101 protein-coding genes and 1 riboswitch (1 of these 102 running past the window's edge) are annotated in these 115,343 nt (G+C 65.9%); of the genes, 52 read left to right on the top strand and 49 right to left on the bottom strand.

What is annotated here, in order from left to right; all coding sequences use genetic code 11:
• The 6 genes from VN634_17685 to VN634_17660 form a co-directional block, all read right to left on the bottom strand.
• Positions 1-211, bottom strand: partial view of a gamma-glutamylcyclotransferase family protein gene (locus VN634_17685; protein ID HXC52720.1) — the 5' portion only. It extends 338 nt beyond the left edge of the window; the window shows 211 of its 549 coding nt (coding positions 1-211); its start codon is at positions 209-211; its stop codon lies beyond the left edge, outside the window.
• Positions 212-266: 55 nt separating this feature from the next.
• Entirely contained in the window at positions 267-1,748 is a 1,482-nt protein-coding gene (locus tag VN634_17680; GenBank protein ID HXC52719.1) for a DUF4340 domain-containing protein, read from the bottom strand.
• On the bottom strand, positions 1,745-3,307 hold the full coding sequence (locus tag VN634_17675; protein HXC52718.1) for a GldG family protein: 1,563 nt from the start codon (positions 3,305-3,307) through the stop codon (positions 1,745-1,747). Before VN634_17675 ends, VN634_17680 begins: the two co-directional genes overlap by 4 nt.
• A 2-nt stretch (positions 3,308-3,309) precedes the next feature.
• A complete protein-coding gene (locus tag VN634_17670; protein HXC52717.1) occupies positions 3,310-4,080 on the bottom strand; it encodes an ABC transporter permease in 771 nt (256 codons plus the stop codon).
• Positions 4,073-4,831, bottom strand: a complete 759-nt coding sequence (locus VN634_17665; protein ID HXC52716.1) for an ATP-binding cassette domain-containing protein — start codon at positions 4,829-4,831, stop codon at positions 4,073-4,075. Before VN634_17665 ends, VN634_17670 begins: the two co-directional genes overlap by 8 nt.
• A gap of 206 nt (positions 4,832-5,037) precedes the next feature.
• Positions 5,038-5,469, bottom strand: a complete 432-nt coding sequence (locus VN634_17660) for a hypothetical protein (GenBank protein ID HXC52715.1) — start codon at positions 5,467-5,469, stop codon at positions 5,038-5,040.
• 398 nt (positions 5,470-5,867) lie between these two features.
• Here VN634_17660 and VN634_17655 point away from each other — a divergent pair, with 398 nt between their 5' ends.
• The 9 genes from VN634_17655 to VN634_17615 all read left to right on the top strand — a co-directional run bounded on the left by VN634_17655 (position 5,868) and on the right by VN634_17615 (position 13,847).
• The gene (locus VN634_17655; protein ID HXC52714.1) at positions 5,868-6,185 is read left to right on the top strand and encodes a HigA family addiction module antitoxin; all 318 of its coding nucleotides are present in this window, start codon (positions 5,868-5,870) and stop codon (positions 6,183-6,185) included.
• Between the two features lie 71 nt (positions 6,186-6,256).
• Positions 6,257-6,838 (top strand): HD domain-containing protein, encoded by a 582-nt coding sequence (locus VN634_17650; GenBank protein HXC52713.1) that lies wholly within the window; start codon positions 6,257-6,259, stop codon positions 6,836-6,838.
• An 81-nt stretch (positions 6,839-6,919) separates the two neighbouring features.
• On the top strand, positions 6,920-9,631 hold the full coding sequence (polA, locus tag VN634_17645) for a DNA polymerase I (GenBank protein ID HXC52712.1): 2,712 nt from the start codon (positions 6,920-6,922) through the stop codon (positions 9,629-9,631).
• Between the two features lie 72 nt (positions 9,632-9,703).
• Positions 9,704-10,300 carry a sigma-70 family RNA polymerase sigma factor gene (locus VN634_17640; protein ID HXC52711.1) on the top strand — a complete coding sequence of 199 codons (597 nt, stop codon included), beginning with the start codon at positions 9,704-9,706 and terminating at the stop codon, positions 10,298-10,300.
• 2 nt (positions 10,301-10,302) lie between these two features.
• Positions 10,303-11,094, top strand: coding sequence for a hypothetical protein (locus tag VN634_17635; protein ID HXC52710.1), 792 nt, complete (start codon positions 10,303-10,305; stop codon positions 11,092-11,094).
• Complete coding sequence (locus VN634_17630) at positions 11,091-11,687, top strand: hypothetical protein (GenBank protein HXC52709.1); 597 nt, start codon at positions 11,091-11,093, stop codon at positions 11,685-11,687. The genes VN634_17635 and VN634_17630 overlap by 4 nt, the downstream gene beginning before the upstream one ends.
• Positions 11,688-11,697: 10 nt before the next feature.
• Complete coding sequence (locus VN634_17625; GenBank protein ID HXC52708.1) at positions 11,698-12,009, top strand: hypothetical protein; 312 nt, start codon at positions 11,698-11,700, stop codon at positions 12,007-12,009.
• 56 nt (positions 12,010-12,065) lie between these two features.
• Positions 12,066-12,887, top strand: coding sequence for a PrsW family intramembrane metalloprotease (locus tag VN634_17620; protein HXC52707.1), 822 nt, complete (start codon positions 12,066-12,068; stop codon positions 12,885-12,887).
• Between the two features lie 321 nt (positions 12,888-13,208).
• Complete coding sequence (locus VN634_17615; GenBank protein ID HXC52706.1) at positions 13,209-13,847, top strand: XRE family transcriptional regulator; 639 nt, start codon at positions 13,209-13,211, stop codon at positions 13,845-13,847.
• Between the two features lie 10 nt (positions 13,848-13,857).
• Here VN634_17615 and VN634_17610 read toward each other — a convergent pair whose 3' ends face one another.
• From VN634_17610 to VN634_17585, 6 genes are read right to left on the bottom strand one after another with little or no spacing between them, the layout of a single operon-like run.
• A complete protein-coding gene (locus tag VN634_17610; GenBank protein ID HXC52705.1) occupies positions 13,858-14,328 on the bottom strand; it encodes a hypothetical protein in 471 nt (156 codons plus the stop codon).
• A 4-nt stretch (positions 14,329-14,332) separates the two neighbouring features.
• Positions 14,333-14,572 carry an NIL domain-containing protein gene (locus tag VN634_17605; GenBank protein HXC52704.1) on the bottom strand — a complete coding sequence of 80 codons (240 nt, stop codon included), beginning with the start codon at positions 14,570-14,572 and terminating at the stop codon, positions 14,333-14,335.
• 9 nt (positions 14,573-14,581) lie between these two features.
• Positions 14,582-15,604: a cysteine synthase gene (locus tag VN634_17600; protein ID HXC52703.1), complete on the bottom strand. Its 1,023-nt coding sequence runs from the start codon at positions 15,602-15,604 to the stop codon at positions 14,582-14,584.
• On the bottom strand, positions 15,601-15,894 hold the full coding sequence (locus VN634_17595) for a ubiquitin-like small modifier protein 1 (GenBank protein ID HXC52702.1): 294 nt from the start codon (positions 15,892-15,894) through the stop codon (positions 15,601-15,603). The genes VN634_17600 and VN634_17595 overlap by 4 nt, the downstream gene beginning before the upstream one ends.
• Positions 15,895-15,928: 34 nt before the next feature.
• Positions 15,929-17,188 carry a threonine synthase gene (locus tag VN634_17590; protein ID HXC52701.1) on the bottom strand — a complete coding sequence of 420 codons (1,260 nt, stop codon included), beginning with the start codon at positions 17,186-17,188 and terminating at the stop codon, positions 15,929-15,931.
• On the bottom strand, positions 17,185-17,961 hold the full coding sequence (locus tag VN634_17585; protein HXC52700.1) for a ThiF family adenylyltransferase: 777 nt from the start codon (positions 17,959-17,961) through the stop codon (positions 17,185-17,187). The genes VN634_17590 and VN634_17585 overlap by 4 nt, the downstream gene beginning before the upstream one ends.
• Before the next feature lie 57 nt (positions 17,962-18,018).
• Positions 18,019-18,139, bottom strand: a riboswitch (SAM riboswitch).
• 94 nt (positions 18,140-18,233) lie between these two features.
• Between VN634_17585 and VN634_17580 the strand changes: the two genes are divergently transcribed.
• Entirely contained in the window at positions 18,234-18,986 is a 753-nt protein-coding gene (locus VN634_17580) for a tyrosine-protein phosphatase (protein ID HXC52699.1), read from the top strand.
• Between the two features lie 50 nt (positions 18,987-19,036).
• On the opposite strand, the gene bamD is transcribed toward VN634_17580, so the two are convergent.
• The gene (bamD, locus tag VN634_17575; GenBank protein ID HXC52698.1) at positions 19,037-19,945 is read right to left on the bottom strand and encodes an outer membrane protein assembly factor BamD; all 909 of its coding nucleotides are present in this window, start codon (positions 19,943-19,945) and stop codon (positions 19,037-19,039) included.
• 62 nt (positions 19,946-20,007) lie between these two features.
• The gene (locus tag VN634_17570; GenBank protein HXC52697.1) at positions 20,008-21,333 is read right to left on the bottom strand and encodes an alkaline phosphatase family protein; all 1,326 of its coding nucleotides are present in this window, start codon (positions 21,331-21,333) and stop codon (positions 20,008-20,010) included.
• Between the two features lie 84 nt (positions 21,334-21,417).
• Here VN634_17570 and VN634_17565 point away from each other — a divergent pair, with 84 nt between their 5' ends.
• The 3 genes from VN634_17565 (at position 21,418) to VN634_17555 (ending at position 24,540) form a co-directional block, all read left to right on the top strand.
• The gene (locus VN634_17565) at positions 21,418-22,422 is read left to right on the top strand and encodes an ArsA-related P-loop ATPase (protein HXC52696.1); all 1,005 of its coding nucleotides are present in this window, start codon (positions 21,418-21,420) and stop codon (positions 22,420-22,422) included.
• Positions 22,419-23,624, top strand: a complete 1,206-nt coding sequence (locus VN634_17560; GenBank protein HXC52695.1) for an ArsA-related P-loop ATPase — start codon at positions 22,419-22,421, stop codon at positions 23,622-23,624. Before VN634_17565 ends, VN634_17560 begins: the two co-directional genes overlap by 4 nt.
• 154 nt (positions 23,625-23,778) lie before the next feature.
• Positions 23,779-24,540 (top strand): hypothetical protein, encoded by a 762-nt coding sequence (locus VN634_17555; protein HXC52694.1) that lies wholly within the window; start codon positions 23,779-23,781, stop codon positions 24,538-24,540.
• 302 nt (positions 24,541-24,842) lie between these two features.
• Here VN634_17555 and VN634_17550 read toward each other — a convergent pair whose 3' ends face one another.
• From VN634_17550 to rplU, 9 genes are all read right to left on the bottom strand, one after another.
• Complete coding sequence (locus tag VN634_17550; protein ID HXC52693.1) at positions 24,843-33,269, bottom strand: hypothetical protein; 8,427 nt, start codon at positions 33,267-33,269, stop codon at positions 24,843-24,845.
• Between the two features lie 180 nt (positions 33,270-33,449).
• A complete protein-coding gene (locus VN634_17545; GenBank protein ID HXC52692.1) occupies positions 33,450-34,631 on the bottom strand; it encodes a tetratricopeptide repeat protein in 1,182 nt (393 codons plus the stop codon).
• Positions 34,632-34,633: 2 nt separating this feature from the next.
• Positions 34,634-35,050 carry a ribosome silencing factor gene (rsfS, locus tag VN634_17540; protein ID HXC52691.1) on the bottom strand — a complete coding sequence of 139 codons (417 nt, stop codon included), beginning with the start codon at positions 35,048-35,050 and terminating at the stop codon, positions 34,634-34,636.
• A complete protein-coding gene (gene nadD / locus VN634_17535; protein HXC52690.1) occupies positions 35,047-35,910 on the bottom strand; it encodes a nicotinate-nucleotide adenylyltransferase in 864 nt (287 codons plus the stop codon). The genes rsfS and nadD overlap by 4 nt, the downstream gene beginning before the upstream one ends.
• The gene (locus VN634_17530; protein ID HXC52689.1) at positions 35,900-37,189 is read right to left on the bottom strand and encodes a glutamate-5-semialdehyde dehydrogenase; all 1,290 of its coding nucleotides are present in this window, start codon (positions 37,187-37,189) and stop codon (positions 35,900-35,902) included. The genes nadD and VN634_17530 overlap by 11 nt, the downstream gene beginning before the upstream one ends.
• Positions 37,186-38,403, bottom strand: coding sequence for a glutamate 5-kinase (proB, locus tag VN634_17525; GenBank protein HXC52688.1), 1,218 nt, complete (start codon positions 38,401-38,403; stop codon positions 37,186-37,188). Before proB ends, VN634_17530 begins: the two co-directional genes overlap by 4 nt.
• Positions 38,400-39,476, bottom strand: a complete 1,077-nt coding sequence (gene obgE / locus VN634_17520; GenBank protein ID HXC52687.1) for a GTPase ObgE — start codon at positions 39,474-39,476, stop codon at positions 38,400-38,402. Before obgE ends, proB begins: the two co-directional genes overlap by 4 nt.
• Positions 39,477-39,486: 10 nt before the next feature.
• Positions 39,487-39,747 (bottom strand): 50S ribosomal protein L27, encoded by a 261-nt coding sequence (rpmA, locus tag VN634_17515; protein ID HXC52686.1) that lies wholly within the window; start codon positions 39,745-39,747, stop codon positions 39,487-39,489.
• A gap of 67 nt (positions 39,748-39,814) precedes the next feature.
• Positions 39,815-40,126: a 50S ribosomal protein L21 gene (gene rplU / locus VN634_17510; protein HXC52685.1), complete on the bottom strand. Its 312-nt coding sequence runs from the start codon at positions 40,124-40,126 to the stop codon at positions 39,815-39,817.
• A gap of 110 nt (positions 40,127-40,236) precedes the next feature.
• Here rplU and VN634_17505 point away from each other — a divergent pair, with 110 nt between their 5' ends.
• From VN634_17505 to cutA, 3 genes are read left to right on the top strand one after another with little or no spacing between them, the layout of a single operon-like run.
• A complete protein-coding gene (locus VN634_17505) occupies positions 40,237-40,992 on the top strand; it encodes a TIGR04282 family arsenosugar biosynthesis glycosyltransferase (protein HXC52684.1) in 756 nt (251 codons plus the stop codon).
• Positions 40,965-42,032, top strand: coding sequence for a hypothetical protein (locus tag VN634_17500; protein ID HXC52683.1), 1,068 nt, complete (start codon positions 40,965-40,967; stop codon positions 42,030-42,032). The genes VN634_17505 and VN634_17500 overlap by 28 nt, the downstream gene beginning before the upstream one ends.
• Positions 42,019-42,399: a divalent-cation tolerance protein CutA gene (gene cutA / locus VN634_17495; GenBank protein HXC52682.1), complete on the top strand. Its 381-nt coding sequence runs from the start codon at positions 42,019-42,021 to the stop codon at positions 42,397-42,399. Before VN634_17500 ends, cutA begins: the two co-directional genes overlap by 14 nt.
• 27 nt (positions 42,400-42,426) lie before the next feature.
• Here the strand turns inward: cutA and VN634_17490 are convergent, their stop codons facing one another.
• A complete protein-coding gene (locus VN634_17490) occupies positions 42,427-43,704 on the bottom strand; it encodes a septal ring lytic transglycosylase RlpA family protein (protein HXC52681.1) in 1,278 nt (425 codons plus the stop codon).
• Between the two features lie 100 nt (positions 43,705-43,804).
• Between VN634_17490 and ruvC the strand changes: the two genes are divergently transcribed.
• From ruvC to lpxC, 5 genes are all read left to right on the top strand, one after another.
• Positions 43,805-44,350 carry a crossover junction endodeoxyribonuclease RuvC gene (gene ruvC / locus VN634_17485; protein ID HXC52680.1) on the top strand — a complete coding sequence of 182 codons (546 nt, stop codon included), beginning with the start codon at positions 43,805-43,807 and terminating at the stop codon, positions 44,348-44,350.
• A gap of 97 nt (positions 44,351-44,447) precedes the next feature.
• Entirely contained in the window at positions 44,448-45,041 is a 594-nt protein-coding gene (gene ruvA / locus VN634_17480) for a Holliday junction branch migration protein RuvA (GenBank protein HXC52679.1), read from the top strand.
• A complete protein-coding gene (gene ruvB / locus VN634_17475; protein HXC52678.1) occupies positions 45,038-46,063 on the top strand; it encodes a Holliday junction branch migration DNA helicase RuvB in 1,026 nt (341 codons plus the stop codon). Before ruvA ends, ruvB begins: the two co-directional genes overlap by 4 nt.
• A gap of 7 nt (positions 46,064-46,070) precedes the next feature.
• The gene (locus tag VN634_17470; GenBank protein HXC52677.1) at positions 46,071-48,362 is read left to right on the top strand and encodes an ATP-binding protein; all 2,292 of its coding nucleotides are present in this window, start codon (positions 46,071-46,073) and stop codon (positions 48,360-48,362) included.
• Positions 48,363-48,436: 74 nt separating this feature from the next.
• Positions 48,437-49,723, top strand: coding sequence for a UDP-3-O-acyl-N-acetylglucosamine deacetylase (lpxC, locus tag VN634_17465; GenBank protein HXC52676.1), 1,287 nt, complete (start codon positions 48,437-48,439; stop codon positions 49,721-49,723).
• Between the two features lie 30 nt (positions 49,724-49,753).
• On the opposite strand, the gene VN634_17460 is transcribed toward lpxC, so the two are convergent.
• Positions 49,754-50,512, bottom strand: coding sequence for a hypothetical protein (locus VN634_17460; GenBank protein HXC52675.1), 759 nt, complete (start codon positions 50,510-50,512; stop codon positions 49,754-49,756).
• A gap of 238 nt (positions 50,513-50,750) precedes the next feature.
• Between VN634_17460 and VN634_17455 the strand changes: the two genes are divergently transcribed.
• Complete coding sequence (locus tag VN634_17455; protein HXC52674.1) at positions 50,751-52,103, top strand: hypothetical protein; 1,353 nt, start codon at positions 50,751-50,753, stop codon at positions 52,101-52,103.
• 7 nt (positions 52,104-52,110) lie between these two features.
• Here the strand turns inward: VN634_17455 and VN634_17450 are convergent, their stop codons facing one another.
• Entirely contained in the window at positions 52,111-53,016 is a 906-nt protein-coding gene (locus VN634_17450; GenBank protein HXC52673.1) for a polyphosphate kinase 2 family protein, read from the bottom strand.
• A gap of 168 nt (positions 53,017-53,184) precedes the next feature.
• Here VN634_17450 and sulP point away from each other — a divergent pair, with 168 nt between their 5' ends.
• On the top strand, positions 53,185-54,939 hold the full coding sequence (sulP, locus tag VN634_17445) for a sulfate permease (protein HXC52672.1): 1,755 nt from the start codon (positions 53,185-53,187) through the stop codon (positions 54,937-54,939).
• A 52-nt stretch (positions 54,940-54,991) separates the two neighbouring features.
• Here the strand turns inward: sulP and VN634_17440 are convergent, their stop codons facing one another.
• On the bottom strand, positions 54,992-56,356 hold the full coding sequence (locus tag VN634_17440; protein HXC52671.1) for a dockerin type I domain-containing protein: 1,365 nt from the start codon (positions 56,354-56,356) through the stop codon (positions 54,992-54,994).
• A 131-nt stretch (positions 56,357-56,487) separates the two neighbouring features.
• Positions 56,488-57,201, bottom strand: coding sequence for a murein L,D-transpeptidase catalytic domain family protein (locus VN634_17435; protein HXC52670.1), 714 nt, complete (start codon positions 57,199-57,201; stop codon positions 56,488-56,490).
• Positions 57,202-57,677: 476 nt separating this feature from the next.
• Here VN634_17435 and ilvB point away from each other — a divergent pair, with 476 nt between their 5' ends.
• The 5 genes from ilvB to VN634_17410 all read left to right on the top strand — a co-directional run bounded on the left by ilvB (position 57,678) and on the right by VN634_17410 (position 63,619).
• Complete coding sequence (ilvB, locus tag VN634_17430) at positions 57,678-59,360, top strand: acetolactate synthase large subunit (GenBank protein ID HXC52669.1); 1,683 nt, start codon at positions 57,678-57,680, stop codon at positions 59,358-59,360.
• Positions 59,361-59,363: 3 nt separating this feature from the next.
• On the top strand, positions 59,364-59,744 hold the full coding sequence (gene ilvN, locus VN634_17425) for an acetolactate synthase small subunit (GenBank protein ID HXC52668.1): 381 nt from the start codon (positions 59,364-59,366) through the stop codon (positions 59,742-59,744).
• A gap of 17 nt (positions 59,745-59,761) precedes the next feature.
• The gene (locus tag VN634_17420; GenBank protein HXC52667.1) at positions 59,762-60,958 is read left to right on the top strand and encodes an acetate/propionate family kinase; all 1,197 of its coding nucleotides are present in this window, start codon (positions 59,762-59,764) and stop codon (positions 60,956-60,958) included.
• A 244-nt stretch (positions 60,959-61,202) separates the two neighbouring features.
• Positions 61,203-62,063 carry a hypothetical protein gene (locus tag VN634_17415; GenBank protein ID HXC52666.1) on the top strand — a complete coding sequence of 287 codons (861 nt, stop codon included), beginning with the start codon at positions 61,203-61,205 and terminating at the stop codon, positions 62,061-62,063.
• A gap of 119 nt (positions 62,064-62,182) precedes the next feature.
• Complete coding sequence (locus tag VN634_17410) at positions 62,183-63,619, top strand: hypothetical protein (protein ID HXC52665.1); 1,437 nt, start codon at positions 62,183-62,185, stop codon at positions 63,617-63,619.
• Between the two features lie 80 nt (positions 63,620-63,699).
• On the opposite strand, the gene VN634_17405 is transcribed toward VN634_17410, so the two are convergent.
• The 16 genes from VN634_17405 to gspC all read right to left on the bottom strand — a co-directional run bounded on the left by VN634_17405 (position 63,700) and on the right by gspC (position 81,382).
• A complete protein-coding gene (locus VN634_17405; protein HXC52664.1) occupies positions 63,700-64,182 on the bottom strand; it encodes a hypothetical protein in 483 nt (160 codons plus the stop codon).
• 264 nt (positions 64,183-64,446) lie between these two features.
• Complete coding sequence (locus VN634_17400; GenBank protein ID HXC52663.1) at positions 64,447-65,229, bottom strand: right-handed parallel beta-helix repeat-containing protein; 783 nt, start codon at positions 65,227-65,229, stop codon at positions 64,447-64,449.
• A gap of 492 nt (positions 65,230-65,721) precedes the next feature.
• On the bottom strand, positions 65,722-68,310 hold the full coding sequence (locus VN634_17395) for a hypothetical protein (GenBank protein ID HXC52662.1): 2,589 nt from the start codon (positions 68,308-68,310) through the stop codon (positions 65,722-65,724).
• A gap of 213 nt (positions 68,311-68,523) precedes the next feature.
• The gene (locus tag VN634_17390) at positions 68,524-68,757 is read right to left on the bottom strand and encodes a hypothetical protein (protein ID HXC52661.1); all 234 of its coding nucleotides are present in this window, start codon (positions 68,755-68,757) and stop codon (positions 68,524-68,526) included.
• A 195-nt stretch (positions 68,758-68,952) separates the two neighbouring features.
• A complete protein-coding gene (locus tag VN634_17385; protein HXC52660.1) occupies positions 68,953-69,768 on the bottom strand; it encodes a hypothetical protein in 816 nt (271 codons plus the stop codon).
• A gap of 3 nt (positions 69,769-69,771) precedes the next feature.
• Complete coding sequence (gspM, locus tag VN634_17380) at positions 69,772-70,329, bottom strand: type II secretion system protein GspM (GenBank protein HXC52659.1); 558 nt, start codon at positions 70,327-70,329, stop codon at positions 69,772-69,774.
• Positions 70,326-71,714 (bottom strand): hypothetical protein, encoded by a 1,389-nt coding sequence (locus tag VN634_17375; GenBank protein ID HXC52658.1) that lies wholly within the window; start codon positions 71,712-71,714, stop codon positions 70,326-70,328. The genes gspM and VN634_17375 overlap by 4 nt, the downstream gene beginning before the upstream one ends.
• Before the next feature lie 122 nt (positions 71,715-71,836).
• On the bottom strand, positions 71,837-72,841 hold the full coding sequence (gene gspK / locus VN634_17370; protein HXC52657.1) for a type II secretion system minor pseudopilin GspK: 1,005 nt from the start codon (positions 72,839-72,841) through the stop codon (positions 71,837-71,839).
• Positions 72,838-73,572, bottom strand: coding sequence for a prepilin-type N-terminal cleavage/methylation domain-containing protein (locus tag VN634_17365; protein ID HXC52656.1), 735 nt, complete (start codon positions 73,570-73,572; stop codon positions 72,838-72,840). The genes gspK and VN634_17365 overlap by 4 nt, the downstream gene beginning before the upstream one ends.
• A 44-nt stretch (positions 73,573-73,616) precedes the next feature.
• Positions 73,617-74,069: a prepilin-type N-terminal cleavage/methylation domain-containing protein gene (locus VN634_17360; protein ID HXC52655.1), complete on the bottom strand. Its 453-nt coding sequence runs from the start codon at positions 74,067-74,069 to the stop codon at positions 73,617-73,619.
• Positions 74,066-74,596, bottom strand: a complete 531-nt coding sequence (locus VN634_17355; GenBank protein HXC52654.1) for a GspH/FimT family pseudopilin — start codon at positions 74,594-74,596, stop codon at positions 74,066-74,068. The genes VN634_17360 and VN634_17355 overlap by 4 nt, the downstream gene beginning before the upstream one ends.
• A 7-nt stretch (positions 74,597-74,603) precedes the next feature.
• Positions 74,604-75,020 (bottom strand): type II secretion system major pseudopilin GspG, encoded by a 417-nt coding sequence (gene gspG / locus VN634_17350; protein HXC52653.1) that lies wholly within the window; start codon positions 75,018-75,020, stop codon positions 74,604-74,606.
• Between the two features lie 39 nt (positions 75,021-75,059).
• A complete protein-coding gene (locus tag VN634_17345) occupies positions 75,060-76,268 on the bottom strand; it encodes a type II secretion system F family protein (GenBank protein HXC52652.1) in 1,209 nt (402 codons plus the stop codon).
• Between the two features lie 7 nt (positions 76,269-76,275).
• Positions 76,276-77,979, bottom strand: a complete 1,704-nt coding sequence (gene gspE / locus VN634_17340; GenBank protein ID HXC52651.1) for a type II secretion system ATPase GspE — start codon at positions 77,977-77,979, stop codon at positions 76,276-76,278.
• Between the two features lies 1 nt (position 77,980).
• Positions 77,981-80,356, bottom strand: a complete 2,376-nt coding sequence (gene gspD / locus VN634_17335; GenBank protein ID HXC52650.1) for a type II secretion system secretin GspD — start codon at positions 80,354-80,356, stop codon at positions 77,981-77,983.
• 42 nt (positions 80,357-80,398) lie between these two features.
• Positions 80,399-81,382, bottom strand: coding sequence for a type II secretion system protein GspC (gene gspC, locus VN634_17330; GenBank protein ID HXC52649.1), 984 nt, complete (start codon positions 81,380-81,382; stop codon positions 80,399-80,401).
• A gap of 89 nt (positions 81,383-81,471) precedes the next feature.
• Here gspC and lysS point away from each other — a divergent pair, with 89 nt between their 5' ends.
• From lysS to VN634_17245, 17 genes are all read left to right on the top strand, one after another.
• Entirely contained in the window at positions 81,472-82,977 is a 1,506-nt protein-coding gene (lysS, locus tag VN634_17325; protein HXC52648.1) for a lysine--tRNA ligase, read from the top strand.
• 55 nt (positions 82,978-83,032) lie between these two features.
• Complete coding sequence (locus VN634_17320) at positions 83,033-84,277, top strand: ABC transporter permease (GenBank protein ID HXC52647.1); 1,245 nt, start codon at positions 83,033-83,035, stop codon at positions 84,275-84,277.
• A 118-nt stretch (positions 84,278-84,395) separates the two neighbouring features.
• Positions 84,396-85,058 carry an ABC transporter ATP-binding protein gene (locus tag VN634_17315; GenBank protein HXC52646.1) on the top strand — a complete coding sequence of 221 codons (663 nt, stop codon included), beginning with the start codon at positions 84,396-84,398 and terminating at the stop codon, positions 85,056-85,058.
• Entirely contained in the window at positions 85,055-87,529 is a 2,475-nt protein-coding gene (bamA, locus tag VN634_17310; GenBank protein ID HXC52645.1) for an outer membrane protein assembly factor BamA, read from the top strand. The genes VN634_17315 and bamA overlap by 4 nt, the downstream gene beginning before the upstream one ends.
• Positions 87,530-87,551: 22 nt before the next feature.
• Positions 87,552-88,085: an OmpH family outer membrane protein gene (locus tag VN634_17305; protein HXC52644.1), complete on the top strand. Its 534-nt coding sequence runs from the start codon at positions 87,552-87,554 to the stop codon at positions 88,083-88,085.
• 382 nt (positions 88,086-88,467) lie between these two features.
• Positions 88,468-89,247, top strand: a complete 780-nt coding sequence (gene lpxA, locus VN634_17300) for an acyl-ACP--UDP-N-acetylglucosamine O-acyltransferase (GenBank protein HXC52643.1) — start codon at positions 88,468-88,470, stop codon at positions 89,245-89,247.
• Positions 89,244-90,140 carry a UDP-2,3-diacylglucosamine diphosphatase LpxI gene (gene lpxI, locus VN634_17295; GenBank protein HXC52642.1) on the top strand — a complete coding sequence of 299 codons (897 nt, stop codon included), beginning with the start codon at positions 89,244-89,246 and terminating at the stop codon, positions 90,138-90,140. Before lpxA ends, lpxI begins: the two co-directional genes overlap by 4 nt.
• Positions 90,133-91,245, top strand: a complete 1,113-nt coding sequence (locus VN634_17290; GenBank protein HXC52641.1) for a Gfo/Idh/MocA family oxidoreductase — start codon at positions 90,133-90,135, stop codon at positions 91,243-91,245. The genes lpxI and VN634_17290 overlap by 8 nt, the downstream gene beginning before the upstream one ends.
• Positions 91,242-92,384 carry a lipid-A-disaccharide synthase gene (gene lpxB, locus VN634_17285; protein ID HXC52640.1) on the top strand — a complete coding sequence of 381 codons (1,143 nt, stop codon included), beginning with the start codon at positions 91,242-91,244 and terminating at the stop codon, positions 92,382-92,384. Before VN634_17290 ends, lpxB begins: the two co-directional genes overlap by 4 nt.
• An 80-nt stretch (positions 92,385-92,464) precedes the next feature.
• Positions 92,465-94,174 carry an ABC transporter transmembrane domain-containing protein gene (locus VN634_17280; GenBank protein ID HXC52639.1) on the top strand — a complete coding sequence of 570 codons (1,710 nt, stop codon included), beginning with the start codon at positions 92,465-92,467 and terminating at the stop codon, positions 94,172-94,174.
• Between the two features lie 2 nt (positions 94,175-94,176).
• The gene (locus VN634_17275; protein ID HXC52638.1) at positions 94,177-94,866 is read left to right on the top strand and encodes a lysophospholipid acyltransferase family protein; all 690 of its coding nucleotides are present in this window, start codon (positions 94,177-94,179) and stop codon (positions 94,864-94,866) included.
• Positions 94,863-96,203 (top strand): glycosyltransferase N-terminal domain-containing protein, encoded by a 1,341-nt coding sequence (locus tag VN634_17270; protein HXC52637.1) that lies wholly within the window; start codon positions 94,863-94,865, stop codon positions 96,201-96,203. Before VN634_17275 ends, VN634_17270 begins: the two co-directional genes overlap by 4 nt.
• Positions 96,203-97,288, top strand: a complete 1,086-nt coding sequence (gene lpxK / locus VN634_17265; protein ID HXC52636.1) for a tetraacyldisaccharide 4'-kinase — start codon at positions 96,203-96,205, stop codon at positions 97,286-97,288. The genes VN634_17270 and lpxK overlap by 1 nt, the downstream gene beginning before the upstream one ends.
• A 41-nt stretch (positions 97,289-97,329) precedes the next feature.
• Positions 97,330-97,965 carry a pentapeptide repeat-containing protein gene (locus tag VN634_17260; protein ID HXC52635.1) on the top strand — a complete coding sequence of 212 codons (636 nt, stop codon included), beginning with the start codon at positions 97,330-97,332 and terminating at the stop codon, positions 97,963-97,965.
• A 234-nt stretch (positions 97,966-98,199) separates the two neighbouring features.
• Positions 98,200-100,710 carry a hypothetical protein gene (locus tag VN634_17255; GenBank protein HXC52634.1) on the top strand — a complete coding sequence of 837 codons (2,511 nt, stop codon included), beginning with the start codon at positions 98,200-98,202 and terminating at the stop codon, positions 100,708-100,710.
• 174 nt (positions 100,711-100,884) lie between these two features.
• Positions 100,885-101,745, top strand: coding sequence for a hypothetical protein (locus tag VN634_17250; GenBank protein ID HXC52633.1), 861 nt, complete (start codon positions 100,885-100,887; stop codon positions 101,743-101,745).
• A gap of 32 nt (positions 101,746-101,777) precedes the next feature.
• Positions 101,778-103,331: a lipase maturation factor family protein gene (locus VN634_17245; protein HXC52632.1), complete on the top strand. Its 1,554-nt coding sequence runs from the start codon at positions 101,778-101,780 to the stop codon at positions 103,329-103,331.
• A 133-nt stretch (positions 103,332-103,464) separates the two neighbouring features.
• Here VN634_17245 and VN634_17240 read toward each other — a convergent pair whose 3' ends face one another.
• From VN634_17240 to VN634_17230, 3 genes are read right to left on the bottom strand one after another with little or no spacing between them, the layout of a single operon-like run.
• Positions 103,465-105,228 (bottom strand): MOSC and FAD-binding oxidoreductase domain-containing protein, encoded by a 1,764-nt coding sequence (locus tag VN634_17240; GenBank protein ID HXC52631.1) that lies wholly within the window; start codon positions 105,226-105,228, stop codon positions 103,465-103,467.
• Positions 105,229-105,262: 34 nt separating this feature from the next.
• On the bottom strand, positions 105,263-105,985 hold the full coding sequence (locus tag VN634_17235) for an SDR family NAD(P)-dependent oxidoreductase (protein ID HXC52630.1): 723 nt from the start codon (positions 105,983-105,985) through the stop codon (positions 105,263-105,265).
• 13 nt (positions 105,986-105,998) lie between these two features.
• Entirely contained in the window at positions 105,999-106,682 is a 684-nt protein-coding gene (locus VN634_17230; protein ID HXC52629.1) for a type 1 glutamine amidotransferase domain-containing protein, read from the bottom strand.
• Positions 106,683-106,973: 291 nt separating this feature from the next.
• On the opposite strand from VN634_17230, the gene VN634_17225 reads away from it, so the two are divergent.
• The 7 genes from VN634_17225 to VN634_17195 all read left to right on the top strand — a co-directional run bounded on the left by VN634_17225 (position 106,974) and on the right by VN634_17195 (position 113,091).
• Complete coding sequence (locus VN634_17225) at positions 106,974-107,909, top strand: NAD-dependent epimerase/dehydratase family protein (protein ID HXC52628.1); 936 nt, start codon at positions 106,974-106,976, stop codon at positions 107,907-107,909.
• A gap of 94 nt (positions 107,910-108,003) precedes the next feature.
• Positions 108,004-108,237 carry a Trm112 family protein gene (locus VN634_17220; GenBank protein HXC52627.1) on the top strand — a complete coding sequence of 78 codons (234 nt, stop codon included), beginning with the start codon at positions 108,004-108,006 and terminating at the stop codon, positions 108,235-108,237.
• Positions 108,238-108,300: 63 nt separating this feature from the next.
• The gene (locus tag VN634_17215; GenBank protein ID HXC52626.1) at positions 108,301-108,972 is read left to right on the top strand and encodes a lipopolysaccharide kinase InaA family protein; all 672 of its coding nucleotides are present in this window, start codon (positions 108,301-108,303) and stop codon (positions 108,970-108,972) included.
• Positions 108,973-108,984: 12 nt separating this feature from the next.
• A complete protein-coding gene (locus VN634_17210; protein HXC52625.1) occupies positions 108,985-109,854 on the top strand; it encodes a YicC/YloC family endoribonuclease in 870 nt (289 codons plus the stop codon).
• Between the two features lie 49 nt (positions 109,855-109,903).
• Positions 109,904-110,560, top strand: coding sequence for a guanylate kinase (gmk, locus tag VN634_17205; protein HXC52624.1), 657 nt, complete (start codon positions 109,904-109,906; stop codon positions 110,558-110,560).
• A complete protein-coding gene (locus VN634_17200) occupies positions 110,557-112,695 on the top strand; it encodes a bifunctional (p)ppGpp synthetase/guanosine-3',5'-bis(diphosphate) 3'-pyrophosphohydrolase (GenBank protein HXC52623.1) in 2,139 nt (712 codons plus the stop codon). Before gmk ends, VN634_17200 begins: the two co-directional genes overlap by 4 nt.
• 12 nt (positions 112,696-112,707) lie before the next feature.
• Positions 112,708-113,091: a Rid family detoxifying hydrolase gene (locus tag VN634_17195; protein ID HXC52622.1), complete on the top strand. Its 384-nt coding sequence runs from the start codon at positions 112,708-112,710 to the stop codon at positions 113,089-113,091.
• A gap of 68 nt (positions 113,092-113,159) precedes the next feature.
• On the opposite strand, the gene VN634_17190 is transcribed toward VN634_17195, so the two are convergent.
• Both VN634_17190 and rpmB read right to left on the bottom strand, forming a co-directional pair.
• Positions 113,160-114,656 carry an NAD(P)/FAD-dependent oxidoreductase gene (locus VN634_17190; GenBank protein ID HXC52621.1) on the bottom strand — a complete coding sequence of 499 codons (1,497 nt, stop codon included), beginning with the start codon at positions 114,654-114,656 and terminating at the stop codon, positions 113,160-113,162.
• 347 nt (positions 114,657-115,003) lie between these two features.
• Positions 115,004-115,195: a 50S ribosomal protein L28 gene (rpmB, locus tag VN634_17185; GenBank protein HXC52620.1), complete on the bottom strand. Its 192-nt coding sequence runs from the start codon at positions 115,193-115,195 to the stop codon at positions 115,004-115,006.
• Between the last annotated feature and the right edge of the window lie 148 nt (positions 115,196-115,343).

Below are 115,343 nucleotides of genomic sequence, written 5' to 3'. Positions count from 1 at the left end.
CTCCCCAGACCTCCGAGGCGGCGTCGGCGATGATGTTGGCCATTGCGCCGGCTGCGCCGCCGAGCAGCGACGGCTTGCGGATCACGAGCTGCCAGCCCTTCGCGCAGGCCGCCGTCGCGCGTGACCAATCGATGCTGCGACGCACGCGAAGCGTCGAGCCGTCCATGTTCGAGCCGTATGCGAAGTACGCGACTTTCGGGGCCTCGGCCACGCGGCGACGCTAGCACGCAGGCCCAGCGGTCCAAGTCTTCGCCGCGGAGTTGTCCTTATTCGTCGTCGGGGTTGGACGGCGCCGCAGGCTTGTCGCCCGCGGCCGCTCCTTTCGCGGCGTCGGGCGCCTTGGCCGACTCGACGAACTCCGCGCGTCTGGTCGCGATGCGCGAGTACTCGTGCTGTGTCGCGCGAAGGACCGCCGTGCGGCTGTCGCTCTTCACATAGTACTTCGGTCCGCCCGGCTGCGTGCCGGGCTCGGGTTGTTCGGCGTTGGCAGGCCCGGGCGAGGCCGAGAGCGCTCCGCACGATCCGTTCGCACCGCCGACTTCGAGCCGTGCGACCGGAGCGTCGAGTCCGAACTGGTGAAGATTCGCTCCGGGCGGCGCGTCGGCGACGACTTCGTCGGCGCGCGCCGCTGCGAGACCGTTCAGTGCGTTGTCGACGATGCGCTGGTTCAGCACCTCACCGGCTGCAGGCGGGTCGATCGTCCACGGTTTGCCCGGCGCCTCGCGCGCGAGCGTGAACGTATCGCCGGCCATCGAAAACCGGAGGCTTCGTACTTCGTCGAGCTTGCACGAAAGGAAGCGCTTGTCGCGAAGCTCGGCCGCGCCCGGCATGAACTTCTGTGCAACCCAGTCCGGCGCCTTGACGACCTGGTGATCGCTCTCGCGCTCGAAATAGTTGCCTGCGGGCTGGTCGGTCGCGGCCTTGCCGATCGTGAATGCGATCTGGCTGCCGTCTTCGCGCTGCGCACGGAAATGGGTGGCGCCTTCGTCGAGGCCGAACGCCTTGCGGTCCACTTCGGCGCCGTCGTAAAAGCCGACCGCGTCGATGGTCGCGAGCGAGTCCAGCATCGACCGCATCGATTCCTGGTCGGCGGTGTCATTGACCGGTGACTTCATCTCCCAGGCGAACTCGCTCTTTCGCTCGACCTCGATTTTCTCGCCGGGCTTTTCGATCGTGACGGTCTTTATGCCGGTGCTGTCGACGCCGGGGAACATGGCCTTGGCGCGCAGCTCGGACGGAGTCTTCTTCGCGCTCGACTGCAGCAGCAGCGGGATCACCAGCACTTCGTCGCTGCCGTCGCGGCGGGCGAACGCCTGGTAACCGACGGGCGTCGCAATGCCGAGAAGCACGGCGGGAAGCGGCTTGCCGCCTTCGAGTGTGAGCTCGATGCGCGCCTGCGAGCCGTTCGGCCCTTCGAGGCCGTAGCTCGACAGCGCGCCGGCTTCGTTCTTTTCCAGGCGCCGCTCGATCTTCGCGTCCTTGACCGTGTTCAGGAAGTTTTCGACGACGGACTTTTCTGCCGGATACGCGACCGGTTTGGTCAGCTTCCAGTTGCCCGCTTCCTTGACGATCTCGATCTCGGGCTGATCGGTATAGACGAGATGGATCTTCTCGACGTCGGCGGGATCGACGTCGATCAGATAGTCCTTCTTTGCCTCGAGCAGCGCCTTCGGTCCTTCGACGAAGAACAGCCAAGCGCCGAGCGCGGCGGCGATCACGACGAGGATGATCGTGCGGACGAAGCTCACAGCGAGGAGCGCCTCCACCAGACGGCGATGCCGATAAGCAGGATCAGCTCGGGCAGGATCAGCACCGACAGATAGAAGACGGTGCGCATCTCGGTCTCGCCGAGCATCGCGCGCGACGCGCGCACGACGCGTGGTGCGATCGAGATCAGCTCTTCTTCTCCCGCGAGCCAGCCGACCACGCTCTGGCCGAGCGCGTCATTGTAGAGCTGCCGCAGGTACTGGTTGGTCAGGAAGCTCGTGTCGCCGAAGATCGCGAGGCGGAAATGCTTGGCGGCGTCGCCGCCGAGCACGGAGCCCGAGCCTTCGCCGGCCGCGCCGATGGGGACCGGCCCCTTGATGTCGTTGTCGGCGAGCTCGGCTTCGCCCTGGTTGAATACGCGATCGACGTCGGTCTCCGCCCAGCTCGTCGGAGAAGTGAAGCCGAGCGGTTTGAACTGCACCGGGCCGCCCGGCGCTTCGACCGGCGGCGAGACCGAACGCGCGAGCGACAGAATGCTGCGCTCGCTGAGGGGTTTGACCGACGGATGGTCGCCGTACTGTGCGACGATCGCATCGGTGCCGATCGTCGGCCCTTCGAACAGGCGTACCTGCTGGTCGAGGATCACGTCGTCGCCGACGCGCGCTCCGAGATCGCGCACGAACTGCACGAGCTCGCTGTCCTGGCGCGGCTCGAGCAGCACGAGGACGTTTCCGCCTTTCTTCATGTAGTCGCGGATCTTGTCGAGCTCGGCGGGGAAGTGGCTGCGGTCGCCGGTTGCGACCACGAGCACGGCGGCGTCGTCAGGGATCGGCGCATCACCGGCGAATACGGTCGCAACCTCGTAGTTCTGGTTGCGCAGCGTGTCGGCGAACAGACCCATCCCGTTCGGCTGTTCTTTCTGCTCCGGCGACGGCTCGCCGTGGCCGGTCAGGAAATAGATCTTCTTCTGCGCGCTGGTGACGACCTTGTGGATGCCGTTGGTGATCGACTCCTCGTCGATCTTGTCGACGGTGGTCGAGCGGTCGCCTTTCTTGATCTTGATCGTGGGGATCGCCTGGATGAGCTCGCGCTGGGCGATTTCGGGATTGACCTGCGGGTCGATGATCTTCCACTTCAGCTTGTTGCTGTAGTAGCTGTAGATGCCCGAGACCTCTTCGACGAAGTTCTTTTCCTGCGGGCCGACGAACGCGAGGATCTCGACGTCGCCGTCGAGCTTGTCGATGACCTGCTTGGATGCATCGGTCAGGCTGTTGACGCCCGACAGCGACATGTCGAAGCGGTGGTTGTAGCGCGCGCCGAGGTAATTGAGCATCACGACGACGGCCACGAACACGGCCGAATAGACGATCGCGTTGGTGCCGTAACGCGTCGAGCGGCGCTGCAGGAACTCAACGAGCGAGCCCGAGCCCGACGCGAAGAACCAGACGATGCAGACGAGGCCGGCTGCAATGTGGACGAGCGAGAACCAGCCGAAATCCCAGAACCCGATCATCGGGTTCATGGTCATCACGTGCTCGGCCAGACCGAACAGAAGAAAGATCAGGCCGGCGATTCCGAGGATGGGTGCACGCTTGCCCATGGTTATTTCCAACGACTCGATTCCACCGCGCGGTGGGTCAGGAACAGGAAGACGGCGGTGACGCTCGCAAAGTAGATGAGGTCGGTCGTTTCGATGACGCCCTTGGCCATCTTGTTGAAGTGATTCGAGACCGACAGGTACCCGAGCACTCCGGCAACTTTCTCGCCGGCACCTTCGGCCGGCCAGTTGATCACGAACAGCAGCAGCAGGATCACCAGCGCGCTGATGGTGGCGATGATCTGGTTCGACGTCAGCGCCGACGTGAAGTTGCCGACGGCCACGAACGACAGCGCCGTCAGGTACAGCGCGAGCGCCCCGGCCAGCATCATGCCCGGTTCCGGATTGCCGTAGACGAACAGCAGTGCGGGGAACAGGAACGACAGGAACACCATCAGCGTGACGAGCGCCGCCCCGGCCAGGAACTTGCCGATCACCATCTCGCTGATGCGCACCGGAGACGTGAACAGCAGCTCGAACGTCGACTGGTTCTTCTCCTCGGAGAAGCTTCGCATCGTGATCATCGGAATCACGATCAGCAGGACGAAAAGCAGATTGTGGAAGAGCGGGGCGATGACGGCGTCGTTCAGGTTGAGCCAGGTCGTGTCCATGCCCTGGAGCATTGCGTACTGGTTGGCCAGGCGGATGAACTGTCCGAGCATGTTGAAGAAGAACCACCCCGAAAGCAGCGTGAATCCGGTCAGCACCACGTAGGCGATCGGGGAGACGAACACGGCGCGGATGTCGCGCCACGCGATCGCAAGGACGTTACGCATGGGCGCCTCCTTCCGCAGCGGCCGCAGCGGTGGCGCCGTACTGTGCGTCGCCGGTGACGTGCCGCAGGTAGACTTCTTCCAGGCTTCGCTCGCGCCCGAGGTCGGCCATGTCCATTTCGAGCGCGATGCGTCCGCCGTTGATCAGCACGACCTTCTGACAGATCTGCTGGACCTCGGGCAGGATGTGGGTCGACAGGATCACCGTCCGCTCGGCAGTGAGACCGCGGATCAGCGCGCGGATCTCGATGATCTGGGCCGGATCGAGGCCGACCGTCGGCTCGTCGAGGATCAGCACGGCGGGCTGGTGGATCAGCGCCTGCGCAAGGCCAACCCTTTGGCGGTAGCCTTTCGACAGGTGGCCGCAGAGCCGTCCGGCCACGCTCTCGAGGCCGCACTCCTCGATCACGCGATCGGCCGCAGCCTTGATCTGCGAGCCGGCGATGGCCTTGAGCTTGCCGACATGCCGCAGGTAGCTGCGCACGGTCATCTCGAGGTAGAGCGGGGGAGTTTCGGGCAGGTAGCCGATCCTCTTGCGGACCTCGAAGGAATCCTTGAACACGTCGAATCCTTCGACGGTTACGGTTCCAGACGTCGCCGGCATGAAGCCGGTCAGGATGCGCATCGTGGTCGTCTTGCCGGCGCCGTTCGGTCCGAGGAAGCCGGCGGCCTGCCCGGTGGCGACCTGGAACGAGACGTCGTCGACGGCGGTGATCGACCCGTAGGTCTTGGTCAGATGTTTGACTTCAATCATGCGTGCCCGGCCGGCTGCGGTGTCGCGGCGGATTGGAAGACGGAAGGAGAGAACACAGCGGGGAGTGCCATGCGTGAGCTTTTCGGGAACCGAATCGAGCGATTTGTATTGAGCCCCATGACGGGTGTCAAAGTGGGTTTATTCGCAGGCGGGAACGTTTTTTTCGCGAGATCCGAAGATGCGGGCGGGTCCGGGCGGGATGCGAGTCACGCCGTGGTCAGCGCCAGTCGAACGGCCTCGGCGACGGCGAGATCCGACGTGCCGGCGGACAGGTCGGGCGGCTTCGGCCACGCGCGGTCAATCCATTCGACCCCGAACAGTCCCTTCGGCTTCGCATAGCGGGGGATCACGTGGAAGTGGACCTGCGGGTCCACCATCATCAGCATCAGGTAGTTGATCTTGTCGTAGTCGCAGACGGCTTTGAGCCGGCCTTCCATTTCCGCAACGACAATCGCGAGCTCGGCATTCTCTTCGGCCGTGACCTCACCCCATGCCGGGCACGGCCGGTTCAGCGACAGGACCGATGCGCCGGGCGTGCACTGCGTGGGCCGCACCGACCAGGTCCAGAACGCGAAGCGGCGGACCGTAAGCTCGGCAAGCTTGAACTTGGTGGCGAACCACTCCGGGGCGGAAGTCACGCTGGCCTTCCTATCTTCATCGCAGGTCTGACACCACGACTCATGACGCCCGTGGCATTGACAAGCCATGCTTGTCAGGGCCCGTTGAGCCATGATAGTGAGCTTCCGACATAAAGGGCTCAGGCGACTCTACGAACGCGGCGAGTCCCGAGGGATCAACACCGAACATCTGGAGAAAATCGAAAACGTCCTCGCTCGACTCGACAGTGCTCGTGAGCTTCGCGACTTGAGTCTGCCCGGGTTTCGTCTTCATCGGCTGACGGGAAGCCTCGGTGAGTTCTGGTCAGTTACGGTGCGCGCAAACTGGCGAATCATTTTCCGATTTCGCGATGGTGACGCTCATGATGTCGATCTGGTGGACTACCACTGATCGACTTTCGGTAGGTAGAAAGATGCCGATGAAAAATCCCCCCCACCCTGGAAGAGTCGTCCGGCAGGAATGCCTGGAGCCGCTGAATCTCACGGTTACCGAGGCGGCCCGCAGGCTCGGAGTGACGCGGCAGGCCCTGAACAATCTTGTGAATGAGAAAGCAGGGATTTCGCCTGAGATGGCGATTCGGCTGGCCAAGGCTTTTGGTGGGGGAGCGGAAGTCTGGCTCTCCATGCAGATGCAGTACGACCTGGCCCACGCGTCAAAAAATGCTCATCACATCAATGTGCAGAGAATCAGGATGCCTGCAGCAATGGCGGGGAAATCGGCCGGGCCGCACCGCTGACGTGGCCGCCTTGCGGTAATTCCGAAGATGCTGTCGAATCCGGCTGAGCGATGAGTGGAGGAGGATTGACCATGGACGAGAACGCCGCGCGCGCCAGCTTCACGACGATGGAACAGAGCACCGCCGAGGATTGGGCTATCATCGGCTCCGGCTTCGTCGAGTTCGCCCAGGGCCTGCCGAACCGCGTGCTCAGCCATCTTCGGCTGCTCGACGGAGATTACGGCGGGTTCGCGATCGACCGTCTGGCGCATTCACTGCAGACGGCCACGCGCGCGCACCGTGCCGGCGAGGACGAAGAGTACGTGGTCTGCGCGCTGCTGCATGACATCGGCGACACACTCGGCTCCTTCAACCATGCCGACATTGCAGCCGCCGTGCTCAAGCCGTTCGTCAGCGACGCCAACCACTGGATGGTCGCGAAGCACGGCATTTTCCAGGGCTACTACTTCTTCCATCACCTCGGGATGGACCGTAACCAGCGCGAGCAGTTTCGCGGCCACGAATGGTTCGAACGCACCGCGCTGTTCTGCGAGCGCTACGATGGCCCGGCGTTCGATCCGAAAGGCGAGACGCTGCCGCTCGAGTTCTTCGAGCCGATGGTAAAACGAGTCTTCGCCGCTCCGCGCCAGACTCTCTACATTGCGGCCGCCTGAGGCCCCGGGTCCCGGCTCGCGGGCGATCGAGCGTCCACCCGCGGACTTGCATCTTGGAGGTGCCTGTCCGACACGTGCCGCGTGGCGAGCAAGGGCACCGTCTATCTCCTCGACACGAGCTTCTTCATCTTTCGCGCGTACCACGCGCTGCCGCCGCTGACGACGTCAAAGGGGCTCCCGACCGGCGCCGTACACGGCGTCTCGACGATGCTCGAAAAGCTCATCCGCGAGCGCCGGCCGACCCTGATGGGAGCCTGCTTCGACATCGCGAAGAAAACTTTTCGCCGCGAGCTGTACCCCGACTACAAGGCCAACCGCGTTGCACCGGACGAGGCGCTCGCCGTGCAGATTCCGTACGTCCGCCGCCTGATCAACGCGCTCGAAATTCCGGTGCTCGACTGCGACGGCTACGAGGCCGACGACATCCTCGCGACGATCGCGAAGAGCTACGAAGCCGACGACTACGACGTGATCCTGGTGACCGGCGACAAGGACCTCATGCAGTGCGTGACAGCCCGCACGCTGCTGATGGATCCGGTGCGCGACCTCGTCATCAATCGCGAGCTCGTTCGCGAGAAGTTCGGCGTCGAACCCGAAGCGGTGCCCGACGTGCTCGGCCTGATGGGCGACAGCTCGGACAACATTCCCGGCGTCAAAGGCATCGGACCGAAGACCGCGTCCGCACTGATCGCGCACTTCGGAAGCATCGAGGAAATGCTCGCGCGAAGCGCCGAGATCGAAAAGCTGCCGCTGCGCGGCGCGGCGTCGATCCGAAAGAAAATCGAGGAGGGCGCCGACATGGCCCGCCTCTGCCGGAAGCTGGCCGAGGTCTGCATCGACGTTCCGATCAAGGTGACGCCGGAGGGGCTCAGGCTCGGAAAGCTCGCGACCGATGCGCTCGGCGAGCTTGCCGAGGAGCTCGAGATGCAACGGTTGATGGCACGCATGCGCACGCTGGCCGGGGAGGAGCCGGAGGCGACGCCACCGCGTCGAATCGAGTCCGCAGCGGGCCTTGCAGCTGCGGCGTCGCAGCAGGTCGGAGCACAGCAGGAGCTCGCGATCGGACCGGGCGTGCGCGTGGTCGCAGCGACCGTGGCCGTAGTCGTCGAGGAAGGTGACGTCGATTTCCTCGAACGCGTTGCAATCATGGGACGCGATCGCGTGGCGATCATGGGACGCGATCGCGTGCTTGTCGCATCGTGCGATTCCGGCACACCCGGAGCTCCCGATCTCGCGGTAGCGATCTCAGACGGCAACGATCGCACGGCGTCGCGCGATGCCGCGCAGATCCGTGCAGCTTTTGCCGATCTCGCCGCGCGTGAAGTTTCGCTGGTGGGATTCGATCTGAAAGCGCTCGTCCGCGAGTTCTGCGCGGTTCCCGGAGCGCACGGGCTCGACCTCGGCGTCGCGTCGTATCTTTGCGATCCCGAGGCCGGGGTGCATTCGCGCGAAGACATCTGCGAGCGTTTCCTCAACTGTCAGGCAACCGATGCGATGCTCGGCGACGAAGCGTTCGAGCTTATCCGGCGCGCCGCCGAAATCCTCGAGGCACAGCTCGAAGCGCGCGAGCTTTCGCGCCTCTACCGCGACCTCGAGCATCCGCTGATTTCGGTCCTCGGCGCCCTCGAGGCGCACGGAGTCCTGATCGACAGCGCCGCCCTGAAGGAGATGTCCGACCTTCTCGAGCGCCGCATGTCCGCGCTCGTCGCGCGGATTTACGAAATGGCCGGCGGCCCATTCAACATCCTTTCGCCTGTCCAGCTTCGCGACCTTCTGTTCACGAAGCTCGCGCTGCCGTCCAAGGGCGTCAAGAAAACCAAGACCGGCCTTTCGACCGACAGCGAAGCGCTCGAAGCGCTCGCCGACCTGCACCCGCTGCCGGCGCTGGTTCTCGAGTACCGGGGCATGGCCAAGCTCAAGTCGACCTACGTCGACTCGCTTCCGAGGCTCTGCGACGCCGGTGGCCGCATCCATACCCGGCTCAACCAGACCGTCGCGGCCACCGGCCGGCTGTCGTCGAGCGACCCCAATCTCCAGAACATTCCGATCCGCACCGAAGAAGGGGCGAAGATCCGGTCGGCGTTCGTGGCGGCGCCCGGGGCGGCACTGGTTTCGGCCGATTACAATCAGATCGAGCTGAGGGTGCTCGCGCACCTGTCCGCCGACGAGAACCTCATCGAAGCGTTCCGCTCCGGCCAGGACATCCACACGGCGACCTCCGCCGATATGTTCGAGGTGCCGCTGGACGAAGTTTCCCCGTCGATGCGGCGGGCGGCGAAGGTCGTGAACTACGGCATCATCTACGGGATGGGCCCGCAGCGCTTGTCGCGCGAGCTCGGGATCAGCCGGGTGAAAGCCGAGGAATATATAAAGCGATACTTCGAAAAATTCCCCAAAGTGCAGCGTTTCTATACCCAGATGCTCCAGCATGCCCGGGACCACGGTTTTGTCGCCACGTTGATGGGCCGAAGGCGCTACCTGCCGGACATCACGAGTGATCACGGGGGCCGCCGGCAGCTCGCCGAGCGTGTGGCAACCAACACGCCGATTCAGGGCAGTGCGGCCGATATCATCAAAAAGGCCATGGTGGATCTGGACACTGCCATCGCAGAGGCCGGTCTGGCGTCGAGGCTGGTTTTACAGATTCATGACGAGTTGTTACTCGAAGTCCCTGCGGGCGAGATCGAAGAAGCTTCCAGCCTGGTTGTACGCGTCATGGAGGGGGCCGCGGCGCTCCGCGTCCCGATCGTCGTGGATGTTGGCTCGGGCAGTAGCTGGGCCACGGCCCACTGACCGCAAAACTTCTTTTGCCCAGGGCGGCTTCCGTCCGTGCGGCGAGCGAATAAGCAACTACCTGTAGCGTCTATGGCCCGTGACTATGGAGACAGACGGGTGGACTCTGCCGATGGCGACCTGGTCGCCCAGGCCCAGGCCGGGGACCGGGACGCCGTCCAGACCCTTCTCGAACGCTACGAACGGCGCCTTCTCTCCGTCATCATCGGCATGGTTCGAAACCCCGAGGATGCCAAGGAGATTCTCCAGGAAACTTTCGTGCGGGCCTTCCGCAACCTCGACGGCTTCAAAGGCGAGTCGTCGTTTTACACATGGATCTACCGAATCGCGATGAACCTGGCCATTGACCACCAGCGCCGGGGCGGCAAACGTCCGCTCGTCGAGTTCGATGACAGCATCGGCATGAAAGAAGATGCGGTCGGCGAAGGCTCCGCGACACTCGGAATCGATCCCTTCAAAAGCGTGCGCAGTCGCGAGCTTGGCAAGAAGATCTTCGAGGCGATCGAAAGTTTGACGCCCGATCATCGCGCCGTCATACTCCTGCGCGAAATCGACGGCCTGTCCTATGAAGAGATCAGCGAAGTGCTCGAATGTTCGCTTGGGACAGTCATGAGTCGCCTCCACTACGCACGCAAGAAGCTTCAATCCCGCCTTCAGGAGATGCTCTAACCGTGTCGATCTCTTCTGGAAATCATCCGGAAATGACCTGCGCCGACTTTGAACAGTCGTTCAACCAGTACGTGGACGACCTTCTCGAGCCGGCCGTAGCTTCTGCCGCGCGCCGGCATGCAGCGAAATGTACGGCGTGCAACCGCGAGGTCATGCGGTGGCAGCAGACCAGGATTCTACTTTCGACGGCCGTGGCAGACTTTGCCTCGGCCGTTGATCTTTCGAGCGTCCGCAGCGGCGTCGAAGCCGCGCTCGGACTGGCGTCGAGCGATGGCGGATCCGAAGAACGGCCGAGCATCGGCGCGCGCGAAGCCGCGTACAATCGCGGGCGCAGCGCGCGGCCGGCCGTCATGCGGCGCGGCATGCGCGGCGAACGCCGCGGTGCAGGCGGCGAGCGCCGCGGCCCGCTCGTGGCCGCATTCCGCTATGCATCGGCAGCCGCTGTTTCCGCAGCGGCCGCAGCCGTTGCCGTCCTCACACTCATGCCTGCGCAGCAGGGCACGCTCTCCGTCGTCGCGAGCGCGCCGGCATCGTCCTCCGCCCGTTCCAGCTCCCGTTCGATGTTCCAGCCGGCTTCGTTCCGTCTCGGATCGCGTGGTCTTCCCGAAGCGGCACCGGCAACGTATGCGCCGCCGCCGCTTGCCAGGCCGGAGACTCCGCACGTCGATGGGCTCGAAGCGGCCGCAGGTCACACCGCGTCCACGTGGGTTCAGCCGCGCACCAACGCTCGTGTGATCTGGGTCCAGGATCGCGGACTCGGTGCGCCGATCCGCACAGCCGGCCTCGACAGATGAAACGCCGTCTGAGGCTGGCCGCCACCGCGGCCTTCCTGACCTCGCTCGTATCCACTTCGGCTCTGGCCGAGAACCGCACGACCATCCAGATTGCGACAGTGCTTGCGTCCAACGACGGACGCGTGTTCGACTCGCGCCTGGCTTCGCTCAAGAACGAGCTGCGCCAGCTTCGCTTCAAGAGCTACAAGCTCGTCAGCAGCGAGACGCGCGTGCTGCACGGCAACGGCGGGCAAAGCGGCATGGAGCTTCCGCACGGCCGCTACCTGCACATCACGACGCGCGAGCACACGCCGGATCATCTGCGGCTGCACATCCTGCTCAACGAAGACAACCGACCGGTCGTCAATACATACGTCAAGCTCGAGCTCGGCTCGGTCGTTCTTCTTGGTGGCCCGCGCGATCCTGACGGCACGCTCGTCATTACGATCGGATCGCGTCCGTATCGCGAGGACGACGGCGACGAGGACGCACCCAGGAAGTCCGCTGATCTGGAGGACAAGCCCACGCTGTCTCCGAACGCGATGCGCGACCTTCCTCCGATTCCTCCGCCGTCACCGGCGCCCGCCGTCTCGGCGAGCTCGCCGGCTCACTGAAGCAACGCGCATGCCGTCGGACTACGCCAGCGGACCTTTCGCAGGGTTCTTCGGAACTACCGACGGCGGAAACTGGTCGGCCGGAGGCCAGGCCGGCGCCGAAGAACCCGGATTCGGAACGCTGTTCGCGCCGATCGCTCCATTCAACCGCTGGCCGTTTCTGTCGCCCGTGATCGCCGTTGCCGGCGCCGCCGCCGTGTTCGTTCTTACGGGCATTGCAGCAGCATCTCTCGTCGTGATGAGCATTTCGCTGCTCATCGTCGTGTATCTGCTCAGTGAAGTGTTCGGATACGAGATCGTGCTGCCGAACATGGCACGCTGATCTCCTCGCTGTTCGAACACCGCGCCGCTCTCCGGGCAATCTCGCTCGTTCTTTGCATGCCCGCGGTCGTATGGACCGTGGATCTGCTGGCCAGCACTCCGCCGCTCATACTTTTCGCTGCTTCCGCACCGGCACTGTTGCTGGCAACGCTCGTGCTGATTGCTCAGCGTGGTTATCGTCGGACGCCCCGCGCGCTGGCACTCGCCCTGCTCTGGGGCGGAATCGGCGCTGCGTGCCTGGCGTCGATCGGGAACGAGTCGGCACGTCCGTGGATGGCGACGCTTGCTGGTGACGGCGCCCGAACTGCAACGGCATTGCTCATTGCACCAACTCTCGAGGAAAGCGCCAAGGCGCTCGGGCTGCTGCTGCTTCTCGCAGTATTTCCGGGCTCGCTGCGCAACGCGCGGGACGGAGTCGTCTATGGTGCGCTGATCGGCGTGGGCTTCGTGTGGACTGAGAACTTTCTGTATCTCGGCGTGTCGATGCTGCAGGGCGGTGAGCAAGGTCTGGAGCGTGCGCTCTACCTCCGGGGAATCCTCGATGGCATCGCGCACATGGTCTTTACGGCCTCGAGCGGCGCCGCGCTCGGTTGGTGGTTCGCTGGCGCGCCCGGTTCGACTGCGGCGCGGATCGCGCCGGCCGCGGGTCTCCTGCTGGCCATCGCCCAGCACGCGCTGTGGAACGGACTTGCTGCGCCGTCGATGGTGAGTGTGCTCTGCGGTGCGTCCGCAAGCGGCGGGGCGTGCACCGACCAGCCGTCGGGAATCGCGGTATTCGGCGCTTCGACACTGATTGCCGCCATCTTTCTCGTTCCAGGAATCGCGCTTGCGCGAGTCGCCTGGCGATCGGGCTCCCCGGACGCAACAGGTCTCACCTGAACGTCACGTTTCGGAGCTGCCGCGTTCGAGGCACGTTCCCGGAACGACACCGTGATGTGCGCTGGAAATCCCGTGAGTCGATCGCGAAAGCCGTGATATTTGACGACCGCTTGCGAAGCCTTCGACGTTGATCGATCGATCGGCGAATGCGCAGCCACCGGAATCGACGACATCGATGCAATCTCTCGGCCGCTCGCATCGTGATCCGCAACGCCATGCTACGAAGTGCGCATGTGGCACGATCGCTGCATAGCAACTCCGACTCGAGGCGATCGCGTGTACCGCGCTGCAAGCCTGCCGCGCATCCGCAGGAGGATCACGATGACAATCTCCATTCAGGACGACTTCACCGAAGTTCCGCAGGCTTCGCCGGCGGGTCCCGACGAGAGGTTGTCCGAAACCGTAGCGACGATGGTCGCGCGCCTGCGCAGGAACTCGCGCATGGAGATCGAGACTTTGTCCGATCGATCCGGCATTCCCGTCGAAGTGCTGCGAGACATCGAGGCTGGTCGTGCGGTGCCGGCGCTGCGCACGCTCTGGTCGCTTGCGCACGTTTTCGAAGTGCCTTTCCGGCGATTGATCCTGGGAGCCGACTATCACGAAAGGGACTTCCGCGTTCTGCGTGCCGACGGAGGCCGTACGCTGGTGTCGACCGATGCGCGCTTTCGTTCCCGCGCGCTTTCGACAGGAGCCGATCCGCGCGAACCCGAAGTCTATGAGATCACGCTCGTCCCGGGCTGCATCGAGGAGGCGCCGGGCCATCCCGAGGGAACATACGAGCACATCGTCGTCGTGCGCGGCAGGCTGCGCGTTCGCACGATCGATGCCGACGACACGCTGCGCGCCGGCGACACCCTGTTTTTCCGCGCGGACGTCACGCACTGGTACGAGAACGCCGGTCCCTGCGAGACCATTGCCGTTCTTACGATGACGAATGCCGGCGACTGGGTCGTCGGCTAGTTGACGGGACTCAGACCTCGAAGATCTCTGCCGATGCCCGGTGGGGAAGGCGGAGGAGGATCGCGCAGGCGAGCGACGCGACATCGCATGCCGCTGCATCGTGTCCAGAGGCTGCCCGGTCTGATTTCGCCGGCGCGGTTTCCTGCTGGGGAAGCTCTGCGTCGGGATATGCGCCGCTCTCGAAACCGTTCTCGCCGAGCGCGTACCAGCACACCGGCCGCTTCGACTCGATCAGCTCGCGTCGAAGCCGGGAGTCGAGCGACGCGGCATCGGCCGCGATCGCAAGATCGAACGCTCCGTCGCTCGTGCTGTTCGTGACACGGATACCGGCGGCGCGCAGATAGAGCGCGGCCTGCGCGCAGCCCCGCGGGTTTCCCACCACCAGTACCGTCGACGCGAGAAGCTTCTCCTGTCCCGCGGCGCCGACGGCGGGAATGACGATCTGGCGCGCGTAGCGCGCTATCGCATCGTCGTCGAGCACGGTGTTACTCGATGACGTTCTTCTCGATCGGCTCGACCTTGACGCCCTGGTCGGCGATCCATTTTACGGCCGAATCGATCTCGTCCTGATCGCCGTCGAGCTCGAGACCGACGATCCCGATGTGGTCCGACACCGATGCGGTGCGGATGTTGGTGATCACGCGGAACTTCTTTCCGACCGAGTAGATGATCGGCTCCTTGATCTTTTCCTGGCTGTACGTGAGGTAGAAACGCTGGATGGCCATGAGGGATTCCTATTCGATCCTCGCCCTCGCGGGCTGTGGATCTTGCGCAGCGGCAAGCTGGTGCCGGTCGCGCCAGCCGAGCCACAGATTGGTGGACAGATAACGGTCGCCAAGGTCCGGAAGAATCGCGACGATGCACGCATCGGCATTCGCCGGAAGATCTCGTGCGACCTGGAGCGCGCCGACGACGGCCGCGCCGCACGACTGGCCGCCCAGCAGTCCGTCGTCGGCCGCGAGGCGATAGACCATGTCGTACGCGGCGTCGGTGGCGACGCCGACGATGCGGTCGACTTTTTCCGGATGCCAGATCCCCGGAACGATCGACGACTCCATGTGCTTGAGACCTTCGATTCCGTGGAACGCATCGTCGGGCTCGACGGCGACGATCTGGACGTGCGGATTCTGTTCCTTGAGGTAGCGGCCGGTGCCCATCACCGTGCCGCCGGTACCGATCGTGGCCAGCAGGTGCGTGATGCGGCCGCCCGTCTGCTGCCAGATCTCGGGTCCGGTCGTACGGTAGTGCGCCTCGGAGTTCGCTTCGTTGTTGTACTGGTCCGGCTTGAAGTATCGCTCCGGATCTTCGGCATAGATGTCGCGCGCGAGCAGGATCGCGCCGTCCGAGCCTTCGAGCGGATTCGAGAACACGATCTCCGCGCCATAGGCCGCGAGCACGCGCTTTCTTTCGCGCGAGACGTTCTCCGGCATCACGAGCCGCACCGGATAGCCAAGCGCTGCGCCGATCATCGCGAGCGCGATGCCGGTGTTGCCCGACGTCGAATCGAGGATCGTCTTGCCGGCGCGAAGCTCGCCCGAATCGAGGCCCTTGCGGACCATGTTCCATGCGGCGCGCGCCTTGACCGAGCCGCTCGGATTGGCGCCCTCGATCTTGCCGTAGAGCTTCACACCGGGGGCGAGCTTGTCACCGAGACAGCGCAGCTCGACCATCGGCGTGTTGCCGATCAGGTCGACGATGCGAAGGCGATCTTCGGTCGTCGCGAGCCGCGCCGGTCGGTGCGGCGTGGCAGCGCTCATTTTCCTGCGGGCGTCACGCCGCCGGCAATCGCCGGAACGATGCTGACTTCGTCGCCGTCTTTTACCGGCGAGCCGGTGTTGTCGAGGAAACGGATGTCGTCGCCGTTGACGTACAGGTTCACGAAGCGGCGCACGGCACCGTCGGCGTCGCAGATGCGCTCCTTCAGGCCGGGGCAGGTGCGCTCGAGATCGTCGAGCACGGCGGCAATGGTTGCGCCGTCGGCCGGAACGGCATCCTTGCCGCCGGTGTATTTGCGAAGGGGTGTCGGGATTCTTACTCGAACAGACATTTCTCGTTCTCCTGTTTGCTGATGGTACGTCGTCTCAGGCGATCTGACGCGCGGCCGGTTTCTGCTGCAGCCCTTCGTAGAGCGTGTCGAAGTCCTCGAGCCGCGCGCTGATCTCGTGCGGCACCGGCACCGCATCGGTGACCGCTTCGATGGTCTTGTAGCCGTTGCCCGTCACGCAGATCACGATCGACTCGTCGCGTGGAATGCGGCCGAGCTCGATCAGCTTCTTCGTGACGGCCACCGTGGTTCCGCCGGCCGGCTCGGTGAAGATGCCTTCGGTGCGCGCGAGCAGGCGGATGCCGTCGACGATTTCCGCATCGGTCACGGCTTCGCCCCAGCCGCCGCTCTTGCGTACGGCGCCGAGCACGTAGTAGCCGTCGGCGGGATTTCCGATCGCGATCGACTTGGCGATCGTCTGCGGTTTGACGGGCTCGATCAGGTCGCCGCCGCGACGGATCGCGTTGACGACCGGCGCGCAGCCGGCAGCCTGCGCCGAGTAGATCTTCGACGGCGTATCCTCGACGAGGCCGACGTCGACGAGCTCTTCGAATGCCTTGGCGATCTTCGGGAGAATCGTTCCGCCGGCGGTCGGCACGACGATGTTCTGCGGCAGCTTCCAGCCGAGCTGCTCGGCCACCTCGAAGCCGTAAGTCTTTGCGCCTTCGGTGTAGAACGGACGCAGGTTGATGTTGACGAATGCCCAGCCGTACTTGTCCGCGATTTCCGTACACAGCCGATTGACGTCGTCGTAGTTGCCCGAGATTGCGACCGCGGTCGGATCATAGATCGTCGAACCGATGACCTTGCCGCGCTCGAGATTGTTCGGGATAAAGATGAAGCATCGAAGCCCGGCGCGGGCGGCGTGCGCGGAAACCGAGTTCGCAAGGTTGCCGGTCGACGCGCACGAAACCGTATCGAATCCGAACTCGATCGCCGCGCTGATCGCGACCGACACCACGCGATCCTTGTACGAGAAGGTCGGATGGTTGCACGAGTCGTCCTTGACCCAGAGCTCCTTTACACCAAGCACCTTGGCGAGCCGGTCGGCTTTGACGAGCGGCGTGAAGCCCGAATAAAGGCCCACCTGCGGATCGTCGCTGCACGGCAGCAGCTCACGGTAGCGCCACAGGTTGCGCGGACGCGACTCGACCAGCTCGCGGGTCAGTACCTTGGAGATCGCGGTGTAGTCGTACTGCACCTCGAGCGGTCCGAAACACAGCTCGCAGACGTGCAGCGGGCTCCACGGATAGGCTTCGCCGCACTCGCGGCACTTCAGTCCGGTTGTAAAGCTCATGATCTGGTCTCCTCGAAACGTAGTTCCAACGCCGCGTCTGCGGCGAGTGTTCCTGGTAAAATTTTGCTTCTCGCAGCGCGGCATCCGCACGCATCGTCGATCGGAAAATCGATGTGCCGCGAGCGCGCGCCGGTCAGCTCGTAAAGGTGAAGCCTTCCCGCCACCACGCTGGCCGGGTCGTGAAGGAAGGCGAGGGCAGTGATCGCCTGCATTGCGCCGACAAATCCCGCGACCGGTGCGAGGATGCCGAGCGCGGCGCAGCCTTCGGCATTCTGGGATTCAAACGCCCGCTTCGGGAAAACGCATTCCAGGCACGCGGATTTTCCGGGCACGACGAGCATCCACTGGCCGCCGGTGCGGGCGACGCCGGCATAGACCGACGGCGCTCTGCTTGCGGACGACAGGCGTGCGATCAGGAATTTGGTTGCGGGATCGTCGGTCGCATCGATCACGAGATCGGCGCCGGCGACGAGCGCCGCGCCGTTTTCGTCATCGAAGCGTGCATGGACCGTCTCGATGGTGACGCCGAACTCTTCGGCGAGCCGCGCAGCGGCCGCGGCGACTTTGGAGCGGCCGAGATCTTCGTCGTTGTAGAGGACCTGGCGCTGCAGATTCGAAAGCTCGACGTCGTCGAAATCGACGAGGGTGATCGCAACCGAGCCGTCCTGCGCGAGCGTGCGTGCCGCCGCGCAGCCGAGCGCACCGGCGCCGACGACGAGAACGCGAGGGCGTTCCCGGGAGCTTTCGTGCTGCTTTTCGAGCGTCGGGTACAAAAAAACCCCTTCCGTCTGCATGACAAGGAAGAGGTGCCGCGAGAGAAGGCAGTCTCGACCTTATCTTCCACTCCTCGGACAATCCGGGAGTGAGGGACTTAGCACCAGCACCAAGTCTTTCGACTGGCCGGTTGCTGTGGCATCGCAGGGCCCTTCCCTCCGCCACTCTGAATAAGGTGAGGTGGGTATAGCGGGCAGGGGACGTGTGGTCAACCGCAGAACGGCCGCGCCGTCTTTTGGTGATGCCCCCGCGTCCATGGAACATTCCCGCAGTGACCAGCACCCGCATTCCCCTCGAAGGGGCCTACAACTTCCGTGACCTCGGCGGGCTCGAGGGCAAGGATGGTCGGCGGATTCGCCCGGGCCTGGTCTTCCGTTCGGATCGCCTCACGAACCTGACCGCGGCCGATGCAGAGGTTCTCGAGACGTTCGCGATCGGCCGCATCTACGATCTGCGCAGCGACCTCGAGCTGACCCATCATGGCGCCGGCGACTTTGCGGCCGCTTCCGACCGTCATCGTCACACGCCGCTGGTGCGCGTCTCGCTCAGCATCACCGACTCGCGCATCGACTGGGAGAAGGTCGATCTGCAGAGCCGTTATCTCGAGATGCTGCAGGAAGGCGCGCCGGTCATTCGCGAGATCTTCGAGCATCTCGCGGCGCCCGATGCCCCGGCCACCGTCTTTCATTGCACGGGCGGCAAGGACCGCACCGGTGTAGTCGCGGCGGTGCTTCTGCGCGTGCTCGGCGTGGACGACGAAGTCATCGTCGCCGACTACGCGATCTCCGAGCGCTACCTCGCGCCGTTCGTCGAATCGACGCGTGCGATGATGGAAAGCGAAGGCTTCGATACCGAGCTCGTTCTGTATCTTTGCGGCAGTCCGGCCGAGCGCATGCGCAAGATGCTCGCCGACATGGACGCGCGTTGGGGCTCGGCCGAAGCCTATCTGGAATGGACGGGAGTGAGTCCGGCGACTGTGGCCGCGTTGCAATCGCGGCTGCTGGAGCCCGAGCCGCGACCGTAAAATCTGAACCGTACGATTTCGCTGACTTACGAAATTGTACCTGTCCCCATTTAATAAGTTGCGGTCTGGCCCGCGGCGCCAGGGGTTCCGGTGGTGGCCGGCGGGGTGCCGGATGCGGGGGATGCGTTTCCGGTGACAGGAGCGGGCGGGAGCGGGGCAGTCGACGGCGTCGACGTCGTCGGTGTCGTCGCATCGCCGGGCCGATCGGGCTTGTCCGGTTTGCTCGACGACGCGATTTCGACTTCGAGATCTTTCAACCGCGCAGCCGCGCGCCCGGCGTTTTCGGTCGTCGGATATTCGCTGACGACGAACTTGTAGCGGCCGATCGCCGCGTCGAATCGCTTGCGCTGGCGATAGTAGTCGCCGACGACGAGCTCGTGCGCGGCGAGGTTCTCGCGCGCCTCCTGCTCGCGGAAGACGGACAGGTCGGCATAGATCGTGTTCGGGAATTCGCCAGCGACTTTCTGGAACTGGCGCAGCGCTTCTTCCGACGGCGTCGGATCGCGCTCGCCGTCGCGCGCCTGGTCGAGCCAGCACATGCCGATCGTATAGCTTACGAACGGAAGCAGCGGGCTCACCGGATAGAGCCGCTCGAAATCGTTGAACGCGACGATCGCTTCGCTGAACTCGTCGTTGAGGTAGTGCGCGAGCGCGATGTTGATCGCTGCGATCTCGGCCTTGTCCGAGAACGGGTATTCCTCGAGGAGCTTCTTGTAGCTGCTGATCGCGGTCGTGTAGCTCTCGTCTTCGAGAGCCAGCGATGCTTCGCGGTAGAGGTCGCCTTCGGGAATGGTCGGCCCCGCGCCGCATCCGGTCATCGCGATGATGTCGGCTGCTGCGAGTGTCCAGAGGACGGCGAGGGCGGCGGTCGCCGGCCGCAGGCTGCGAAGGCCGCGCCCCGCCCGCTCGAAAGCATTTCCGGCGTTTCGAGCATTTCCGGCACTTCGTAGTGAAGACATGGTCCGAGCGTATCGTCGCCGGTCGCGGGGGCAAGTCGAAGCCTGCAGAGACCCCGCCCGACTCACTGCCCGATGTAGCCGAGCGAGCGCAGGTGCTCGAGCATCTTCTGGTCGACGTCGGCAGGGAGCTCGGGCGATGCACCGGCCCCCGTTCCGGCGGTATCCCACGTGTCGATGATGCGATCGGGACGCGCGGCAAGCTCCCCGTCGAACATGTCGTTCAGCACGCGGCCGTCCATGTCTTTGCCGATCGGCAGGCCCATCGCATGAAGGATCGTCGGTGCGATGTCGTAGATCGTCGCGCCTTCGATCGCCTGGCCCTTTCGAATGCCCGGCCCGCTCGCGACGACGATGCCGTCGATGCGATGCGACCCGGAAAGATGCAGGTACTCGGGCACCTCGACCTGGTAGTCGCCGACCGCCGGTCCGGCGCCATGGTCGGAGCACACGATGACCAGCGGCGGACTTTTCGCGTAGTGCGCGAGAAGCTTTCCGACTTCCTCGTCGATCCACTGCCAGTAGCGCTCGATCACTTTGCCGAATGCAGCGACGTCCTCCGGTGGAACCTCGGTGGTGCCTCCGAGCTGTTTGCCGTTCGGCCCGGGGCGGGGAGCGAATGCCGCCGGATCCATGAACTTCCAGAACCCGTGCTGGACGTCGTCGGTGCCGCGCAGATAGAGGAAAAAGGCTTCCGGAAGCGGGCCGTCGGAGAGCGTCCGGTTGGCCGCCTCGAGGTAGTAGCGATCGCGACTCCACGCGCGCACGAAACGGTCGTAGACGAGATAATCGAGCGACGGCTTCTCGCCCTCCTTCTTGACGGCCTTTGCAGGGTCGTAGGCGAAGTTCATGAAGCGCGGCATTGCCGCGATGGCGTCTTTCTCCGACACCGGCGGCAGCTCCCACAGATAACTCGGCGGCCAGCGCGATGCTTCGATGTTGCCGAAATGCGCGAGGTCGGTGAGCAGCCGGCCGTTGACGTGCTCGGCGGGCCACGTGACGTACCAGCCGAGCACCGCGACATCGATGCGCTCGCGGCCCATCATGTTCCAGAGCGTGCTCGTCTTGAGCTCGCGCCGGTCGACGGGAACCGGCTTTCCCGGTCCGTTCGGAAAACGCACGAACCACGTGATGCCGGTTTTTTCCGGGACCTTGCCGGTGGCGATCGACGTCCAGATCACCGGAGAATTGCTCGGCTGCGTGGAGCGAAGCACGCCGTGTGCTCCGCCGTCGCGCAGGCGCGCGAGATTCGGCAGCAGCCCGCGCTCGATCCACGGATCGAGAAGATCCCACGTTCCCGCATCGAGGCCGAGCACGACGAGCGGCGCACGAGCGGCCGGTCGAGCCTCGCCGGCTTGCCGGGGGCGATCGCATGCTGTGACGATGGACATCGCCGCGAGCGCAATTGCGCAAACGTACGCAGGCGGCGAAAAAACGCGCGACATCCCGGACGAGTCTGAACGAGCGGTGCCGGATTGCCAACGCGAGATGTGGCGGGCACGCTCGCCCGAGCGATGGACGTGCCTCTTCAGTTCGTGGTCGGCAAGGGCGGTGTGGGCAAGTCCACCGTGACGGCTGCGCTTGCGCTTCGTGCTGCGTCTCGCGGCCTTCGCACGCTCGTCGTCGAGTTCGGAGGTGCAGGCGGCGTCGCGCGCCTGTTCAACCAGGAAAGCCTTGCGACCGGACAGCTGTCGATCCTCGCGCCGCGCCTTACGCTGCTCGCGCTCGCCGGAGACGAGGCCCTCGCGGAATATCTTCGCATGGTCGTGCCGATCAAGCGCGTGCTCGCACTGGTATTCCAGAGCCGCCTTTACCGCGTGTTCGTCGACGGTGCGCCCGGCCTGAAGGAGTTGATGACCGTCGGCAAGGTCTGGTACGAATCCAATCGGCGGATGGCCGACGGCGAGCCGGTCTGGCAGCGCATCTTCGTCGATGCGGGCGCATCGGGACACAGTCTTCAGTATCTGCAGATGCCTGCTGCTGCGACGGCAACGTTCCGCAGCGGGCTCGTGCACCGTGAGGCAGCGCGCGTGCAGTCGATGCTCGCCGACCCGTCGCGCACGTGCGTGCACGTCGTTGCCACTCCCGAAGAAATGCCCGTTACCGAAGCGTGCTCGATCGTTGCGCGCCTTCGCGATTCGCTGCACCTGCCGATCGGGACGCTGTTCATGAATCGCACGAGGGATGCGGTTCCGGACGGTGCGCACGACGCTCTGGCGAGGCTCGATCGATTGCCGCCGCCCGCGAATGGACGCGATGCGCTGCGCGACCTGCTGCGGCAGGCGGTCGATGCGGCGATCGAATGGCAGGGAGTGCAGTCGGCTGCGATTGCACGCATCGAAGCCGAGACCGGACTTCCGGCATTCCGGCTGCCGCTCATTGCCACCGAGGAGTTTGGTCGCGCCGAAGCCGGGCAGCTGGCCGCGATGCTGCCGGACGATTCGCCCACCGCGCCGGACGCCGCAGGAGTCGAAAAGTGACGTTCGCAGAGCTCCTCACGGGCAGCCGCATCGTCGTCTGCGTCGGCAGCGGCGGCGTCGGCAAGACCACCATTGCCGCAGCGCTCGCGCTCCGCGGCGCGCTCGAGGGCCGGCGCTCGATGGTGCTGACGATCGATCCGGCGCGCCGCCTCGCGCAGTCGCTCGGCGTCGGGGATCTGAGAACCGGCGGCGAACAGATCGATGCCACGCGTTTCGAAGAGGCCGGGCTTCATCCAAAGGCTTCGCTGTCGGCCGGCATGCTCGATCAGACCAGCGCGTGGGACCAGTTCATTGCGCGCCATTCGCCGACCGCTGAGGTGCGCGAGACGATTCTTGCGAATCCGTTCTACCAGAACCTGTCGCGCTCGTTCGCCGGCTCGACCGAATACATGGCGATCGAAGAGCTTTGCCGGATCGAAGAGACCGGCGAGTACGACCTGATCGTGCTCGACACGCCGCCGTCGCGCCACGCGCTCGATTTCCTCGAGGCGCCGCGCCGGCTCGAGGATTTCTTCGACCGCAGCGTGCTCGGCTGGCTGGCGCGCCCCGCATCGGCCGGATGGATGGCCTGGAAGACCGCGAGCCGCGGCGCGCGCTTCGTGTTCGAAAAAGTAGAGGAAGCGACCGGCCTGCAGACGCTGACCGAGATCGCGGCGTTCTTCGCAGCAATCGAAACCCTGGTCGACGGCGTGACTGCCCGCAGCCGCAAGGTCCGCGAGCTGCTGCAGGCGCCGTCGACAGCCTTCGTGCTGGTCACCGGGCCGGACGAACAGGTGCTCGAGGATGCCGAGGGCCTTGTTGCCCGCATGCAGGAGCTGGGCGTCCGCCTGCGCGGCGTCGTGATGAACCGGGTGCATGGCGGGGAAGGCCTCGACGAGCCGGAGGAGATCAAGACCCTCGCCGGCCTGGAGGAGTGTGGCCCGGCCGACGGTCTGGGCGCGGAGCCCCAAGGCGGCCGCCGCGGCCGCTGCGAGCGTCTTCGCAACGCGCTGCTCGATGCCGGGTTCGCCCCGGACGTCGCCGGGTGGATGATCGATACACTCGAGGGGTTTCTCGTCCAGGCCCTTGCCCAGGCCGTACGGCGCGAAGCGTTCGAGGCCAACCTTCCCGCCGATGTGCCGGTCATTGCCGTGCCGGAGCAGCGCCACGACGTGCATGACCTGGCCGGTCTGGCGGTCGTCGCCGGTCATATCGAAGGCTGACGACGACTTTCGTGCCGGGTTTTCCCGGGACGCTGACCAAGAAAATCCTTTGAATTCCGCACGAAAGCGGCCCGCCCCCCTTGTCCTCTTGGGGAACGCGTGCGAAAAAAGACCCAGCGGCCTGAGGGATCGTAGAGCCGTCAAAGAGGGGTCCATGAAGAAAATCTCGATAGCTGTAATTCTTGCGGTGGGTGTTTTTGTGACCTCAGGCGTCGCCCAGGCCGGCGGCAAGCCGGACGGCGCGACCTGTCACGTTCACAAGAGCTGCCAGAGCAAGCTCTGCCTGCGCCAGACGCCGACCGACAAATTCGGCAAGTGCTGCGAGCAGCAGGACTGCGCGAGCCTGAATGCCCAGTGTGGCGAAATCGACAACGGGTGCGGCACGCCGATCCAGTGCGGCGACTGCGGCCCCGGCAACTTCTGCGACAACAACCAGTGCGTGCAGGGCACGACCACGACGACTCTTCCTCCGGGAAGCTGCTTCGGCCAGTGCGGAGGTGAGAGCACGAACTGCTTCTGCGACCAGCTCTCGTGCATCTACAACGACGGATGCGCCGACCGCGATTTCTATTGTCCCAACATCTGCAACCCGACGACCACCACGACCACCACGACCAGCACCAGCACGACGACGACGACCAGCACGACGACAACCACTGCCGGCTGTGTAGGGACGTGTGGGCCCGGATTCGCTTCGTGCGGGGGGGATTGTTTCATCTTCCCGACCGCGGAAACCGCGTGTGGCGAATGCATGCATGAGGCCGTTTGCGGCACGGCGTGCTCAGCAAGCACCGACTGTGGCGTCGGCGAGCGCTGCGTCGTCAACACGTGCTGCGGATACGGCAACTGTGTCCCGGCGTGCCCGCCGCCGACGACCACGACCAGCACGACATCGACGACGATACCGGGCCCGTAAGGTACGCCGGTACGTCGGCCTGACGTAAAGCAGAAGGGCGCTCATGCATTGCATGAGCGCCCTTTCTCGTTTGGCGCCGTGGCCCGTCGTGGAGCGCGAACCGAGTCGGCCGGGTTGCCGTAGTCGCTGGTGCATGAACATTCCGCGGGGAATGTGACCCAGGTTTCGTCCCGACGCATCAGCGCTCAGAGTGATCGGTGTGGCGTCGTGCTGCGCATCGCAACAACAAGTCCATCGCCCGTAGCGGCATCGAAACGAGCGGTGTCGGGCCGCATGAATCAACGCTCGACGCGGCCGGCGAGCTAGCCGCAGCTCAGCTCGATATTCCCGCCGACCGCCTTCTTGAGGATCAGCAGCGCATCGGATGCTGCAATTGTTCCGTTGCCGCTCACGTCGCAGACCGCGAGATCGCAGGTCGCCGTGCCGACGGCGGTTCTCAGCGCGAACAGCGCATCGCTTGCCGTCAGCGATCCCGAATCGTTGGAATCACCGCACGCGACAAGAGTGCACGTTGCGCTGCAGAGCTCGCCCGGCGACCACTCCGTGTCGCCGTCGTCGCATTCTTCCGGCGATGTCGTGGCTCCGTCGCCGCAGACGTCCGGCACGTCGACCGAGCTTCCGATGTAGACCGCACCCGCGCCTGCAAAGCCGTTCGGCGATTCGCCCGGTGCTCCAACCGCAGCGATGCCGGCTGCGACCGAAACCGAAGATCCGAATCCGCTCGCGGCCGCAGGGAAGCCTGCCGGCGGAAGATACGGACGAACCGGCTGCCACGACGATGCTGCGCGGACGGACGCAGCCTCGGCAGGAAGCTGGAACAGATACGCCGCGACACCGGGCGCACCGACGACGATCGCGTTGGCGCGAATATCGACCGACGAGCCGAAGTGTGCGCCCGCCAAGGCTGCTGGGAATGGATTGAGCAGGTTCGTGACGTCCCACGCGCCGCCGGTCCGCGTGACGACGTAAGCGATGCCTGCATCGGTCGCTCCGACATCGTAGGACGGAGCACCGACGACGCCCGTGTTGCCGTCGAGCGCGACGACCGCGCCGAACTGCGTGAAGCATTCGTCGCCCGGCCTTTCGATGGTGTCTTCGAGGCTCCAGCCGGAAACGCCTCGATGGAACGCCAGCACTTCTTCCCCGGCAGCGCAGGTGTCGCCGGACGTCGCACCGGGAGCGCCGACCAGGATCGAGTCGCCCGAAACATCGACGCTCGCTCCGAAGCGCGTTCCTGCCGCGCCGTTGAGTTGATCCGCCAGCGACCAGACTCCGCCCGCTCGCTCGAAGACGAGCGCACAGTCACCGCCCGGTGCGCCGAGGACAATGGTGTCGCCGCTGATCGCGACGTCGCTGCCGAGCCCGATGCAGAGGCCGCTCGCATCGACGAGCTTCTGCTGGAGATCCCACGCCGTTCCGTTCCAGAAAAAGACCGAAGCCGATCCGGACGACACGGGCTCGCCGGCAACCACGTCGGACGGCGCGCCGACGACGATGGTGTTCGCGTCGGCATCGACCGACGTCCCGAAGTCGGCGCCGCTCGCGGCCGTCGCGTCGGTAAACGGTACGGCGATCGGAGCCTGCTGTGTCTGCTCGACGTACGACTCGCCGGACGGAACGAACACGTGCACCTTGCCCGATCCCTGGTTGCCGGACGCCGGCGCACCGACCACGAGATAGTCCGCAGTCAGCGCCGTGGCCGCGCCGAACGCATCGCCCGGCGCCTGGCCGATCGGAAGCAGCGGACAGTCTGCGGACGGCTCGGACACGCACGTGCCGGCGCTGCACTGGTCGCTCGAACAGATGCTGTCGTCGTTGCACGCGCTTCCATCGGCCGCCGAGTTGCTGGCGCAGGTGCCGCCGCCGTCGCATTCGTCCGGATCGTCGCATTCGGTGTCGCCCGAATTGCCGCAAGTCGACCCTGCGGGCTTGAACGTATTGCCGGGGCAGAACTGCGAGGTGCCGCTGCAGCTCTCGGCGACGTCGCAATCGCCGGCGGCCGCACGGCAGAGCGCCGACGACGGCGCGAACACATTGGCCGGACACTGGATCGCCGTGCCGGTGCAATGCTCGGCCACGTCGCAGATTCCGTTCGGTGTGCGGCAGACGGTCGTCGTCGGTGCGAATGAGTTCGCCGGACACGCCGCCGAGGTTCCGTCGCAGTGCTCGGCCGCATCGCAGACGGCCTGCGATGACCGGCACGTCGTTGCCGACGAAGCCAGCACGTCGGCCGGACAGTCGGTCGAGCTGCCGGTGCACGTCTCGGCGCTGTCGCACGCGCCGCCCGACACGCGGCACGTCGTCTGCGACGACGCGAAGCCGTCGGCAGGACACGCGGCGCTCTCACCCGAGCAGTTCTCGGCGGCATCGCAGATGCCGCTGGCCGCGCGGCAAAGCGCCGACGATGCCGTGAACACATCGGTAGGGCATGTCGGTGTCGCACCCGTGCAGTGCTCGGCGACGTCGCACACGCCGGCGACTGCACGGCAAACCGTGGACGACGGGCCGACCGAGTCGGGCGGACAATCCGAAGATTGTCCCGTGCAGCTCTCGACCACGTCGCAGACGCTCGCGCTCGCGCGGCAGACGGTCGAAGACGTCGCGAGCGCATCGCCCGGACAGACTCCGCTGGTTCCGGTGCATCGTTCGGCGGCATCGCACGGCCCGGTTGCCGTGCGGCACACGGTCGATAAGCTCGCGAGGACGTCGGCCGGGCACGAAGCGGACGATCCGGTGCACGTTTCCGCCGAGTCGCAGATCGCGCCGCCGGAGACGCGGCAGACCAGCGTCGAGCCGGCAAACGAATTGGCGGGACAGCTCGGCGAGCTCCCGCTGCACGTCTCGGCAACGTCGCAGACGCCGGCAGCCGCGCGACACGTGGTCTGCGTCGAGACGAATCCGTCGGCCGGGCACGCGCCGCTGCTTCCGGTGCAGAGCTCGCCGACGTCGCAGACGCCGGCGGCCGCGCGGCAGGTCGTTGCGGACGATGCGACGACATCCGTCGGACACGAAGAGCTTGCGCCGGTGCAGTTCTCGACGACGTCGCAGCTGCCGGCTGCGGCGCGGCAGACGACGTTCGTTGCGGAAAGCGAGTCGGCCGGACAGATCGCGGACGCACCGGTGCAGTTTTCCACCGCGTCGCACGGACCGGTCGCGATGCGGCACACGGTCGTCGAGCTTGCGAGCACGTCGCCCGGGCACGACACGCTCGCGCCCGTGCAGTGTTCGGCGCTGTCGCAGATTGCGCCGGCCGATGCGCGGCAGACGACGGATGTCGAGGCGAGGTCGTTCGCCGGACATGCTGCCGACGCGCCCGTGCAGAACTCGGCCACGTCGCAGACGCCTGCGCTGCCGCGACACATCGTAGAGGTCGGCACGAACACGTCCGCGGGGCAGCTCGCGCTGGTTCCGCTGCACTGCTCGGCGACGTCGCAGACTCCCGCCGACGCGCGGCACGTGACCGCCGAAGATGCGACGATGTCGGCCGGACACGCGGTACCCGTCCCGGTGCACGTCTCGGCGGCGTCGCAGGCGCTGACCGCTGCGCGGCACGTCAGCGACGACGACGCGAGCGAATCGGCAGGACAAGCCGGGGAGCTGCCATTGCAGGCCTCGGCCGTATCGCAGACGCCGGCCTGGCCGCGACAGATGGTCGTCGTCGCGGCCAGGACGTCGCCCGGACACGACGCGGTCGAGCCGCTGCAGCGCTCGGCGCTGTCGCAGATGCCGCCGGAGGATCGGCAGACGACCGACGACGCTTCGAACGAATTGGCCGGGCAGTTTGCCGACGCACCGGTACAGAACTCGGTGGTGTCGCAGACGCCCGTCGACGCGCGGCACGACGTCTGCGACGACACGAACGAATCGGCCGGACAGGCGGCGCCGGTTCCGTTGCACTGCTCGGCGACGTCGCAGACGCCGGCCGACGCGCGGCACGTCGTCGTGGACGACGCGACGATGTCGACCGGACACGCGGTGCCTGTGCCCGTGCATTTTTCGGCGGCGTCGCACGGACTGATCGCCGCGCGGCACGTCACGGTCGACGCGGCCAGCGCATCCGCAGGGCAGACCGATGTCGAGCCGGTGCACGTCTCGGCGGCGTCGCATACGCCGGTTGCGGTGCGGCAGACCGTCGTCGACGGCGCAAGCACGTCGGCGGGGCACGACGTCGAAGTTCCCGTGCAGGTTTCGCTCGAGTCGCAGATCGAGCCGCCCGACGTGCGGCAGACCACGGACGATGTCGCAAGCGCGTTCGAAGGACACGCGGCCGCGGACCCGCTGCAGAACTCGGCCACGTCGCACACGCCTGCGGTGCTGCGGCACATCGTCGAAGTCGGGACGAACGCATTGGCCGGGCAGCTCGCGCTGGTGCCGTTGCACTGCTCGGCCACGTCGCAGACTCCGGCCGACGCGCGACACGTCACCGACGTCGATGCAACGACGTCGGCCGGGCACGCGATGCCCGATCCGGTGCAGGTCTCAGCCGCGTCGCACGGACTGATCGCGGCGCGGCACGTCACGGTCGACGCGGCCAGCAAATCGGCCGGACAGCTCGAAGTGGAACCGGTGCAGGTCTCGACCGCGTCGCACGCGCCGGTTGCAGCGCGGCAGACCGTCGACGAAGTCGCAAGGACGTCGGCCGGGCACGCCGTCGACGTTCCGGTGCAGGTTTCGCTCGAGTCGCAGATCGAGCCGCCCGACGTGCGGCAGACCACGGACGATGTCGCGAGCGCGTTCGAAGGACACGCGGCCGCGGAGCCGCTGCAGAACTCGGCCACGTCGCAGACGCCTGCGCTGCTGCGGCACATCGCCTGCGTCGGCACGAACGCGTTGGCCGGGCAGCTCGCGCTGGTTCCGTCGCACTGTTCGGCGACGTCGCAGATTCCCGCCGACGCGCGGCATGTGATCGCCGACGATGCGACGATGTCGGCCGGACACGCGATGTCCGCTCCGGTGCAGGTTTCGGCGGCGTCGCACGGGCTGACGGCGCCGCGGCAGACTGCGGTGGAGCTCGCAAGCGCGTCGGCCGGACACGCAATGCCCGAACCGGTGCAGGTCTCGGCCGTATCGCAGACTCCGGCCGCGCTTCGGCAGACGGTGGTCGAGCTCGACTGCGTGTCGGCCGGGCATGCGGCCGTCGAACCGGTGCACTTCTCGACCGAATCGCAGATTCCTGCCGACCCGCGGCACGTCACGGTCGACGGCGTGAACGCGTTGGCGGGGCAGCTCGCGGTGCTTCCCGTGCAGTGCTCGACGAGATCGCACGTGCCGGCCGCGTCGCGACAGGTCGTCGACGACGGCACGAACGCATCGACGGGGCATGCCGGGCCGGTGCCGGTGCAGAGCTCGGCGACGTCGCACGTTCCGGCCGAGATGCGGCAAACCGAAGACGTCGGGAGCAGCGTATCGGGCGGGCACAGTGCGCTGGTGCCGGTGCATTTTTCCACCGTGTCGCATGCGCCGGCCGACCCGCGGCACGTCAGCGACGTCGTCGCGAGCACATCGGCCGGACAGCTTCCCGAAGAGCCCGTGCAGTTCTCGACGCTGTCGCACACACCGCTCGAGCCGCGACAGACGACTGCGGGAGAAGCAAAGACGTCGGCAGGGCATCCTGCGCTCGAACCCGTGCAGCGCTCGGCCGAATCGCATACGTCACCGCCGCTGCGGCACACCGTCGACGACGGCACGAACGCGGCGGCAGGGCACAAGGAGGAAGTTCCGGTACAGTTTTCCGCGACGTCGCAGACGCCTCCCGACGGCCGGCAGACAACGGAAGTCGGCGCGACGATATCGGTCGGACACGACAGCGCCGTGCCGGTGCACTGCTCGGTCTGATCGCATGGGCCGACCGATGCGCGGCAGGTCGTGGCGGTGGTGGCCAGCACGTCCGGCGGGCACACGGCACTCGCGCCGGTGCACCTTTCGGCAGCGTCGCACACTCCGGCCGTGCTGCGGCAGGTCGTCGTCGATGCCACCAGCGTATCGGCCGGGCAGGTGGCCGCCGAGCCGGTGCATTTTTCGGCCGAGTCGCAGACGCCGGCGGAAGACCGGCACGTGACCGTCGTTGGCGCGAACGCGTTGGCAGGGCACGCAGCCGACGATCCCGTGCAGGTTTCGGCGACGTCGCAGTTGCCGGCTGCGCCGCGGCATTCGCTCGCGGCGCTGACGAATCCGTTGCCCGGGCAGAACGCGCTCGATCCCGTGCACGTCTCGGCAACGTCGCAGACTCCGGCCGCGCTGCGGCAGACCGTCGTCGACGGAAGAAACGCAGTCGACGGACACGTCGCCGTCGATCCGTTGCAGGTTGCGGCCTGATCGCACGGCCCCTGCTTCTCGTGACAACTGGTTCCGGCGCTTGCGAGCTGGCAGGTCGTCGCGTTGCAGCAGATCGACGACGGCGCGGCGACCGGATCGCAGGTCTCGCCGACATCGACGGTGCCGTTGCCGCACAGGCCCGTATAGAAAAGGCCGATGAACGAAGACGCGGTGCCGCCGGCCGCGCGAAAATCCCCGCCCACGTAGAGATCCGAGTTGACCATCGCGAATGCGGACGCGCTGTCGCTCGTGCCGCTGCCGAGCGCGTTCCATGCGACGCCGTCCCATCGCGCGACCGAGTCGGCGGGCGTTCCGCCCGCGTCCGAGAACAATCCGCCGGCGTACAGATCGGTTCCGAAACCGGCAAGCGAGTAGACGAGGCTGTTCATGCCGCCGCCGACCGCGCTCCACGCCACTCCGTTCCACTTCGCGATGCGAAGCGCCGCAACGCCTCCGGCGGTCGTGAAATTACCGCCTGCGTAGAGATCGGTGCCGACCGACGCGAGCGCGAAGACGTCGCTGGCGGTGCCCGCGCCGAGCGCGGACCACGTCGTCCCGTTCCATTTCGCGACGTGATTGGCCGGCGATCCGCCGGCATTGAGAAATGCTCCACCGGCGTACAGATCGGTTCCGATCGCGGCAAGAGCGCTGACGACGTTGTCGACTCCCGAGCCGAGCGCGGACCATGCGGTCCCGTTCCAGCGTGCGATCGAATCGGCGTTCGTGTTGCCGGCCCTCGTGAACACTCCACCGATGTAGAGGCTCGTTCCGATCGCCACGACGGCATAGACGTCGTCGTTGGCGCCGCTTGCGAGCGCGGACCACGTCGATCCGTTCCACTTGGCGACGCGATTGACCGATATGCCGCCGGCCGTCGTGAACGCACCGCCGGCATAAAGATCCGAGCCGATCACAGCCAGCCCGTAGACCTCGGCGTTGGTTCCGGTGCCGAGCGGAGCCCACGTCAGACCGTTCCAGCGTGCGATGTGACTGGCCGCTACTCCCCCGGCGCTCGTGAAGTATCCGGCCGCGTAAAGATTGGTTCCGATCACCGCCAGCGACAGAACGGAGTCATTCATGCCGGATCCGCTGTCGCTGCCGAGTGTGGACCACGAAAGGCCGTCGAACTGTCCGACGGCGGTCGCCGACTGGCCGCCGATGATCGTGAAGAGGCCGCCGGCGTAAATTCTCGTGCCGATCGCAGCGAGCGCATTGATCGCGTTGTTGGTGCCCGATCCGATCGCCGACCACGCCGACCCGTTCCACCTCGCGACCGTGTCGGCGGCATTTCCTCCGGCGGTCGTGAATTCGCCGGCTGCATAAAGATCGGTGCCGACCACCGTGAGCGCGAATACGTCGCTGTCGGTGCCGCTGCCGAGCGCCGACCACGAAACCCCGCTCCAGCGCGCGATGTTGTTTGCCGACGTACCGCCGGCCGACGTGAACGATCCGCCGGCATAGAGGCTGGTGCCGATCACGGCCAGCGACAGCACCGGGCCGGTGGTGCCCGTCGACAACGCCGACCACGCAGTGCCGTTCCATTTGGCGATGCGATTGGCGGCGGCGCCGCCGGCGGTCGTGAAGTAACCGCCCGCGTAGACATCGGTGCCGATCGTCGCGAGCGAAACCACCGAGCCGTTGACCCCGACGCCGAGAGCCGACCACGTGCTGCCGTTCCATCGGGCAACGCGGTTGGCCGCGTTGCCTCCGGCCGTCGTAAACAGCCCGCCCGCGTAAAGATCGGTGCCGACGACGGTGAACGCGCGGATGTCCGAATTGGTGCCGCTGCCGAGAGCCGACCACGCCGAGCCGTTCCACTTGGCGACGTGCGCCGCCGGAACGCCGCCGGCGTTCAGGAAGAAGCCGCCGGCATACAGATCGGTTCCGATCACCGCGAGCGCGTGAACCTCGGAGTTGACGCCGGTGCCGAGAGCCGACCACGACGATCCGTTCCATTTCGCGATGCGGCTCGCTGGGACGCTGCCCGCCGTCAGGAAATCTCCGCCCACGTAAAGGTCGGTTCCGATCACAGCGAGTGCGCTGACCGTGCCGCTGACGCCGGGCGGGCCCGCAAAACGTGTATCCCAGTTTCCCGAGCCGGGCAGCGGTGCGGCGGCCTGCGCGTCGGAATCCGCGGTCGCATCGTTCGTCACCTGGTCGGCGACGAAGCGCGGCGAGCCGTCCGGCGCGGTCTCCATGCGGAAGCCTGCCAGGCTGACCGTTCCGTTGTAGCCCGTACCGAGGTCGAGCGTGCCGTCGTCACGCAGCAGCTCAGCGACCGGCTTCGTGCCGGCCGCCGCAGTCGCGAACGCAGGCGCGGAGAAGGCCGCGAGCCAGGTCAGTGCGAGAGAGCAGACTGCGAGGATCTTCGGGCGACGAGACCGCCGCCTGGCGCATGCAAAGCTGTTCGACATTCCACCCCTGTGTTCGCTGCCGGCCAGGCGAACGAGACAGGCGGTTCTACTGAGAGGCGTCGCTCTAACGCAAGCGCCTATCGGGGCGGAAAAGCGTTCCTTTTCGGGTGTGGCCGAGTATTGCCGCCGCGGCGGTTCGTGGGTTGAAGCGCCGATCGGCCGGGCCGGCGCGCGCCGGCTTCAGGCCTCGAGCGACTTGTCGAGCGCGCGCCGCAAGGCCTCGTTGACCCCGCTCGAATCCGCCTGTCCTTCGAGCATTTTCGCGCGCAGGCTTTCGGCGACTGCCGCATCGCGTCCAACCAGCTCGCCGAGCTCGCGGATCAGCGTCGCGGCCTCGACGGTGCGGCCGAGGCGAATCAGCTGCGCCGCGTGGTGCAGCGAAATCTCGCTGCTGTGGGGGTGCGCGCGTCCCAGCCTGCGGTACAGGCGCAGCAGCTGGCGGCTGCCGCCGTCTTCGAGCAGCGCGTCGAGCGCGCGCAGAGTCTCTTCGGCGGGGCGCCTTTTGGCCGCTCGGAAGAGAACCCGGACCGCTGCGCGCTTCTTTCCCTGCGCGGCCAGCATCGACGCACGACTCGTTGCCGCCGCAGGCCACGACGGATCCATGGCCAGCACGCCGCGCAGCGCGGTCTCGCGCTCGCCGGCGTCGCCGGACTCGGCAGCCTTCATGCGGATGTCGATCAGGCGCTGCTTCTCGTCGGGATCGCCGGTCAGCAGATCGACTACGCGCTGCTGGGCGGCTTCCGCGCGCGACCACCATTCGAGGTCGACGAGACAATCGCGGCGCAGCGTATGCAGCGCCACGCTGGCCGGCATTTCCTCGACCGCACGGTCGAGGGCCGTGACGGCGGCGGCGTGGTCTCCGACCGCGCGGCAGCAGCGCGCGAGCGAGTAGAGCAGGCGAGGATCGTCGCCGAACTCGCGGCGTGCGTCTTCGAGGTGGGTGCGGCCGTCGGCGGCCCGTCCTTCAGCGAGGAATGCTTCGCCGAAGTCGACCGCATCGTCGATCACGGCGGAGGCTCCGCTGGCGGTTTTGGCAAGAAGGGTGCGAGCCTTGGCGTGACGGCCCGCAAGCACCGAGGCGCGCGCTTCCGAGCGGCGTCTGGCTGCGCGCTCGGACGTGCGCAGCGCGCGCAGCAATTTCCATTGCCGCATCGCCCAGTGTCCTTCGCGCGCCAGCATCGCGATCGAAACCAGCGCGGCGCCTGCAACGGTCGACGCGACGATCAGCCATGCCAGTGGCAGCGTCGTCTCGTGGGTCGGGCCCCAGCGAAACGTCGTCGGCTGCGAATTGAGATAGACGAGCGACGCGACGGCGCCGATGATCGCGACGGCCGCGACGAAGCTCACAGTACGACGAAACATGCTCAGACCCGGGCGCTTCGCTTCGGTCGATCCGGATTCTTGCGTGCCACCGGACGGGCAGAAGAATCCTCATGCTCCCAGTGCGGTGCATGGCTCCAGAGACGCTCGAGGTCGTAGATTTCGCGCACGTTCTCCTGGAATACGTGAACGACCACCGAACCATAGTCGAGCAGTGCCCACTGTGCGTTCTCGAGCCCTTCGACCGAGATCGGCCTGGCGGCGAGCCGCTCCTGGATTCCCTCGACGATGCGATCGCAGACGGACTCGACCTGGATGTGCGAGTGGCCGCTTGCGAGCACGAAATAATCGGCGACCGAAGAGACCTCGCCGAGATCGAGGACGATGATGTCGAAGGCTTTTCCGTCGGCGGCAAGATCGGCTGCCGCCGTCGCGAGGTCACGTGGGGTGTACTGGTTCAATCCTTGCCTGCTCCCTGGCTGGATTTTGCGCTGCCGGCCGGCGTTGGGGTGCCGCCGTCAGCGTAAAGACGATGCTGGTGAATGTATCGGGCAACGGCGTCGCCGGTCAGATGTTCGACCGGGAGCCCACGGCGCACTCGGCTGCGGATTTCGCTCGAGGAAACCTCGATGCCCCGAATGCGGTGACCATGAATGGTATGGCCGCTCGTGTGAACGTACACGCCGATAGCCGGATCATAACGGGCATCTTCGCGTGCGGCAACGGGAGGAAGTGGGGGCGACGCCTCGTCGTGCACATGGCCGCGGCGGTCTGCTGCCGAGACTGGCACATCCGCTCGCGCATCCCGGCTGGCGTCTGCTCCCGCGATTCCGCTCACATCCGCGTTCGCGTCGCGGCTCGCATCCGTTCCTGCTGCAACGGGCCACCCGGGTCGCGTGGTTACGATGATGTTCGCGAGCGCAGGAATCTCGCCCGGCCGGCTCCACGAATCGATCTCGGCGTACGCGTCGGCGCCGAGGATCAGGAACAGATCCGAATGAGGGTGACGCCCGGCGATCTCCTTCAGAGTGTCGACGGTCCACGACGGCGCGTCGCGGCGCATCTCGATATCACACGGCTCGAAGATCACATCGGGCGAGCTCGCATTGGCCTTGGCCGCTGCAAGCTCGAGCATCTGCCACCGGTCGGCGGCGGGTGCAGCTTCGCCGGCGGTTTTGTGCGGAGGCCTTGCCGAAAGCACCAGCAGCACGCGCGTCAGTGCAAACGCGCGCGCGATTTCGCTCGCGCTCGCGATGTGGCCGAGGTGAACCGGATCGAATGTACCGCCCAGGATGCCGAACCGCACGCGGTCAGCGCACATGCCCCTGCCCGCGCACGATGTATTTGTAGGTCGTCAGCTCGCGCAGCCCCATGGGGCCCCGCGCATGCAGCCGGTTGGTGGAGATTCCGACTTCGGCGCCGAATCCGAACTCGAAGCCGTCGGTGAAACGCGTCGATGCGTTTTCGTAGACCGTGGCCGAGTCGACCTCGCGCAGGAACCGGTCGGCCGAATGCCTGGAGCGCGTAACGATGCAGTCCGAGTGACCCGAGCCGTGCTGGTTGATGAACTCGATCGCTTCGTCGAGCGACGAGACGATTTTGATCGAAAGGATGAGGTCGAGGTATTCGGTGTGCCAGTCGGCGTCCGTCGCCGGCGTCGCATCGGCAACGATCGCACACGTCTTGTCGCAGCCGCGCAGCTCCACTCCGGCTTCGCGCAGGCGCGGTGCGATGACCGCGAGATATTCACGCGCGACTTCGTCGTGCACGAGCAGCGTCTCCATCGCGTTGCAGACGCCGGGCCGCTGAACTTTCGCGTTGAACGCGATGTCGGAGGCCATCTCGAGATCGGCGTCCGCATCGACGTACGTATGACAGATGCCTTCGTAGTGACGGATGACCGGCACGCGCGAATGCTCGGCGATCGCGCGCACGAGGCCGGGGCCGCCGCGCGGAACGATCACGTCGATGGTGTCGTCGCGGCGAAGCATCGCTTCCGTCGCGCGGCGGTCGGTCGAGCGGATGAGCTGGACCGCATCTTCGGGAAGCCCGGCGCCGGCAATGCCGCGCGCGACGACGTCAGCGATCGCCGAGTTCGAGCGGATCGCTTCTTTTCCGCCCTTGAGGATCACCGAATTGCCGGACTTGAGGCAAAGCGCGGCGACGTCCGCCGTGACGTTCGGGCGCGATTCGTAGATCACGCCGACCACTCCGATCGGGATCCGCACCTGCTCGATGAAAAGGCCGCGTGCCGTCGTCCACGCGTCGATCGGCGTGCGCAGCGGATCGGGAAGGGCGGCGACCGCCTCGACGCCGGCGGCCATCGCTTCGATGCGCGGCGGCGTGAGCGTCAGGCGATCGAGCATCGCGCTCGAAAGCCCTGCGGCGGCGCCGGCGCCCACATCGACGGCATTCTCGGCGAGGATCCGGTCTGCGCTCTCCCGCATGTGCGACGCGATCGCACGCAGCGCATCGCTGCGCCGTTCGTCGCCTGCCTGCGCCAGCACGCGCGACGCGCGTTTGGAGCGAAGGCATACGCGTTCGATCTCGCGTTCGATCGCGTCGGAGTCGGTTGCGGACTGCTGGGTCGACGTGGTCATCGCGTCTTCTCGGCGGCCGCCGCTTCCGCGTACAGGTCCGCGCCGGAGCCGCCGTCGGCGCCGGCATCCGCAAAATCGGCGAGCACGGCGAGATCGTCGCGATGAATGACTTCGTCGCTCTCGTGATAGCCGAGCGTGCTTTCGATGCGCGAGCTTGCCTGTCCGCGAATCTGGCGGCACTCGTCACCATCGTAAGCCACGAGGCCGCGCGCCCATTCGCGCCCGGCGCGGTCGACGCAGCGCACGCAGTCGCCGCGCGCGAAGTCGCCTTCGACGCTCGCGATGCCCGCCGGCAGAAGACTGGAACCGTTCCTGGTCACTGCATCGAGCGCGCCGGCGTCGAGCACGAGCGTGCCGTGCACCGGCAGGCCGTGCGCGATCCAGTGCTTGCGGCTGCGCATCGGCGTCGAGCGCGGCAGAAACAGCGTTCCGGCGCTGTCGTCCGCATGAAGGATGCGCGCGAGGATGCCCGGCTCCATGCCGCTTGCGACCACGGTTGCGATGCCGCGATGGGCGGCGCTGCGCGCCGCCACGAGCTTGCTCGCCATGCCGCCCGTGCCGACACCGGAACCGGCTCCGCCGGCAACGCCGGACGCGATGTGCGCGTCGATGTCCTCGACGAGCTCGACCAGCGGTACGTCACCGCTGCGCGGATCGCCTGCGTAAAGCCCTGCGACGTCGGTCAGGATCACGAGCAGCTCGGCACCGACAAGACCGGCGACGAGCGCCGACAGGCGATCGTTGTCGCCGAACTTGAGCTCGTCGATGGCAACCGAATCGTTCTCGTTGACGATCGGCACGACGCCGTGGCGCAGCAGATGATCGAACGTCCGCTGCGCGTTGAGGTAGCGCGTGCGGTCCTGCAGGTCGTCGGCCGTCAGCAGCACCTGTCCGACGTGCTTGCCGAAGTCGCTGAAGTAGCGCTCGTAGAGCGCCATCAGGCGGATCTGTCCGATCGCGGCGGCGGCCTGCTGCTCGGGAATCTTCTTCGGAATACGCGTGAGGCCGAGGTGCGCGAGCCCGGCCGCGCGCGCACCGGACGTGACGACGACGACCTGGAAGCCTTGCTCGGCGAGCGCGCACAGCTCGGCGCTGATGCGGCCGATCTGCTCGCTGTTGACGCCGGACGCGGTTGCGAGCACCGAGCTGCCGATCTTGACGACGATGCGGCGCGCACGCGACAGGATTTCGCGCTTGTGTTCGACGTGCGTCATGTCGGTTCCTGGCCGCCGGCGGCGAGCGCTGCGGCATCGGCCTTCGCGGCTTTTTCTTCCTGCCGGTCGCGGCGATTCGATTCGACCGCGTGACCGATGCGGGTCATCAGCTCGCGGCAACCCTGTCCGGTCGCCGACGAGATCGCGAACACTTCGTAGCCTTCCGCCGCGAGGCGGCTCGTGAGCCCTTCCGCTTCGGCGGCGACGTCCGGCAGATCCATCTTGGTCAGCGCAACCAGCTGCGGACGTGCCGCGAGCTCGGCGGAATAGGCCTCGAGCTCACGATTGATCGTGCGGAAGTCCTCGAGCGCGGCGTCGACGGTGCGATCGGACGCGTCGAGCAGATGCACGAGGACGGCCGTTCGTTCGACGTGCCGCAGAAAGCGATCTCCGAGCCCGTGGCCTTCGTGCGCGCCTTCGATCAGGCCGGGAATGTCCGCGAGCACGAAGCTTTTCTCCGGTGCCCACGCGACCATGCCGAGCACCGGCGCGAGCGTCGTGAACGGATAGTCGGCAATCTTCGGCCGCGCGGCGCTGACGCGGGCAAGCAGGCTCGATTTCCCGGCATTCGGAAGACCGACCAGGCCTGCGTCGGCAAGCAGCCTCAGCTCGAGCCGCACGTCGAACGATTCGCCGGGCGTTCCCGGATCCGCGCGGCGCGGAGCCTGATGCGTCGGCGTTGCGAAGCGCGCATTGCCGCGGCCTCCGCGTCCGCCGGCCGCAAGCAGCGACGACTGTCCGTGCTCGACCAGGTCGGCGAGCACTTCGCCGGTTTCGTCGTTGAACAGCACGGTGCCTACGGGAAGCCGCAGGATCGTATCCTCGCCGGCCTTTCCGTGCTGGCACTTGCCGCGGCCGTTCTCGCCGCGCTGCGCGCGAACCGTGTGACGCGATCGGAAATCGAGAAGGGTGGAGACGTTTTCGTCGGCGATCGCGACGATCGATCCGCCGTTGCCGCCGTCACCGCCGGACGGCCCGCCGTGGGGACGATATTTTTCGCGCAGGAAGGCGGAGCAGCCGTCGCCTCCGTCGCCGGCGACGATGCGCATTCGCGCTTCGTCGACGAAATTCACGGGGTATGAATCAGGTGGTGGGCAGGACGTGGGCTCGTGTCTTGGCGCCCTTGCCGAAGGTGTCGTACTTGACGACGCCGTTGATGAGAGCGAACAGCGTGAAGTCGCGGCCCATGCCGACGCCGCTTCCCGGGTGCACCTTGGTGCCGACCTGGCGAACGATGATGTTGCCGGCCACGACCGGTTCACCGCCGAACTTCTTCACGCCACGACGCTGGCCGCGGCTGTCGCGACCGTTCTTGCTGCTTCCCTGGCCTTTCTTGTGTGCCATCGGCGAATTTCCTGTAGATGCGCCGCGGAGGCGCGTTCGCTAAAGATCGCGGAGCCTGCCGGACGCGTCAGTCGATCGAGGTGATCTGGACGGTGGTCTCGTACTGGCGGTGGCCCATGCGCCGCCGATAGTTCTTGCGGCGCTTCTTCTTGTACACGAGGATGTGCGGCCCGCGGTCCTGCTGCAGAATCACTGCGCGAACGGCGGCGCCATCGACGAGCGGCGCTCCGATCTCGATACGGTCCGCGTCGCCGCGGAGCAGTACCTCGAGGAACTCGACCTGCTGGCCGGGATCCCCGACAAGTTTCTCGACGGTGAGGCGGGCGCCGGGGCTGACCCGGTACTGCTTTCCGCCGGTTCGGATAACCGCATACGACATGATTCTTCCCTCGAAAGCCGGCGACTTTTACCGGAGCAGGGCGGGATGTCAATTTGCCACGTGGGTTGTGGCCATTCGTGGCGCGTGCCAGTTCTCGCCGGATGCCGCCGGTGCGCCGACTGGTCTATGTGATGGCAAAAGCGCCGGTTCCGGGCCGCGTCAAAACCCGCCTGTGTCCGCCGCTCGAACCTCGCCAGGCCGCCGAGCTGGCCGCCGCGTTCGTCGAGGATCTGCTGGCGTCGCTGGCCGGCGCCGGCGACTTCGACGTGCGGCTCGCGCTCGAGGAGGATTCGCGCGCGAGCGATGCCGGCCGCGATGGCGATCCCGGCGACGAGGGCCAGATCGGCACGGCCGATGCCGCTCGTGAAGCGGCTCTGCGGCTTCGCCGGCTGGCCGCCGCGAGCTCGGTCCGCGTCGAAGGGCAGGGCGAAGGCGACCTCGGCCGGCGCATGTCGCTGCTCGTCGACCGCGGTCTTGCCGAGGGATGGGCCACCGTGCTCGTCGGCGGCGACGTTCCGGACCTTCCGCTCGCGACCGTTCGCGCGGCGTTCGAGGCGCTCGAGCGCACCGACGTCGTACTGGCCGCATCGCGTGACGGCGGATATGTGCTGGTCGGCGCGCGGCGTCGCCACGACGCGCTGTTTTCGATCGATGCCGCATGGAGCAGCCCGGACGTTTTCTCGGCAACCTGCACATCGCTCGCGAAAGCCCGCTGTTCCTATGCGACGCTTCCGGCATGGGAGGACGTTGACGATGCGCCAGCACTCGGCAGACTCGCCGGCAGACTGGACGGAGGCGGCGATGCGGTAGCCCCGGCGACCGCACGATTGATGCGACGATGGCGAAGAGAGGGAGTCCGGTTCTGACAAAACACACGGTCCAGAGGTGGGATCTCGACAAGACCTACCTGGTGACCGACACGGAGTCGCTGCGCGGCCTGCTGCGCATTCCGTTCGAGCGCGCGCGCCACAAGCGCGCGCTGCCCGGTGTCGCCGTGCTCATCAACGAGCTGCGCCGCAGCGCGGCCGACCGGGGATCGACCACGTCCGTCAATTTCGTCACGGCGTCTCCGCCGCAGATCGGCCGCGCAATTCGCGAGAAACTGCTGCTCGACGGAATCGAGATCGACGAGATCCGTTTCAAGAACCAGATGCATCATCTGATGCGCGGTCATTTCGATGCGCTTCGCGAGCATGTCGGCTTCAAGCTTGCCGAGCTGCTGCAGAGTGTTCGTGCCGGGCAGCGCGACGGCGTCGAGCTCCTGTTCGGCGACGACTGGGAATCCGATCCGCTGATCTATTCGCTGTACGCCGACGTCGTCGAAGGTCGTATCGACTGGCCGCGACTGGAAAAGCTGCTCGAACGCGCCGGAGTGCAGGAGAGCGGTTATCTGCACTCGATTCGCGAAAGCGCGGCGCCAGGCGGACCGAGGCGCACCATCGATGCCATCTGCATCCTGCGCGCGCGTCCGCGCGCGAGCACCGAATTCGAGCCGTTCGGGCCGCGGCTGTTCTGGTTCGACAGTTATCTGGAGTGTGCGCTGATCCTTCATGCGCTCGGCTATCTCGACGCACGCGGCGTCATCGAAGTCGCATCGGCCAGCGAGGCCAACGATCAGGCGGTAACCGCTGCGTTCGAGGCGGCATCGTCGAGGTGGCCGCGCCTGCGGCGCGAGCACCTGACCATCGTGCGGCAAGCTCTCGTCGAAGCCGGGCTCATGCAGCCGGTGGAGGCGGGATCACTGTGGCTTCGCGCGCGCACGCGCTGGCGTGCGATGCGAAAGCAGAGCCCGCTCCCACCGCTCGCGCGCGCTCCGCAGATGCCCGATTACGACGAGCTCGTGCAGGCGTGGGGTCACCGCACGCGCAAGGAAAAGGAAGTGGTCGTTCCCTATGTCCACCCGTAACGATCCGTCAGCCGGCGATGAAGTGATCGTCGTGCTGACGACCACGGCCGATGACGAATCCGCAGGCCGCCTTGCGAGAGCGCTGGTGGAAGAGCGGCTCGCTGCGTGCGTGACGCGCATGGCCGCGCAATCGGTCTATCGGTGGCAGAAGACCGACGCCGGCGATCCGGCGACAGGGCCCGCGAGCTCCGAAGTCTGTGAAGAGAGCGAAGTGCTGCTCCTGATCAAGAGCGCACGCTCGCGAAAGCACGAGCTCGAGCAGCGCATACTCGAGCTGCATTCGTACGAGTGTCCCGAGATCGTCGTTCTCGAGCCGCAATCCGTCGCGCCGCGTTATCGCGCGTGGCTGCTCGCCGCATGCACATGATCGGCAAGCGGACGGGGGGATGGCTTTCTAACGGATGACGGTGGTGGCCCTGGTGGGGCTGGTTTCGGAGCGCGTGACGTCCTGTCCGGCTAGAGGTTTGGGCTCTCCCGCGAGCGGCTTCTGCGGCCCGGCGGCGCGGTTTGCCTCCTGCGCGAGAGGCTTCTTCGGCTGAGCGGCCGCCGGCTTCGGCAGGCCTCCGCGCGCAGCCGGCGATTTTTTGACCGCAGCGGCGCTCTGGTCGGCGCGCGTCAGACCTTCTTTTTCGAGCGAGGCTTTGAGGCCGACGCGCTGCAGCCGGCTGGCTGCGGTCCGGGCTTTCTCCTCACAGGTAAACGGTCCGAAGCGGACCCGGTAGTCCTGCGCCTGCTCGTCCGGTCCCTTGACGTAGTAGAGGCCGGCGGTTCGCTGGCCGGCCGTCATCGCTTCGAGGAAGTGATTGGCGTCGGTCTCGGTCTTGAACCGGCCGACCTCGAGAGCCCAGGTCTCGTCCGGCCAGTCCGTGTCCTCGACGTCGACGAGCCGGAGCTCGACCTTCGCCGTGCCCTTGCCGACGATGTCGAGCGAGGCGGCGGCGGCGTAGGACAGATCAAGGATGCGGTGCTGAGCGTAGGGACCGCGATCGTTGATCCGTACCCGGACCTTCTTGCCGCTGCGCACGTCGGTGACCTCGACCTGGCTCCCGAACGGCAGCGTCGGATGGGCTGCCGTCAGAGTGTGGGTGTCGAAGACCTCGCCGTTGGCCGTCCGCCGGCCATGAAAGCCGGGTCCGTACCAGGAGCAGGTTCCCTGCTGGAAGTAGGATGACGTGCCGTTGTCGGCCGTCTCGCTGATGGAGACGCCGTCAGGCGGCAAGCCAACCTGCGCAGCAAGCTGGGGATTGAGAGGATAGGTGGATGCTGCACAACCGGTGGTCAGCATCACCAGCATCGGGATCAAGTAATGTTTTTGACGCATCTTTCCGTTTTGGTTCGTTGGGGTGCGTCCCCGCATCGTTCTCGGCGCCGCCTCGGTTCGTTGGGGAACTGGGGCCTCTCTCCGGCCAGCTGCCGGCGCCTTGATCTTTGTTTTGATCGGAACCCACTCCGATCCGGTCCGCAGAGTGGACCCTAGTTCGGCATGCTGTGCAACCTTCGGGCGACGTTTACAGCCTGTCGGTGGTGTGGTATCCGTGCAAAAAAGAGGCGAATGTCCGAGGCCATAAGGCGAGCTTCGGATTGTATCCAAGCCTGGCTCGGTGCCGTTGGCGAGGGCCTGCGGCAAAGCCAACTGTTCGAATTCATTAAGTTTCGCATTGCGCACGGCCATTGGCGAGCTCGCCGGCCGGGCGGCGGACAGAGGCAGGCGGCCACGCCGGCCGTTATGCACAGATCGTCCCGGAGGCGGGTCCGGGCAAGGGGAGAGCGGCTTGCGGGTCCTTGGCGTCGATCCTGGAACGGTGCGTTGTGGCTGGGGAGTGGTCGATTGTGACGGTCCTCGCCTCCTTCATCTGGATTCCGGCGTCATCGATGCGGGTCGCGGCGACATCGCAGTGCGTCTCCTTCAGATCTACAGAGAGTTGCTGTCGGTGATGTCGTCGCATCAGCCGGACTGCTTCAGTCTCGAACGCAACTTCGTCGCCCGTAATGTTCAGAGCGCGTTCCGACTCGGCGAAGCGCGCGGCGTTGCGATGGCTGCCGCCGCGGCGGCCGGCATCACGCTGGCCGAATACACTCCAATGATGATCAAGAAGTCGGTGGTCGGTTACGGCCGCGCCGACAAGGTCCAGGTTCAGAACGCCGTCCAGCGTCTGCTCAGCCTTGGCTCGCTTCCCGAAAGCGATGCGGCCGACGCTCTCGCCGCTGCGATCTGCCACGGACTTTCCGGAACCGTACTGCACCGCGTCGCGGAAGCCGTCAGCCTGCGCGGCGTCACTCGCGGGCGCGGGCGGAGCTGGCGGTCGATACGGGCATGACGGTCATCGCCGCCGGGGCGGTTGCAGGCATCACTCTCGCGGGCCGTCGCACTGGCATGCTGCCAGCGAGCCTCGCCGAAAGCCTGACGAGGATCCCATGATCGGACGGCTGCGCGGCATTCTCGACTCGCGCGAACCCGGCGAGGTCGTGGTCGATGCCGGCGGTGTCGGCTACCAGGCGGCCATCTCGCTTTCGACATTCTCCGCGCTGCCGCCCGTCGGTCAGAACGTCCAGCTCGAGGTCGTCACCGTGCTGCGTGAGAACGCGCTCGAGCTGTTCGCGTTCGCGACCGCCGCCGAGAAGGTCGCGTTTCAGCTGCTGCGCTCGGTCTCCGGCATCGGACCGCGCATGGCTCTGGCGGTCCTGTCGGGCATCTCGGTGGATGAGCTTGCCGCAGCGGTCGCCGCCGAGAACGCGCAGCGCCTGACGGCGATCCCGGGCATCGGCCGCAAGACTGCCGAGCGCATGCTGATCGACCTGCGCGGCAAGCTCGACGCTCCGACCAGGCCCGCGACGTCCGCAGGCCGCATCGAAGAAGATGCGGTGTCGGCCCTGGTGGGTTTGGGGTACAAGCGCGGCGAAGCGGAAAAAGCCGTTCGTGCAGCAACGGGCGGTGACGCGGCGAGTCTCGAGGAAGTTCTCCGGCGTGCGCTCGCCGGTCTCGTCCGCGATCCCGGCGGCTCCAGGTGAGAGTGGAAACCAAGACCAACGAGTTCGACGCCGCGACCGAGGAGACCGCCCCGGACGTCAGCCTGCGTCCGGAGACGCTCGACGACTACGTCGGACAGCCGGCCGTTCGTCGCAATCTCGACATCGCGATTCGCGCCGCGCGCGCGCGCGGCGAATCGCTCGATCACCTGCTGCTGGTCGGCCCGCCCGGTCTCGGCAAGACGTCGCTCGCGTACATCGTCGCGCGCGCGATGGGCGGGCGGCTGCATCCGACGAGCGGACCCGTCATCGAAAAGGCCGGTGACCTTGCGGCCATCCTGACGTCGCTCGAGCGCGGCGACGTGCTGTTCATCGACGAGATCCACCGTCTCGGAAAAGCCATCGAAGAGATCCTCTATCCGGCGATGGAGGACTACCGCATCGACATCGTGATCGGCGAAGGGCCGTCGGCGCGCTCGATCTCGCTCGCGCTGCAGCGCTTTACGCTGGTCGCCGCGACGACGCGCTCCGGCATGCTGAGCTCGCCGCTGCGCGGGCGCTTCGGCAACACGTACACGCTCGAGTTCTACAGCGAAGAGGAGCTGGCCGAGATCGTACGGCGCTCGGCCGCGCGCCTTGCGCTCGAGATCGAGCCGGCCGCGACGCGGCTTCTGGCCGAGCGCGCACGCGGAACGCCGCGCGTCGCGAACCGCCTGCTCAAGCGTCTTCGTGACTACGCCGAGGTCAAGGCGTCGGGCCGCATCACGCGCGACGTCGCGGCCGCCGGCCTCGACATGCTCGGCGTCGATGCCGCCGGCTTCGACTCGATGGACAGGCGCCTGCTCGTCGCGCTCGTCGAAACTTTCGAGGGCGGGCCGGTCGGCATCGACACGCTCGCCGCCGCGCTCGGCGAAGACGCCGACACTATCGAAGAAGTCCACGAGCCGTACCTGATCCGCTGCGGCTTCCTGCAGAAAACCCCGCGCGGTCGCGTCGCGACGGCGCGCGCGTGGAGCCATCTCGGCAAACAGCCGTCGCGCGAACAGCGCTCGCTGTTCGACTGAACCCGCCATGGCCGGACTCGCTCGCGAAGCGGTGCAGCCTTCCGCGACAGGCCCGGAGGTGAATCCGCCGGGTTCGTCTTCGCAACGGCTCGACGACGAACGCCGCACGTTCCAGGAAGTTGCCCGCCGCGCGGCCGAGAGCACGCGCCGCCGCCGCGAAAGCTTCGTCGTGCTGGCTGCGGGGCTTGCCGTGGCCGTCTTCGGCCTGTGGAGCACCGGCGGTCCGGAAGTGCGCGGCGCCGGCGGCAACGCGTTCTCGTTCCTGCTGATCAACCTCAACATCGTCCTGCTGCTGCTGGTCGCGTTCCTCGTCGTGCGCAACGTGCTGCGCCTGGTGCTCGAGCGCCGGCGCGGGATCATGGGGAGCCATCTTCGCTCGCGCCTCGTGCTCGCGTTCGTGACGATCGCTCTGTTTCCGGCGACCGTGATGGTGATCGTCTCGTACGAGTTCGTCAGCAACGGCATCGACGACTGGCTCGGGCGAGAAGTGGAGGAGTCGCTCGACGCGGCCTACAGCCTCGCGCAGATCTACTACCGCTCGAATGCCGACAAGGCGCTTTCCCATGCCAAGGCGATCTCCGACGAGATCGCTGCCGACGATCTGCTCGCGCCCGACAAGCGGCCGCTGCTTCAGAAGGCCGTCGCCAACGAGCAGCAGCATCACAACCTTGCGACCATCGAAGTGCTCGACGTCGAAGGCAACCCTCTGGTCGCAATGTTTCGCGGCGAGCCGACGGTTGCAGTGCGGAGCCCGTCGGACGGCGACATGGTCAGCGCCGTGCGCCGCGGCGAGTTCCCGACAAGGGTCGACACCGAAGGGGCGACCGACGTGATCCGCGGCGCCGCCAGCATCAAGGCGCCCGACGGGACGGTCAAAGGCGTCGTCATCGTCGATACGACGGTGGCCGAAAGCCCGCGCGCGTGGAGCGCGCAGATCCTGTCGTCGTTTCGCGAGTTCCGCCGCCTGACGCTCAGCAAGCAGCCGTTCAAGAACCTTTATCTGGTGACGCTCCTGCTCGCGTCGTTCGTCGTCGTGTTCTCGGCGACGTGGCTGGGCCTGTATCTCGCGCGCGGCGTCACCGAGCCGATCGGCCGGCTGGCCGAAGCGACGCGCGACGTGGCATCCGGCCGGCTCGACGTGGCGCTTCCCGAAGAAGGCGGCGACGAAGTTTCAACGCTGGTGCGCGGCTTCAACACGATGATCGCGCAACTCGCGCGCGGCCGCGAGGCGCTCGAAGAGCGACGCGGGTACATCGAGAACGTGCTCGCCAACATCGGGGCCGGCGTGGTTTCGATCGCGTCCGACGGCCGCGTCGGCACGATCAATCCGGCGGCGCTCACGATGCTCGATCTCAAGGAAGAGAACGTGATCGGCCGCAACGCCGAAGCGGTCTTCGAAGAGGCCGGGATGCCGAAAGTGGTTGCGTTGCTGCGCGACGTGCGCGCCGGCACCAGGGCGTCCGGCAGCGGCGTCAACCTGCACCGCGAACGCGAGGACCGCACGCTCGTCGTCACGGCGACCAGCCTGAGCCGCGCCGGCATGATCTCCGGCTCGGTGCTGTTCTTCGAGGACGTCTCGCAGATCCAGCAGGTCCAGCGCATGGAGGCGTGGCACGAAGTCGCCCGCCGCATCGCGCACGAGATCAAGAACCCGCTGACGCCGATCCAGCTGTCGGCGCAGAGACTCGAGCGCCGCCTGTCGGGCCGGCTCGTCGAGCCCGAAGCCGAAGTCGTGCGCGAGTCGGTCGCGACGATCGTCTCCGAGGTCGACGGGCTCAAGCGCCTCGTCAACGAGTTCTCGCAGTTCGCGCGCATGGGAAGCGGCGACAAGAGCGTGCAGGACCTGAATCCGATCGTCGAAGAGGCGCTTCCTCTGTACCGCCAGTCGCGGCCGGACATTGCGATCGAGCTCAATGCGACCCCGAACCTGCCGCCCGTGCGCATCGACCGCGACGCCGTGCGCCGCTCGCTGACCAACCTGGTCGAGAACGCGATCGCTGCCGTCTCGTCGATGCCGGACGAGCCGCGGCGCATCGACGTCTCGACGCGCTTCGATCCGGCGCTGTCGCGCGTCGTGCTCGAAGTCGCCGACACGGGCGCGGGCATTCCGAAGGACGTGCGCGCGCGCATCTTCGAGCCGTACGTCTCGACCAAGCCCGACGGGACCGGCCTCGGGCTTGCGATCGTCGCGTCGATGGCGGCCGACCATCACGCTTACGTGCGGGTTCGCACCAACGAGCCGCGCGGCACCCGCTTCCTGATTGAGTTTCCGGCCACGCACGCGCAGCATCGCGCCTGAGCGGCACGCAGACGGAACTCGCAGACGGAAGATGCAGACGGACGCCGAGACTGAAATCGAAGATTGAAGCCGAGATGGAAGCCGAGAACATCCTTATTGTCGACGACGACGCCGGAGTGCGCGACAGCATCGGCGCCGTGCTGTCGGACGAAGGCTTTCGCGTTCGCTACGCGGTCGACGGTGTCGAAGCGCTCGCGCGCGCCGGAGAGGAGCGGCCGGATCTCGTGCTGCTCGACGTCTGGCTTCCCGGAATGGACGGCATCCAGGTCCTCGAAAAGCTTCGCGGCGGGCACGAAGGGCTTCCGGTCATCGTGATCTCCGGGCACGGCAACATCGAAACGGCCGTGCGTGCGACCAAGCTCGGCGCGGTCGGCTTCATCGAGAAACCGTTTACGATCGAAGGTCTTCTCGAAGCTGTCTCGGGCGCGCTGCAGCGCACACCGGCGTCGAAGGATTCCGGATCAGCCGCCACCGACGCGGACGGCGGCGATGCGTTCGTGCCCGCGTCGCATTCGACGTCGATCGGCGCCGGCCGGCGCTCGCGCCAGCGCACGGTCGCGCGTCCCGTGGTCGGCGCAGGCCTCGGGCTTCACAGCGGCGTGCGCACCGGCATCATCCTGCAGCCGATGCCACCGGGAAGCGGAATCGTCTTCAGCGGCGTCTCCGGCGGCGGCACCGTCGAAGCCGACGTTGCCAACGTCGATTCGACCGGTTACGCGACGACGCTGTTCAAGAAGGGCTTCGCCGTGCGCACGATCGAGCACCTGATGGCGACACTCAACGCGTACGGCATCACCAACCTGCTGATCAAGATCGAAGGCGAGGTGCCGATTCTCGACGGCTCGGCCGTCGAGCTCTGCGAGCTCGTCGAGCAGGCCGGCATCGAAGAGCAGGACGCATCCGTCGCATCGATCGTCATCCGCGAAGAGATCCGTATCGATTCGGGGCCGGACCAGTTCCTTGCGCTGCGCCCGTTCGACGGCCTGCGCGTCACGTACGAGCTTTCCTATCCGGCGCCGGTCGGCGACCAGACCTACGCGTTCACGATGCGCGACGCGCGCGACTTCCGCCGCGAGATCGCGCCGGCGCGAACGTTCGGATTCGTCGAAGAGATCCGCGCGCTCGAAAGCGCGGGGCTGGGGCAGGGCGGCCAGCTCGGAAACTTCATCCTGATCGGCGACCAGGGCATCGTGAACACCGAGCTGCGTTTTCCGGAAGAGCTCGCGCGCCACAAGATCCTCGACATCCTCGGCGACTTCTACCTGCTCGGCGCGCCGCTGCGCGGCGAGATCCATGCGCGCAAGACCGGGCACTCGCACAACGTGGCAATGGTGAGAAAGCTGCGCGAGATGCTCGGGTAGAGTGTGGAGTGAGGGCGGGAAGTCGACGACCTATTGACAGATTCCCGCAATGCAGAAGATGCCGTTGGTCGGCGGACCACAATCGTCGCAGGGGTCGCCATTTGCCCCGCAAGCGTGTTGACCGGTTCCGGGTTGGCAGGTACCGCTGCTGACGCAGCCGGTGCAACACGAGCCTGCCTGGCAGATGCCGCCGGTGCAGACCAGGCCGTCCTGATTCCCACGCGTACAAGGGTCAGAGAACGTGGCGCCGCTCGCACAGTGACCGTCCGTGCACAGCTGCGGGGCACACGAACGCGTGCCGCTGGTAGCGCAGTCGCCGAAGACGCACGTATCACAGACGTCCGCGCCGCAGTCGGCGTTGGTTGCACAGGCAGGGCCTAGCGTGGTGGTGGTGGTCGTGGTCGCGGTCGTCGAAGCGGCCATCGGAGCGCAAAGAAGCGACGTCGCTTTGGGCGTGACCGTCCGGCTACCGAACTGGTCGCTCCCTGCGAGCGTCGGCAGCGTCGCCTTCGGGCACTTCACCTTGTAGCAGAAGAAGCCGTTCGGCGTTCCCGTGCCTCCGCCGCCTGGGGGAAACGGTGGACCGCTGATCGTCTTGCTGGTCGGAACGCAGGCCAGCTTGGCGGGCACCTTGATCTCGCATCCGCTGGCAACTGTAAGGCCTGAGAGTTGTGCGGTGTAGAACGCCTTGGCCTGCGGGTCTTTTACCTTGTAGCAGGTGAGATGGTCGGTCTCGGCCGCAGCGTGACCGGCAATGGTCAGGGCCGCGAGGACGGCCAGCAGTCGCATAGGGACAGCTTACGCACCTCGAGGCAGCCGACGTCAAGAAAATCACGCGTCGTGCTTCGTTATCTTCCCGGTTGAGGCTCAGGGGTTGAGCCGGTCTTCGTCGGAAATAGAACTGCGGGTAGTGGACCGAATTCCGGGCGAGGGCAATACTCACACGATTTGCGGCGCAGGGTGAATCGCGAATGCACGAGCACGCGGGTTCACGCGAACCTCGGCCGGCGGCAGAGAGCTTCCAGACATGGCCATCGCGACCATCAACCACTTCATCCGCCTGTTCGCCGACGCATTCCGCGCGCTGTCGGCCGACGTGCCCGGCGAGGACATCGAGCGGCTCGCGATGCTGATCCACGACTCGATGGATCAGGGCCGGCGCGTCTACCACACCTCGGCGCACGTGTTCGCGATGGCCGAGGGCCTCAATCCCCGCCAGGTGCTCGCAACCCTGTTCCACGATGTCGTCTACGTCCAGCTCGACGGCGGCTTCCCGCGGCGTGCGCACGGTGTGCTGAGGCGCGTGGCGAGGGCAGGCAAAAAAACGGTCGTGCTCAAGCCGATCGACAGCAGCGACGCGGCGCTTGTGGCGTGTGCGACGCTGTTCGGATTCGAAGCCGGACAGGCGCTGCCGCTCTACGGCGGCCTCAACGAGTTCCTGAGCGCAGTCGTCGCTGCGCGCGCGCTCGGGCCGTGGCTGCCGATGTCCGAAGTGGTCGCGGTCGCGGCGTGCATCGAAGCGACGGTGCCTTTTCGCGGCGCGGACCGGGACGGCCGCGAAACCGGAGACGTGCTTGCGGATCGTTTGCGCGCAGTTGCTCGTACGCTTGATCTTCCGATGCAGGAACAGGAGATCGACGCCGTCGTTCACGATGCGGTGGCGCTCGGCAACCGCGACGTCAGCAGTTTTGCGACATCCGATCCGGGAACCTTCCTGTCGACGACGTGGGAGCTCATCGAGGAATCCAACGCGCCGCTCTCCGCGGTCGGCGTCTACTCGATCCGCGAGTACCGCGATGCGCTCACGCGCATGGAAACGTTCCTCGCCACGCTCGACCCGGACCACATCTTTCACCGCTACCACGACTCACCGACCGAGGCCGAGTTTGCCGAGCTGCGCACCGCTGCGCGCCGCAACATCGAGTTTGCCGGCAGCTATCTCGGAGCCAAGATCACCACGATCGCCGTTATCGAGGCGCTGGCGCTTCTGACCGGCGGGGATTGCCCCGTGTCGATGCTGCTCGGCGACATCCACAGCACGCGCGGCACGCCCGACCGCATCGAGCGGTTCCTGCCGATGATTGCGACAACGGCTCCGGTGGATGCACAGCTGCTCGATGTTCTGGAGACGGGACGCACTACGGCGTCGGCGAGCGATCTGACGGTGTCGCCGCTGACCGCGTTCGTCTACCGCAGTCTCGGGCACGAGGGCACGGAGGCCGCGCGCCACCAGGCGGCACGGATGTTCGCGCGACAGATTTCGCCTCGGGATTTTATCTCGACGCTGGATCGCACGATGGTGCGAAACGTGACGAAGGCCTGCGCGCAGATCGCGCTGTCGCGCGTCGAGCCGCTTCTCGCGCTCGACGCGATGCTGTAGCGGCGGCTCAGCCGTTCTCGAGCAGCGCTGTCCTTGCCGTGGCCAGCTCCGCGCGCTTGTCGTCGCTCACTTTCGGATATGCGAGATCGAGGCCGGCAAGCGTATCGATGACCGCGGCAGCGACCACGACCCGGGTGAACCACTTGTTGTCCGCCGGAACGACGTACCACGGCGCCGCCTTGGTCGCGGTCCCCTGGATCGTCTCTTCGTATGCGTCCATGTACTTGTCCCAGTACTTGCGTTCCTTCGCGTCGTTGGCGGAAAACTTCCAGTTCTTGTCCGGGTTTTCGAGACGCTCGAGAAAACGGCGTTTCTGCTCGTCCCGGGAGACGTGAAGAAAGAACTTGCAGACGGCGACGCCGTTGCGGGCGAGATACCGTTCGAATGTGCGGATGTCCTGATGGCGCTCTTTCCAGATCGACTTGGTGACGAGCTCGTCCGGAATCTTCTGCATCGCGAGCAGCTCCGGATGCACGCGGATTACGAGCGTCTCTTCATAATAGCTGCGATTGAAAATCCCGATGCGGCCGCGTTCCGGCAGAACCTTCATGCAGCGCCACAGGTAGTCGTGGTCGAGGTCTTCGCTGGTCGGTGCTTTGAACGAGTACACCTGGCAGCCCTGGGGATTCACCCCGGACATCACGTGCTTGATGGCGCCGTCTTTTCCGGCCGCGTCCATGGCCTGGAAAATCAATAGTACCGCCCAGCGATCCTGCGCGTAGAGCATGTCCTGCAGCTCGGCGAGGGCTTCGATACCGGTGGCGAGCGCTTCCTTCGCTCGAGGCTTGTCCTCAGAGGTCAGTTCGAGGGTGTCGCCGGGGTCCACCGATTTCAGACGGAAGGAATCTCCGTCCGTTACGCGGAACGGTTTCGCCAGTTTGCGCGCACGCCGGATGATCTCGCTGTTTTCCATTGCCGCCCCATACCAGACTATCGTCGCTGCCGGTACCCGATAACGATTCGTGGCGGCCGGGCCGGCCGGTACGCGATCGTTTATCGGGCACCGGACCGTGCGATAGTGTTGCGCGTGGATTCACCATCGGCGCCTCACGGATTCCCTGACGCATCGAGGGGCTCGAGCATGTCGATCGATCCGCAGGTCAGCTCCGCGAACACGTCGCTTCTCATTCCCACTGCGCGCACCGGCTGGCTGCGCTGGCTGCCGGGCGTGCAGATGCTCGAGCAGTATCAGCGCAGCTGGCTTGCCAGCGATCTGGTCGCCGGCCTCGTGCTTGCCAGCATGCTGGTACCCGCGGGGATTGCCTACGCGGAAGCCGCCGGCGTGCCGGGCGTTTATGGCCTTTACGCGACCATCGTGCCGCTGCTGACGTACGCCGTTTTCGGTCCGAGCCGCATCCTCGTGCTCGGACCGGATTCGGCGCTGGCCGCGGTGATTCTCGGCGTGGTGCTGCCGCTCTCCGGCGGTGATCCGTCGCGCGCGGTCGCCGTGGCGAGCATGATGGCGATCGTCGCGGGAGCGGTGTGCATGCTCGCCGGACTTTTCGGACTCGGCTTCATCACCGAGCTTTTGTCCAAGCCGATTCGCTACGGCTACATGAACGGCATCGCGCTTGCGGTGCTGATCAGCCAGACTCCGAAGCTCTTCGGCATCTCCATCCAGAGCGAGCGTCCAGGCATGGACGTATGGAACCTGCTCGAGGCTCTGCTCGCCGGGCGCGCAAACTGGTACAGCTTTGCGGTCGGAGGCGGCAGCCTCGCGCTCATCCTCGCGCTCAAACGTTTCAAGCGCCTGCCGACGCTGCTGATCGTCGTGGTGCTCGCGACCATTACCGTTGCCGCGTTCGATCTCGGCAGCCACGGCGTCAAGGTTCTCGGCGGAATGCCGCAAGGCCTGCCGAAGTTTGCGCTGCCGTGGACGAGCGGCGTGGATCTCGCCAGCGTTGTGCTCGGCGGCGTCGCTGCGGCACTGGTCGCATTCGCCGATACCAGCGTGCTGTCGCGCACGTATGCCGCACGCACCCGCACGTACGTCGATCCCAACCAGGAAATGGTCGGTCTCGGCGCGGCCAATCTGGCGGCGGGCTTCCTTCAGGGCTTTCCGATCAGCAGCAGCTCGTCGCGTACGCCGGTCGCGGAAGCCGCCGGCGCCAGAACGCAGGTGACCGGAGTCGTCAGCGCGCTCGCCGTCGCACTGCTGCTGATTGCGGCTCCGAACCTGCTCCAGCACCTGCCCAACAGTGCGCTCGCGGCGGTGGTGATTGCCGCTGCATTAGGGCTGTTCGAGATCGCCGATCTCAAACGGATATTCCGGATCCAGCAGTGGGAGTTCTGGCTGTCGATGGCGTGCTTCGCGGGCGTGATGATTCTCGGCGCCGTTCCGGGGATCTGCATCGCGGTGGTGCTGGCCGTGATCGAATTTCTCTGGGACGGCTGGCGGCCGTACTTCGCGGTGCTCGGGCGAGTCGACGGCGTGCGCGGCTATCACGACATCACCCGGTATCCGGACGCGCGCCTCGTGCCCGGGCTGGTCCTGTTCCGGTGGGACGCGCCGCTGTTCTTCGCCAACGCCGAGCTGTTCCAGCAGTGCCTGCTGAAGGCGATCGGCGCGGCTCCCGATTCGATTCGCCGGGTGATCATCGCCGCCGAGCCCGTGACCAGCGTGGATGTGACTGCCGCCGACATGCTGAGCGAGCTGACGGCCATGCTCCGGCAGGCCGCAGTCGAGCTGCACTTCGCCGAGATGAAAGATCCGGTGAAGGAAAAGCTCGTGCGCTTCGAGCTCATGGAACAGCTGGGCGAGGGGATCTTTCATCCGACCATCGGCGCGGCGGTGGATGCGTATCTGCGCGATCACCGGGTCGACTGGGTGCCGTGAACCGGGATCGCGCTGCGGACGTCACTGTGCCGCGCGAGCGGCGCGCGTGGCGTCAGCAAGGACAGGCCAGCGTGACCGGCGCGCCGACTGCCGCCTTGAGCACGGCGAGCGCATCTGCAGCCGTCAGCGTCCCGCTTCCATTGGCATCGCAGACGCAGGGTCTAGCGGCGCACTGGTCTCCGCCCACCGCATCCTTGAGCACCGCGAGCGCGTCGGACGCCTTCACCGTGCCGTCGCCGTTGGCATCGCCGCAAACGAAGGCAGGAACACAATCGGGAATCGGGGTGTTCTGGCAGCCGACCTGGATGGAGATGCACTGGTCGGTGGTGCAGCTGTTGTGGTCATCGCAATCGAGCGGCGCACCCGCGACGCAGGTGCCCGAAGCATTGCAGGTCGATGGGCCGGTGCACGCGTCGACGTCGTCGCACGCGCTGCCGTTCGGATCAGGACTGTTGCACGCGTGGAGCTGCTCGTTGCAGGTCTCGGAGCAGTCGTTGTCGTTGTCGGGCCCGGGGCATGGCGAGCCCTCATGCACGCTGCAGCTTCCGCCCGAGCATGTGTCGGCTCCGTTGCAGAAGATCCCGTCATCGCACGGGCTGCCGTTCGGGTCGGGGTTAGTGCAGCCGCTCGCGCTGTCGCTGCACGACTCCGCGCAGTTGGCGTCGCCGTCGTTCCCGGGGCACGTGTTGCCGGCATGCTGGCTGCACGACGCGCTGGCATCGCAGGTGTCCGCGCCGTTGCATCCGAGGCCGTCGTCGCACGCGGTGCCGGCCGGCTCCTTGTGACAGGTCGACGAGCAGCAGTCTCCGCTGGCGAGATTACCGTCGTCGCAGTCTTCGCTCAGCTCTTTCTCGCCGTTGCCGCACTCGACCTCGACGAACTGCACGTGGAGGAAGTAGCGGTTGAGTTTGGCACCGCCGTAGGCGCTCACGCGGATCTCATACGTACCGGGCTCGGCGATGTAGTGGACGAGCTTCGAACACAGCGAGATGCCCGAGTCGTCGTCGAAGGCAATGCACGGCAGGTTGTCGCCGTAGACGCCGTTGCACTTGCCGGGCGCTCCCGGACGGCGAAGCTCGACGATCGTGTCGCCGGGACAGCCGCCGAATCCGTTGTCGGTCTCGGCCACGAGGACCCGCGGCTCCGTGATGTCGAAGGAATAGGTATCGAACGAACCTTTCGGGAAGCTCCCCTCGAAGGTTCCGCCGCCTGTTACATCGACCGGCACGAAAAACGTCGTCGTCGTGGTGCCCGCGAAGGTCGTCGTCGTGGTCGACGATGCGCCGATCAGCGCGAAGGCCGGCATCGCGGTGAGCAGAGCCGTCAGAGGAACGCAGGCTGCAATCGCCGTCGCGCTGGTGAAGCTGCGGCTGGCTGGACGAACGGAAGTCGGCTCCGCATGTGCGCTGTGCATCATGCGTCTGTTCTATCTGCCGCAGCCTCGCGATTCATACCGCTCGACAAGCCTGCGCGCATAAGGGTAGGGCGGCTCCCGCCGGACTTCTGGCGGGTGGCCAGAGCGGCGACGCCCGCAGCGGAAAGTGATCGTCAGCGGCGGCTGCCGGGGTTGCCGGTCTCGCGCTCGTTGAGCGACGACAGCGCGATGCTCTCGCAGTTCTCCGCTGCAGCGGAGCCCGGACCGTAGGCGTACAGGAACTGGCCCTTCTTGAGCGTATCGATGATCGGCCGCGCGACCTGCGGCCGCACGGCAGGGCAGCCGAACGAACGGCCGAGCCGTCCGGTCTCGCGTGCCTTCTCGGGGTTCACGTAGCCGGCGCCATGCATCACGATCTTGCGTGCGAACGCGAGGTCGTTCAGCTCACGATTCAGTCCGAGCAGCTTCAGCGAGTATCCGTTGCCGCCCTGGTAGGTTTCGTCGGTGACGAAAAGGCCGAGGCAACTCTGGTGGCTGCCGTTGTGGTTGGAGAATTCGGTCGGAACGTCGAGACCGGAGCCTTTGCCGTGCGCGACGAACTCCTGGAACAGCAGCCTGTTCTCCTGCAGGTCGAAGATCCACAGGCGTCGCTCCGTGGACGAGCGTGTGTAGTCGACGATCGCGAGGCGGTCGGCCTCCGGCGAGATGCCCTTGGCTTTCGCGCATTGAAGGGCGGTTAGTGCTTCGTGAATCGCCGCCCGCGAAAGCCCGGGCGCGAGGCCTTCGAGCGTCGCGACCTCGTCGGCGTGCGCCGCGCGGACGGGCAGCGCGACCGCAAGGGCCGCCAGCAGCAGCGCGCGAACGCATTTCGAATGGAGTGCTCTCATCTCGGAGTGTGCATCCGGTAACCGGTCCAGTCCTGTTGTTTTCGACCCCGCGAACGAATTCCGCCGCTTGTTTTGTCAGACCCTCGTCCCCAGGGCCGGACCGCTGCGCGCGGAAGCAGTATCTTTCAACAGGATGGCAAGGCGTGCGTCAAGTCCGGAACGCAGAATAAACCCGGTCCCGCTCGTGCCGTTGCGGCTTGCCTTTGGCGAAGCATCCGTTGTATGACCCGGTCTCCATGAGCGCTCGCACTGCCCGCAAGCTGTTTTCCGCCTCCGACTCGATGGTCGGCGTATCGGTAGTATGCATCCATGCATATGCACCGTCGTCGTGCGGAAAAGTTGTCGGCTAGCCAGCCAGTTAAAAGACAAACGAACTTTTCCGAAACCCCGCCGGTGCGAACCGAGCGGGGTTTTTCGTTTTGGCCCCTCCCCGGATCGCACCGCAGCACTACCGGCAGTCTGGAGAGGAGAGCCCCATGAACGAAGCAAAAAGACAGAAATGGACCGGCGCGCAGATCGTCGTGAGACTGCTCGAGCGCCAGGGCATCGAAGTTGTCTCCGGCATTCCGGGCGGCGCGATCCTGCCGATCTACGATGCGCTGTCGCAGTCGCAGGCCATTCGCCACGTGCTCGCCCGTCACGAACAGGGCGCCGGCTTCATCGCGCAGGGCATGGCACGGGCTGCCGGCACGCCGGCGGTGTGCATGGCGTCGTCCGGGCCCGGCGCGACCAACCTGCTGACCGCGATCGCCGACGCAAAGCTCGACTCGATCCCGCTCGTCGCGATCACCGCGCAGGTGCCGCGCGCGATGATCGGCACCGACGCGTTCCAGGAAGTGGACACGTACGGCCTGACCGTGCCGATCACCAAGCACAATTTCCTGGTCAGCTCGGCCGCCGAGCTGCTCGACGTGATCCCGCGAGCGTTTCGCATCGCGGCGTCCGGGCGGCCGGGCCCCGTGCTCGTCGACATTCCCAAGGACGTGCAGACCGAGGCCGTCGAAATCTCCGAGTGGCCCGAGCCCGGCCGAGCGCAGCGCGCGCCGCGGGCGGCGGATGATCCGATCGCGCGTGCGGCGGCCATGATCGACGCGGCCGAGCGTCCGATCCTCTACCTCGGCGGCGGCGTCGTGCACTCGGGCGCGAGCCGGCTCGCACTGGCGCTTGCGGAAAAGGCCGGGCTTCCGACGGTGATGACATTGATGGCGCTCGGCGCGATGCCGACCGACCATGCGCTCTCGCTCGGCATGCTCGGCATGCACGGCGCGCGCTGCACCAACCTGGCACTCGACGAGTGCGACCTCCTGGTGGCCGTCGGTGCGCGTTTCGACGATCGCGCGACGGGCAAGGTGGCCGCGTTCTGCTCGGGCGCGAAGATCGTGCACGTCGACATCGACGCGTCCGAGCTCGGCAAGATCAAGGATGCGCACGTCGGCATAGCTGGCGACGTCACCGACGTGCTCGAGCGCCTGCTTCCGATCGTGAAGCCGAACGCGCGCGTGCTGTGGCGATCACGAGTCGCGGATCTGAAGGAGGCCTATCCGCTGCGCACGCCTGGCGACGACGACGTCCGCACGCACTACGGGCTGATCCGCGCCGTGGCCGGATGTCTCGACGACGAGGCAATCATCGTGACCGACGTCGGACAGCATCAGATGTGGGTTGCGCAGTCGTATCCGCTTCGCCGCCCGCGCCAGTGGCTGACGTCGGGTGGCCTCGGCACGATGGGCTTCGGCCTGCCGGCCGCGATCGGTGCGGCGCTCGCCGAGCCGGAGCGGACGGTGGTCTGCTTCAGCGGCGACGGCAGCATCCTGATGAACGTGCAGGAGCTGGCGACGGCGGCCGATCAGAACGTCAACGTCAAGATCGTGCTGATGGACAACGCCGCGCTCGGCCTCGTGCACCAGCAGCAGACGCTGTTCTACGGAGCCCGTTCGTTTGCGTCGAAGTACGCGCGGCAACCGGACTTCCTGCGCATCGCCGAAGGCTTCGGCATCCACGCCGTCGATCTCGACACGCAGCTGGATGCACGCAGCGCACTGCGGCGTTCGCTGGCCCTTCGCGGTCCGGCCCTGATTCACGCCAGCATCGATCGCGACCAGCAGGTGCTGCCGATGGTCGCGCCCGGCGCCGCCAACTGCGACATGATCGGAGGTTAAGCGATGAGCTCACTGCAACAAGAAACGATCGATCGAGAGGCATTCACCGAAGGCTCGCCGGCAGAGTGCGCCGTTCTCGAGCTCGACGTCCACAATCACGCTGGCGTCATGTCGCACGTGGTCGGCCTGTTCTCGCGCCGCGCGTACAACGTCGAAGGCATCCTCGTCATGCCGGTCGGCGACGGTGCGATGAGCCGCATCTGGCTGCGGGTGGTCGAGAACGCGCGGCTCGCGCAGATGATCAAGCAGCTCGAGAAGCTCGAGGACGTGCTGGTCGTGCGCCGCCACGGCGCCGACCATCAGGTGTTCGAGCGCATCGAGGAGTTTTTCCGGCCGCCGGCCGTGGCGCGGGAGGTGTGCGGCTTGAACGGCCCGGACAGTTAAGCTGTACAGAGCCGGCCATGGATGACTACGCGCTCGTGTTCAACGCCGGCTCGTCGAGCCTCAAGTTCTGCGTGTACTGCCGCCCGGACGACGCGACGTGGCGAGTTCAGTCGCGTGGACAGATCGACGGCATTGGCGCGACGCCGCACCTGTCGATCAAAGACGCGGCCGGGACGTCACTTGCGGACAGAGTGCTCGACGACACCGTGCGCGACGGCCGCGCCGCGCTCGACGTACTGGCACAGTGGCTGCGCACGAATCTCGGTAGCGCACGCGTGGTCGGTGCCGGGCACCGCGTCGTGCACGGCGGTTCTGCGTACATCGGTCCCCGCATCGTAACGCCGGAGGTGCTCGACGATCTTCGCGCGCTGATTCCGCTCGCGCCCCTCCACCAGCCGCATAACATCGATGCGATCGAGGCGGTCGCAGAGCGTTTTCCGGGCGTGCCGCAGGTGGCGTGTTTCGACACGAGCTTCCACCGCGGGCACTCGGAGGTGATCGACCTCGTGCCGCTGCCAAAGACGATTCGCGACGCCGGTGTGCAGCGTTACGGCTTCCACGGCCTGTCTTACGAATACATCGCTTCCGTGCTGCCGGAAGTCGCGCCGGAAATCGCCGACGGCCGTGTGATCGTCGCGCACCTCGGCAACGGAGCGAGCCTGTGCGCGATGACCGGACGCAAAGGGATCGACTGTACGTTCGGCTTCACGGCACTCGACGGGCTCTGCATGGGCACGCGGCCGGGCTCCATCGATCCGGGCGTGGTTCTTCATCTCTTCCAGACGCTCGGCCTGAGCGCAGCGGAAGTGGAAGATATTCTGTACAAGCAGTCCGGCCTGCTCGGCATCTCGGGCATCAGCAATGACATGCGGGATCTGCTGGCGAGCACGCAGCCGTCGGCTCGCCTCGCGGTGGACTACTTCGTCTACCAGGTGACGCGGCACATCGGCGCGTTCGCGGCCGTTCTCGGCGGCGTCGACGCGATCGTGTTCACGGCGGGGATCGGCGAGCACTCGGTGGAGATCCGGCGGCGCATCGTCGATGCATCCGCATGGCTCGGTGTCGCGCTCGATGCCGGTGCGAACGCATCGCACGGGCCGAAGATCAGTACGGACGACAGCCGGGTGTCGGCGTGGGTGATCCCGACCGACGAAGAGTTGATGATCGCGCGACACATGGGCTCGCTGCTCGGTATCGCCGGCCGCCGCGGGTGATTGCCGGCGAGAAGAGGGTTTCCCGACGAGCGACGAGACATCAACGGGCCGCTATTCGCAGCGCATGCCGCGGAGCGTCTCGGCGCCGGCCGGCCTCGTACACAGCGTGTGGGAGCGATTTTCTTGACTCGATTCCGTCACTTTTGCATAAAAAGAGCCATCCAGAACTGCTGCCAGGACAGCACAATGAATGTCGAGGTCACGGATGCATGACCTCGATTCTTTTTCGACAGGGAGGGGAGCCATGAAGCCTGTAATCATTCGTGCCGCGCACGTCGTTGCGCTCATCGCACTGTTCGTAGCCTCGGCCGGTGCCGTCGACGTCGACAATGTTTCGGCCAAGAAAATGAAGATCAAGGACAACGCCGACGCAGAGAAGCGAAAGGTTCAGCTTCTGGTGCAGGACGCCGCGATCGCTCCGTCCGACGGGTACGCGAATGCTTCGGTCACGGCGGCGGAGTTCGTCGCGTTCAGCCCGACGACGGGCGAGTCGGCAACGTGGACGAGCACCACTTGCACGGGCGACGGCGCGGAGAATCTGACGTGCGGGAAGGAGATCGCGATCTCCCCCGGCAAACTGAAGGTGAAGGTGCAGCCGTTGGCGGACCGGCGGTTCAATCTGGACGGGCTCGTAGACCAGCTTCCGGTCTCGATGGCGATTCGCGTCCATAGCGCCGACGACACGACCTCCGTCTACTATTGCGCGGTCTGCGGTAACGGCGGTGCCGATGTCGCGAAGAAGAACGGCACGGACGGCAAGTCGGTGATGGCGACGAAGTGCGACATCGCGCCGTGTGCCGTGCTGAACACAGGTGGTTGCTGCAGCAACGGGTCGTATTGCGCCGGAGGCGGGGCCGCAGACCCGTTTGCCTGCCTTACGGACGGTACGATCACCCTCGCCAACGCCGAGGCAGGGGCCGCAAATACGATCTGCGACGCGTCAGGAACGTGCGTTGCACCTCCCGGTACGGGTGGCACCTGCTGCCAGAAAGATTCGCTTTCGTACTGCGGAACGAAGTGGGCTGAGGGGAACTGTTCGGATTTTAGCGGGACGTTCTCGTATCCCAGGGTCTGCAATCAGTCCGGGTCGTGCGTCGTTCCCTAGCGCCGCTGCGTTTGCTCGAACCGCGAATGCTGTCGCGGTGAAAGGCAGCGCATCGCCGCTGACGACATTCCGCAGTCGCGACGCAGCGCTGGCCACTTCGTCAACGGATTGACCGAGCCATGGTGGGTCGTCATGGTTCGCCAGTGCGTGCGTTTTTCGTCGCTTTCCTGGCCGCTCTATCGCCGTTTATGGGCGCCGAGTCGTCCCACGGAACCGTGAATGTCGAGGCGGATGGGCCCGGCATCGTCGTCAACGGCTTGCGATACGGGCATCAAGCCTGGCCTGACATCGCGGTTGTCGCGCCGCATGAAGCGATCGTCGTGTGGAGCGGGCCGCACGCAGAAAGCACGAGAGGCGGCGGGGTCTGGGCACGCTTCCTTAGCGATACGGGGCCGACAAGTGAGGAACTCCTCCTCGATCCCACTCATACCAGCTTTCCAACGCTCTATCCGAGAGTTGCGCACGCCGCGGATGGTTCGTCAGCGGTGATCTACCAGGCAGAGGCCGGCAACAGAGGAGACGATGGCGGCGTTTTTCTGCGAACGCTGGACACCGACGGTACGACCGCGGACGGAGGAGAGATGCAGGTCCACGCCGATGCCACCGGTTATCAAAGTCCCGGGGACGTCGCAGCGGGAGACGACGGCAGCTACCTCGTCGCATGGTACAACCGGACGCCCCTGCTTTCCGACGCGACGCTTGTCGTTCGTCGCTTCGATACCAGCGGAAAGCCGATGTCGGACGAATTACCGGTAGCCCAAGGATCGCTCTATTCCATGCTCCAGACCTTGCCGATCGCGGCTCTTCCCGGCGGACGCTACGTTGTCGCGTGGTCCTCGCTGGGCGTGGTGCAGGTGTCATGGATCGCGCAGGATGGTTCTCTATCCGAACCCCGGATCCTGGCGTCGGGAACTCCGACTGCCCAACCTTCGGTCATGGCATGCGAAGATGGACGGCATCTCGTTGTGTGGTCGACGCCTGACGGCGGTGGCACGGATCTTCTCGGGCAGTGGCTGGATGCAGCGGGGAACGATCTCGGCCCGGTGCGAGTGATCGTCAGGAGCCCGCAGCCGTGGGGCGGTTACGATACGCCCATCGCCGCGATGACGCCGGGCTGCACTGGTCTGCTGGAATTTCAATACCGGATGTTTCTCGCGACCCCCGACGGCTCGAACGCGACAAATGCATTCATGGATGGCTTCGCTGCACTCGCCGCGGAGTCGGATAGGCGATTCGTCCGAATCAGGTCAATCGGCAATGCACTCGACGAGGACGTGGAGGCGCAGTGGTACTGCCTGATGCGCGACGAGGACGCTGTTTGCGGTGACGCGACCTGCGTCGGCGACGCCGATGCGACAGGACACGACCGCATCAATGTTCGCGATGCGATGCGCGTGCTTCGCTCGGCGGTGGGTTTGGATCAATGCGCCGCTTGCCGATGCGATACAGACGGTTCCGGCAAGACGACGGTCAGCGACGCCGTGCGCGTGCTGATGGTTTCGGTGGGGAACGATGTGCCGCTTAGCTGTCCGGCCTGCGCTGCGGGCGAGCGCTGAAGAGAGCCGCTTGTTTATGGAAGGCGCGGGAGAACTCGATCTGCAGCCCAATGGTTAATCCAGCAGGCAGCGAGACGTAGTCATCGCACTTTTTCGACGATGGCTTCACTCCAGACTGGTTGCCCGGCTTTGTCCTGCGGTGTTCCCACTACAACACCAATCTTCGTCGATTGGGGGAAAGGGCAGAGTGGGGCGGTGAAGCGGATTTTCTGACCCGGGCGCAGTGTTTGAGTCTCCAATCCATTGCCGCACCAACCCTCCGCTTCGTCTTTCCAGGACCCGTTTGTGAAACATTGCGTGCGATAGGCGGGGCTGGTGGAAGAATAGCCGCCATAGGTAATTGCTTGCTTGCCGGCGTTTCGAATCTCCAGTTCCGCGTGCGCACCGTTGTCATCATATCGGACTCCCAGGGATTCAACGGAGACCCGCGTAGGCTGCGCTCGCGCTGAGGGGACATCGGACTCGTCAGCGAAGGCCGTTGCATCATTGCTCGGAGCGGCAAAGAGGAACACGACCGCGAAGAGAGATATCAGCCAGGACTGATGCTTAAATATCGGTGACATGTGGTTCCAAGTCTGGGGCGGCCGCTTCCAGATCATAGCCCCAGAGGCGCATCCAGTTTCCTCGCTGTGCGATTCGAGCGAACAAAGAACGACTTCATTCGGAGTCGTCGTCAATGCGCTGCCAAGCATCGTCGTGAAAGTACCGAACGTCTTCGCTTATATCGAGTAAGGACTCCTCGATTCCGTCGTGATTCGCCGCTGGCTGGGCAGGATTTTCAGAAGTCGGCTACAACAACCGGCCGCGAGGGCAGAATGATCAGTGATTCAGTCGTCGGTACAGACGCCGAAAGTCTTGTACGAATCAGTAATCGGCTGACCGACGTACGATCCCGGCTGAGACGGAGATGGCCGTGTCGAATCGAGGCTGGTGCCGCATGTTGTACCGGGGACGCGCAAAGCCTCCGCCTCGAGATCCACGCAAACCTTCGTCGTGCAGTCCGAATACACCTGGTTATCGGTAACGGTGGAATCGATGATACTGAGACGCCGGCCCGACACGCCGCTCCTCGCGTTGCCGGTGATCGTCGAATTGCGGACTCGTGTTTTGATGACACTGAGGACACCGTGACGTGCCATGCCGAAAGAGCCCAGGCCATTTCCGGAAATTTCCGAATCGTCGATCTTTACTCGCCACGACCAGACTCCGACGCTGCGGTTGTTCGTAATGACCGCATGATCCACGTTCACCTGGTGCGCATAAATGCCTACTCCGCCGCCGGTAATCGTTGCGTTCTCCACGTTCACTATCGACCCGCCAAGATGGTCGTTATCCGTGCCGACGACATTCTGAAGATCATCGGAGAGATCGTTGCTGACGGACGATCCGACGATCGTGCCGGGTCCGAGGATCGTGCAGTGTCGCGAGCAGAATACGGTTGCGAGAAACCCGCTCGAGGACCGGCCGGTCAGCGTGAACCCTCGAAGGTCCAGTGTACCGTTGTTGCCGAGTATCACCGTCGGCGCATCGACCGTCTCGGCAGAGCAGTCGAGATCGGCCGAAAGGAACCCGCCTCCCTGAAGCACCTGACCGCAGGTGTTTATCTCCACGACAGAGTCGTCCGCTAACGCCTCTCGACCGCCGAATGCGAGTAGGAGGGCCAACGCGACGCCGATTCGGGACGAGCTGTGATGTCTCATGGGGATCCTCCAGCCTGCATCGCCCAGGATCGGACGAAGGGCGGCGAACGTTTAGCACTCCGGCCCAAGTTGAATCAACGCCGATGCCGTCGTCGAGCGGCGTTAGCGCGTTAACCAAGTCGCAGGCTCAAACCTAGCTGCTAAGCGGACTGGCACCGGCTCGCAGCGCTGCCTGGGCGCAATTCGCGCCACTCCGTTGGTCAGAGCGACGCGGAGTATCCGCGAGAGAGAGATTTGTTGTGGAAGAGTTTTGGCTCCGCATTCGGTCGGCTGGACGAACCTTTTTGAGAGAATCTCAGAGAGTCCCAACTCGCGAGGGCCTGAGAAGGCCTTTGGGTTCATAGCGTTGCGACGTCGCGCCGGTCGCGACCGAAAAATGGGATCCCGTTCGACAGACGCAGATCAGTCGAGGTCCACCCGGTGCAGGAGCAGCGCATCGTTTCCGTGGACCTTCACGAGAAAGCTTCGAGGACCCAGCGATGCAACTTGCGGATCGTAGGAGTAACCGTCCGTGTTCTGCAGGTGAATCGCCTCTCCGACTGCCCCCGTCGCGAGGTCGAAGGGGCGCGCGTAGATGCCGTGATATTCGATGATGTGAGTATCGAAGTTGTTCTCTTCGATGAGGTAGGCGGCCAGACAGGCACCGTTGCTCATACAAGCCACACGCGGCTGTGAAGCGGAGACAAAACGATTGCCGATATAGAACGAGTCCTGCAGGATGGCCGTGAAGCGCGACGCGACATCGTCGAGATTCAGTATCAGTACGCCCCCGTCTCCCGCCCGGGCGCAGAGGCTCCCGACACAGACCAGATCGGAGACATAGGTGTCGTTCGGTCCGTCGATGCGATCGATAGATTCTCCATCCGATGACCGGATATCGATCATCCCGCCGGCCGCGACCACAAGCCGCTCTCCGCCGGCAGGGGCGATCGACGGCCAACCGGCGACGTCGCCCACGCGCCGCATAGGTCCGTTCTTGTTTCCGTCGGTGTCCACAATCTGCAGGTAGATCCCATCGACGGGCTCTTCATCGCATACGTCCGGTCGCAGTGACGGCCCATCGGGCCACTGGTAAGCGTCGCAGGTACTAATCCAGGCAAACGCGCTTCGGCCGTCAGCCAGGCAGGCCACATCACCGCCGTACTGGGAACCAAAGAGGTTGCTGTTCACTGTGACCAGGTCGCCCGCGGTGGGTTTCGCCAGCACATTGGCCAGATCCGTGTGGAGTCCCGGATCGGAGGACTCATCGTAGTCGCCGAGCGCCACTGCGAGCCCGGCCGGACTCGTGCATGCGTTGATATCGACACCGATCCCCCTTTCCGAAGGGAGCTCTGACAGTGTCTGCGGATCTCCAACGTGAAGCTGCTCGTCGACACTAAGTGACGCGAGCGTGTACGTCGCGTCGCGGTCGATCGCCGCCAGGACCGCCTGATTGCCGTCCGAGAGCGGCATCGCTGACGCTCGCGTTTCATACGAGTACCCATCCAAACTGGCGCTGAGAGCGAGAGCCGCCCGCCGAGCGGCGCTGCATCGCAGCGTCCGGCCTCCGGCCACGGCAGCACGAAGAATCCGTAGTGCGTCGCCGGACCCGATTCTGCCCGAGCCATCAGTGTCGCAACGCTGAGGAGTGCAGTTTTCGAGGCCAACGCTGGTACGCAGAGCACGAAGCGCATCGACCGCCGTCACCTCTCCGTTCTCGTCCGCATCTCCGCAGAGGGAACAGGCGTCTTCAATGCGGTATCGCCGACCAAAGACGGGAAACCTCTGCTTGTCGCTGCTGCGTTCGGTCCAGACCGCGAGCGCTTGCCCATGCTCGTCGACGGCAATGGAGACGGGACCTGCGATGTAGGCGTCTTCGCTGTTTACTCGAACCATCCCCGGCTGCGCCATGTCGCCGTTGCAATCGAAGGCGCGCAGAAACACGCCACTGCCGTCGAGCAGATCTACGTCGTTGAAGGCACTGACAATGTTGCCGCCCGCCGTGACGGCGACGCCGCCGGACCTGCCTTGCGCCGACTGGGCGGGGAGAATGTAGCTCCCGAATGTTCCGCCGGCCGAACTGAAGCGCTCGATGCGCGCGCCGAGGTTGTAGCCGTCTCTGAGATAGTTGTCGTCGTCGACGTAGGTGCTCACGGAGCTGTCATACACTGCGCTGAACTCCCCACTCGCGGACGTGGCAGTACTGAGCCTCTCGTTTCCGTCCGTGACGAAGTCGTACTTTAACCTTGGGCGACCCTCATTTAGAACGAAGTGGTGCAGCACTTCGTCGGTATTCGACAAGATCGAACCGTCGACGACGCCTGCTTCCGCGTCGCTGTGACCATTCGGAACAAGGTGACTGGAGCTCCAGAGCAGAGCCAGATTTCCGTCAGGCAACCCCGTGATAGCCGCCTGACGCGGATTTTCGACCAACTGCGTAAACCTGCCGCGCACGCTGCCATCGGGCCCAAGGCGGACGCCATCAACACCTGCGGTTCGGACCCAGGTCGCAACGAAGCCATCGCCGTCGCGCGCGACGCTGACGCCACGCTCCTGGTCCGCGGTCGTCGCCTCGTGCAGCAGAAATGCAGGCCCGACGGGCGTGCCGTCGCTCTCGAAGATACGCCCCGAGACACCGGAGGAGTCATTGGCGCTCCGGCCGGACCATGCGACGAGAAGGCGGTGGCCTGACACGGCAACGCTTGGGTTACTCTGTGCACCCATACGGAAATCGTTGATCGCAAAAATGTCCGTGGCTGGCGTGCCATCGGCGTAGAGGATTCGACCGCGTACGTCACTCGGGTCTCTCGGCCCGAGTGGATTCTCATCCCACACTATCACCGCGCGACCGTCGGCAAACATCGCGACGTCCGTCGCATAGGCATCAAAGCTTGACGAATCGGCGATGACGAACGGCTCGCCGATCTCGACGAGCTCACCCGCAAACGCCAGCGACGCGGACAGGACGACGACAGCAGTCACGAGAGGTGCACGACGGGACGCGGCGCTCATCGACTGCTATTGATAGTTCCGCCGGCGGTAAGGCAAGGGATGGCCGGCCCGGCCCGCGCCCAGCAGGGCCTCGCGCTGTGCCTTCAATGCAATGTTCTCGCGCTAAAGGCGCATGGTTTCGGGCACCGTCGAATCGCGAGGCAGGCGGCTCACGCGATCCACGAACGACAGCAGCAGGTGATAGATGAGGAACTCGACGGTGCCTACCGCTCCTCAGTGCGTCCTTACAATCACCGCACTGATATCCGCCGTCCGAATCGCCGCATCATAAAATTCCTTCCCGGTCAGCGCCCCAAGCTGCACGATCTCCGACGACACCGAAGTCACCGTCCCAGTCAGCTCCGGTCCGCCGCCGACATGCACGGTCACGACTTTCCCTTTCTGCGCAGCGAGCACCTTCTCGATGTTGTCGTCCGCGCGCACGACCAGCGGATCGGCGACCGCCAACGTGGACGTCATGCTCATACCTGCGAGCGCTGCGAGACAAACCAATGCAACAATAGACTTTTTCACGGCGTACTCCTCAGTGATGTCGCGTGACCGGCAGGGTCACGAATGCCAGAGTTATGAACGCTGGCCACCAGCAAGCCAAGTGCAGCGCATCACGGCAGCACAAGCCGTACGCCTGCGATGAAGCCGACGTCAGTTTACGGCAATAACCCGCGGCGCATTCATCGACCCGACCACGCGGTAGTTGTGCCAGCCTTCGGCGTCCACGGTGGACTTCGGCATCAAACCGATGAGGGCACGCGAGCGAGGATTGTCGTCGACCTGCCGCGCTCGAAAGTCCACCTTGAGTCCGCCGCGAGCGTCCGACGACGGTAGCGACGCGCCGAGCAGCTCCCATTTGACGCCGCTCGTAAGCGTATGGCCTTCCTCGACGCTGAGCTCGCCGCCGGTGAGCGTTGCGCGCAGCACGAGCTCGCTGAATTCCCATTCTCCGAGCGGAAGGTCAGCGCCTCCGGCGCCGGCATGAGGCAGCACGCCGCGAAAGATCCCGCCGTCGGACGTCACGTCGATGTGCGCCGACGAGTCGCGCCCGAACACCGGGTGCAGAAGATCGACGCCGGAAAGCGTCATCGATCCGTCGAGCGTGCTCTCGAGCGCCATCTTGCCGAAACGCACGCAGCGTGACGGATCGACCTTGGAAAGATTGAGAAGCAAGCGATCGCGCGCGACGTCGCCCTTGATCTGACCGCCGCACGCCGATGCGTTGAAGTCGCGCCAGATGCCGAAATAGATCGAATCGATGTCGACGCCGCCGACTCCCGTGTCGAGGCCGACGCCCGTCGCACGGATTCCGGCAGGAAGGGCGAAGTGGAGGCCGTCGAGACGAAGATCGGCTCCGGCGTCGGCGAGCGGACCCTTGATCCGCGGCAGCAGCCACTTGTCGAGCGGCGCGAGCAGCACGACGCCGATCACGAACGCGACGACGAAGAGCACGAACCGCAGCAGCATCGGCTAGGCCGGCAGCGTCGCGGCGGTGACCAGCGTGACGTCGAAGCGCGATGAATCGTCGTAGCGTTTCTTGACCGAGAACTGCTTGATGTAGACGGGGCTCTTCTCGTCCTCGACGGCGCGAAGAAGCGCGACCACCTCGCCGAGCGTCACCGACGAAAGCTTGAGCTCGACGGTGCTCTCGACGCGCCCGGCCTCGAGGGCTCTGCGCGCGGGGCTCATTGATGCGATCGATTCGGGCCGCAGGCTTGCCGCGGCCGCTTTTTCGACGAACGACAGCACGGAGAAGTCAGCGGTCGGTTTGGCCGCCGACGCGCCGCCCTTGGGCGCGTCGGTCTGCACCTGGCGGATCTGGCGCGCGAGGGACTCGAGATCGCCGAGCTCGCTGCGCAATCCGTCGATCTCGTGGTGGACCTTGTCGCGACCGCCGAGAAACGGCGAGACAATGAGTGACCAGAACACGACGGCCGCAACGAGGCTCGCGAAGATCGCGACCAGCCGCTGCTCTCGCGGGCTCAGCCGCGCAACGAGAAGCTGGGCCTGATGCAGGCGCGCGTTCATGCGCCGGCCTCCGCTGTGTTCGTCGTCAGCTCGAGCAGGAACTCGACGCCGGTTCCGCTTACCGCGGCGTGCACGTCCTTGACCTCGACGCGCGAGAACGCGCCGCCTTTTTCGAGCGCGTCCTGCATCTTCGTCACGGCTTCGAACGAGTCGGCGTGGCCGGCGACTTTTGCCGACGGCGGAGCGTGATCGACCTGGTCGACGACCACGTCGAGACTCTTCGGAATGTCGCGCGACAGCGCGGCCAGAAGCGACAGCGGAGATCCGCCGCCGCCGGTACCGGCCGTCTCGGCTTTGCCGGACAGCTCGCGAAGACGCATCTCCATCTTGATCTTGCGGCCTGCGCCGCCGCTTCCCGACGGCATCGCCGATGCATAGATCTGCTCGGCGCGTCCGGCGAGAATGCGCCGCTCGGCAAAAAGCTGGACGTAGTCGATGCCGACGGCGATGACCGCGAGGATCGCTGCCGCCGCCGCCCAGCGCAGCACCGGACCGGCTTCGCTCTGGATCTCGCGCAGCGTCTGCACGCCGAAGATCGATCCGGCGCCGGTCTCCATGTCGATCACCGGAGAGATTGCATCGCCGCTTGCGGCCAGCAGCAGGCCGGCAAGCGACGTCATCTCGCGCCAGTCGCGGCCCTCGAATCCCTGCACCGGAGCGCGCACCGGAAGCGGCTCGAACGAATGCTCGGGAAGGCGCGCGCGCAGCGCATCGATGAGCCGCGAGCCGCCACGTCCACCGACAAAGGTCCGCAGCGGATCGCCGGGAACGGCGGCCAGCGACCACGCGACGTTTCGAAGCAGAAGCTCGTCGTCGCACGGCGCGAGCACGCGCAGCACGGAAAGCGAGCCTTCTTCGATGCGGGCGACCAGCGCACCGCCATCGCCGAAATCGACGATCGAAAACGATTCACGCTCTCCGACCGCGTGGCGGTACGCCATGACGATGACCGACGGAGCCCACAGGAGCTTCTGCGGCTCGCCGTCGATGCCGAGCTCGACGAGGCGGGCCTTGGTTTCGGCGACACGCGAGGTCTCGGCGATTGCGGCCAGCACCGTGCTCGTCGCGGCAGCGGGGCGGGTGAAATCCCACGCGAGCACGCCGTCGTCGAGCGACAGCGGCACGTGGCCTTCGAGGGCAGGACCGACGGCCTGCGAAATCCTGCGGCGGTCGCGGAACGGAAGAGTCAGGATTCGAAAGGCCGCCGCTTCCGGCTCGAGCGTCGCAACGATCCGGTCGAACGGCCCACGCACCGGAATGCGCGCAGGGCCGGTCGAATCGAGATCGAACACATCCGAGACCACGAGCGAGCCGATGCTCGACTCGATGACCGCACCGGTGGTGCGGCCGGCATGGGACGTGACGGCGAGGGTCTTGCTGCTCATTTTATGTTCGCGGCCAGTCGTATGTTCGCGCTCTCGCGCTCACTTTGGGTTTCACGTTCGTTCCGACTCGGCGCTCTTGCGGCCAACCACAGGCGACGTTATCGCATATCCGGGCGCGGCGCTCATCTCGGGCTTGCGCCAAGCAGGCTCGAATCGTCGATGCGTGCGCGAATCCCGGAGTCGAGGCCGACGATGTTCGGTCCGCGGCGCGGGAGCAAGTAGTAGATCTTCGAGTTGCCGCTGTCGCGCTGCAGCAGCGCCTCCTCCGAACGCATCGCGCCGCCGACGTCGCCGGTCGAACGGACTCGGAACCAGCGGCTCGAGAAGCTGAACAGCCGGTCGATCTCCTGTTCGCCGAACGCGTCCATGCCGGGAACGGTCCGGACGGCGGCAGCCTTCGCAAATGGAGTCGCCGCGCGGGCGGTGATCAGGGCCTGGACGAGCTGCTCGTTGTCGAGCCGCGGATCGATCACGCGCAGCACCTCGGCCGGCGCGGTGTTGATGTTCACCTGCAGGTCCACCTCGGGCAGCACGGTGGTGAAACGGCGGATCTTCGCGAGCACCTCCGGCGTGAAGCCGCGCACGAGCGCGAGCTCGGCATAGCTTCGCATCATGCCGTTGCGCGGCAGGTACGGCGGCTTCGCGCTCGCGTACCAGTCGTTCTCGGCGCCGAGCGCGCCCGGGCCCGGGTCGTGGTTCTTGTCGAGCCAGTCGGCAAGTGGAATCGCCAGCGACGGATCGAGGCCGAGCTTGTCGAGCAGCGACTGGAACTGGCGGCCGGCAGGCGAGAGCGCGCCCGTCGCAAGCGTGTTCAGGTTGAGCTTGGACTGCTCGTCTTCGATGCGGACCGAAAGCATTCCGGCTCCGGTGTCGATCGGCGGCAGCTCGCGCGCCCAGATGTCGGACAGCGAGTCGGTGCTTCCGTAGACCGAGTCCTGGCGCAGGACCTCGCTCGCAAGCATGACGCCGCCGTCGGCGACGAACGCTGCGCGGCGGCCGTTGACCCACATCGCCGAACGCCGGTAATCCACCTGCGTCGAGAACGTGAACTCGACGACGATGACCGTCAGCAGCACCATGACCAGCAGCGCGAGCAGCAGCGCGATGCCGCGTTCGCCGCGTTTCATGGCGGGCTACCGCCGCCGGGAGCCGGCGGTTTGAAGGTGTCGACGACCGGTACGAGGACGGTCGAGACGAGCTCGAACGGCACGTTGCCGCCGTCCTCCATTGTAAGCGTCGTGCGCACCGCGACCGGCGAGCGGCCGTGGTGCGGTCCGGGCTCGCCCGAATCCCACGTGTCGAGCCATACGTCGGGCTCGTAGAATTCGAGCACGACGCCGGCGCGCTCGCTCAGCACTTCGTACGGGACCGTGCTCCAGTCTGCAGGCGCGATCGCCGGCGGCCGGATCTCCTGCCGCAGCAGTCGTCCGTTGTCGTCGATGCTCCACAGCACATGGGCCTGGTCGCCGCGCCCGATCGAAAGCGCCTGCACGTTTTCGCCGCCGACGAACGCGTCTGCGCTGGCGACGCCGCGCGCGACCAGCGTCGTGGTCTCGAGGATGACGCGCTCGCTCATCGCGGAGCGTCCCGATGGAGCGGGGGAGTAGAAACGCGGCGGCACGGGTCCCGCAAAACCCGCATCGATGTTGCCGGCGATGTCCTGCTCGAGCCGATCGAGGATCGCGCGCGCTTCCGAATCGAGCGAGGTTCGCGCGGTCGCATCGCTGCGACTCGAGATGGCGCCATTGACGACCGGGAACAGCGCGCTTGCGATCACGGCGAAGATCGCGAGCGCGACGAGAAGCTCGAGCAGCGTCATGCCGCGTTCGCGCACGGGTTTGCCGGAGCGGAGCGGCAAGCGACCACGGAAGTGCTCCGACAGCCTCATGCGGCCCGAACGCCTCACGGCGTCGTGATCCCGGGCGCGCGCACAGCGGCCCACAGCTCCGCAAGCGTGCGGTCTTCTCCGGCAAGATGAATCCGCACGCGAATCTGCAGCAGCGTCGGCAGCGCGGTCGGCATCACGTCGCGCGTCCAGACGAAATCGGGTGAAAGCGCGCCGCCATAAAGGACGTGGTGACCGTCGGCGTCGCTGCGGCGGGCTGCGAACGTTCCGTGCGTAGCGCCGACCTCGATCACCGGTTCGAGCCGCGCGACGGCGAGCACGTCGCCGGCAAGCGTTCCAGCAACGGTCAATGTCTCGGCTTCCGCCGACAGCGACAGATTGCGCCCGTGAAGGCCGAGGAGCGTAACGACCGCGACTCCGAGGATCGCCGTCGCAACCAGCACTTCGAGCAGCGTGAACCCGCGCTGGCGCAGTCGTCGCGCGCGGCGTCGCTGTGACGGCCGGATCATGGAACCGCCTCGACGACGTCCTCGCGATGGGCAGCGCCTTTGGCGGCATCGAGCAGTACGCTGACGGTCTCGCGGCCTTCGTCGTCGACGAGCCGCACGCTCAGGTTTTCGGTCAGGCCTTCGGGAAGGAAGTAAATCGCACGCTGACCGGCGCGCGTCTCGCCGTCGTGGTCGAGCACGGCGTCGAACGAGATTCCGCCCGGCAGCGTAACCGAACGCGCGAGCGGATCGTCCTTATCTTCGTGAAACTCGGCGCGCGCCGCGACGTCGTCGGTTGCCGCGAACGGCGCGAGCGCGGCGACCTGCCAGTCGCCGGCGTCCAGATCGAGAGTCAGCCGGTAGATGCGGCCGCGCAGGGACGCCTCGTCGGCGAGATAGCTCATCGTCGATGCCAGCCGGTCGGCGCTCGCTTCGAGGTCCGTGCGCCCGACGCGCGGAAGACGAGGGATCGCGATCGCAAGAAGCAACGCAACGATCAGCATCGTCACGGCGACTTCGAGCAGCGTGAAGCCGCGCTGATACCGCAACCGGACCTCAGAAATCGCGCGAGTCGATGTCGGCGTCGTAACCGTCTCCGCCTTCCTTGCCGTCGGCGCCGAGGCTTCGCAGCACGTACGAGCGTCCGTCGGCGGCATACAGATACGGGCCGTCCCAAGGATCGACCGGCACGCGCTCGAGGTATCCGCCTTCGCGCCAGTTGCGCGGCACGTCGCCGCTGGTCGGCTCGCGCACCAGCGCTTCGAGGCCCTGGTCGGAAGTCGGGTAACTTCCCGAGTCGATCTTGTAGAGGTTCAGAGCCTGTTCGATCGCACTGATGTCGGCCTTGGCCTTTACCACTTTGGCGTCGTCGGTGCGTCCGATCAGGCGCGGCGCCGCCAGCGAGATCAGCAGGCCGAGGATCATCACGACGACGAGGATCTCGATCAGGGTGAAGCCTTTCTGTCTTTGCACGGTGCGGGTTACCTCGGGCGACGTCATTGCGGTGAAGAGCTAGTGGACGAGCTTGTTCATATCAAAGATGGGCAACATGATCGCAAGCACCACGAACAGCACGACCGCGGCCATCGCGACGGTCATCAGTGGCTGAAGCAGGGCCGCCATGCGATCGACGCGCACCTGCACCTGTTCTTCAATCGTGCGCGAAGCATGGGTGAGCATTCCCTCGAGATCGCCGCTGCGTTCCCCGACCGCGATCATGTTGACGACCACCGGGTCGAAAAGGGGGCTGGTCTCGAGGCACGCGGCCAGCGATCCGCCTTCGAACACTGAGACTTCGGCGGCCGCCAGCGTCTCGCTGAGGGTTGCGCTTCCGCACGAGGCACGTGCCACGCGCAGGCTCTCGATGAGCGGCAGTCCCCCGGCAACCATCGTGGCCAGCGTCTGTGCGAATCGGCCGACGGCGACGTCGCGCGCCGCGGTGCCGACGCCGGGAATGCGGTAGAACGCGGTCTCGAGCCGGATGCGGCTGGCGGGATTCGCGAGCGCGCGGCGCAGTGCCCACACGATGAGGATCGCGAGCGGTATCAGCAGGAATCCGTAGTGCACGAGAAGTGCGCTGCTTCCCATCAGCACGCGCGTCGGCAGCGGCAGCACCTGCTTGGCCTCGGCGAACACACGCGTGATGCTCGGAACCACGTACGCAAGAAGGAACAGCACGATCGCGCCGCCGACCCCGGTCATGATCGCCGGGTAGGTCATCGCGCTCAGCGCCTGCGCGCGAAGGCGCGCCTGGCTTTCGGCATGACCGGCGATGCGGTCAAGCACGGTGTCGAGCGAGCCGCTCGCTTCGCCGGCTTCGACCATGCCGGTGTAGATCGCTGGAAATACGTCCGGATGATCAGCCATCGCCGATGCGAGCGACGCGCCTTCGTGGATTCGCGAGCGGATCGATTCGAGCGCTTCGGCCAGGGCGGCGCTGCCGCGGCGGCGCCGCAGCGCATCGACGGCCTCGTCGAGTGGCACTCCGGCGCGCAGCAAGGTCGCCATCTGGCGCAGCGCCTGCGCCAGCTCGCTGGTGCTTACGCCGCGGCGAAACGACCAGCGCCCGCCGCCGGCGTCGCTCTTGATCTCGGTTACGCTGGTCGCGAAGACGTCGCGCTCGCGCAGCCGCGCGCGTGCGGTGCGCGGGCTGTCGGCTTCGACGAAGCCGCCGACGCTGCGGCCCGCACTGGAGACGCCGCTGTAGCGGAACGACGGCATGGGCGCGCTACTCCGCGTCCTCGGCCGTCACGCGCAGGACTTCGGATGCCGACGTGAGGCCGGCGCGAACCTTGGCCGCGCCGTCGTCGCGCATCGTCTTCATTCCCTGTGCGACTGCGCGCGACTGCAGTGTCGCCGCGTCGGTCCGTTCCATGATGCCGGCGCGAAGCGCGTCGTCGGTGACGAGCATCTCCGAAAGCGCAAGGCGGCCGCGATAGCCGCTGTTGCGGCACGCGTCGCAGCCCGGGCCAGGCATGCGCGCGGAGCCGAGGCGCGTCGTGATGCCGAGCTCGATCATCGTCGGATCGGACGGCGTCGCCGGTACCGAGCACTGCGGGCACAGCCGCCGCACGAGGCGCTGCGCTCCGATGCCGATTACCGAAGACGAAACCAGGAACGGCTCGATGCCCATGTCGAGAAGGCGCGTGATCGCGCTGAACGAATCGTTGGTGTGCAGCGTGCTGAACACCAGATGGCCCGTGAGCGCGGCCTGGATCGCGATGCGCGCGGTTTCGACGTCGCGGATCTCGCCGACCATGATCACGTCCGGGTCTTGGCGCAGCACCGAGCGCAGCCCGCTCGCAAACGACAGCTCGATCTTCGGATTGACCTGGATCTGCCCGATGCCGCGCAGCTGGTACTCGATCGGATCCTCGATCGTGATGATGTTCTTGTCGGCCGAATTGATCTCGGAGAGTGCGGCGTAAAGCGTCGTCGTCTTTCCGCTGCCGGTCGGTCCGGTCACGAGCACGATGCCGTGGCTCTGATGGATGAGCCGCCGCAGCTGCGTGAGATTGTCGCCGGCGATCCCGCTTTCCTCGAGGCCGAGCAGAGTCGCGCTGCGGTCGAGAAGCCGGAGCACGACGCGTTCGCCGAACGCGGTCGGCACCGTCGAGACGCGGATGTCGACTTCGCGCCCGGCAACGCGGGTCCGGATGCCGCCGTCCTGCGGAAGACGCTTCTCGGCGATGTTCATGCGCGCCATGACCTTGATGCGCGAGACGATCGCCGCGTGCAGCCGGCGCGGCGGCGCAAGCACCTCGCTCATGATCCCGTCGATGCGGAAGCGGATCGACGAGACGCGCTCGAACGGCTCGATGTGGATGTCGGACGCGCCGTCCTTGGCCGCCTGGAAGATCAGCGAGTTGACGAGGCGGATGATCGGCGCCGCATCCTCGGCTTCGAGAAGATCCGGCGCTTCGCTGAGCTCGGCGGCGGTGTCGGCGAGAGATCCGGTTCCGCGAAGATCGTCGACGACGTCGGCGGCCGCGCCGGCGGCAAAGTCGAACGCGCGGTTGACGGCGTCGAGAAGGGCAGGCTCGGGAACCACCACCGGGTCGATCTCGACGCCGTAGAGCACGCGAAGGTCGTCGAGCGGGCCGACGCGAAACGGATCAGAGGTTGCCACCACGAGGCGGCCGGCTTCGAGCGCGACCGGAAGCATGCGCCCGCGCCGGCACTGCTGCATCGATACGCGCGCGAGCACGTCCGGCGCGATGGCGGCGAGATCGATCGATTCGGCGACGCTGAGCCCGAGGGCTTCGGCCTGGATTTCCGCAAGACGCGTCGAGGCCACGCCGGCGACGGCTTCGAGCTGCGCGGCGAACTCGCCGTCGGCTCCGGCCTTGCGCCGCGCCGTCGCCACGAGCGCTGCGTCGATGCCCGCTCTGGCAAGCGCACGATCGAGAGGATGAAGAACCGGCTCGCTCACTTCAGAACGGAGCGCGCTCGCGCGTGTCCTTGTCGAGCGGATACGTGCGGGACGCCTTTTCGTTGGCGGAATGCCGGTACGTGCTGTGGTCGCGCGAGGCGTCGTCCGCGGCCTTCGCGGGCGCGGGCGGCGGGCCCGCCTTGACCGCAGCCGGCGCGACCGTGGTGGTCTCTTCGACTTTCGTGCTCACCGGCGTGGTGGTCTTGACCGTCGTCTTGCTCTTGACCACCGCCGGCTTCGTGTGGGTCTCGAGCTCGGTACGCTGCTCGCGCTCGATGGTGACCGGATCACCCGGCAGCAGCGTTTCCGGATCGCGCATCTGCGAACGGAACTGCGCGCGGCGGTCGCCGCTGACGAAATCGAGATCGCGAGGCGAGCGGATCACGTGCGGCGTAAGGAAGATGATCAGGTTGACCTTCTCCTTGTCCTTGCGCTCGTAGCGGAAGAGCCGCCCGATCAGTGGGATGTCGCCGAGCACCGGCACCTTCGACTCGCCGGCTTCGCCGCGATTGCTGATCAGGCCTCCGATCACGACCGTGCGTCCGTCGCCGACGCTGACCACGGTTGACGCCGAGCGAATCGTCGTCGTCGGTCCGACCTGGACGACTTCCTGGGCATTGAGGTCCTGGCGGACGAGAGCCGAAACCTCCTGATAAACGTCGAGGACAACGAGGTCGCCTTCGGCGACCTGCGGCCGCACGCGCAGCTTGATGCCGACGTCCTTGCGCTCGACCTGCGTGAAAACGTTCTCGATGTTCGTGATGTCGGCGGTGCGGCCGGTCACGAACGGGATGTTCTGGCCGACGAGGATCTCGGCCTCCTGGTTGTCGAGCGTCAGCATCGTCGGCGCCGACAGCACTTCGATGTCGTTGGTCGCGTCGAGCGCCTGCAGCAGCGCGTAGTTGGCGGGAAGCTGGGTGCCGTCGGGGAGCGTGACGGTCTTGTCGCTCGCGGCGGCAGCGACCAGGCCTCCAAGCGCGAGCGGATTGACGAACGCCGAGCCGAGCTGCGCGATGTTCGAGCGCAGCAGCAGGTCGCCTGCGCCGATGCTGGCTACCGCCTGGTAGTCGAGGCCGAGCGCTTTCGCTTTGTTCGTGGAGGCTTCGATGATGATCGCTTCGATGAAGACCTGCGGCCGCGGAATGTCGAGTTTCTGGAGCAGGTTGAGGATCGTGTTCCACTCCTGCTTCGGTCCGTCGACGATCACCGCGTTGGTCGCGGGATCGGCGGTGATCGATACGACGTCGTTCGAAGCCGATGGAGGTGACGAAGGCGACGACTGCGCAAGCGACTGGCTGCTGGCCGGTTGCGTGCTCGACAGCGACGACTGGTTCGGTTCGTCTTTTTTGCCGGGCTTGCGCCGCGTCTGGCCTTTGGAGCCTTGCAGCATCGCGGAGATGACCTCGACCAGTGACTCGGCGTCGGCACTCTTCGCATAGTAGACGTGGATGCGCTCTTCGCCCGGTCGGATTTCGGTATCGAGGCCGGCAGCCAGCGCGCGTACGCGCGCCATCTCGGCAGCGGGCGCCATCACGACGAGCGAGTTCGTCCGCTCGTCGGGAGTGATCTTGAATCCGAGCTGAAGCGGAGACGTCGTGAGGTTCTTTTCCTTCTCGTCGCCACCACCTCCTCCTCCGCCGCCGCCGCCGCGTCGCCGGCCTCCGCCGCCGCCCGACTGACCGAGAAGCAGATCGACGATCTGCTCCGAGGTTCGCACGGCTTCGGCGTGCTTCAGCGGAATCACCTGAACCACCTGCTCGTGACCGGGAATGTCCATCGCCGAAACCATCTCGGCGAGACGCGACAGGTTCGAGGCACTATCACTGATGATGACGGTGTTGGTGCCTTCGTACGGAACGATCGATCCGTCCTTGGAAACCTGCGGCGCGAGCACGCGTGCGATGTCGCCGGCGTTCACGTAGCGAAGCGAGATCAGCCTGGTCGCGAATCCGGCCGTCGTGCGGCCGCCGTCGACGACGGCCGTGCCGGCGGTGCGCGCATCCTTGGTCGGCACGATGCGCATGACGGCGCCTTCGTCGACCGTCGTAAGGCCCTGTGTGGCCAGCACCGACTGGAACATCGCGAACGCCTGCTCGACGTTGACCGGTGTCGGCGACACCACCGAAACTGTCCCTTCGATCTTGTCGCCGAAGACGATGTTGCGGCCGGTCACCTTGCTGATGAACTTGATGAACGCGGTGAGCTCGACGTTCTCGAAGTTCATGACGATCGCCGACTTGTCGGCCGGAACCGGAAGCTCCTGCGATGCGGAGGCATCGTCGTCCTCGGCGTGCGCCGCGAGCGCTCCGAGAACCAGAGGAAGCATGCCGGCCAGGACGACGGCGAGAAGCGTGCTTGAGCAGAGTCGGCGTTTCATCGGCATTTCATCGCGCGTCGCAACGGCATTTCATCGGGCTTTTCATCGGATGGTGTACGTGTAGCTGCGCGGTTTGCCGCTGCGGACGAAGCCGACGCGGATCTGGCCCATCGACTGGATCTCGGTGAGCAGCCCCATCGCCTTCGACGGGTCGTTGAGCTCGGTGTCGTTGACTCTCTGCACGATGTCTCCGTCGACCAGGCCGATCTTCTCGAAGATCGATCCTGGCCGGATGTTGATCAGCCGGAAGCCCGAGCTCTTGCCATCGGCCAGCACCGGAACGGCCCGGGCCTGCGTGATGACTTCGTTCAGGTTCGAGACCACGTGCTCGACTTCACGCCGGTCGACGAGGTATGCGCCCTCACCGGTTTTTCTTACGCCTGCCGCCTCGGCGGCGGAGTTTTTTTTTGAGTCCTTGCCGCGCTTTTCGGCTTTGACGTACTTGGCGGCCTTCTCTTCCTTCTTGCCGGTCAGGTGACTCCCGTTCTTTACGGTCGCGATTGGTGTCGCCGCCGCTTCGTCCTCTTCGATCTCGTAGCGGCGCTTCTTGCCCTTGAAGAGGACGTCGGCTCCGTCGGTGTCCACCGAGACCAGCTTCGGACCGTCGAAGATCTTCTCGCCGATGCCGAACACATTCTGCTCTCCGCTCGACGTGTTCTCGAACACCGCGAACGATGCGCCTTGCGACGCGGCGATTCCACGCAAGCGCAGGTCGACGGCTCCGGCCGGTGCGGGCGCCTCGTCGCCGGCCACGTCGACGTCGGCGGCTCCGAACAGATTGCGCTTGAGGATGATCGCGTCGCTGGCCGAACGGCGGGATTTGTCCGCGTGGGCGGCCGGCTCGCCGGCCGTGGAGAGAGGACTCACTTTCGGATGCAGGTCGAGGCCGACCAGGCGAACGACCACGACGGCAGCGGCCCATGCCGTCAGTACGATCAGACCGTAGTGTGCAGCCTTGATCGCCTGAGCGAATCCCGCTCGCCGGATCATCGCGCCGAGGGTAGAGAACACGGTGCAGAAGTTCAAGTTTTGCGCGCACTTGCACAGCCAACCGGATTGACTGCCCGAGAAGTGCGGGCTAGCGTCCGCCGCGCCTTACCCGATCCCCACGGACAATGTCGGATACGAACAGACCGGAAGACGAGAGTGAGCAGGTTCGCGTGCGCCGCGCGAAGCTCGCCGAGCTGCGTACCGCGGGGCAGGCTTTCCCCAACGATTTCAAGCCCGACGCGACCACCGACCAGCTCGTGCGCGAGTTCGGCGATCTTCCAACCGAAGAGATCGAAGCGAAAAGCGGCCACTACCGGCTCGGCGGACGCGTCCTCGTCGTCCGCGATTTCGGCAAGTCGTCTTTCCTCAAGCTCCAGGACGGGTCGGGTTCGATCCAGCTGTTCGCGAACAAGGCCGAGCTCGGCGACGAGACCTTCAAGCTCGTGCGGCGACTCGACGCCGGCGACATCGTCGGGGCAACCGGCAAGCTGTTTCGCACCCGCACCGGCGAGCTGACGCTGCGGCTCGACAGCCTGCGGCTGCTCGTCAAGTCTCTCAGGCCTCTGCCGGAGAAGTGGCACGGGCTTCAGGACAAGGAAGTCCGCTACCGCCAGCGCTACGTCGACCTGATCGTCAACGAGGACGTCCGCCGCACGTTCCGGCGCCGCGCCGCGATCATCGCGGGCCTCAGGCGCTTCTTTACAGAGGAAGGCTATCTCGAGGTCGAAACGCCGCTTTTGCAGCCGATTGCCGGCGGAGCGGCTGCCAAGCCGTTCGTCACGCATCACAACGCGCTGTCGATGGACCTGTTCATGCGCATCGCGCCCGAGCTGTACCTGAAGCGGCTCGTCGTCGGCGGCTTCGAGCGCGTCTTCGAGATCGGCCGCATGTTCCGCAACGAAGGCATCTCGCTGCAGCACAATCCCGAATTCACGATGTGCGAGTTCTACCAGGCGTGGGCAACCTGCGAAGACCTGATCGGGCTGACCGAACGGATGCTGTCGACGCTTGCGCGCGAGACGACCGGCAGCGAGCAGGTTCCTTACGGCGACGTCGTTCTGGATTTCTCGGCGCCAATGCGGCGCGTCGACATGGCCGACGCCGTAGCCGGCGTGCTCGGCGTAACCCGCAGCGAAGCGCTCGACCGCGCGGTGCTCGAGCGCGCCGCCGACAAGCTCGGCATCGATCCGAAAAAGCGCCAGCCGGGCCTCGGGCTTCTCGCCGACGTGTTCGAGGCGACGTGCGAGGAGACGCTCGTGCAGCCGACGTTCGTCACCGGCTTTCCGATCGAGATCTCGCCGCTCGCGCGCAGGAACGACGCGGACCCGCGCTTCGTCGACCGCTTCGAGCTGTATGTAGCCAAGCGGGAGATCGCCAACGGCTTCTCCGAGCTCAACGATCCCGAAGACCAGTACGAACGCTTCGTCGAGCAGATGAAGAGAAAGGAAGCCGGCGACGAGGAAGCCAGCGATCTCGACGAAGACTACGTGCGCGCGCTCGAAGTCGGCCTTCCGCCGACAGCCGGCGAGGGAATCGGCATCGATCGCCTCGTGATGCTCCTGACCGATTCCGCCTCGATCCGCGACGTGCTCCTTTTCCCACACCTGCGGCACGAGGGCCGCGGCCGATAAGCCCCGCCGCGGCGAACGCGGGCGGTGCAGACGAGCAAAGGAAAACGGACCGGCGATGTCGTGGGAGCTTTTCGTAGGACTGCGTTATCTGCGCTCGCGCCGCAGTGACGCGTTCGTATCCGTCATCACGCTGATTTCCACGCTCGGAGTGCTGCTCGGCGTGATGGTGCTGACGATGACGCTCGCGATCATGACGGGCTTCGAGGAAGACCTGCGCGCGCGCATCCTCGGCCTGCATCCGCATCTTCGCGTGACCAACCAGCTCGGGACCGGCCTGGTCGACAAGCCCGACGAGATCGTCGAGACGTTGAAGAGCGATCCGCGCGTCGAGGACGCAGCGGCGGTCGTGCAGTCGCAGATGCTCGCATCGAGCGGCGACACGCTGCTCGGCGTGTTCGCGCGCGGCATCGATGCGAAGTCGGGCAGCTCGACCGCCGGCATCGACAAGTACGTGGTCGAAGGTTCGATCGAAGACGTCGGCAAGCACGTGACGGCCGAGGGCGTCGAGCTGCCGACCGTGATGATCGGCCGCGAGCTTGCCGGAAAGCTGTTCGTCGAACGCGGCGAGGTCATCCGCCTGATGTCGCCGCGCTTTTCGGCGAGCCCGATGGGTGCGATGCCGCGCGCCAAGCGCTTCGTCGTCGCCGCCATCTTCGATTCGGGCATGGTCGAGTACGACAGTGCGCTGGTGTTCATGGGGATCGACGATGCGCGCGCGCTGTTCGGCGTCGGCCGCATCGCGACCGGCGTCGAGGCGCGCCTCTACCATCCCTACGAGGCGCCCGAGGTGGCCGCCTCGCTCTCCGAGAAAATTCCGATGCCGTACGCGGTCGAGCCCTGGACCGAAGCGCATCGCAACGTCTTCGCCGCGCTCAAGCTCGAGAAGACCGCGTACTTTTTGATCCTTCTGCTGATCATCCTGGTCGCGGCGTTTACGATCGTCTCGACGCTCTACATGGTCGTCATGGAGAAGCGGCGCGACATCGCCGTGCTGAAGACGATGGGCGCGGACGACGCGAGCATCGCGCGGATCTTCGTGATGAAGGGGCTTCTGATCGGCGGCGTCGGCACCAGCCTCGGCGCGATCTTCGGCTGGCTCGGCTGCCTTGCGCTCAGCCGCTACGAGTTCATCCATTTGCCCGAGGGGGTCTTCTACGTGAAGACCCTGCCGGTGCGGATGGAGCCCGAAAACTTCCTGATGGTGGTCGCCGCATCCATGGTGATCTGCCTCGGGGCGTGCTTATTCCCGGCCTGGAAGGCCGCGCGGGTCGTGCCCGTCGACGTGCTGCGCTATGAGTGACGCCGCGCGAGAGACCGCCCGTCTCGCGTCTGCCGGGACGGCCCCAAGTTCGAAAAGTTCGAACGGAGCTGCGATCGAGGCCGAGGGCCTCTGCCGACGCTACGACGATCGCGAGAACGTGATCGAAGTGCTGCGCGGAGTATGCCTCGCCGTGGCACCGGGCGAGTCGGTCGCCGTAGTCGGCGAATCGGGGACCGGCAAGAGCACTCTTCTTCACCTCCTCGGCGGGCTCGACCGGCCAGACGGTGGTTCGGTCAGGGTGCGCGGCGTGGATATTTACGGACTGCCGAGCCGGGAACGGACGGCGCTGCGCGGTAAGGACATCGGCTTCGTGTTTCAGTTCCACCATCTTCTCGGCGACTTCGACGCAATCGAAAACGTAATGATGCCGCTGCTCGTCACCGGTGTTTCCAGGTCTGCGGCCAGGAAGAGGGCGCTCGAGCTTCTCGAGCGCGTAGGTCTCGGCCAGCGCCTCGATCACCGTCCCGGAGAGCTTTCGGGCGGCGAGCAGCAGAGAGTGGCGGTCGCGCGGGCGCTTGCCGTGCGTCCCGGCGTGGTGCTGGCCGACGAGCCGACCGGGAACCTCGATCCGGCCACGGCCGAAGAGGTCCACCGCCTGCTGCGCGACGTCCAGAAGGAAGAAGGTGCGGCGCTGATCGTCGCTACGCACAACGCCACTCTGGCCGGAATGCTCGACCGGACGCTACGAATGGAAGGTGGAGTCCTGCTCGAGCGCATCGGAGATGCGCGCGTGATCAAGAAGGAGGAACGGCCGTCGTGATCCGCCCGCTCTCGACACGGCTACTCGTGCTCTCGCTCTGTGCGGCCCTGGTCGTGCCGGCGCCGGTTCTCGCCATCGCCGCGGAGCCTTCGGCCGCCGCCGAGCCGGTCGTCCTCGCGCGCGCCGGAACCGCACCGCCTGCCGGCGAAGCCGCGGCGCCGCCGGTCGCACTCGCCGAAAGCAAGGCCCCGCAGCGGACCGCCGAGCCAACCGGCGTGGTGCGCGGCTTTCGCATCGAAGGCGAAAAGCGCGTCGACGAAGGCGCCATCCGCATCCACATCACGCATCCGACCGGCGTGCCGGTCGACCGCTCGGCGACCGACCTCGACGTGAAGTCGATCTACAAGATGGGCTTCTTCGACAACGTGTGGGTCACGACCGAGCCCGCGCCTGGCGGAGTCACGCTCGTCTACCACGTCGAGGAGCGCCCGTACGTGGCGAGGCTCGAGTTCGAGGGCAACGAGAACGTCGAGAAGGCCGATCTCGAAGCCGTCGTCGGCATCCGCCCGCGCACCGTGTTCGATCCGCAGCGCGCGTGGGAAGGGCTTCGCGAGGCAAAGAAAGTCTACGCCGGCGAGGGCTATCCCGACGCCGAGATCCGCTACGAGCTCGTCAAGGACGTCGACGGCAACGTGACGGTCCGCTACGTGATCGACGAGAAGAACAAGGTCCTCGTCGACAAGATCAATTTCCAGGGCGTCCACGCGTTCAGCCACTTCAAGCTTCGCCGCATCATGTCGACGCGCAAGAAGTGGATCGGCGGATGGTTCACCGGCGCCGGCATCCTCAAGGACGAGGAGCTGCAGACCGACGTCGAGCGCCTGACGGCGTTCTACTACGACAACGGCTACATCCAGGTGCGCGTCGACGACATCGAAGTCACGCGCGAAGACGACAACTTCATCCTGACGGTGCGCATCGAAGAGGGCGACCAGTACCGCATCGGCAACATCCGCTTCGAGGGCGAAGTGCTCGAGGACCAGGACAAGCTGGCGCTTTCGTCGGGCCTGAAGAGCGGCGAGATCTTCAAGCCGAGCCGGCTGCGCGAGTCGATCTTCTCGGTGACCGAAGAATACGGAAACCTCGGCCGCGCGTTCGCCGAAGCGGTGCCGAACACCGACGTGCATCCGGACCTCAAGACCGTCGACGTCACGTTCAAGATGACCGCAGGGCCGGTCGTCAAGGTCGACCGCATCGAGGTTCGCGGCAACACCAAGACCCGCGACGAAGTCGTGCGCCGCGAGCTGCGCCAGCAGGAAGGCGAGCAGTTCAGCGGCCGCGGGCTTCGCCAGGGAACCGCGCGCGTCAAGCGCCTCGGCATCTTCGACGAGGTCAAGGTCGAGAGCACCAAGACGGCCGAGGCCGACCAGGTCAACCTCGTCGTCAACGTCAAGGAAGGCCGCACCGGAACGTTCTCGGCGGGCGCCGGCTTCAGCTCGGAAGATTCGCTGCTGGCGAACGCGCGCATCACCGAGCGCAACCTTTTCGGCCGTGCGCAGACGGCGACGATGAACGTCGACTTCGGGTCGCGGCGGCAGAACTACCGGCTGGGATTCGTCGAGCCATGGGCCTTCGACATTCCGCTGTCGCTCGGCATCGATGCGTTCAGCTGGAGCTACGAGTTCAGCGACTTCCGCCGCGGCGGTACCGGCATGTCGCTGCGCGCCAGCTATCCGCTCTGGGAGCTCGGACTCAAGGATCTTTTCGGTGCGTCGCTCGACGACATCCGCGTCGGACTCGAATACCGGCTCGAGAACACCGTGATCAAAGGCGTGTCTCGCTCGGCGCCGGCCAGCATCGAGAACGAGCAGGGCACCCGGCTGACCAGCAGCCTTCGCCCGTCGATCGTACGCAACACGATCGATCAGCCTTTCGACCCGACCGAAGGATCGATCAACACCGTGTCGGCCGAGTTCGCGGGACTCGGCGGCGAGAACGAGTTTACCAAGTTCGACGTTTCGTCGCGTTGGTACTTCCCGTTCTACAAGGCCGAGAGCGGCTGGAGGCTCGTCTACGCGATCGCCGGCACTTTCGGTTACGGCGTCGGAAACGGCGGCCTCAAGGGCGAGGACCTGCCGCTGTCGGAACGCTACTTCCCCGGCGGCATCAACACGGTTCGCGGCTTCCAGTCGCGAACGCTCGGTCCGCGCGAGGACTTCTGCGACCATCCGAACGGCGTCGAGTGCCGCAGCAGCGAGATCGGCGGCAGCAGCCAGCTGATCGTCAACAACGAAATCATCTTCCCGATCATTCCCGATGCGGGCGTCAAGGGAGTCGTCTTCTTCGATGCCGGCAACGCGTGGAAGCACGACGAAGGAATCGACCTCGGCGACCTTCGCCTCGCAACGGGCGTCGGGCTGCGCTGGCTCTCGCCGTTCGGCCCGCTGCGCATCGAGATCGGCTTCCCGCTCAACGAAAAGCACGACGACGAGACGAGCCTGGTGCTGTTCTCGTTCGGCACGCCTTACTGACCGTACGCCAACAGGAGAACCGATGAAGAAGACTTGGACTATGACTGCCCTGGCGGGCCTTTCGATGGCGGCACTCGCGCTCGTCGGCGTTTCCGCCGCAACGGCCTCGGCCGCCGACCTGAAGATCGGCTACATCGTCACGCCGCGCCTGCTCGCGGAGAGCAAGCTCGGCAAGGAGTCGAGCGCGAAGCTCAAGGCCAAGGCCGACACGGCCGAGAAGACGCTCCAGAAGAAGATGGAAGACGTCAAGAAGCTGCAGGACGACATCACCAAGCGCATGGCGGTGCTGAACGACACCGAGAAGGCCAAGCTCGGCGAGGAGTACGAGAAGCAGCTTCGCGACGCCAAGCGCCTGAAGGAAGACGCGCAGCGCGACTTCGACAAGAGCCGCGGCGAGATCGAAAACGACATGATGACGAAGTTCCGCACGGTCATCGAGAAGTTTGCGAAGGATAACGGCTACGACCTCGTGCTCGACGCCGGAACGCTGCTCTACATCTCGCAAAAAGCCGACATCACCACCGAAGTTATCCAGCTAGCGGACAAGTCGATCTAGCCGGATCCCGTATGGGACGTCACTGTGTGGGCCGTCGCGCGGCACGGGGGTATCGGCGCGCTCGCTTTAGTCCTCGCTTCGCTGCGGAACGACTCGCACGCCGACACCCCCGCACCACGCGCCGGCCCGCGCATGCTGCTGGACGCGTCACACCCCGGCACGCGGATGTTGCCGGACGCTTCGTGCGCCGGCCCGCGAATGTCGTGACCGCGACGTGCCTTTTTCACCGTGGCGTCACTGTGTGTGCCGGTACGCGGCACGGGGGTACCGGCGCGCTCGCTTTAGTCCTCGCTTCGCTGCGGAACGACTCGCACGCCGGCACCCCCGCACCACGCCCCGGCGCGCGGATGTCGAACATTTCTCAGGGAATGAGCGGGTTCGCGTGAGCGTTCGGATTCATCCCACCGCGATCGTCGATGCCGGCGCTCAGCTCGACGACGGGGTTACCGTCGGGCCGTATGCGATCGTCGGGGGCGGGGCGAAGGTCGGGCGGGATACCGCGATCGGGCCGCACGTGGTGCTCGACGGCCTCGTGACGATCGGGGAGCGCTGCACGTTCACGGGGCAGTCTTCGATCGGGACGGCGCCGCAGGATCTCAAGTACAAGGGCAGCCCGACGCGGCTCGATATCGGCGACGACAACATCGTGCGCGAGTTCGTCACGATGAATCGCGCGACCGAGCACGGCGGCGGCACGACGCGCGTCGGCAATCACGGCATGTTCATGGCGTACGCACACGTTGCGCACGACTGCATCGTCGGCGATCACGTCGTCATGGCGAATGCGGCGACGCTTGCCGGGCACGTGACGATCGAGGACCACGCGATCGTCGGCGGGCTGGTGGCGATCCACCAGTTCGTGCGCATCGGCGAGTCGGCGATTCTCGGCGGCGGTGCGATGGTCACGCTCGACGTGATTCCATACGGCATGGCCGCGGGTGACCGCGCGGCGATGCAGGGCCTCAATGTGATCGGCATCCGGCGGCGCGGGTTTTCCACCGAGACCATCCAGGCGCTGCGCGCGGCGTACCGCACCATCTTCCGCTCCGGCATGCGCCTGCAGGATGCGCTCGAAGCGCTGCGCGCCGACGCGGAGGGTGAACCGCGCGTCGAGCACCTGATCCGTTTCATCGAGGGCTCCCAGCGCGGGATCTGTCGATGACATCGGGAAGCGGAGAGGCCGGCGGCCGCGCCGGAACCGGCGCCGCTCCGGAAGTCATCGGCCTCATCGCCGGCAACGGCCGCTTTCCGCTGCTGTTTGCGCGCGAAGCGCGCCGCCGCGGGCTGCATGTGGCGGCGGTCGCGCATCACGGCGAGACCGTCGAAGAACTTGGACATGACGTCGACGAGATCACGTGGGTTCGCGTCGGCCAGCTCGGAAAGCTGCTGCGCGCGCTGCGCGCGGCCGGTGTGCGGCGCGCGGTCATGGCCGGCGGCATCGACAAGGTCCGCTCGCTGACGCAGATCCGGCCGGACCTGCGCGGGATCCTCTTTCTTCGCCGCGCACTGACGGCCGGAGGGCACGGCGACGATGCGCTGCTGCGGCTTCTCGCCACCGAGCTCGAAGGCGAGGGCATCGAGATCGTACCGTCGACGATCTTCCTCGACACGCTGCTCGCACCGGCGGGGCGCATCGCCGGGCCGAAGCCGTCCGAGCAGGCGCTCTCCGACATCCGTGCCGGATGCCGCGTGCTTGCCGCGCTCGGCGCGGCCGACGTCGGTCAGAGCGTCGTCGTCGAGCGCGGCGTCGTGCTCGCGGTCGAAGCCGTCGAAGGCACCGACGAGACCGTGCTGCGTGCCGGGCGCCTGCGGCGCGGCGCGCTCGTCGTCGTCAAGACCGCCAAGCACGACCAGGACATGCGCTTCGACGTGCCCGCCGTCGGACGCAAGACCATCGCAACGATGGTCGAGGCCGGAGCGTCGGTACTGGCCGTCGAAGCCGGCGCCACGCTGCTGCTCGACCGCGACGAGATGCTCGCGGCTGCGGCCGAAGCGCGCATCTCGATCGTCGGTTGCACGAGGTCGGGTGCGGTCGCAGGGCTGAGCGATGACTGAGCGGGTGCGTGCAGCGGTCGTCGGAGTCGGTCACCTCGGCGCGCTGCACGCCGCCAAATATGCGGCGACTGACGGCGCCGAGCTCGCCGGCGTCTACGACATCGACCCGGCGCGTGCCCGCGATGTGGCCGCTACTCACGGCTGCCGCAGCTTCGAGAGCCTTGCGGCGCTGCTTGGCGAAGCGGACTGCGTCAGCGTCGCGACTCCGACCGCAACGCATCGCGAAGTGGCGTCGGCCGCGATCGCGCGCGGCGTTTCGGTGCTCGTCGAAAAACCGCTCGCGGCATCGCTGGCGGATGCCAGCGAGCTCGTCCGCACGGCTGACGAGAAAGGCGTGCTGCTGTTCGTCGGCCATCTGGAACGCTTCAATCCGGCGTTTGCCGATCTGCCGTCGATCGTCGGCCATCCGCGCTTCATCGAGTGTCATCGCCTGTCGCCGTTCGCCGGCCGCGGCGCGGACACCGACGTGGTCTTCGACGTGATGATCCACGACCTCGACCTGATCGCGTTCGTCGTCGGGCGCGAGGCGCTCGGCATCGAGGCGATCGGCGTGCCGGTGCTGTCGGATCACGCCGACATCGCCAACGCGCGCCTTCGCTTCGACGGCGGATGCATCGCCAACGTGACGGCGAGCCGCGTCTCGCTCAAGCGCGAGCGGCGCCTGCGAATCTTCCAGGAGGACGCGTACGTTGCCGTCGATTTCGACGCGCGCAGCCTTCGCATCGTGCGGCGCAGGGCCGGCGCAGGCCCGATCGACCTTTCGTCGCCGATGGACGCGATCGAAGTCGAGGAGCGCACGTTCGCCGACGATGCCGATCCGCTGCGCGAAGAGATTGCCGCGTTCGTGCGCGCCGTAGCCTCTCACCGCGACGCCAGAGCGCGCGGCCAAGTGGAACGGGCGGGCACAGGCCTCGAGGCCGCGCGAGCGCGCGAGATCGGCATCACCGGACGCGAGGCGCTGGTTGCGGTCGAGCTTGCCGAACGGGTGCGCGTCGCCGTCGCCAGCGAAGCAGCGAAGAACGAGCTCGAAGCCGGCGGCACTGCACGCGCATCGGGCGCACCGGCGGGCCGCCCAGAACGCCCACGAAGCCCAGGAAGCAATTGATCAGCAAGAGCCGGAAGATCCTGATGGTCGCCGGCGAGGCGTCCGGCGACACGCTCGGCGCGTACCTTGCGGCGGCCATGCGGCGCATCGATCCGTCGGTCCGGCTCTACGGCGTCGGCGGCAGCGCGATGCGCGAAGCGGGCGTCGATACGATCGTCGATACCGCCGAGCTTTCGGTGATGGGATTTTCCGAGCTCGGCCGCGAGATCGGCCGCGTGCTCGGCACGCAGCGGCAACTCCGCCGCGAGCTTCGCGAGTTCAAGCCCGACCTGTTCGTGCCGATCGACTTCCCGGACTTCAACCTTCCGCTGTGCCGCGTCGCGAAGAAATCCGGCGTGCCGGTGTTCTACTACGTGAGCCCGCAGGTCTGGGCATGGCGACGCCGGCGCATCGAGACGATCGCGAGCACGGTCACGCGCATGGTCGTGCTGTTTCCGTTCGAAGCCGAGCTTTACCGCGGGCGCGGCGTCGACGCGCATTTCGTCGGACATCCGCTCGCCGAAAATCTTGCGGCATCGCGTTCGCGCGCCGACGTGCGAACCGATCTCCACGTCGCAGAGGACCAGCAGCTGGTTGCGCTGCTGCCGGGAAGCCGGCGGCGCGAGGTCGAGGAGATGCTTCCGATCATGCTCGAGGCGGCCGGCGAGCTCGGACCGCGCGTGATGGCCGTCGTTGCCGAGGCACCACAGCTTCCCGAGGGGTTCGTCGGAGACGTGATCACGCGACATGCCAAAGGCTACCGGGCAGTCGCACGCCGGCGGGGCGAAGCCTACAATCTTCTCGCAGCCGCCGACGCGTCGTTCGTCACGTCGGGAACGGCGACGCTCGAGAGCGCGCTCGCCGGTTGTCCGATGGTGGTGGCCTACCGCATGTCACGCCTGAGCTACGCAATCGCACGCCGGCTCGTGAAGGTTCCGTTCATCGCGATGCCCAATCTGCTGCTCGACCGCGAGGTGGTCTGCGAGCTCGTGCAGGACGACGCAACTCCGTCGCGACTCGCCGCCGAAGGACGCCGCATCCTCGAGGACGCGCCGCTTCGCGAGCGCATGACGCGCGACTTCGCCGAGATCTGCCGCCTGCTGACGCGGCCCGGATCGGCCGATCGTGCGGCGGCGCTCGCAATGGAGCTTCTCGCCTGAAACCGCGCCAGGTCATCGGCCGGCTCGCCGGGTTCCTGCGGCCATACGTCTGGCCGCAGTTTGCCGGCGCGCTCGTCTGCATGATCGCGTACAGCGCGATGTCCGGCGCCGTGCCGTGGCTCGTGCGCAGCCTCGTCGACGACGTCTTCCAGAATCGCAACGAGCGCATGTTGACGGTGCTGCCGGTCCTCATCGTCGTCGTGTTCGTGGCGCGCGCGGGCGTCAATTTCGGCCAGGCGTACCTCAACGAATGGGTCGGCGAGAGCATCGTCTACGACCTGCGCGCGCGCCTTCACCAGAAGGTCCAGCGGCTTCCGGTCTCGTTCTTCGACCGGACCTCGTCGGCAACCATCGTCTCGGGGATGACGACCGACGTGCAGCTGGTGCGGCAGGCGCTCACTGAAGGCGCCGCATCGGTGCTGCGCGACGTGACGACGATGGTCGTGCTCGTGGCCGTCGCGTTCCACCTCGATCCGGTGCTGTCGGTGATCGCGTTCTTCGTGCTGCCATTGATCGTGCTGCCGCTGCAGGCCTTGTCGCGAAAGATGCGTTCGCTGTCGCGGCGCGGGCTCGACACGCTCGGCGGCCTGTCCGCGCTGCTGCTGGAGACCGTGCAGGGCGCGCGCGTCGTCAAGGCGTTCGGAATGCAGGAGTACGAACGAGGCCGTTTCGAAGGCGAGAACCGCCGCCTGCGCCGCCTGCATCTGCGCGCCGCAAGGATCGGGGCTTTTACCGCGCCGATGACCGAAGTGCTTGCCGCCGTCGGCATCGCCGCCGTGCTCTGGTACGGCGGACGCTCGGTGTTCGCCGGAGGCCGCACGGCCGGCGGCTTCCTCGCCTTCATGACGACGCTCGTGCTGATCTACGACCCGTTCAAGAAGCTCGCGCGCACCAACAACCTTGTGCAGGCGGGCCTCGGCGCGGCCGATCGCGTGTTCGCGCTGCTCGATCATCCCGAAGAGACCGTTTCGCCAGCAGACGCGTCCTCGCGAACTGCGTCTTCGGCGGATGCGTGTGCGCAAACCGGGATCGCGATCGACGGCCTGCGCACGGCGATCCGTTTCGAGAAGGTGAGTTTCTCGTACAACGAGATCGAGGTGCTGCACGACCTCGAGCTCGAGGTTCGCGCCGGCGAGGTCGTCGCGCTGGTCGGGCCGAGCGGCGGTGGCAAGACGACGATCGCCGACCTCATCCCGCGGTTCTACGACGCGAGCGCGGGACGCATCACCATCGACGGCACCGACGTGCGCGACCTCAAGCTCGATGCGCTGCGCTCGCTGATCGCGGTCGTCACCCAGACGACGTTCCTGTTCAACGACACGGTGCGCGCGAACATCGCCTACGGACGCGCGGACCGCGTATCCGACGACGCCGTCGTCGTCGCCGCGGCCGAAGCGGCGTTCGCGCACGAGTTCATCGTGAAGCTGGCCGACGGCTACGACACCGTCGTCGGCGAGCTCGGCGTGCAGCTTTCCGGCGGCCAGCGCCAGCGCATCGCGATCGCCCGCGCGCTTCTGAAGGACGCGCCGATCCTGATCCTCGACGAAGCGACGAGCGCGCTCGATTCGGAGTCCGAGCGCGCGGTGCAGGCCGCGATCGAGCGGCTGATGACCGGCCGCACCACGCTCGTGATCGCGCACCGCATGGCGACGATCCGCCGCGCCGACCGCATCCTCGTCGTCGAGGACGGCCGCATCGTGGAGTCTGGAACTCACGACGAGCTGATTGAAGGCGGCGCGCTCTACCGGCGGCTGCACGAGCTCGAGCTCGACCGCGAGGCCGACCGTTGAGCGTGCGCGCGCTGCGACGCTACGACGCGTTCGCGCGCTTCGAAGTATCAGCCGCGACGTTCCTGATCTGGTCGGTGCTCGCGCTGCTCGGACGCACCGTGCGCTGGACGCGCCACGGAGCCGAAGAAATCGAACGCTGCTGGCAGGCCGGCGAGCCGGTGCTGATGGCGTTCTGGCACGGCCGCGCGATCATGCTTCCGTTCGTCTATCGCGGACGCGGCGCGAGCATCATGAACAGCACGCACCGTGACGGCGAGATCGTCTCGCGCGTGATCGCGCGCTTCGGCGTCGAATCGACGCGCGGATCGTCGACGCGCGGCGCGGTCTCCGGCCTTCTCGGGCTGGTTCGTGCGAGCCGGCGCGGCCGCGATCTCGCGCTGATCCCCGACGGACCGAAAGGACCGGCCGGCATCGCCAAGGGCGGAGCCGCCGAGCTTCTGCTCGCGACCGGCGCGCCGCTCTTTCCGATGGCCGTGAGCTGCACGAAAGGATGGCGCCTGCCGACGTGGGACCGGCTGATGATCCCGTATCCGTTCGCGAAGGTGGTGCTCGTCGTCGGCGAGCCGCTGCGCGCGGAATCGCGCGGGCCGGTATCGCGAGAGGACCTGCGGCTCGAGCTCGAGCGTCGGCTGCGACTTGCGACCTTGGAGGCGGACCGGCTGGCCGGTCGGGCAAGTCCGGAGGAGACGTGAGCGGGGCCGCGCAAAGCCTCGCTGCAACCTCGATGCGCGCGATCTATTCGGCGGCCGGCGTCGCTGTCGCTGCTGCCACGCTGGCGCGGTCGATGGTTGCGCATGAGGAGGAACGCCACCGTCTTCGCGAGCGTTGCGGTCTCTGGGACGGCCATCCGATGGCGAGTAGTCCGTGGGTCTGGATCCACGGCGCATCGGTCGGGGAGGCCGACATCGCCGTGGCAATCGCCCGCAGACTGGCCGAAAAGTCCGCGGATGCGCGCGTCGTGATTACCTCGACGACCACCAGCGGACATGCTCGTGTGATGCACGAGCAGGTGTTCGAATCGCGTTACTTTCCGATCGACTTCGCCCCGTTCATCAACAGGATTCTGGCGCCGATCGCGCCGTCGTTGTTCGTTGCGGTCGAGACCGAGATCTGGCCCGAGATGCTCCGGCTTCTCGGCGACAGGGGCGTGCCGGTCGCGTTCGTCAACGCGCGCCTGTCGGACCGCTCGATGCCGCGATACCGGCGGCTGCGGCCCTGGATCGCTCCGCTCCTTTCCCGCACGGCGAAGGTCTGCGCGCGCGATGCGGAAGCGGCTGGCCGCTGGCGCTCGCTCGGAGCTTCAGACCGGGCCGTCGAGGTCACCGGCAACATCAAGTTCGATCTCGCCGTGCCGTCCGGGCGCGAGGCGGCGCCGGCGCTGCTGCGTACCGTCGCAGCGGCGCCGATCTTCCTCGCGGCGTCGACGCACCAAGGGGAAGAGGAGCTCGCGCTCGAATCATTCCGGCTGGTTCGCGCGAAGCTGGCTCACGCGAAGCTTCTGATTGCGCCGAGGCATCCCGAGCGTGCCGGCCAGGTTGTGGAGCTCGTGCGTGCGAAGGGGTTTTCGGTTTCGGCCGTGGGCGGCGCGCTCCCGGAAAGAGAAGCCGCGCTGTGGCCGGATGATGCGGATGTCGTCGTGATCGACCGCCTCGGACTTCTGCAGCGTGCGTACGCGTCCGCCGTCGCTGCGTTCGTCGGCGGCAGCCTCAGCGCCGGACCGGGCGGGCACAACCTTCTCGAAGCGGTCGTCGCGGGCTGCCCGATCGCGTGCGGACCGCATCTCGAAAACGTGCCCGACCAGCGCGAGCTGCTCGCGGCGAGCGCCGCGATCCGGACTGTGGAGGACATCGACGAGCTCTCGACGTTCTGGATCGAAGTTGCCGGAACGGCGGAAGATTTTCGTGCGGCTTCACGCGCTGCTCGAGCTGCGATCGAGGCCCGCCGCGGCGCTCTCGAACGAACCGTGAACGCGCTGCTTCCGCTGCTCCCGTCCACGGATGGGCGCACCGAGCGAAGGAGCATCGGCTGATGCCCTCGCTGCGGCCGCCAACGATCGAAGACGTCTGGTACGGCGACCGGCCGGCGGCGAGGGGCATTCGTGCGGCTCTCGCGCCGGCATCGATGCTGTTCGGCGCCGGCGTTGCCGTGCGCAACGCGCTCTATGCGTCCGGCCTCCTGCCGGCCGGCCGTGCACCGGCGCGGGTCGTCAGCGTCGGAGCTCTTCGCGTTGGAGGAGCGGGCAAGACGCCGTTCGTGCTGTGGCTCGCGCGGCGGCTTTGCGAGCAGGGCATGCGCCCGTGCATCGTCACGCGCGGCTACGGAGGCAGCGGCGGCGAGAACGCGTTTGTGCTGCGCGCGACCGACGCATCGACCAGTACGATCGTCGACCGCGCCGGCGACGAGGCCGTGCTGCTGGCGATTCGAAGCGGCTGCCCGGTGGCGGTCGGGCACGACCGCCTCGCCGCATGCCAGACCGCCTGGAAGAAGCTGATCGAGAACGGCGAGCCGCCGGACGTGTTCGTGCTCGACGACGGCTTCCAGCACCGCGCGCTCGCGCGCGACGTCGACATCGTGATGACGTCGGACGCCGACGCCTCGATGCGACTGCTCCCGGCGGGTCCGCTGCGCGAGCCGGTGTCGGCGCTCGGCCGCGCTGCGGTGGCCATTGCGCTTGCTGCACCGGATGCACGCGCTGCAGCCTCGGCAACCGGTGCAACACGTGTCATTCGTGCCGCGATGCGGCCGTCGATGCTCGTCTCTTCGGTTGCCGATGTTTCCGGCGATGCGCCGTCGTGGCTTTCCGGTCGCGAGATCGTTGCGGTTGCCGGGATCGCGCGGCCCGAGCGCTTCCTCGATGATCTCTCGCGCGCCGGCGCCCGCGTTACCGCCGCAATCGTGCGCCGCGATCACCACCGCTACGACGAGCCGGACGGAGCCGAGATCGATCGCGCGGTCGCTTCATCGCCAGGGGCCGTAGTCGTCACGACCGAGAAGGATCTGGTCAAGCTGACGCACCTGCGACCGCGGCTTGGCATGCTCGCACTGCGGGTCGAGCTCGAACTCGAAAGCAGAAAGGACGAGAACACTCTCATCGGCCTGGTCACGAGAAAATAAATCAGTGTCTGTCCCCGAATTCCGGAATAAAGGGTGAATCAGTGAAACGGCATACCTTAAACCCCCACGCTCTGCCTGCTTCCGCAGCGCTTTTTCGCATCGTAATTGCTTTCGCCATCGTCCTTGCGTCGAACGCAATAGCAGCGGCACAACATCAATGCGGTGACGTAGTCGCTCCCGACGGATTACAGGCGAGTGATGCCTTGGCGGTTTTAAAAAAAGCCGTCGGGACCGATGTTATTCTGACCTGCACCAATGAGATGACGTACGATCTCCGCGGCACCGATTTCTCCGAAATCCTGGATTCAGATCGTAGTGACTACATCGACCTGTCGAATGCCGATTTAACTGGCGCCGATTTTCATGGGTTGGGAACTGAATTGGCTCACTTTAACGGCGCGATCCTCCGCAACGCCGATCTAAAGAATTCGACATGGGGAAGCGCGAATTTTAACGGAGCAGACTTTCGCGGTGCCGATCTGCGCGGGGCGAAATTCACCGGCCGGTCAAACCTCATGGCTGCGGATTTTCGCAATGCGGATCTTCGACAGGTGACTTTCGATCACGCGATCCTCCTGGGTGCAAAGTTCGACGGTGCTCTGCTCAACAATGTTCTGTGGGATTCTACGGTGATCTGTCCTGACGGTTCACAGGGTCCATGTCACCCTTTGCCATAAAGCGTGTGCACTGGACTCACGTGTCGGTGGCAACAAGGACACGATCGGCACACCAGCTCTTCCGCCTCGCTTCTCCGACCTGCTGGACCTCCGAGTTCCCGACGGCGAGCACCAATACTTCGTCGAGATTCTCCGCATCGGCGCCGTAGCCGACGTGCGCTCCGGGAGCGCAGCCGGCTACCCTTAACGCAGAACAAGTAGCCAACCTCGGGGTTCGGCTGCTACAACGCGCTGATGACTCCACTTGGTCGATCGCTCGGCGTGCTTGCTCTCGTGCTCGCGACCGCGGGAGCGGCTTCGGCCGATCTTCCCGCGCCGTGGCAGCATGCCGACGTCGGCGCTGTCGGCGCGGCGGGCACGGCTTCCTATGGCGCGGGCACGTTTACCGTGGTCGGCAGCGGCGCCGACATCTGGGACAACGCCGACGAATTCCATTTCGTCTACCAGACCATGACCGGCGATTTCGAGATCAGCGCGCATGTCGCCTCGGTCGGCGACACGGGACCATGGGGAATGGCGGGTGTGATGATTCGCGACGGGCTGTCGGCCGGCGCGAGGCACGGAATCGCCAGCGTCACTCGATCGCAGGGACTGTCGTTTACCTGGCGAGAGAACAGCGGAGGCAGCAGCTCGTTCCAGCCCGGCACCGCCGAGACGGCGCCGACGTGGGTCAAGCTGCGTCGCGTCGGCAATCAGCTGACGGCGCTCAGGTCCGGCGACGGCAACGCATGGGTCCCGTTCGGTGCCGCAACCGTTGCTCTGCCGGACGAGGTCATGATCGGCCTTGCCGTTTCCGCGGTGAACGATGGCGCGCTCAACACATCGACGTTCGACAGCATCGCGATCGGGCCGCCCGGCACCGAGACGGTTCCGACCGTCAGCGTGGATCCCGCCGTCGTCTACCAGCAAATGGACGGCATCGGCGTCAACGCCAACCATCGAAGCTGGCGCGGCGGCGAGCTCATCCCGGCGCTCGACCGGCTCATCGACGAGGCGGGCATGCGACTGTTCCGCGTCGTGTTCGATCTCAGCGACTGGGAAGACCCCAACGACAACGGCGACTCGGCCGTGATGAATCAAGCCTATTACAATGCGCTCTACGCGACGACGCGCTTCGAGCCGTTGTGGGAAATGGCGGAGTACCTGAACAGCCGCGGCATCACCGACGGCCTCATGTTCAACTTCATGGGTTGGGGGCCCGACTGGATGGGCGGACACAGTCTTGCGCCCGGCATGGAAGACGAGTGGGCGGAGATGATCACGTCGCTCCTCGTGTACGCGAGAAACGTGCGCGGCATCGACTTCAAGCTCGTCGCGCCGAACAACGAGCCGAACATCTCGAACGAAGGCATCTCTACGGTCAACGGCGCGCAGTATGCGACTGCGCTGCACGCGCTCGCGCAGCACCTCGACGCCGCCGGCCTCGGCGACGTGCGCCTGGTTGCACCGGATCTCGCCGGCGGCGGCACGGCTTATCTTCCCGAGCTGCTGGCCGACGACGTCGTGATGGCGAAGATCGCGCGCTTCGGCGTCCACAGCTATTCTGGCGGCGGCGGCGGCAGCAGCGGTATTGGAGATCTGATTGCGGCGTCCGATTATCCGCAGACCCCGTTCTGGATGACCGAGTTCAACGTGTGGTGCGACGGCTGCGACCAGGGCGTGCCCGGCGACTACAACTGGGAGTACACGCGCGGAACCGCCGAGTACCTGTTCGACCACCTCGCCAACGGCGCCGCCGGCGCCACCGTGTGGGAAGGCTACGACAGCTCGTACGCGCATCATGCTCCGGCGCCGTGGAGTTTCTGGGGAATCCTGCGCGTGGACGACATTCACGCGGCGTCGTACACGTACAGCCCGCGCAAGAACTTCTATACCGTCGCGCAGTTCAGCCGCTTCATCGCCGCAGGTGACATGCGGATCGGCGTGAGCACGACGGAGTCCGGCATCGATCTGCAGGCCTATATGCGGCCGTCGACGGGCGGAGTGGCAATCGTCGGTTTCAACGACAACGACGTCCCGACAGACCTGGTCGTCGACGTGTCCGGGTTGCCGGCGGTGACGACCTTGCAGCTCGTACAGACGACGTCGAGTCTGAGCTTCGACTACGGACTGCCAATCGATGTGGTCGACGGACAGGTGCATGTGACCGTTGCCGCCGACGCAGTCTTTACGCTGACGTCGGATGCGATCGGCGACATTCCGGCGTGTCCACCTGCACCGGCGTTTTGTCGTACGCCGATCGAACCTCAGGCTTCCACGCTCAGCCTTCGCAAGAGCGAGGATGCTGCGCGAGACAGCCTGTCGTGGAGCTGGAAGAATGGGCAGGCTGTCGACTTCACGACGCTCGGCGATCCGACGACGACCGATGCGTACGATGTTTGCCTCTACGATGGCGGCGCTCTCGTTCAGGGCTGGGTCGCGCCTGCGGGCGGATCGTGCGGCGGGTCGCCGAGCGCACCGAGACCGTGCTGGCGCGCCAGGACGACCGGCTATTCGTACAGCGACAAAGGCCTGAGCCCAAGCGGGCTCTCCAAGATCAAGCTGCAGGCCTCGCCGATCGACGGAGAGGCGGCCGCGAGCGTGAAAGGGAAGGGCGTGGCGCTCGCGCTCACGTCGCCGGATGCGCTCCTCGGCCCGCTCGACGTCCAGATCCGCCGGCACGACGGCGGCGCGTGCATGGGAGCAACGTTCAGCGCGCCGTTTGCGTCGCAGTCGGCCACGAAGTTCTCGGCGCGCTCGGATTAGCCGGCGAAGAAAGCGCGTGTGGATGCCGCGCAGCAGCGGGGCTGCGAGTGCACTACGCGGAAATTGACTCGTCAGGAGCCCGCCTGCCTATTGTGCTTCGACAAAAGGCGTGGGAAATTCGGAGCAATGATCCGAAACCGCAGTAACCGGGGGTCCGTGTCAAAGGAGGGTTCGATGAAACGAATTCTGGCGGCTTCCATCGCCATGGTGTCGGTATTCCTGCTCGCAGGCGTCGCCGGTGCCGGCGGCAAACCCGACGGTGCAACCTGCCACGTTCACAAGAGCTGCCAGAGCAAGCTCTGCCTGCGCCAGCAGCCGACCGACAAATTCGGCAAGTGCTGCGACCAGCAGGACTGCGCCGAGCAGAACAAGCAGTGCGGAGAGATCGACAACGGCTGCGGGATTCCGATCCAGTGCGGCGACTGCGGCCCGGGCAGCAACTGCGTGAACAACCAGTGCGTGCCCGGCACGACGACCACCACCACGACGTCGACCACGTCGTCGACGACGACGTCCTCGACGACGACGACGACGAACATCGACGGCTGCGGCAATCACGTCTGTGGTCCCGAGTCGTCGCCGCTCTGCAGCGAGAGCGGTGGAAGTGGCGGCTACTCGGATTGCTACGTGTTCCAGAACACCGACAGCACGTGCGGCGTTTGCGCCAGCAATTTCAACTGCGTGACGCCGAACTGCACCCAGACCAGCGACTGCGGGCCAGGTCAGGTCTGCGCAATCAATTCGTGCTGCGGCGCAGGTGGAATCTGCACGAACACGTGCACGCCGACGCCGCCGTCGACGTCCACCACGACTTCATCGACGACGTCCTCGACCACGACGACCTCGACTACGTCGACGACCAGCACGACGCTCGCCGAGCTGCCCAAGAGCTGCGCGGGCTACTGCGGAGAGTCCCGGACCGTACCGCCGGGCTCGGGCCCCGACTGCTACTGCGACAGCCTGGCCTGCAGCTTGAACGACGGCTGCGCCGACTTCGTCTCGCAGTGCGACAGCATCCCGATCTGCGTCGACTGATATCGCCGGCGGCGGACGCTCATGCCGCCGGCATGAGCGTCCGCATGCGCAACGGCACGATCATCTCCGGCGACGCGCCCCATCTCTGGTCCCGCTGGATCTATCTCCGCATTCTCGGGCTCCTGTACGTCACCGCGTTTCTCTCGCTGTCATCCGAGATCGTCGGACTCGTTGGTCCGAGCGGACTCTTTCCAGCCGGGACGTATCTTTCGAGTCTCGCCGCGCGAATTGCCGGGGACTCGAGCCGGCTGCTCGCGGCGCCGACGATCGCGTGGCTCGGATCCGGAGCGTGGGCGCTTCAATGCTATTGCTGGGTCGGTGTCGCCGCAGCTGTGCTGGTGGTCGTCAACCGAGTGCCGCGGTTGGCGCTCGTGGTCTGCTGGGTCTGCTACCTGTCGCTGCTGACGATTGCGCCGCAGTTCTCCTGGTACGCTTCCGATAACCTGCTGCTCGAGGGCACCGTCCTCGCGGTCTTCGCCGCGCCTGCCGGATTCCGTCCAGGGCTGGGGAGCCGCTCACCTTTCTCCGCTGGGATGCTCTTTCTCTACCAGTGGCTGCTCTTCCGCCTGATGCTCGAAACGGGGATGTCGAAGGTACTCAGCAGCGATCCGATGTGGCGTTCGCTATCGACGATGGACTTCTTCTTCGAAACGTCGCCGTTCCCGACCTGGATCGCGTGGTTCGCCGAGAAGCTTCCGCAGGCTGTGCATCAGCTTTTCACGGCGTACGTTCTTTTCGTCGAGGTTGGCTGCAGCGTGCTGCTGTTCCTGGGGTCGCGACTTCGCAGATTTGCCCTGGTCGCCTGGACTGTGATGCACGTCGGCATCCTGCTGACGGCCAACTTCAACACGTTCAATTACCATTCGATCGCGCTCGCGATTCTGCTTGCCGGCGATGACGACCTCAGGCGCGTGCTGCCACTGCGGTCCGCCGCCAGGATTGACGGGGAAAGGCTGCCCGAGCGGCGGTGGCGCAAGCGCGCGGCACGAGGGTTTCTCTTCTTCCTGTTCGCTGTTTCGTCTCTGGCGATGCTCAAGTTCTTCGAAGCTCCGATTCCTCCTGTGTTGTCGACGCTGCTCCGCGAGACCGGCGCATTTCGCAGCGCGAACTCCTACCAGCTCTACCCGGTCATCCCGCGGCAGCGGCGGGTCATCGTGTTCGAAGGATCGAACGACGGCGGCAAGACATGGTTGCCGTATGAGTACCGGTTTCAGACACAGCAGCCCGATGTCAGACCTCGCTTCTTCGCACCGTTCAGCCCGCGGTTCGATCGCGAGGCGTCGCGGTCCGTCGAATTGGATCCCGTACCGCCGTACACAAAAGTCCCGTATGTCCTTCGCACGGCGCGCGCGCTCCTTGACGGGGAACCGTCGGTCCTCGCGCTGTTTGCCGCGGACCCGTTCTCGGCTTCGCGTCCGGACATGATCCGGACGGTGCTCTATCGGTATCGGTTCACCGATGGGCAGACGCTTCGTCAGACCGGAGAATGGTGGTCGCGGGAGGCGCTCGGTCCGTATTCACCGGCCATCGTTCGTGACCCGATCAGCCACGAAGTCCGCTACGTGGGTGCGGACGAGCATCCGTGAGATGGAGTTCCGCAGCCTGCTGTCTCAACTTTCCTTGCCGCTCGGAATGAACCCAGGAATTCCGGTCTCCACGACGGGATTGAACCTGACGCGCAACTTGATTCCTCGTACCCCGTGCCGTCGCGGCGCGACTCTAGATGTCGATGACCAGGTCTTCGCGCGGGCGCGAGCAGCAAGTCAGCAAGTTGCCGTCCGCGGGAAGTTCGAGCGGGGCGGGATCGTACGTCACCGATCCGGAAACCAATCCGCACTCGCAGGTGTGGCAAACTCCGGTGCGGCAAGACCAGCGCACCGGGACGTCGCAGGCTTCCGCGAGTTCCAGCAGGTTCTGGAATGCGGAATCCCACGAAACCGTGAGGCCCGCGCGGGCGAAGGACACTTTTGGCCCAGCACCGGGCGATCCTGGTGGCGCGTGCGGCAGGCGGCGCGGCGGACTCTTCACACCCGGAGCAATGGATTCGCCCGAACCGAACACTTCCGAGTGGATGCGATCGCGTGCGACGCCCCAGTTGCCAAGGCCAGTGGTGAAGTCTTCGAGGAACCCCGCAGGGCCACACAGATAAAAATCCGATTCGCGGGATACGTCCAGTTCTTCGAGGGCCGTGACGGTCAAACGGCCGGCCGAGTCGTAGTCCACTCCCAACCGATCCGTCGCTTCGGGGCGGCTGTAGCGGACGTGGCTCCGGGCCTGGGGCAGCTTGCGCAGCAAGTCGCTCACTTCTCGGGCAAAGGAATGATTCGAGCGATCGCGCGCTCCATGAATCCACCAGACCGGGCGCGGCGTGGCAGATGCTGCCAGTGCGTGGAGCATGGCCAGCACCGGCGTCACACCCACGCCAGCACTCAGCAGCACCGCAGGACGATCGCCGCGTTGCAGGGTGAAAGCGCCTCGGGGTGCGCTGACATCCAGGACATCGCCGGTTCGAAGCTGCGTCCGCAAGTACGTGCTGGCGACTCCATGCGGTTCCTGCTGAACGCTGATGCGATAGCGGACGGCGTCCGGAGGACCCGATAGTGAGTAGCTGCGCAAGACCGGGGGCGCATCGGCTTGCGGACGGAGTCGCAACACGACGAACTGGCCGGGCAGAGGTACAGTCAACGTGCGATCGTCCGTAGGCTCCAGCAACAGTGAGAACACAGTGCGGCTCTCGCTATCCACTCTGGCGACCTTGAGCGGCCGAAAACCCGGTGTGGCCGTGACCATCTGCTCCGCTGAAGCCAGACCGTGATTCCCCGTGGACGAGCCCGGCTGCATCTTCTGCAGAAGCAGAGCCTGAAAGGAGTGTTTCCAGCCAGGGCTCAAGGCCGGGATGCGCAAGGCGCGCTCAATGTCGCGTATGGCGGGCCCGGGAAGATAGAGCAGCGCGTTGATCGTCGCCACGGTCATTCGCTCGGTGCCCTGCGCCACTCGGACGATTTCGTCGCCGGCGCCCACCTCACCCTCCTCGAGCACACGGAAATAGAATCCCGGGCGCTGGTGAGCGACGAGCAAGGCCGGCATCCTGGGCTCATTCATGCGGATGCCTACGCGATAGCAGGTCACGCGCGGTTGCGTCACCTCAAACAGCGCGCCGCCGATCCGGTAGCGGTCGCCGACGCAGACATCGCTGTCGGCCAGGCCCTCCACGGTGAAGTTTTCTCCGAATTGCCCGAACGTGAAATCACTTCGCTTCAGCTCACGTTCCCAGAAGCGATAGGCATCCATCTGGTAGACGAAGACTGCGCGGTGCTCTCCGCCGTGACCGTGCAGATCGCCTTGCGCATCGCCGTCGACGTTCAAACGCCCGACCATGCGCCGCCCCACGACCGGCTCCTTCCACACCGAGGTGTAGACGGTCTTTCCGCGCCACGCGATCTCGCGGGGGCAACCCACGTTGACGGACAACAAGCGCGCCATTCACGTTCCCTCGTCGCCTCCGCTCTTCGCGGCGTTACCAGCGTCCGAAATGAGCACCGCCATCGACGTACAGGATGTGCCCCGTTACCGTCGCGGCGTCGGTCAGATACAGGACCGCGTCCGTGATGTCCTTGACCGTCGACGGCCGTCCCATGGGCGACAGGTCGGCCATCACGTCGCGCGGAGTGTCGCGATGCATCGGCGTGTCGACGACGCCAGGCGCGACGGCGTTCACACGGATTCCGTCCTTGGCAAACTCCATCGCCAGGTGCTGGGTTACCGTTTCCAGGCCGCCTTTGGTGATCATCGGAACCGCCGCCAGCACGCCGCGGATCGGATTGCGGGCGAGCGCCGCCGTGATTGTGACGATGCTCCCGCCAGTCCCCTGAGCCAGCATTTGTCTGACGGCAAGCTGGGTGAGGTGCAGGAACCCTTCGAGGTTGGTCGAGACGAGTGACCGGAAGTCGTCGGCCGTGTACGCCGTGAATGGTTTGGCGAAAAAAATTCCGGCGTTGTTGACCAGTACGTCAATCGACCGGAAGCGGGACAGTGCAGTTTCGACGACTCTGGCGGCCGTTGCCGGCTGACCGATGTCACCGTCCACAAGCGCGATACGGTCGGAGGCCGCGAGCTCGGCGGAGCTGGTCACATTCCTCGAGCTCGCGACAACGCGGAACCCGCGTTCGGCGAACGCCTTGACGACGCCGGCGCCAATGCCCTGCGAGGCGCCGGTGACGAGGGCGACCCTGCGTTCCATACTCACGGCGACTTCACTTCGTTGAAGTCAGAAGTTTCAGCAGCGCCTCGGCGCCCGCTTTGGACGACGCCGGATTCTGGCCAGTGACAAGTCTCCCATCGGTCACGACGAAGGGCGCCCAGTTGGCTGCCTTCTCATAGAGCCCGCCGAGGCGCTTCAGCTCATCCTCCACGAGAAACGGCACTACCTTTGTAAGGTGGACCGCTTCTTCCTCGCCGTTGGTGAAGCCCGTTACTCGCTTGCCCTTGACGATCGACTGGCCCTCGTACTGAACACGGTGGAGGACACCCGGCGCATGGCAGACCGCGGCCACCGGTTTGCCGGAGCGGTAGAAGTCTTCGATGAGAGCAATCGAAATCGGGTCCTCGGCCAGATCCCACATCGGGCCGTGGCCGCCGGGATAGAAGACCGCGTCGTAGTCCGCGGCCTTGACCTCGCTCAGCCGCACGGTGTTGGCGAGCACTGCCTTCGCCGCGGGATCACCCTTGAATCGCCGCGTCAGATCCGTCTCGCCCTCCGGCGTGTCGCTGACCGGGTCGAGCGGTGGCTGCCCGCCTTTGGGTGAAGCGACGGTCACGGTCACTCCGGCGTCGAGAAAAGTGAAGTAGGGCGCCGCGAATTCCTCGAGCCAGAAGCCGGTCTTGCGGCCCGTGTCTCCGAGCTCGTCATGAGAAGTCAAAACCATGAGGATCTTCATCGTGGGACTCCTTGAGCTCGTGACACAAGGTCGAGGAAGCAGGCGTCGAGTCGGTTGCGACTTTCAGCCCGGGCGCGTCGGCATGCGGAACTCTTAGCGTAAATATCTTGAATTCGTCCAGTGAAGACCGCGGGTACAGCTCAGGACTTGCGGTGTCCGAAAAACCTGTTCACCTCCCGGGTCAGCGGGCAACCGCGGCCCCGGCGGTTTGACCGCCGACGTCATCGCACGCAATATCCGCCGCTTTGCCGCGGAGGATTCGGACCGAATGTCATTTCCAGAGAGCGTTTCGTGAAGGCACTGGTTACCGGTGTCGCCGGGTTCATCGGTTCGACGCTCGCCGAGCAGCTCGTGGCCGGCGGGCATGACGTCGTCGGGATCGACTGCTTCCTCGATTACTACCCGCGCGAGCTCAAGGAGAGAAACCTTTCGGGCCTCTCGAAGAACCCCCGCTTTCGCTTCGTCGAGGAGAGCCTCGTCGATGCCGACCTCGGCTCGCTGGTCAGCGGCGTCGACTGGGTCTTCCACCAGGCCGCCCAGGCGGGCGTGCGCTCGAGCTGGGGCGAAGACTTCCGGATCTACAGCGACAACAACGTCTACGCGACGCAGCGCCTGCTCGAGGCCTGCCGCGGCGGCGCGCTGCGCAAGTTCGTCTACGCGTCGTCCTCGTCGATCTACGGCGACACCGACGATCTTCCGATGCGCGAGACCAGCATCCCGAAGCCGGTCTCGCCGTACGGCGTCAGCAAGCTCGCCGCCGAGCACCTGGTCTGGCTGTACTCGAAGAACTTCGGGCTGCCGACGGTCTCGCTGCGCTACTTCACCGTGTACGGACCGCGCCAGCGGCCGGACATGGCGTTCCACCGCTTCATCCGCGCGGCGATCGAGGACAAGCCGATCGTGCTCTACGGCGACGGCGAGCAGTCGCGCGACTTCACGTTTGTCGCGGACATCGTCCAGGCGAATGTTTCGGCGGCCGAATCCGAAGCGACGGGCACGGTCTACAACCTCGGCGGCGGAAGCCGCACGACTGTCAACGAAGTGATCGACACCATCGGCCGGCTGGTCGGCCGCACGGTGCGCGTGGACCGCAGGGAAACGCAGAAGGGCGACGTGCGGCACACTGCGGCCGATACCAGTGCCGCGCGCCGCGAAATCGCTTTCGCGCCGAAAGTGACGCTCGACGAAGGTCTCGAGCGCCAGGTCGCATGGCAGAAGAGTCTGTGACTAGCGACCGGGAAGCGGTCGAGAACAACGGTCGTGAAGCGGTCGAAGCAACGACTGCGAAGCGGTCGAAAACAAGCACCACCGGAGTAGCGCCATGACCGTACACGCCAAGTTGCTCGAAGTGCTGGTCTGTCCTGCGTGCAAGGGGCCCGTCACGGCCGTCCGCCTGCAGGATGCGGCCAAGGCCGCGTTCGGAGCGGATGCGGCCGCCGCTGCGCCCGCCGGCGACGCCCCGCCCATCGCGCTCGACTGCCCGCAGTGCAAGCTTCGCTATCCGATCGTCGATGAAATCCCCGTGATGCTGATCGACCAGGCCCAGCGCATCTGACGGCGTCGATTGTTCAGCGCTCTGCCTGAAGGCTACGTCGATCGCGACCGTGGCAACTGGCGCGTGATCGCAGCGCGCCTCGAGCTGCGCGAAATGGAAGCATTGCTGGACGCCGTTCGCACCGGCGCCGCAGCAGGAGAGGAAGTCGCCTCCGGGCGCGGCGGTGCGCGGCGCATCGTCCTGCGCGGAGGCAAGGTCGTGTTCGTGCGACGCTACCTGCGCGGCGGATTGGTCCGCCACTTCGTGCGTGACCTCTATCTGCTGAGACCTCCGCGCCCGATTCGCGAGCTGCTCGCGACCGAAACCGCGCGCGCCGCGGGATGCCGCGTGCCGATCGTGCACGCGGTAGCGGTCGAGGAGAGCGGGCCGTTCTATCGCGGCTGGATCGTCACGTCGGCGATCGAGGGCGCCCGCGCCTACATCGACCTGTTCTCGGGCGCGGACGAAGCCGGGCGGCGGAGTCTTCTTGGCGCCGCCGGCAGCTCGATCCGCGCGCTCCACGACGCCGGCGTCTACCATCCGGATCTGAACGGCCACAATCTGCTGATCGACGCCGACGACGAGGTCGCCGTGATCGACTTCGACAGGGCCCGCCTGGCCGCGCCCGGTCGGCATCGCCTCGGCGAAAAAGGCCGCGACCGCTTCTGGCGCTCTCTGAAAAAGCTCACAACCGCGCGCGGCGTTGCGCTGGACGAAAGCGAGCGTCGCTGGCTCGAACGCGGTTACGCGCGATAGAATGCGCACCGTATGAAAAGCATGACCGGATACGGTGCGGCGACCGGGCACGTCGAAGGCTGCCGGCTCACGGTCGAGGTGCGCTCGGTCAACCAGCGCTTCCTCGACCTCAAGCTCAACATGCCGCGCGAGTACGGGCCGTACGAGCCGGATCTGCGTCGCGTGGTCTCGGCTGCCATCGAGCGCGGGCGCGTCGAAGTCCACGTCTCGCGCACGCTGCCGCCGCGCAGCTCCGGCATCGCGCTGCAGAAGGACGTGGCGGCCGCATACATCAAAGGCTGGAAGCAGCTCCAGAAGGAATTCGGCCTGACGGGATCCCTCGACCTGTCGCTGCTTGCCGGACGCGGCGATCTGTTCACGGCGGCCGAGCCGGCGGCGGACGCGAAGGCGGAAATCGAAGAAGTCGGGCGCCTGCTCGACAAGGCGCTTGCTGCGCACAAGAAGGAGCGCGAGCGCGAAGGCGCGCACCTCCGCCGCGACATGCAGCTGCGCATCAAGAACCTTCGCACGATCGTGAAGTCGCTCGAGAAGGCCGCCGCCGGAGTCGCTCCGCGCCTGAAGGCGAAGCTCGAGAAGCGGCTTACCGAGTTGCTCGGCGTCACCGTCGACCCGGCGCGTCTGGTGCAGGAAGTGGCGCTGCTTGCCGATCGTTCCGACGTCACCGAAGAGCTCGTGCGGCTCGCGAGCCATCTCGGCGCGCTCGACGAGCTCGTGCGCTCGAATGAGCCGGTCGCCAAGCGCGTCGATTTCGTGCTGCAGGAAGTCAACCGCGAGCTCAACACGATCGGATCGAAAGCCTCGGACATCGACGTGACCAACCTCGTCGTCGGCGGAAAGTCGGAGGTCGAAAAGCTGCGCGAGCAGATCCAGAATGTCGAGTGAGCCGGCGGCCGGCCGCATCGACGCCGCCGGCAGCAGCGATAGAAAAGACATGCCCTCCCAGTCCCGTCCAGGTCTGCTGTTCATCGTCTCCGGGCCGTCGGGCGCGGGAAAGACCACTGTCGCGAGCGCCGCGCTGCGCGCGTTTCCCGAGATGATCATGTCGGTGTCGGCGACGACGCGTGCGCCGCGCGAGGGCGAGCTCGACGGCATCGAATACCGCTTTGTCGACGACCAGGCGTTCGATGCGATGGTGCTGCGCGGCGAGCTTGCCGAATGGGCCGTCGTGCACGGCTACCGATACGGAACGCCGCGCGCGCCGATCGAGACCGCTATGGCCGCCGGCCATGACGTGCTGCTCGACATCGACGTCCAGGGCGCCGCGCAGCTGAGGAACACGTTCCCGTCCGCGATCACCGTGTTCCTGCTGCCGCCCGATCGGGCCACAATGGAGGAACGCCTGCGCGGACGCGGCACCGACTCCGAGGCAACCGTCCAGCGTCGCCTCGAGAACGCGTGCCGCGAGATCGCGCGGGCCGCGGAGTATCACCACGTGATCGTCAATCGCAGCCGCCCGCAGGCCATCGCCGAGTTCGAGGCGATCGTGCGTGATGCGCAGCGTTTCGGCGCCGACATTCCGCGCCGCCTCGGAGGCATGACCGAAGAGGAGCTGGCGCGGCTGCTGCGGTCGTTCGAGGAGCCGGCGTGAACGTCCAGGACCTCATCAACCGCATCAAGGAGTACGATCCCGGCGCCGACACCGCGATGGTCGGCGAGGCCTATCGCTTTTCGGCGAGCCATCACGAAGGCCAGCGGCGCGCATCCGGCGAAGCCTACGTGACCCATCCGCTCGCCGTCGCGTCGATCATCGCCGAGATGCGCCTCGACGTGCCGACGGTCGTCACCGGCCTGCTGCACGACGCGGTCGAAGATACCTCGGCGACGCTCGACGACATCCGTGAAGGGTTCGGAAGCGAGGTCGCCGCGCTCGTCGACGGCGTCACCAAGATCACGCGCCTCGAGTCGGACACGGCCGAGAACCAGCAGGCCGAGAATCTCCGCAAGATGCTGGTCGCGAGCGCCAAGGACGTGCGCGTGCTGCTCGTCAAGCTCGCCGACCGCACGCACAACATCCGCACGCTGCAGCACCTGTCGGAAGAGAAGCGCAACCGCATCGCGGCCGAGACGCTCGAGCTCTACGCGCCGCTCGCCAACCGCCTCGGCATCAACTGGATCAAACAGGAGCTGGAAGACATGTCGTTCCACATCCTGCATCCGGTCGAATACGAGGAGATCCGCGAGCGCCTCTCGCTGCAGAAGCTCGAGCGCGAAGGCTACGTCAAGGAAGTCACCGGTCTGATCTCCAAGCGTCTCGAAGCGGCGGGCATCGAAGCATCGGTGACCGGACGCACCAAGGGGGCGTACTCGATCTGGCGCAAGATGGCCGACCAGGCGCTGTCGATCGACGACGTCTACGACGTGGTCGGGTTCCGCGCCCTCGTCGCGAGCGACCGCGAATGCTACGACGCGCTCGGCGTGCTGCACATGTACTGGTCGCCGGTTCCGGGCCGCTTCCGCGACTACGTCGCGCTGCCGAAGGCCAACGGCTACCAGTCGCTGCATACGACGCTGATCGGCGTGTACGGCGAGCGCCTCGAGATGCAGCTGCGCACGCACGACATGCACAGCGTGGCTGAGTACGGCGTCGCTGCGCACTGGCGCTACAAGGACGCCGACGACACCGAGCAGACCGAGTCCGAGCGGTATGCATGGCTGCGCCAGATCCTCGAATGGCAGCAGCACTTCGACGATCCGCGCGAGTTCCTGTCGTCGGTAAAAGACGACCTGTTCGGAAAAGACGTCTACGTGTTCACGCCGAAAGGCGAGGGCTTCACGTTTCGCAAAGGCGACACCGCGCTCGACTTCGCATACCGGATCCATTCCGAGGTCGGCAACCACGCTGCCGGCGCGCGCGTCAACGGCAAGGTCGTGCCGCTACGCTACGTGATGCAGCAGGGCGACACGGTCGAGGTCATCACCACCGAAAATGGCGCGCCGTCGCGCGACTGGCTCAAGTTCGTGCGCTCGCCGCGCGCGCGTGAGCGCATCGTTTCGTACATCCGCGCCGAGGAGCGCAAGAAGGCGATCGCGCTCGGCCGCGAGCTTCTCGAGCGCGATCTTGCGCGCTACGGGCTCGATCTCGAGATGCTGCACAGCGACGACCGCTTCTCGCGCGCGCTGATCCACTTCATTCGCAAGGACGAGGATTCGCTGCTCGAGGCCGTCGGCTACGGACGCATCACCGGCAAGCAGATCCTGACGTTCCTGCTTCCCGACGAGACCATCGACTTCGAGCGCCCGCGCAGGAGCCTTCGCACGTTCTTCGGGCTGTTCGACCGCACGCCGAAGCCGCTCGTCATGGCCGAGAACCTCGACGAGGCGATGGTGCGCTTCGCGAAGTGCTGCGAGCCGCTGGCCGGAGAGGAGATCGTCGGGTTTCTTACGCGCGGCCGCGGCGTGACCGTCCATTCGAAGGCGTGTCCGCGCCTCGCCGACGCCGAGCGCGAACGCATGGTCGCGGTGAGCTGGCAGAAGGGAGCAACCGCTGCGCGTCCGGCGCGCCTCGAAGTCATCTCGCGCGACCGGCCGCGCCTGCTCGCCGACATGACGCAGGCCATCGCCGCCGCCAGCGTCAACATCGAACGCGCACACGTTCGCACCGTCGGCACGAAGGCCATGAACACGTTCGAGGTCACGCTTTCGTCGATCGAGGATCTCGAACGCGTGATGAGGAATCTGCGCCGCCTGGCGGGTGTCAAGGAAGTGCGCAGGCTGATCGGCTGAGGGAATGCAGGCATGACGAAGAACGTGATCCGCACCGACGACGCGCCGGCCGCAATTGGACCGTATTCCCAGGCTATCGTTGCGGGCGGCGTGCTCTACTGCAGCGGGCAGATCGGGCTGGATCCGCAGACGGGCCAGCTCGTTTCCGGCGGATTCGAGGCCGAAGCGCGGCAGGTCTTCCGCAATCTCGCGCAGGTCGCGGCCGCTGCAGGTCTGTCGTTGAAGGATGCCGTGCGGCTTACCGTGTACGTGACAAATCTTGCGGAGTTTCCCCGCCTCAACGACATCATGCAGTCGGTATTGACTGATCCGTATCCAGCACGTGCAACGGTTGAAGTATCGGCTCTCCCAAAAGGTGCGTGCGTCGAGATCGACATGATCGCAGCTCGCGCCTGAACATCCGGCTTCCGCGCGGCCGCACGAGTCGGGATCGATCTCCGGTCAAACTCATCTCCGGTCCCGCGTCAATCGTATGCGAACGCCCGATCATCCAGCTGGATCGCCGGAAGCTCGTCCTTCTCGCGCCAGTAGTCCTGCGTGTGCTGCCAGTCCGGCTTGTCGCCGCGCTTCGGCATCAGATGCATGCTGCGCTGCAGATAGTTCGGATTGAAGTTCTCCGGATCGATCCATGGAAGGCGCGGCATGCCTTCGTCCTCGGGACGCAGGCGCGGCGTGACGCTGTTGTACCCGTTCTTCTTCATATGGTTGAGAAGGCGGCACACGAAGTCGCCGACGAGGTCCACGCGCAGCGTCCAGCTCGCGCGGAAGTATCCGAAGACCCAGACCAGGTTGGGCACGCCGGTGAACATCATGCCTCGCCATGTGACGGTATCGGCGAAGTCGATGTCCTTGCCGTCCACTGCAAAACGGATGTCGCCGAGCACGCACAGGTTGAAGCCGGTCGCGGTCACGATGATGTCGGCCTCGAGCTGCTTACCTGACTTGAGCAGGATGCCTTTTTCGGTGAAGCGATCGATCTCGTCGGTCTCGACGCTGGCTTTGCCTGCGACGATTCCCTGGAACAGGTCTCCGTCGGGAACGAATGCAACGCGCTGGCGCCAGGGCCGGTACGTCGGGGTAAAGTGCTTGTCCACGTCGTAGTCCGGACCGAGAAACGCGCGCACGCCGTCGAGCAGCTCGGTCTTGACGACCTCGGGCTCGTCGATGCAGCGCTGGGTGAGGACCTGCTGGTCGTAGAGATATTTGCGACGCACGATCTCGTGGATCCAGGTCTCGTCGATCTTGAGCGCGCGCAGCGTGTCGGCCAGCTCGTTCTGGTTCGGCGCAGGGATGAAGTACGTCGGCGACCTTTGCAGCAGCGTGACGTGTCTGCAGTCGCCTGCGATCGCCGGAACCAGCGTTGCCGCAGTCGCGCCCGAGCCGATCACCAGCACGTTCTTGTCTTTGTAGTCGAGGTCTTCCGGCCAGGTCTGCGGATGGATGATCGGGCCGTGGAACTTGTCCATGTCCTTCCACTCCGGCGTGTAGCCCTCCGAGTGGCGGTAGTAGCCCTGGCACATCCACAAAAAGCCCGCGGTAAAGAGCCGGGTCTGGCCGGTGTCGTTACGAGCGCACTCGACGGTCCACCGGTTGTCGCTGCTCGACCAGCTCGCTCGCGAGATCGTGTGTCCGTAGCGGATGTGCGGTGCGAGGCCGTGCTCGTCGATCACCTCGCCCATGTACGTGAGGATTTCGGCGGCGGTCGCGATCGGCGGACCGGTCCACGGCTTGAAGCGGTAGCCGAAGGTGTAGAGGTCGCTGTCGGAGCGAATGCCCGGATAGCGGTGCGTGACCCACGTGCCGCCGAACGTGTCCTTCGCCTCGAGAATGACGAAGCTCGTTCCCGGACACTGCCGCGTCAGGTGGCAGCCGGCGCCTACGCCGGAGATTCCGGCGCCGACGATCACGACGTCGAAATGCTCCGCCTGCTGCCCGGACGTTTCGACCTGAGTTTCGACCATGGCGCCTCCTTCGGCTTCTCGCTGCTTCGTTGCGAGCCGCGCGTAGCTGCGAATCACGGATCAACGAGCAAGCAAGAGCGAGGCCGCGTCGACCGTCGCGATCAAGCCTCGAATTTCAGCGTTGCCTGAACAAACCGGTGCGGCTCGGCCGGAGCGTATGTCATTTCGTGGAAAGTCCGTCGCAACTGTTGGAGCACGCGACGGAGAATGACCGCGATGCGCGGTAAGCGCCCGCGGCATCGACAGGGCTGCGAGGACCGGGAACCGGGGCTGAAGAAGAGCAGGGGAAGCGCCGTTGCGGCGGCTTCGGGAACGGCCGCAGGCGCGGCCTGGCGGTCGGCGGCGGCCTACGCCGCCTTCGTGATCTTTCCGCTGCGAATGCAGCGCGTGCAGACTTTCAGGGTCTTGCGGGTGGCGCCGACGACGGCGTGGACGGTCTGGAGGTTCGGCTGCCAGGTGCGCTTGGTCTTGTTGTTGGCGTGCGAGACGTTGTTACCGACGCCTCGGCGCTTCTGGCAGATGTCACATGTACGGGCCACGGGGAGATCCTCCGGAGAGTTCGCGGAAAGTTCGCGCGGAAAAGGTCGCGCTAGGTAACATGGGGGGACAGGACGGGCAAATCGCGTGATTTTTTGATGGAATCGCACGCTTCAGGACTTGCGTCCGCAGGGGTACGTCCGGCATAGT

The sequence above is a fragment of the Candidatus Limnocylindrales bacterium genome, assembly GCA_035571835.1.
Taxonomy (GTDB): Bacteria; Desulfobacterota; Binatia; order UBA1149; family CAITLU01; genus DATNBU01.
Note: the sequence above shows the minus strand (reverse complement) of the source record. Positions and strands in the feature narration are given on the sequence as shown.

What these genes read in the sequence shown, in the direction of transcription:
- VN634_17675 (HXC52718.1), bottom strand. Translation starts at nt 3,307, where the DNA reads ATGGGCAAGCGTGCACCCATCCTCGGAATCGCCGGCCTGATCTTTCTT.
- VN634_17670 (HXC52717.1), bottom strand. Translation starts at nt 4,080, where the DNA reads ATGCGTAACGTCCTTGCGATCGCGTGGCGCGACATCCGCGCCGTGTTC.
- VN634_17665 (HXC52716.1), bottom strand. Translation starts at nt 4,831, where the DNA reads ATGATTGAAGTCAAACATCTGACCAAGACCTACGGGTCGATCACCGCC.
- VN634_17655 (HXC52714.1), top strand. Translation starts at nt 5,868, where the DNA reads ATGAAAAATCCCCCCCACCCTGGAAGAGTCGTCCGGCAGGAATGCCTG.
- VN634_17650 (HXC52713.1), top strand. Translation starts at nt 6,257, where the DNA reads ATGGACGAGAACGCCGCGCGCGCCAGCTTCACGACGATGGAACAGAGC.
- VN634_17640 (HXC52711.1), top strand. Translation starts at nt 9,704, where the DNA reads ATGGCCCGTGACTATGGAGACAGACGGGTGGACTCTGCCGATGGCGAC.
- VN634_17630 (HXC52709.1), top strand. Translation starts at nt 11,091, where the DNA reads ATGAAACGCCGTCTGAGGCTGGCCGCCACCGCGGCCTTCCTGACCTCG.
- VN634_17625 (HXC52708.1), top strand. Translation starts at nt 11,698, where the DNA reads ATGCCGTCGGACTACGCCAGCGGACCTTTCGCAGGGTTCTTCGGAACT.
- VN634_17620 (HXC52707.1), top strand. Translation starts at nt 12,066, where the DNA reads ATGCCCGCGGTCGTATGGACCGTGGATCTGCTGGCCAGCACTCCGCCG.
- VN634_17615 (HXC52706.1), top strand. Translation starts at nt 13,209, where the DNA reads ATGACAATCTCCATTCAGGACGACTTCACCGAAGTTCCGCAGGCTTCG.
- VN634_17605 (HXC52704.1), bottom strand. Translation starts at nt 14,572, where the DNA reads ATGGCCATCCAGCGTTTCTACCTCACGTACAGCCAGGAAAAGATCAAG.
- VN634_17600 (HXC52703.1), bottom strand. Translation starts at nt 15,604, where the DNA reads ATGAGCGCTGCCACGCCGCACCGACCGGCGCGGCTCGCGACGACCGAA.
- VN634_17595 (HXC52702.1), bottom strand. Translation starts at nt 15,894, where the DNA reads ATGTCTGTTCGAGTAAGAATCCCGACACCCCTTCGCAAATACACCGGC.
- VN634_17590 (HXC52701.1), bottom strand. Translation starts at nt 17,188, where the DNA reads ATGAGCTTTACAACCGGACTGAAGTGCCGCGAGTGCGGCGAAGCCTAT.
- bamD (HXC52698.1), bottom strand. Translation starts at nt 19,945, where the DNA reads ATGTCTTCACTACGAAGTGCCGGAAATGCTCGAAACGCCGGAAATGCT.
- VN634_17570 (HXC52697.1), bottom strand. Translation starts at nt 21,333, where the DNA reads ATGTCCATCGTCACAGCATGCGATCGCCCCCGGCAAGCCGGCGAGGCT.
- VN634_17555 (HXC52694.1), top strand. Translation starts at nt 23,779, where the DNA reads ATGAAGAAAATCTCGATAGCTGTAATTCTTGCGGTGGGTGTTTTTGTG.
- VN634_17550 (HXC52693.1), bottom strand. Translation starts at nt 33,269, where the DNA reads ATGTCGAACAGCTTTGCATGCGCCAGGCGGCGGTCTCGTCGCCCGAAG.
- VN634_17545 (HXC52692.1), bottom strand. Translation starts at nt 34,631, where the DNA reads ATGTTTCGTCGTACTGTGAGCTTCGTCGCGGCCGTCGCGATCATCGGC.
- nadD (HXC52690.1), bottom strand. Translation starts at nt 35,910, where the DNA reads ATGTGCGCTGACCGCGTGCGGTTCGGCATCCTGGGCGGTACATTCGAT.
- VN634_17530 (HXC52689.1), bottom strand. Translation starts at nt 37,189, where the DNA reads ATGACCACGTCGACCCAGCAGTCCGCAACCGACTCCGACGCGATCGAA.
- proB (HXC52688.1), bottom strand. Translation starts at nt 38,403, where the DNA reads ATGACGCACGTCGAACACAAGCGCGAAATCCTGTCGCGTGCGCGCCGC.
- rpmA (HXC52686.1), bottom strand. Translation starts at nt 39,747, where the DNA reads ATGGCACACAAGAAAGGCCAGGGAAGCAGCAAGAACGGTCGCGACAGC.
- rplU (HXC52685.1), bottom strand. Translation starts at nt 40,126, where the DNA reads ATGTCGTATGCGGTTATCCGAACCGGCGGAAAGCAGTACCGGGTCAGC.
- VN634_17500 (HXC52683.1), top strand. Translation starts at nt 40,965, where the DNA reads ATGGCGAAGAGAGGGAGTCCGGTTCTGACAAAACACACGGTCCAGAGG.
- cutA (HXC52682.1), top strand. Translation starts at nt 42,019, where the DNA reads ATGTCCACCCGTAACGATCCGTCAGCCGGCGATGAAGTGATCGTCGTG.
- VN634_17490 (HXC52681.1), bottom strand. Translation starts at nt 43,704, where the DNA reads ATGGCCGTGCGCAATGCGAAACTTAATGAATTCGAACAGTTGGCTTTG.
- ruvA (HXC52679.1), top strand. Translation starts at nt 44,448, where the DNA reads ATGATCGGACGGCTGCGCGGCATTCTCGACTCGCGCGAACCCGGCGAG.
- VN634_17470 (HXC52677.1), top strand. Translation starts at nt 46,071, where the DNA reads ATGGCCGGACTCGCTCGCGAAGCGGTGCAGCCTTCCGCGACAGGCCCG.
- lpxC (HXC52676.1), top strand. Translation starts at nt 48,437, where the DNA reads ATGGAAGCCGAGAACATCCTTATTGTCGACGACGACGCCGGAGTGCGC.
- VN634_17460 (HXC52675.1), bottom strand. Translation starts at nt 50,512, where the DNA reads ATGCGACTGCTGGCCGTCCTCGCGGCCCTGACCATTGCCGGTCACGCT.
- VN634_17455 (HXC52674.1), top strand. Translation starts at nt 50,751, where the DNA reads ATGGCCATCGCGACCATCAACCACTTCATCCGCCTGTTCGCCGACGCA.
- VN634_17450 (HXC52673.1), bottom strand. Translation starts at nt 53,016, where the DNA reads ATGGAAAACAGCGAGATCATCCGGCGTGCGCGCAAACTGGCGAAACCG.
- sulP (HXC52672.1), top strand. Translation starts at nt 53,185, where the DNA reads ATGTCGATCGATCCGCAGGTCAGCTCCGCGAACACGTCGCTTCTCATT.
- VN634_17440 (HXC52671.1), bottom strand. Translation starts at nt 56,356, where the DNA reads ATGATGCACAGCGCACATGCGGAGCCGACTTCCGTTCGTCCAGCCAGC.
- VN634_17435 (HXC52670.1), bottom strand. Translation starts at nt 57,201, where the DNA reads ATGAGAGCACTCCATTCGAAATGCGTTCGCGCGCTGCTGCTGGCGGCC.
- ilvB (HXC52669.1), top strand. Translation starts at nt 57,678, where the DNA reads ATGAACGAAGCAAAAAGACAGAAATGGACCGGCGCGCAGATCGTCGTG.
- ilvN (HXC52668.1), top strand. Translation starts at nt 59,364, where the DNA reads ATGAGCTCACTGCAACAAGAAACGATCGATCGAGAGGCATTCACCGAA.
- VN634_17420 (HXC52667.1), top strand. Translation starts at nt 59,762, where the DNA reads ATGGATGACTACGCGCTCGTGTTCAACGCCGGCTCGTCGAGCCTCAAG.
- VN634_17415 (HXC52666.1), top strand. Translation starts at nt 61,203, where the DNA reads ATGAAGCCTGTAATCATTCGTGCCGCGCACGTCGTTGCGCTCATCGCA.
- VN634_17410 (HXC52665.1), top strand. Translation starts at nt 62,183, where the DNA reads ATGGTGGGTCGTCATGGTTCGCCAGTGCGTGCGTTTTTCGTCGCTTTC.
- VN634_17405 (HXC52664.1), bottom strand. Translation starts at nt 64,182, where the DNA reads ATGTCACCGATATTTAAGCATCAGTCCTGGCTGATATCTCTCTTCGCG.
- VN634_17395 (HXC52662.1), bottom strand. Translation starts at nt 68,310, where the DNA reads ATGAGCGCCGCGTCCCGTCGTGCACCTCTCGTGACTGCTGTCGTCGTC.
- VN634_17385 (HXC52660.1), bottom strand. Translation starts at nt 69,768, where the DNA reads ATGCTGCTGCGGTTCGTGCTCTTCGTCGTCGCGTTCGTGATCGGCGTC.
- gspM (HXC52659.1), bottom strand. Translation starts at nt 70,329, where the DNA reads ATGAACGCGCGCCTGCATCAGGCCCAGCTTCTCGTTGCGCGGCTGAGC.
- VN634_17375 (HXC52658.1), bottom strand. Translation starts at nt 71,714, where the DNA reads ATGAGCAGCAAGACCCTCGCCGTCACGTCCCATGCCGGCCGCACCACC.
- gspK (HXC52657.1), bottom strand. Translation starts at nt 72,841, where the DNA reads ATGAAACGCGGCGAACGCGGCATCGCGCTGCTGCTCGCGCTGCTGGTC.
- VN634_17360 (HXC52655.1), bottom strand. Translation starts at nt 74,069, where the DNA reads ATGATCCGGCCGTCACAGCGACGCCGCGCGCGACGACTGCGCCAGCGC.
- VN634_17345 (HXC52652.1), bottom strand. Translation starts at nt 76,268, where the DNA reads ATGCCGTCGTTCCGCTACAGCGGCGTCTCCAGTGCGGGCCGCAGCGTC.
- gspD (HXC52650.1), bottom strand. Translation starts at nt 80,356, where the DNA reads ATGAAACGCCGACTCTGCTCAAGCACGCTTCTCGCCGTCGTCCTGGCC.
- lysS (HXC52648.1), top strand. Translation starts at nt 81,472, where the DNA reads ATGTCGGATACGAACAGACCGGAAGACGAGAGTGAGCAGGTTCGCGTG.
- VN634_17320 (HXC52647.1), top strand. Translation starts at nt 83,033, where the DNA reads ATGTCGTGGGAGCTTTTCGTAGGACTGCGTTATCTGCGCTCGCGCCGC.
- VN634_17305 (HXC52644.1), top strand. Translation starts at nt 87,552, where the DNA reads ATGAAGAAGACTTGGACTATGACTGCCCTGGCGGGCCTTTCGATGGCG.
- lpxI (HXC52642.1), top strand. Translation starts at nt 89,244, where the DNA reads ATGACATCGGGAAGCGGAGAGGCCGGCGGCCGCGCCGGAACCGGCGCC.
- VN634_17290 (HXC52641.1), top strand. Translation starts at nt 90,133, where the DNA reads ATGACTGAGCGGGTGCGTGCAGCGGTCGTCGGAGTCGGTCACCTCGGC.
- VN634_17280 (HXC52639.1), top strand. Translation starts at nt 92,465, where the DNA reads ATGATCGCGTACAGCGCGATGTCCGGCGCCGTGCCGTGGCTCGTGCGC.
- lpxK (HXC52636.1), top strand. Translation starts at nt 96,203, where the DNA reads ATGCCCTCGCTGCGGCCGCCAACGATCGAAGACGTCTGGTACGGCGAC.
- VN634_17255 (HXC52634.1), top strand. Translation starts at nt 98,200, where the DNA reads ATGACTCCACTTGGTCGATCGCTCGGCGTGCTTGCTCTCGTGCTCGCG.
- VN634_17250 (HXC52633.1), top strand. Translation starts at nt 100,885, where the DNA reads ATGAAACGAATTCTGGCGGCTTCCATCGCCATGGTGTCGGTATTCCTG.
- VN634_17245 (HXC52632.1), top strand. Translation starts at nt 101,778, where the DNA reads ATGAGCGTCCGCATGCGCAACGGCACGATCATCTCCGGCGACGCGCCC.
- VN634_17240 (HXC52631.1), bottom strand. Translation starts at nt 105,228, where the DNA reads ATGGCGCGCTTGTTGTCCGTCAACGTGGGTTGCCCCCGCGAGATCGCG.
- VN634_17235 (HXC52630.1), bottom strand. Translation starts at nt 105,985, where the DNA reads ATGGAACGCAGGGTCGCCCTCGTCACCGGCGCCTCGCAGGGCATTGGC.
- VN634_17230 (HXC52629.1), bottom strand. Translation starts at nt 106,682, where the DNA reads ATGAAGATCCTCATGGTTTTGACTTCTCATGACGAGCTCGGAGACACG.
- VN634_17220 (HXC52627.1), top strand. Translation starts at nt 108,004, where the DNA reads ATGACCGTACACGCCAAGTTGCTCGAAGTGCTGGTCTGTCCTGCGTGC.
- VN634_17210 (HXC52625.1), top strand. Translation starts at nt 108,985, where the DNA reads ATGAAAAGCATGACCGGATACGGTGCGGCGACCGGGCACGTCGAAGGC.
- gmk (HXC52624.1), top strand. Translation starts at nt 109,904, where the DNA reads ATGCCCTCCCAGTCCCGTCCAGGTCTGCTGTTCATCGTCTCCGGGCCG.
- VN634_17195 (HXC52622.1), top strand. Translation starts at nt 112,708, where the DNA reads ATGACGAAGAACGTGATCCGCACCGACGACGCGCCGGCCGCAATTGGA.
- VN634_17190 (HXC52621.1), bottom strand. Translation starts at nt 114,656, where the DNA reads ATGGTCGAAACTCAGGTCGAAACGTCCGGGCAGCAGGCGGAGCATTTC.